Source organism: Streptomyces sp. NPDC048191, from assembly GCF_040652655.1.
Lineage (GTDB): Bacteria > Actinomycetota > Actinomycetes > Streptomycetales > Streptomycetaceae > Streptomyces.
The window spans coordinates 54,828-167,842 of the sequence record NZ_JBEZMO010000003.1 but is presented as its reverse complement, the minus strand read 5'-3'; the positions used below and the strand labels follow the sequence as shown (position 1 = coordinate 167,842).

Annotated in this window: 100 protein-coding genes, 2 tRNA genes, 1 pseudogene and 1 riboswitch (2 of these 104 cut by a window edge); of the genes and pseudogenes, 57 read left to right on the top strand and 46 right to left on the bottom strand. The window is 71.9% G+C overall.

Features of this window, described 5'->3' with window-relative positions; genetic code table 11:
• From AB0D93_RS06545 to AB0D93_RS06530, 4 genes are all read left to right on the top strand, one after another.
• A protein-coding gene (locus AB0D93_RS06545) for an ABC-F family ATP-binding cassette domain-containing protein (RefSeq protein WP_362113979.1) crosses the window boundary here: on the top strand, positions 1–1,014 show its 3' portion. The gene continues 795 nt to the left of window position 1, outside the view; the window shows 1,014 of its 1,809 coding nt (coding positions 796–1,809); its start codon lies beyond the left edge, outside the window; its stop codon occupies positions 1,012–1,014.
• A gap of 272 nt (positions 1,015–1,286) precedes the next feature.
• Positions 1,287–3,086: a PQQ-binding-like beta-propeller repeat protein gene (locus tag AB0D93_RS06540; RefSeq protein WP_362113976.1), complete on the top strand. Its 1,800-nt coding sequence runs from the start codon at positions 1,287–1,289 to the stop codon at positions 3,084–3,086.
• Between the two features lie 78 nt (positions 3,087–3,164).
• Positions 3,165–4,919, top strand: coding sequence for a PQQ-binding-like beta-propeller repeat protein (locus AB0D93_RS06535; protein WP_362113973.1), 1,755 nt, complete (start codon positions 3,165–3,167; stop codon positions 4,917–4,919).
• A gap of 227 nt (positions 4,920–5,146) precedes the next feature.
• Complete coding sequence (locus AB0D93_RS06530) at positions 5,147–5,830, top strand: response regulator transcription factor (protein WP_362113970.1); 684 nt, start codon at positions 5,147–5,149, stop codon at positions 5,828–5,830.
• Between the two features lie 97 nt (positions 5,831–5,927).
• On the opposite strand, the gene AB0D93_RS06525 is transcribed toward AB0D93_RS06530, so the two are convergent.
• Together AB0D93_RS06525 and AB0D93_RS06520 are read right to left on the bottom strand one after the other, a co-directional pair.
• Positions 5,928–6,281: a hypothetical protein gene (locus AB0D93_RS06525; RefSeq protein ID WP_362113967.1), complete on the bottom strand. Its 354-nt coding sequence runs from the start codon at positions 6,279–6,281 to the stop codon at positions 5,928–5,930.
• A gap of 21 nt (positions 6,282–6,302) precedes the next feature.
• Positions 6,303–7,994: a sodium:solute symporter family protein gene (locus AB0D93_RS06520; RefSeq protein WP_362113964.1), complete on the bottom strand. Its 1,692-nt coding sequence runs from the start codon at positions 7,992–7,994 to the stop codon at positions 6,303–6,305.
• Between the two features lie 178 nt (positions 7,995–8,172).
• On the opposite strand from AB0D93_RS06520, the gene galT reads away from it, so the two are divergent.
• From galT to galK, 3 genes are read left to right on the top strand one after another with little or no spacing between them, the layout of a single operon-like run.
• A complete protein-coding gene (gene galT / locus AB0D93_RS06515; protein WP_362113961.1) occupies positions 8,173–9,234 on the top strand; it encodes a galactose-1-phosphate uridylyltransferase in 1,062 nt (353 codons plus the stop codon).
• A complete protein-coding gene (gene galE, locus AB0D93_RS06510; protein WP_362113958.1) occupies positions 9,231–10,193 on the top strand; it encodes a UDP-glucose 4-epimerase GalE in 963 nt (320 codons plus the stop codon). Before galT ends, galE begins: the two co-directional genes overlap by 4 nt.
• Positions 10,193–11,347 carry a galactokinase gene (gene galK, locus AB0D93_RS06505; protein ID WP_362113955.1) on the top strand — a complete coding sequence of 385 codons (1,155 nt, stop codon included), beginning with the start codon at positions 10,193–10,195 and terminating at the stop codon, positions 11,345–11,347. Before galE ends, galK begins: the two co-directional genes overlap by 1 nt.
• A gap of 37 nt (positions 11,348–11,384) precedes the next feature.
• Here the strand turns inward: galK and AB0D93_RS06500 are convergent, their stop codons facing one another.
• On the bottom strand, positions 11,385–11,840 hold the full coding sequence (locus tag AB0D93_RS06500; RefSeq protein ID WP_362113952.1) for an N-acetyltransferase: 456 nt from the start codon (positions 11,838–11,840) through the stop codon (positions 11,385–11,387).
• A 330-nt stretch (positions 11,841–12,170) separates the two neighbouring features.
• Between AB0D93_RS06500 and AB0D93_RS06495 the strand changes: the two genes are divergently transcribed.
• A complete protein-coding gene (locus AB0D93_RS06495) occupies positions 12,171–12,938 on the top strand; it encodes a response regulator transcription factor (protein WP_362113949.1) in 768 nt (255 codons plus the stop codon).
• Here the strand turns inward: AB0D93_RS06495 and tamR are convergent.
• Positions 12,897–13,394, bottom strand: a complete 498-nt coding sequence (tamR, locus tag AB0D93_RS06490) for a MarR family transcriptional regulator TamR (RefSeq protein WP_362113946.1) — start codon at positions 13,392–13,394, stop codon at positions 12,897–12,899. The genes AB0D93_RS06495 and tamR overlap by 42 nt on opposite strands.
• Before the next feature lie 88 nt (positions 13,395–13,482).
• Here tamR and AB0D93_RS06485 point away from each other — a divergent pair, with 88 nt between their 5' ends.
• A complete protein-coding gene (locus AB0D93_RS06485; protein WP_362113943.1) occupies positions 13,483–14,295 on the top strand; it encodes a trans-aconitate 2-methyltransferase in 813 nt (270 codons plus the stop codon).
• A 2-nt stretch (positions 14,296–14,297) separates the two neighbouring features.
• On the top strand, positions 14,298–14,663 hold the full coding sequence (locus AB0D93_RS06480; RefSeq protein WP_362113940.1) for a VOC family protein: 366 nt from the start codon (positions 14,298–14,300) through the stop codon (positions 14,661–14,663).
• Between the two features lie 91 nt (positions 14,664–14,754).
• Here AB0D93_RS06480 and AB0D93_RS06475 read toward each other — a convergent pair whose 3' ends face one another.
• Complete coding sequence (locus AB0D93_RS06475) at positions 14,755–15,087, bottom strand: hypothetical protein (protein WP_362113937.1); 333 nt, start codon at positions 15,085–15,087, stop codon at positions 14,755–14,757.
• A gap of 291 nt (positions 15,088–15,378) precedes the next feature.
• On the opposite strand from AB0D93_RS06475, the gene AB0D93_RS06470 reads away from it, so the two are divergent.
• From AB0D93_RS06470 to AB0D93_RS06450, 5 genes are read left to right on the top strand one after another with little or no spacing between them, the layout of a single operon-like run.
• Entirely contained in the window at positions 15,379–15,936 is a 558-nt protein-coding gene (locus AB0D93_RS06470; protein WP_362115065.1) for an RNA polymerase sigma factor, read from the top strand.
• Positions 15,937–15,968: 32 nt separating this feature from the next.
• A complete protein-coding gene (locus AB0D93_RS06465) occupies positions 15,969–16,796 on the top strand; it encodes a zf-HC2 domain-containing protein (RefSeq protein WP_362113934.1) in 828 nt (275 codons plus the stop codon).
• A gap of 49 nt (positions 16,797–16,845) precedes the next feature.
• Positions 16,846–17,718 carry an ABC transporter ATP-binding protein gene (locus AB0D93_RS06460; RefSeq protein WP_362113931.1) on the top strand — a complete coding sequence of 291 codons (873 nt, stop codon included), beginning with the start codon at positions 16,846–16,848 and terminating at the stop codon, positions 17,716–17,718.
• Positions 17,715–19,334 (top strand): ABC transporter permease, encoded by a 1,620-nt coding sequence (locus AB0D93_RS06455; protein WP_362113928.1) that lies wholly within the window; start codon positions 17,715–17,717, stop codon positions 19,332–19,334. Before AB0D93_RS06460 ends, AB0D93_RS06455 begins: the two co-directional genes overlap by 4 nt.
• Positions 19,325–19,996, top strand: coding sequence for a hypothetical protein (locus AB0D93_RS06450; RefSeq protein WP_362113925.1), 672 nt, complete (start codon positions 19,325–19,327; stop codon positions 19,994–19,996). The genes AB0D93_RS06455 and AB0D93_RS06450 overlap by 10 nt, the downstream gene beginning before the upstream one ends.
• 476 nt (positions 19,997–20,472) lie before the next feature.
• Here AB0D93_RS06450 and AB0D93_RS06445 read toward each other — a convergent pair whose 3' ends face one another.
• Both AB0D93_RS06445 and AB0D93_RS06440 read right to left on the bottom strand, forming a co-directional pair.
• Positions 20,473–21,150, bottom strand: coding sequence for a TetR/AcrR family transcriptional regulator (locus AB0D93_RS06445; protein ID WP_362113922.1), 678 nt, complete (start codon positions 21,148–21,150; stop codon positions 20,473–20,475).
• Entirely contained in the window at positions 21,147–22,154 is a 1,008-nt protein-coding gene (locus AB0D93_RS06440) for a fatty acid desaturase (protein ID WP_362113919.1), read from the bottom strand. Before AB0D93_RS06440 ends, AB0D93_RS06445 begins: the two co-directional genes overlap by 4 nt.
• A gap of 302 nt (positions 22,155–22,456) precedes the next feature.
• On the opposite strand from AB0D93_RS06440, the gene ppc reads away from it, so the two are divergent.
• Positions 22,457–25,189, top strand: coding sequence for a phosphoenolpyruvate carboxylase (ppc, locus tag AB0D93_RS06435; protein ID WP_362113916.1), 2,733 nt, complete (start codon positions 22,457–22,459; stop codon positions 25,187–25,189).
• Between the two features lie 71 nt (positions 25,190–25,260).
• Here ppc and AB0D93_RS06430 read toward each other — a convergent pair whose 3' ends face one another.
• The 8 genes from AB0D93_RS06430 to AB0D93_RS06395 form a co-directional block, all read right to left on the bottom strand.
• Positions 25,261–25,965, bottom strand: a complete 705-nt coding sequence (locus tag AB0D93_RS06430; protein ID WP_362113913.1) for a hypothetical protein — start codon at positions 25,963–25,965, stop codon at positions 25,261–25,263.
• A 126-nt stretch (positions 25,966–26,091) separates the two neighbouring features.
• The gene (locus AB0D93_RS06425) at positions 26,092–26,607 is read right to left on the bottom strand and encodes a hypothetical protein (RefSeq protein WP_362115062.1); all 516 of its coding nucleotides are present in this window, start codon (positions 26,605–26,607) and stop codon (positions 26,092–26,094) included.
• A 52-nt stretch (positions 26,608–26,659) separates the two neighbouring features.
• Positions 26,660–27,262, bottom strand: coding sequence for an aminoacyl-tRNA hydrolase (gene pth / locus AB0D93_RS06420; RefSeq protein WP_362113910.1), 603 nt, complete (start codon positions 27,260–27,262; stop codon positions 26,660–26,662).
• A 76-nt stretch (positions 27,263–27,338) separates the two neighbouring features.
• Positions 27,339–27,935, bottom strand: a complete 597-nt coding sequence (locus AB0D93_RS06415; protein ID WP_362113907.1) for a 50S ribosomal protein L25/general stress protein Ctc — start codon at positions 27,933–27,935, stop codon at positions 27,339–27,341.
• 201 nt (positions 27,936–28,136) lie between these two features.
• Positions 28,137–29,117 carry a ribose-phosphate diphosphokinase gene (locus tag AB0D93_RS06410; protein ID WP_055704852.1) on the bottom strand — a complete coding sequence of 327 codons (981 nt, stop codon included), beginning with the start codon at positions 29,115–29,117 and terminating at the stop codon, positions 28,137–28,139.
• Positions 29,118–29,272: 155 nt separating this feature from the next.
• The gene (glmU, locus tag AB0D93_RS06405; protein WP_362113902.1) at positions 29,273–30,721 is read right to left on the bottom strand and encodes a bifunctional UDP-N-acetylglucosamine diphosphorylase/glucosamine-1-phosphate N-acetyltransferase GlmU; all 1,449 of its coding nucleotides are present in this window, start codon (positions 30,719–30,721) and stop codon (positions 29,273–29,275) included.
• A gap of 113 nt (positions 30,722–30,834) precedes the next feature.
• Positions 30,835–30,908: transfer RNA gene (locus tag AB0D93_RS06400), tRNA-Gln, on the bottom strand.
• 15 nt (positions 30,909–30,923) lie between these two features.
• Positions 30,924–31,784, bottom strand: a complete 861-nt coding sequence (locus tag AB0D93_RS06395) for a hypothetical protein (protein ID WP_362113899.1) — start codon at positions 31,782–31,784, stop codon at positions 30,924–30,926.
• A 166-nt stretch (positions 31,785–31,950) separates the two neighbouring features.
• On the opposite strand from AB0D93_RS06395, the gene AB0D93_RS06390 reads away from it, so the two are divergent.
• On the top strand, positions 31,951–33,252 hold the full coding sequence (locus tag AB0D93_RS06390) for a histidine kinase (protein ID WP_362113896.1): 1,302 nt from the start codon (positions 31,951–31,953) through the stop codon (positions 33,250–33,252).
• Between the two features lie 18 nt (positions 33,253–33,270).
• Here the strand turns inward: AB0D93_RS06390 and AB0D93_RS06385 are convergent, their stop codons facing one another.
• Together AB0D93_RS06385 and AB0D93_RS06380 are read right to left on the bottom strand one after the other, a co-directional pair.
• Positions 33,271–33,804 (bottom strand): SUKH-3 domain-containing protein, encoded by a 534-nt coding sequence (locus AB0D93_RS06385; RefSeq protein WP_362113892.1) that lies wholly within the window; start codon positions 33,802–33,804, stop codon positions 33,271–33,273.
• Positions 33,805–33,856: 52 nt separating this feature from the next.
• A complete protein-coding gene (locus AB0D93_RS06380; protein WP_362113889.1) occupies positions 33,857–34,372 on the bottom strand; it encodes a YwqJ-related putative deaminase in 516 nt (171 codons plus the stop codon).
• A 264-nt stretch (positions 34,373–34,636) separates the two neighbouring features.
• Here AB0D93_RS06380 and AB0D93_RS06375 point away from each other — a divergent pair, with 264 nt between their 5' ends.
• The 3 genes from AB0D93_RS06375 to AB0D93_RS06365 all read left to right on the top strand — a co-directional run bounded on the left by AB0D93_RS06375 (position 34,637) and on the right by AB0D93_RS06365 (position 40,348).
• On the top strand, positions 34,637–35,647 hold the full coding sequence (locus tag AB0D93_RS06375; protein WP_362113886.1) for an SMI1/KNR4 family protein: 1,011 nt from the start codon (positions 34,637–34,639) through the stop codon (positions 35,645–35,647).
• A gap of 10 nt (positions 35,648–35,657) precedes the next feature.
• Positions 35,658–38,633 carry an SUKH-4 family immunity protein gene (locus tag AB0D93_RS06370; RefSeq protein WP_362113883.1) on the top strand — a complete coding sequence of 992 codons (2,976 nt, stop codon included), beginning with the start codon at positions 35,658–35,660 and terminating at the stop codon, positions 38,631–38,633.
• A gap of 821 nt (positions 38,634–39,454) precedes the next feature.
• Positions 39,455–40,348, top strand: coding sequence for a DivIVA domain-containing protein (locus AB0D93_RS06365; protein WP_362113880.1), 894 nt, complete (start codon positions 39,455–39,457; stop codon positions 40,346–40,348).
• A gap of 9 nt (positions 40,349–40,357) precedes the next feature.
• On the opposite strand, the gene AB0D93_RS06360 is transcribed toward AB0D93_RS06365, so the two are convergent.
• The 3 genes from AB0D93_RS06360 to AB0D93_RS06350 all read right to left on the bottom strand — a co-directional run bounded on the left by AB0D93_RS06360 (position 40,358) and on the right by AB0D93_RS06350 (position 44,575).
• Positions 40,358–42,001 (bottom strand): cation acetate symporter, encoded by a 1,644-nt coding sequence (locus tag AB0D93_RS06360; protein WP_362113877.1) that lies wholly within the window; start codon positions 41,999–42,001, stop codon positions 40,358–40,360.
• Positions 41,998–42,510 (bottom strand): DUF485 domain-containing protein, encoded by a 513-nt coding sequence (locus AB0D93_RS06355; protein WP_362113874.1) that lies wholly within the window; start codon positions 42,508–42,510, stop codon positions 41,998–42,000. Before AB0D93_RS06355 ends, AB0D93_RS06360 begins: the two co-directional genes overlap by 4 nt.
• A gap of 559 nt (positions 42,511–43,069) precedes the next feature.
• Entirely contained in the window at positions 43,070–44,575 is a 1,506-nt protein-coding gene (locus AB0D93_RS06350) for an MFS transporter (RefSeq protein ID WP_362113870.1), read from the bottom strand.
• Positions 44,576–45,059: 484 nt separating this feature from the next.
• On the opposite strand from AB0D93_RS06350, the gene AB0D93_RS06345 reads away from it, so the two are divergent.
• The 5 genes from AB0D93_RS06345 to AB0D93_RS06325 all read left to right on the top strand — a co-directional run bounded on the left by AB0D93_RS06345 (position 45,060) and on the right by AB0D93_RS06325 (position 53,862).
• Entirely contained in the window at positions 45,060–45,848 is a 789-nt protein-coding gene (locus AB0D93_RS06345) for an ABC transporter ATP-binding protein (protein ID WP_362113867.1), read from the top strand.
• A complete protein-coding gene (locus AB0D93_RS06340; RefSeq protein WP_362113864.1) occupies positions 45,845–48,427 on the top strand; it encodes an FtsX-like permease family protein in 2,583 nt (860 codons plus the stop codon). Before AB0D93_RS06345 ends, AB0D93_RS06340 begins: the two co-directional genes overlap by 4 nt.
• A 223-nt stretch (positions 48,428–48,650) precedes the next feature.
• Positions 48,651–52,184, top strand: coding sequence for a transcription-repair coupling factor (mfd, locus tag AB0D93_RS06335; RefSeq protein ID WP_362113861.1), 3,534 nt, complete (start codon positions 48,651–48,653; stop codon positions 52,182–52,184).
• 171 nt (positions 52,185–52,355) lie between these two features.
• Entirely contained in the window at positions 52,356–53,069 is a 714-nt protein-coding gene (locus AB0D93_RS06330) for an HNH endonuclease family protein (RefSeq protein WP_362113858.1), read from the top strand.
• Positions 53,070–53,118: 49 nt separating this feature from the next.
• Positions 53,119–53,862: an N-acetyltransferase gene (locus AB0D93_RS06325; protein WP_362113855.1), complete on the top strand. Its 744-nt coding sequence runs from the start codon at positions 53,119–53,121 to the stop codon at positions 53,860–53,862.
• Between the two features lie 21 nt (positions 53,863–53,883).
• Here the strand turns inward: AB0D93_RS06325 and AB0D93_RS06320 are convergent, their stop codons facing one another.
• The 4 genes from AB0D93_RS06320 to AB0D93_RS06305 all read right to left on the bottom strand — a co-directional run bounded on the left by AB0D93_RS06320 (position 53,884) and on the right by AB0D93_RS06305 (position 58,604).
• Positions 53,884–55,008, bottom strand: coding sequence for a DUF4034 domain-containing protein (locus tag AB0D93_RS06320; RefSeq protein ID WP_362113852.1), 1,125 nt, complete (start codon positions 55,006–55,008; stop codon positions 53,884–53,886).
• Positions 55,009–55,081: 73 nt separating this feature from the next.
• Complete coding sequence (locus AB0D93_RS06315) at positions 55,082–56,869, bottom strand: M48 family metallopeptidase (protein ID WP_362113849.1); 1,788 nt, start codon at positions 56,867–56,869, stop codon at positions 55,082–55,084.
• A 76-nt stretch (positions 56,870–56,945) separates the two neighbouring features.
• A complete protein-coding gene (locus tag AB0D93_RS06310) occupies positions 56,946–57,656 on the bottom strand; it encodes a hypothetical protein (protein WP_362113846.1) in 711 nt (236 codons plus the stop codon).
• A 246-nt stretch (positions 57,657–57,902) separates the two neighbouring features.
• Positions 57,903–58,604, bottom strand: coding sequence for a hypothetical protein (locus AB0D93_RS06305; RefSeq protein ID WP_362113843.1), 702 nt, complete (start codon positions 58,602–58,604; stop codon positions 57,903–57,905).
• A gap of 189 nt (positions 58,605–58,793) precedes the next feature.
• On the opposite strand from AB0D93_RS06305, the gene AB0D93_RS06300 reads away from it, so the two are divergent.
• The 7 genes from AB0D93_RS06300 to AB0D93_RS06270 all read left to right on the top strand — a co-directional run bounded on the left by AB0D93_RS06300 (position 58,794) and on the right by AB0D93_RS06270 (position 67,751).
• Complete coding sequence (locus tag AB0D93_RS06300) at positions 58,794–61,160, top strand: N-6 DNA methylase (protein ID WP_362113840.1); 2,367 nt, start codon at positions 58,794–58,796, stop codon at positions 61,158–61,160.
• Positions 61,161–61,375: 215 nt separating this feature from the next.
• Positions 61,376–62,032 (top strand): hypothetical protein, encoded by a 657-nt coding sequence (locus AB0D93_RS06295; protein ID WP_362113837.1) that lies wholly within the window; start codon positions 61,376–61,378, stop codon positions 62,030–62,032.
• Between the two features lie 38 nt (positions 62,033–62,070).
• Positions 62,071–63,564, top strand: coding sequence for a protein kinase (locus AB0D93_RS06290; protein WP_362115059.1), 1,494 nt, complete (start codon positions 62,071–62,073; stop codon positions 63,562–63,564).
• A gap of 78 nt (positions 63,565–63,642) precedes the next feature.
• The gene (locus tag AB0D93_RS06285) at positions 63,643–64,470 is read left to right on the top strand and encodes a glycoside hydrolase domain-containing protein (RefSeq protein ID WP_362113834.1); all 828 of its coding nucleotides are present in this window, start codon (positions 63,643–63,645) and stop codon (positions 64,468–64,470) included.
• 148 nt (positions 64,471–64,618) lie between these two features.
• Positions 64,619–65,272: a SurA N-terminal domain-containing protein gene (locus tag AB0D93_RS06280; protein ID WP_362115056.1), complete on the top strand. Its 654-nt coding sequence runs from the start codon at positions 64,619–64,621 to the stop codon at positions 65,270–65,272.
• Positions 65,273–65,382: 110 nt separating this feature from the next.
• Positions 65,383–66,444 (top strand): nucleoside triphosphate pyrophosphohydrolase, encoded by a 1,062-nt coding sequence (locus AB0D93_RS06275; RefSeq protein ID WP_362113831.1) that lies wholly within the window; start codon positions 65,383–65,385, stop codon positions 66,442–66,444.
• Positions 66,441–67,751, top strand: coding sequence for a cytochrome P450 (locus AB0D93_RS06270; RefSeq protein WP_362113828.1), 1,311 nt, complete (start codon positions 66,441–66,443; stop codon positions 67,749–67,751). Before AB0D93_RS06275 ends, AB0D93_RS06270 begins: the two co-directional genes overlap by 4 nt.
• Here the strand turns inward: AB0D93_RS06270 and AB0D93_RS06265 are convergent.
• A complete protein-coding gene (locus AB0D93_RS06265) occupies positions 67,745–68,476 on the bottom strand; it encodes a DUF899 family protein (protein ID WP_362113825.1) in 732 nt (243 codons plus the stop codon). The two genes, AB0D93_RS06270 and AB0D93_RS06265, sit on opposite strands and share 7 nt — an antisense overlap.
• Positions 68,477–68,720: 244 nt before the next feature.
• Here AB0D93_RS06265 and AB0D93_RS06260 point away from each other — a divergent pair, with 244 nt between their 5' ends.
• The 7 genes and pseudogenes from AB0D93_RS06260 (at position 68,721) to AB0D93_RS06230 (ending at position 76,462) form a co-directional block, all read left to right on the top strand.
• Positions 68,721–69,779 (top strand): transglycosylase family protein, encoded by a 1,059-nt coding sequence (locus tag AB0D93_RS06260; protein WP_362113822.1) that lies wholly within the window; start codon positions 68,721–68,723, stop codon positions 69,777–69,779.
• A 182-nt stretch (positions 69,780–69,961) separates the two neighbouring features.
• Positions 69,962–70,134, top strand: a riboswitch (cyclic di-AMP (ydaO/yuaA leader).
• 4 nt (positions 70,135–70,138) lie between these two features.
• Positions 70,139–70,828, top strand: coding sequence for a transglycosylase family protein (locus AB0D93_RS06255; RefSeq protein WP_362113819.1), 690 nt, complete (start codon positions 70,139–70,141; stop codon positions 70,826–70,828).
• 350 nt (positions 70,829–71,178) lie between these two features.
• Complete coding sequence (gene eno / locus AB0D93_RS06250; protein WP_362113816.1) at positions 71,179–72,465, top strand: phosphopyruvate hydratase; 1,287 nt, start codon at positions 71,179–71,181, stop codon at positions 72,463–72,465.
• A gap of 105 nt (positions 72,466–72,570) precedes the next feature.
• On the top strand, positions 72,571–73,047 hold the full coding sequence (locus tag AB0D93_RS06245; protein ID WP_362113813.1) for a septum formation initiator family protein: 477 nt from the start codon (positions 72,571–72,573) through the stop codon (positions 73,045–73,047).
• 27 nt (positions 73,048–73,074) lie between these two features.
• Positions 73,075–73,524 (top strand): annotated as a pseudogene (locus AB0D93_RS06240) (DUF501 domain-containing protein); the annotation flags it as partial.
• 156 nt (positions 73,525–73,680) lie between these two features.
• On the top strand, positions 73,681–74,637 hold the full coding sequence (locus AB0D93_RS06235) for a Ppx/GppA phosphatase family protein (RefSeq protein ID WP_362115053.1): 957 nt from the start codon (positions 73,681–73,683) through the stop codon (positions 74,635–74,637).
• Positions 74,638–75,082: 445 nt separating this feature from the next.
• A complete protein-coding gene (locus AB0D93_RS06230; protein WP_362113810.1) occupies positions 75,083–76,462 on the top strand; it encodes an NAD(P)/FAD-dependent oxidoreductase in 1,380 nt (459 codons plus the stop codon).
• A gap of 103 nt (positions 76,463–76,565) precedes the next feature.
• Here AB0D93_RS06230 and AB0D93_RS06225 read toward each other — a convergent pair whose 3' ends face one another.
• A complete protein-coding gene (locus AB0D93_RS06225) occupies positions 76,566–77,216 on the bottom strand; it encodes a hypothetical protein (protein ID WP_362113807.1) in 651 nt (216 codons plus the stop codon).
• Between the two features lie 255 nt (positions 77,217–77,471).
• On the opposite strand from AB0D93_RS06225, the gene AB0D93_RS06220 reads away from it, so the two are divergent.
• On the top strand, positions 77,472–78,764 hold the full coding sequence (locus AB0D93_RS06220; protein ID WP_362113804.1) for a cyclopropane-fatty-acyl-phospholipid synthase family protein: 1,293 nt from the start codon (positions 77,472–77,474) through the stop codon (positions 78,762–78,764).
• A gap of 66 nt (positions 78,765–78,830) precedes the next feature.
• Here AB0D93_RS06220 and AB0D93_RS06215 read toward each other — a convergent pair whose 3' ends face one another.
• Positions 78,831–81,359: an FtsX-like permease family protein gene (locus tag AB0D93_RS06215; protein ID WP_362113801.1), complete on the bottom strand. Its 2,529-nt coding sequence runs from the start codon at positions 81,357–81,359 to the stop codon at positions 78,831–78,833.
• Entirely contained in the window at positions 81,359–82,129 is a 771-nt protein-coding gene (locus AB0D93_RS06210) for an ABC transporter ATP-binding protein (RefSeq protein WP_362113798.1), read from the bottom strand. Before AB0D93_RS06210 ends, AB0D93_RS06215 begins: the two co-directional genes overlap by 1 nt.
• 411 nt (positions 82,130–82,540) lie before the next feature.
• Between AB0D93_RS06210 and AB0D93_RS06205 the strand changes: the two genes are divergently transcribed.
• Both AB0D93_RS06205 and AB0D93_RS06200 read left to right on the top strand, forming a co-directional pair.
• Positions 82,541–82,624, top strand: a tRNA-Leu gene (locus AB0D93_RS06205).
• Between the two features lie 191 nt (positions 82,625–82,815).
• Entirely contained in the window at positions 82,816–82,950 is a 135-nt protein-coding gene (locus AB0D93_RS06200) for a hypothetical protein (RefSeq protein ID WP_362113795.1), read from the top strand.
• A 136-nt stretch (positions 82,951–83,086) separates the two neighbouring features.
• Here AB0D93_RS06200 and AB0D93_RS06195 read toward each other — a convergent pair whose 3' ends face one another.
• Together AB0D93_RS06195 and AB0D93_RS06190 are read right to left on the bottom strand one after the other, a co-directional pair.
• Positions 83,087–83,344 (bottom strand): hypothetical protein, encoded by a 258-nt coding sequence (locus tag AB0D93_RS06195; protein ID WP_362113792.1) that lies wholly within the window; start codon positions 83,342–83,344, stop codon positions 83,087–83,089.
• Between the two features lie 139 nt (positions 83,345–83,483).
• Positions 83,484–83,894: a helix-turn-helix transcriptional regulator gene (locus AB0D93_RS06190; protein WP_362113789.1), complete on the bottom strand. Its 411-nt coding sequence runs from the start codon at positions 83,892–83,894 to the stop codon at positions 83,484–83,486.
• Positions 83,895–84,126: 232 nt separating this feature from the next.
• On the opposite strand from AB0D93_RS06190, the gene AB0D93_RS06185 reads away from it, so the two are divergent.
• The 6 genes from AB0D93_RS06185 (at position 84,127) to AB0D93_RS06160 (ending at position 89,775) form a co-directional block, all read left to right on the top strand.
• Positions 84,127–84,342 (top strand): hypothetical protein, encoded by a 216-nt coding sequence (locus AB0D93_RS06185; RefSeq protein ID WP_362113786.1) that lies wholly within the window; start codon positions 84,127–84,129, stop codon positions 84,340–84,342.
• A gap of 44 nt (positions 84,343–84,386) precedes the next feature.
• Positions 84,387–84,605, top strand: coding sequence for a hypothetical protein (locus tag AB0D93_RS06180; protein ID WP_351205916.1), 219 nt, complete (start codon positions 84,387–84,389; stop codon positions 84,603–84,605).
• Between the two features lie 99 nt (positions 84,606–84,704).
• On the top strand, positions 84,705–86,630 hold the full coding sequence (locus tag AB0D93_RS06175) for a hypothetical protein (RefSeq protein ID WP_362113782.1): 1,926 nt from the start codon (positions 84,705–84,707) through the stop codon (positions 86,628–86,630).
• Positions 86,631–86,694: 64 nt separating this feature from the next.
• Complete coding sequence (locus AB0D93_RS06170; protein WP_362113779.1) at positions 86,695–87,375, top strand: hypothetical protein; 681 nt, start codon at positions 86,695–86,697, stop codon at positions 87,373–87,375.
• A gap of 183 nt (positions 87,376–87,558) precedes the next feature.
• Positions 87,559–88,734, top strand: a complete 1,176-nt coding sequence (locus AB0D93_RS06165; protein WP_362113777.1) for a 4-hydroxybenzoate 3-monooxygenase — start codon at positions 87,559–87,561, stop codon at positions 88,732–88,734.
• 186 nt (positions 88,735–88,920) lie between these two features.
• Complete coding sequence (locus tag AB0D93_RS06160) at positions 88,921–89,775, top strand: Bax inhibitor-1/YccA family protein (protein WP_362113774.1); 855 nt, start codon at positions 88,921–88,923, stop codon at positions 89,773–89,775.
• A gap of 73 nt (positions 89,776–89,848) precedes the next feature.
• Here the strand turns inward: AB0D93_RS06160 and AB0D93_RS06155 are convergent, their stop codons facing one another.
• The gene (locus AB0D93_RS06155; RefSeq protein ID WP_067045839.1) at positions 89,849–90,079 is read right to left on the bottom strand and encodes a DUF4287 domain-containing protein; all 231 of its coding nucleotides are present in this window, start codon (positions 90,077–90,079) and stop codon (positions 89,849–89,851) included.
• A gap of 99 nt (positions 90,080–90,178) precedes the next feature.
• On the opposite strand from AB0D93_RS06155, the gene AB0D93_RS06150 reads away from it, so the two are divergent.
• Positions 90,179–90,490: a hypothetical protein gene (locus tag AB0D93_RS06150; protein ID WP_362113769.1), complete on the top strand. Its 312-nt coding sequence runs from the start codon at positions 90,179–90,181 to the stop codon at positions 90,488–90,490.
• A 48-nt stretch (positions 90,491–90,538) separates the two neighbouring features.
• Here the strand turns inward: AB0D93_RS06150 and AB0D93_RS06145 are convergent, their stop codons facing one another.
• From AB0D93_RS06145 to AB0D93_RS06135, 3 genes are all read right to left on the bottom strand, one after another.
• On the bottom strand, positions 90,539–91,321 hold the full coding sequence (locus tag AB0D93_RS06145) for a hypothetical protein (protein WP_362113766.1): 783 nt from the start codon (positions 91,319–91,321) through the stop codon (positions 90,539–90,541).
• A 283-nt stretch (positions 91,322–91,604) separates the two neighbouring features.
• The gene (locus AB0D93_RS06140) at positions 91,605–92,825 is read right to left on the bottom strand and encodes an acetyl-CoA C-acetyltransferase (RefSeq protein ID WP_362113763.1); all 1,221 of its coding nucleotides are present in this window, start codon (positions 92,823–92,825) and stop codon (positions 91,605–91,607) included.
• Positions 92,826–93,027: 202 nt separating this feature from the next.
• On the bottom strand, positions 93,028–94,047 hold the full coding sequence (locus tag AB0D93_RS06135; RefSeq protein WP_362113760.1) for an SGNH/GDSL hydrolase family protein: 1,020 nt from the start codon (positions 94,045–94,047) through the stop codon (positions 93,028–93,030).
• A 160-nt stretch (positions 94,048–94,207) separates the two neighbouring features.
• Between AB0D93_RS06135 and AB0D93_RS06130 the strand changes: the two genes are divergently transcribed.
• Positions 94,208–95,596, top strand: a complete 1,389-nt coding sequence (locus AB0D93_RS06130) for a cystathionine beta-synthase (protein WP_362113757.1) — start codon at positions 94,208–94,210, stop codon at positions 95,594–95,596.
• A gap of 322 nt (positions 95,597–95,918) precedes the next feature.
• Here the strand turns inward: AB0D93_RS06130 and AB0D93_RS06125 are convergent, their stop codons facing one another.
• Entirely contained in the window at positions 95,919–96,749 is an 831-nt protein-coding gene (locus AB0D93_RS06125; protein WP_362115050.1) for a helix-turn-helix transcriptional regulator, read from the bottom strand.
• A gap of 162 nt (positions 96,750–96,911) precedes the next feature.
• On the opposite strand from AB0D93_RS06125, the gene AB0D93_RS06120 reads away from it, so the two are divergent.
• Entirely contained in the window at positions 96,912–97,673 is a 762-nt protein-coding gene (locus AB0D93_RS06120) for an SDR family oxidoreductase (RefSeq protein WP_362113754.1), read from the top strand.
• 7 nt (positions 97,674–97,680) lie between these two features.
• Here AB0D93_RS06120 and AB0D93_RS06115 read toward each other — a convergent pair whose 3' ends face one another.
• From AB0D93_RS06115 to AB0D93_RS06090, 6 genes are read right to left on the bottom strand one after another with little or no spacing between them, the layout of a single operon-like run.
• Positions 97,681–98,106, bottom strand: coding sequence for a hypothetical protein (locus AB0D93_RS06115; RefSeq protein WP_362113751.1), 426 nt, complete (start codon positions 98,104–98,106; stop codon positions 97,681–97,683).
• A gap of 10 nt (positions 98,107–98,116) precedes the next feature.
• The gene (locus tag AB0D93_RS06110; protein WP_362113748.1) at positions 98,117–99,532 is read right to left on the bottom strand and encodes a cytosine permease; all 1,416 of its coding nucleotides are present in this window, start codon (positions 99,530–99,532) and stop codon (positions 98,117–98,119) included.
• The gene (locus AB0D93_RS06105; RefSeq protein WP_362113745.1) at positions 99,533–100,465 is read right to left on the bottom strand and encodes an ABC transporter substrate-binding protein; all 933 of its coding nucleotides are present in this window, start codon (positions 100,463–100,465) and stop codon (positions 99,533–99,535) included.
• A 12-nt stretch (positions 100,466–100,477) separates the two neighbouring features.
• Positions 100,478–101,140 carry an ABC transporter permease gene (locus tag AB0D93_RS06100; protein WP_362113742.1) on the bottom strand — a complete coding sequence of 221 codons (663 nt, stop codon included), beginning with the start codon at positions 101,138–101,140 and terminating at the stop codon, positions 100,478–100,480.
• 1 nt (position 101,141) lies between these two features.
• Positions 101,142–101,783, bottom strand: coding sequence for an ABC transporter permease (locus tag AB0D93_RS06095; protein WP_362113739.1), 642 nt, complete (start codon positions 101,781–101,783; stop codon positions 101,142–101,144).
• Positions 101,780–102,814, bottom strand: coding sequence for an ATP-binding cassette domain-containing protein (locus AB0D93_RS06090; protein WP_362113736.1), 1,035 nt, complete (start codon positions 102,812–102,814; stop codon positions 101,780–101,782). The genes AB0D93_RS06095 and AB0D93_RS06090 overlap by 4 nt, the downstream gene beginning before the upstream one ends.
• Before the next feature lie 141 nt (positions 102,815–102,955).
• On the opposite strand from AB0D93_RS06090, the gene AB0D93_RS06085 reads away from it, so the two are divergent.
• The 3 genes from AB0D93_RS06085 (at position 102,956) to AB0D93_RS06075 (ending at position 106,011) form a co-directional block, all read left to right on the top strand.
• The gene (locus AB0D93_RS06085; RefSeq protein WP_362113733.1) at positions 102,956–104,464 is read left to right on the top strand and encodes an aromatic amino acid ammonia-lyase; all 1,509 of its coding nucleotides are present in this window, start codon (positions 102,956–102,958) and stop codon (positions 104,462–104,464) included.
• The gene (locus AB0D93_RS06080; protein WP_362113730.1) at positions 104,461–105,333 is read left to right on the top strand and encodes a MurR/RpiR family transcriptional regulator; all 873 of its coding nucleotides are present in this window, start codon (positions 104,461–104,463) and stop codon (positions 105,331–105,333) included. Before AB0D93_RS06085 ends, AB0D93_RS06080 begins: the two co-directional genes overlap by 4 nt.
• A gap of 93 nt (positions 105,334–105,426) precedes the next feature.
• The gene (locus tag AB0D93_RS06075) at positions 105,427–106,011 is read left to right on the top strand and encodes a hypothetical protein (protein ID WP_362113727.1); all 585 of its coding nucleotides are present in this window, start codon (positions 105,427–105,429) and stop codon (positions 106,009–106,011) included.
• A 13-nt stretch (positions 106,012–106,024) separates the two neighbouring features.
• Here the strand turns inward: AB0D93_RS06075 and AB0D93_RS06070 are convergent, their stop codons facing one another.
• From AB0D93_RS06070 to AB0D93_RS06050, 5 genes are all read right to left on the bottom strand, one after another.
• Positions 106,025–106,399 (bottom strand): hypothetical protein, encoded by a 375-nt coding sequence (locus AB0D93_RS06070; RefSeq protein ID WP_362113724.1) that lies wholly within the window; start codon positions 106,397–106,399, stop codon positions 106,025–106,027.
• Positions 106,400–106,409: 10 nt separating this feature from the next.
• Positions 106,410–106,895, bottom strand: a complete 486-nt coding sequence (locus tag AB0D93_RS06065) for a roadblock/LC7 domain-containing protein (RefSeq protein ID WP_362113721.1) — start codon at positions 106,893–106,895, stop codon at positions 106,410–106,412.
• 31 nt (positions 106,896–106,926) lie between these two features.
• Positions 106,927–107,712: a transcriptional regulator gene (locus AB0D93_RS06060; protein WP_362113718.1), complete on the bottom strand. Its 786-nt coding sequence runs from the start codon at positions 107,710–107,712 to the stop codon at positions 106,927–106,929.
• Positions 107,709–108,092, bottom strand: coding sequence for a hypothetical protein (locus AB0D93_RS06055; protein WP_362113715.1), 384 nt, complete (start codon positions 108,090–108,092; stop codon positions 107,709–107,711). The genes AB0D93_RS06060 and AB0D93_RS06055 overlap by 4 nt, the downstream gene beginning before the upstream one ends.
• A gap of 178 nt (positions 108,093–108,270) precedes the next feature.
• Positions 108,271–109,659, bottom strand: coding sequence for a diaminopimelate decarboxylase (locus tag AB0D93_RS06050; protein ID WP_362113712.1), 1,389 nt, complete (start codon positions 109,657–109,659; stop codon positions 108,271–108,273).
• Positions 109,660–109,797: 138 nt separating this feature from the next.
• On the opposite strand from AB0D93_RS06050, the gene hutU reads away from it, so the two are divergent.
• The 3 genes from hutU to AB0D93_RS06035 form a co-directional block, all read left to right on the top strand.
• On the top strand, positions 109,798–111,462 hold the full coding sequence (gene hutU / locus AB0D93_RS06045) for a urocanate hydratase (protein ID WP_362113709.1): 1,665 nt from the start codon (positions 109,798–109,800) through the stop codon (positions 111,460–111,462).
• A 152-nt stretch (positions 111,463–111,614) separates the two neighbouring features.
• Complete coding sequence (locus tag AB0D93_RS06040; RefSeq protein WP_362115047.1) at positions 111,615–112,817, top strand: allantoate amidohydrolase; 1,203 nt, start codon at positions 111,615–111,617, stop codon at positions 112,815–112,817.
• Positions 112,814–113,015, top strand: the beginning of a protein-coding gene (locus AB0D93_RS06035; RefSeq protein ID WP_362113706.1) for a formimidoylglutamate deiminase. It continues 1,136 nt past the right edge of the window; 202 of the gene's 1,338 nt are visible here — the first part of the coding sequence; its start codon is at positions 112,814–112,816; its stop codon lies beyond the right edge, outside the window. The genes AB0D93_RS06040 and AB0D93_RS06035 overlap by 4 nt, the downstream gene beginning before the upstream one ends.

Genomic DNA, 113,015 nt, shown 5'->3' with positions numbered 1-113,015 from the left:
ATCGCGGACGTGCCGCCGCCCCGGGACAGCTCCGAGCTGATGAAGTTCGCCTCCTCGCGGCTCGGCAAGACGGTGTTCGACCTGGAGGACGTCACCGTGCAGGCCGGGCCGAAGGTGCTGCTCAAGCACGTCACCTGGCAGCTCGGGCCGGGTGACCGGATCGGTCTCGTCGGCGTGAACGGCGCCGGCAAGACCTCGCTGCTGCGCGCCATGGCCGCGGCGGCGCGCACGGAGGGCGAGGAGCAGCCGGCCGGTGGCCGCGTCGCCGTCGGCAGGACCGTCAAGCTCGCCTACCTCTCCCAGGAGGTCGCCGAGCTGAACCCGGACACGCGGGTCCTGGAAGCCGTCCAGCAGGTGCGCGAACGCGTCGACCTCGGCAAGGGGCGCGAGATGACCGCCGGGCAGCTGTGCGAGACGTTCGGCTTCAACAAGGAGAAGCAGTGGACGCCGGTCGGCGACCTCTCCGGTGGCGAGCGCCGGCGCCTGCAGCTGCTGCGGCTCCTCATGGACGAGCCCAACGTCCTCTTCCTCGACGAGCCCACCAACGACCTCGACATCGAGACCCTCACCCAGCTGGAGGACGTCCTCGACGGCTGGCCCGGCTCGATGATCGTCATCTCCCACGACCGGTTCTTCGTCGAGCGCACCACGGACCGGGTCTTCGCCCTCCTCGGCGACGGCGCCCTGCGGATGCTGCCGCGCGGCATCGACGAGTACCTGGAGCGGCGGCAGCGGATGGAGGAGGCGGTCGCCGCGCAGGCCGCCGCGGCGGCGCCCAAGCCGGCCACCGCGGAGAAGAGCGCCGCCGACCAGCGAGCCGCCAAGAAGGAACTGCAGAAGATCGAGCGGCAGTTGGACAAGATCTCCGAGAAGGAGTCCAGGCTGCACGCCCAGATCGCCGACAACGCCACCGACTTCGCGAAGGTCGCCGATCTGGACGCCCAGTTGCGCGACCTCGCCGGCGAGCGCGAGGAACTGGAGATGCGCTGGCTGGAGTTGGCCGAGGACGCGTAGCGGAAACGCGAGGTGAGGGCGCTCGCCGCGCGCGGCTGAAATCAAGCCGCGCGCGGCGCTGTTGCGTGCGCCGCGTGAAGGGGGCGTGAAGGCGCGTAACGGCGGCATCACGGGCCGGTCGTCCCTTGGGAACAGCGGCGGATCCGAGCCCCTGCGCTGTCGGTACCGGGTGATAGAAAGAGCCGTCTGAGAACTGTCTGAGTAACGACCCAGGGTCCGTCGAGAACCTCAGGGCGTGGCTAAAAATCAGTGAACGAGGGGGAAGAGCGCTGATGACCCAGCCGCCCGACCAGCCGCCGCAGGGCGGGTTCGGAGCACCGCAGGACCAGCCGCCGCAGGGCGGCGGTTTCGGACCCCCGCCGGCCCCACCGGCCCAGGGTGGTTTCGGCGCCCCGCAGAGCACCCCGGGCGCCGCGGGCGTACCTCCCACACCGCCGCCGCCGCCGGCCCAGCCGCCCGCCGCTCCTCCGCAGCCGCCCCAGCCCGGCTACGGCTACCCCGGGCAACCGGGCCCGTACGGCGCCCCCGCCGCGCCCGGCGCTCCCGGCCCCTACGGCCATCCGCAGCAGCCGGGCCCCTACGGGGCGGCGCCCCAGCCCGGATTCGGCTACCCGCAGCAGCCGCCGTACCCGGGCGCGCCCGGCACCGCGCCGGGCGGCCGGCCCAAGGGGAGGACCGCGCTGGTCATCGGTGCCGCGGTGGCCGCGCTGCTCGTCATCGGCGGCGTGGTGTACGCGGTCACGAACGGGGACGACGGCGGCGGCAAGAAGCCCGTCGCCCAGCAGAGCGACGGCCCCAAGCAGTCCTCCTCCGCCTCGCCGAGCGCGTCCAGCGGCGGCGACGACCCGGAGAACCTCAACGACGGCCGGCGGCCCGGTGAGGCGAAGGTGCTCTGGTACAAGTCGGCACCGGACGCCCCCGGTTCCGGGGCCGACGCGCCCGGCATGTGGGTGACGGACAAGGCGGTGGTGAAGGCGGCGTACAAGCAGGTCTTCGCCTATGGGGTCGGCGACGGCAGGCCCGCGTGGGGTCCCCTGTCCTTCCCGCAGAAGATCTGCGCGGTCACCCCGCAGAAGTCGGCCGACGGCAAGGTCGTCGTGGCGTACATGAGCGGTGTCAGCGACAACGCCAAGTGCAACCAGCTGCAGCAGATCGACCTGAACACCGGCCAGAAGGGCTGGAGTGCGAAGGTCGCCGACGGCGGGCTGTTCGACAGCGCGCTCAACGTCGAGCTGACCGTGAGCGGCAGGACGCTGATGGTGGGCCGTTCGGAGTCGGGCACGGCGTACGACATCGACAGCGGAAAGAAGCTGTACGACAAGGGCAAGTACGGCGCGGCCTGCTTCCCGGCCGCGTACGCGGGCGGCACCGGCCGGCTGATCCAGGTGTCCTCCTGCGGCGCGGGCGGCAGCAGCGCGCACGACGAGATCCAGGAACTCGACCCGGCCAGCGGCAAGGTGCGCTGGACGCAGACGGTGAAGAAGGGCTGGCAGGTCACCCGGACGTTCTCGGTCGACCCGCTGGTGGTCTATCTGACCAACCAGGACAAGAAGGCCTGGAACATCTCGACGTTCACCAAGGACGGCAAGTTCCGCTCCGAGGTCAAGGTCGACGAGAAGTTCGCCCCCCACTGCGGCTGGGCGGTCCTCGAACGCGACCTGCAGGGCTGCCAGGGAGCGGCCGCGGACTCCGACACGCTGTACCTGCCGACGGACACCACCAGCAGCGCCAACGAGATCGTCGCGATCAGCCTGGCGGACGGCAAGGCGCGCTGGCGGACCAAGTCCCCGGCGGACGAGCCGATGTACCCGGTGAAGGTCGAGGGCGGCAAGCTCGTCGCGTACGTGCAGCCGTCGTACGACACGGGCGGCCAGGTGGTGTCGATCCCCGTCACCGGCTCCTCCCACCGGAGCACCAGGCTGCTGCAGAACCCGCAGGGCGCGGCCGAGATCGAGGACAGCTTCTACGACGGTGTCGTGGACTGGGCCGACGGGCGGTTCTTCATCTCCGCCGGCCGGCTGTCCGGCAGCGACCAGTCGAAGGAGAAGCTGATCATGGCCTTCGGTGACTGAGCCGCCGTTCCGGCTTCCCCGTTCCTCCCGAATCCCCGTCGCCGACCGGCCTTCGAGCCGCACCGAGGTACCCGCCCCATGACCCAGCCGCCCCCTCCGCCGCCCAACCAGCCCCCGCAGCAGGGCGGTTTCGGCCCGCCGACCCCGCCGCAGCAGCCCCCGCAGCCGCCCCAGCCGCAGCCCGGCTACGGCTACCCGCAGGCCGCGCCGCCCCCGCAGCCGCCCCAGCCCGGTTACGGCTATCCCGGCGCGCAGCAGCCCCCGGCGTACGGTCAGCCGGCCGCCGCCCCCTACGGTGGTCAGCCGCAGCACCCGTACGCGCAGCCCGGGCAGCCGGGTTACGGCTACCCGGGACAGCCGCCGACCGTGCCGATGCAGCCGCAGCCGCCGCAGGGCGGCGGGCGGAACAACGCCGCGCTGTACATCATCGTGGCGGCGGTCGTCGCCATCGCGCTGATCGTCGGCGGCGGGATCTGGTACGCCAACTCCTCCGGGAGCGACGGGAAGAAGCACGACACCGCCTCTTCCGGCGGCGACAAGGGCGGCGACACGGGGAACACGGGCGGCGTCGGCAAGGAGAAGGTGCCGGCCGACCCCTCGGGCAGGCTCCTCTTCTCCGTCCCGATGCCCACGACGAAGGAGCAGGTCTTCACCGACGGTTCCTGGCTGACCGACAAGGTGTACGCCAAGACCGGCGACGCCGAGATCATCGGCTACGACCCCGCCAAGGGCACCCGGGTGTGGACGCTCAAGCTGCCGGGCTCGGTGTGCGCGGTCACCGGCCACGTCACCCCGGACGACCGGACGGCGATCGCCTTCCGGGCGAAGTCGTCCCCGCAGGACACCACCCCGGGCTGCACCCGGATCGCCGGGATCGACCTCGACTCGGGAAAGCGGCTGTGGACGAACTCGGTCAAGTCCGGTGACTTCCCGCTCAGTTTCGAGAACCTGACGGTCGCTCAGCACACCGTCGCGGTTGGCAGCACCGACGGCGGTGCCGCGTTCGACCTCGACTCCGGCAAGGTGCTGTGGCAGCCGAAGGAGGGCGACACCTGCTACGACGCGGGGTACGGCGGCGGCGCCAAGCTGGTCGCGGTCCGCAAGTGCGGCGGCTACGACAACAAGCAGCTGCACATCCAGAACATCGACCCCAGGTCGGGGAAGGTGATCTCCGACTACAAGATGGACGGCGGTATCGACTACGCCTCCGTCGTCTCCACCGACCCGCTGGTGGTGGCCGCGGACGTCGGTGGCGGCGCCGACGACGGCAGTGGTGTCTCGGACTACTTCTCCATCGACAACAGGACCGGCAGGCTGCTCGCCCACATCTCCGCGCCCAGCAAGACCTACGGCGGCAGCTGCGACGGGATCTCCCACATCGAGGACTGTCACGAGATCGTCGTCGGCAACGGCAGGCTGTACGTGCCGACCGAGGAGCACGACGACGGTTCCTCGGCCGTGAGCGAGACCAACGAGATCGTCGCCTTCGACCTCACCACCGGCAAGCCGACCGGCCAGCGCGCCGAGGCCGGTGACGGCTCCACGCTCTCCCCGCTGCGCATGGACGGCGGCAACCTGCTCGCCTACAAGCGGCCGCCGTACGACAAGGGAGGCCAGGTCGTCAGCATCGACGGCGGCAGCTTCAGGACGACCAAGCTGCTGGAGAACCCGGCCAAGGGGAGCGAGCGGGAGGCGGAGAGCGGCATGCTGCCGGACTCCGCGGAGTTCCTGTTCGGGCACGGGCGGCTGTACATGTCCCAGGTGTACACCGAGACGAAGCACGTGGCGGGCCTGAAGGAGTACATGATCCTGGCGTTCGGCACCGACGGCTGACCGTCACGCCGACACCGCCGTACGTCTCGCCCGAATGGGTGACTTACCGAGAAGTGCCCCGGATTTCATCGATCCGGGGCACTTCTCATCAAGAGGGGCAGCGCGACGTCGAACAAGCGTGTAGCTTCCGGGGGCATGAAGGACGAGGTGCCGGGGGGCCCTCTGTCCTTGCGGAGCTGTGGGCGTCCATAGTGGGGCATCCATGGGGGGGACTGGGGGGTTGCTCTATGGGAGTGCGGCTCATGGTCGTCGACGACCATCGCCTGCTCGCGGAGGCGTTGGCGTCGGCGCTGAAGCTGCGCGGGCACCGGGTGCTCGCCGCGGCGGCGCCGGCCGCGGGCGCGGCGGATCTGGTGATCGCGCGGGCACCTGAGGTGTGCCTGCTGGGTACGGCGGCGCCGGCCGAACCAGGCGTGTTCGACCCGGTGGTGAAGATCAAGCGGGAGCGGCCGCAGGTGGCGGTGCTGGTACTGGGCCCGGTGCCGTCGCCGCGCGGCATCGCGGCGGCGTTCGCCGCGGGGGCGTCGGGGTACGTGCGGCACGACGAGCGCATCGAGGGGGTCGAACGGGCGATCATGAAGGCGCGGGCGGGGGAGGCGGCGGTTGCTCCGCAGCTGCTCCAAGGGGCCTTCGGGGAACTGCTCAACCCTGCCGCACAGCCCGACGACGAGGCTCAGCGGTTGCTGTCGATGCTGACACCGCGGGAGGTGGAGGTGCTGGTGCGGGTGGCCGACGGGGAGGACACGCGTCTGATCGCGGCGGGGATGGGGATCGCGCCGAGTACGGCCCGGACCCATGTCCAGCGGGTGCTGATGAAGCTGGGGGTGGGCTCGCGGCTGGAGGCGGCGGCGTTGGCCGCGCGGACGGGACTGCTGGACCGGGCGGGGCCGTTGGGTTCCGGTCCCGGGTAGGCCCGGGCGGCACGACTGCCCGCGGACCGCGGGCGAGGCGCCGCGAAGGCGCGCGGGGAACTGCGCGACCAGCTCCCACGCGCCCGCGGACGGCGGGTTACTCCCCCTGCCTCTCCTCCGGCAACCCTTCCGGAGGAAGCGGCGGTGGGGTGGGCCGCAGCTTCAGCCAGGCCAGGAAGAAGATGCCCAGCAGGAGCATGCCGATCCCGGTCCAGAGGTTGATGTTGACGCCCTCGGCCTTGTCGATGGCGGCCTGGGAGTCGGTGATGCCGGTGATCGTGACGATGACGCCGTACAGCACGAACAGGCCGCCGATGATGCGGCGCAGGTCGAAGATGCGGGCCGCGGTCGCGGACTTGCCCTGCAGCTCGGTGACTTCCCGCTGGACGTCGTCCTCGCTGTAGTGGAAGCCCTCGTGCCGGCGGTCGGAGTGCTCGGAGTTGTCGCTCATGGTTTCCTCGATCCTCCCGCGTCAGAACGAGAACGGGATGTAGCAGGCGGCGGCCAGGACGACCGCGCCCCAGCCCAGCAGGGCCGGCTTGCGGTACCAGGCCTCGTCACCCGGCGCGGGCGCCTCGGACATGCCGGGGGAGCGGGTGCCGTAGACCAGGCCCTGCAGCTCCCGCGCCGGCTTCGGCCTGGTGAACAGGGACACCACGACCATCACGACCGCGCCGGCGACGAAGCCCGCGATCGCGGAGACGAAGTTGGCGCCCTGGTCGGAGGGGATGGCGATGATGCCCTTCTTGTAGAGCACGAAGTAGTTGATCATCGCGGTGACGGTGCCCGCGAGCAGACCCCAGAAGCCGGACTTGGCGGACGCGCGCTTCCAGAACATGCCGACGATGAAGACGACGAACATCGGCACGTTGAAGAAGGAGAACAGCGTCTGCAGGTAGCTCATGATGTTCGAGAACGACGACGCCAGGAACGCCGTACCGACCGACGCCAGCACGCCGATCGCGGTGATCAGGCGGCCGAAGCGGACGTAGTAGCCGTCCTCGCGGCCGCGCACCACGTACTTGGCCCAGATGTCGTTCGTGAACACCGTGTTGAAGGACGACACGTTGGCCGCCATGCCCGCCATGAAGGCCGCCAGCAGGCCGGTGACGGCGATGCCGAGCACGCCGTTGGGCAGCAGCTCCTGCATCAGGAAGGGGATGGCGTCGTTGTACTGGTAGCCGGAGCCGGCGGTGCCGAACTTCGGTACGAGCGCGGCGGCGACCAGGCCCGGGATCATCACCAGGAAGACGATGAAGATCTTCGGGTAGGCGGCGATCAGCGGGGTGCGCTGGCCGGCGGAGAGGTTCTTCGCGGACAGGGCGCGCTGCACCTCGGCGAAGTTCGTCGTCCAGTAGCCGAAGGACAGCACGAAGCCGAGGCCGAGGACGATGGTCAGCCAGTTGGCGCCGAGCGGGTTGACGCTGCCGATGCCGGTGCCGCCCCAGGCGGTCGTGAAGTTGTGGCCGTGGGTCGCGGAGAGCTTGTCGGTCAGCCCGCCCCAGCCGCCGACCTTCTTCAGGCCGAGGATGGTGATCGGGATGAGGGCGGCCAGGATCACGAAGAACTGCAGGACCTCGTTGTAGATCGCCGAGGACAGGCCGCCGAGGGTGATGTACGCGAGGACGAAGGCGCCGGCGACGACGATGGCGACCCACTGGGGCCAGCCGAGCAGGGCCTCGACGACGATCGCGAGGGCGTAGAGGTTGACGCCCGCGATCAGGATCGCGGCGAACGCGAACAGGATCGAACTGAGCAGGTGAGCGGCCCGGTCGAAGCGCAGCAGCAGGAACTCGGGGACCGAGCGGACCTTGCTGCCGTAGTAGAAGGGCATCATCACCAGGCCCAGGAAGACCATGGCGGGGATGGCGCCGATCCAGTACCAGTGCACGGTGTACGCGCCGTACTGGGCGCTGTTCGCGGCCATGCCGAGGATCTCGGTGGCGGCCAGGTTCGCCGAGATGAAGGCGAGGCCGGTGATCCAGGCGGGCAGCGAGCGTCCGGAGAGGAAGAAGTCGAGGCTGGTCTTCACCGAGCGGCGGGCCGCGAAGCCGATGCCGAGGACGACGACGAAGTAGATCGCCAGGATCGTGTAGTCCAGCCAGTTGGTGGGGAGCCGTAGCGCCGCCGCCAGATAGAGGGGACTGTTTGTGGGGGTTTGCATGAGAACTCGCTTCGTTGCGCGAACTGATCCAAGCGGAACCTACGCCGCCGTGTTCAGTAATTGAACACTTCGAGTGGTGTTCTTTGTTTGATTGTGATCGGCCGAGGTGTTGTCTGGTGGTGTTCTGTTATGTTTGATTGTGTTGAGTGATTGGGTGCGGGACATAGAGGAGTCCGGCGTGAAGAAGACCTCGACCCGGCTGGCCGACGGTCGTGAGCTGATCTACTACGACCTTCGGGACGACACCGTGCGCGACGCGCTCGACCGCCGCCCGCTGGACCGTACGGTCACCACGTCCGAGATCCGCCGCGACGTGCTGCTCGGCGACCGTGTCGCCGTCGCCTCCCACCGGCAGGGCCGCACCTACCATCCGCCGGCCGACGAGTGCCCCCTGTGCCCGTCGCGGGGCGAGCGGCTCAGCGAGATCCCGGACTCCTCGTACGACGTCGTCGTCTTCGAGAACCGGTTCCCCTCCCTCGCCGGCGACTCCGGCCGCTGCGAGGTCGTCTGCTTCACCTCCGACCACGACGCGTCCTTCGCCGACCTCACCGAGGAGCAGGCGCGCCTGGTGCTGGACGCGTGGACGGACCGTACGTCGGAGCTGTCGCATCTGCCCTCCGTCGAGCAGGTCTTCTGCTTCGAGAACCGCGGCGAGGAGATCGGCGTGACCCTCGGTCACCCGCACGGTCAGATCTACGCCTACCCCTTCACCACGCCCCGCACCGCCCTGATGCTGCGCTCACTCGCCCTGCACAAGGAGGCGACCGGCGGGGAGAACCTGTTCGACGCCGTCCTCGCGCGGGAACTCGCCGGTGAGCGGGTCGTCCTTGAGGGTGAACACTGGGTGGCCTTCGTGCCGTACGCGGCCCACTGGCCGTACGAGGTCCACCTGTACCCCAGGCGGCGCGTCCCCGACCTGCTCGCGCTGGACGAGGCGGCACGCACAGAGTTTCCCCAGGTCTATCTGGAACTCTTGAGGCGCTTCGACCGGATCTTCGGCACCGGTGAGCCCGCGACTCCGTACATCGCGGCCTGGCACCAGGCCCCGTTCGGCGCGCTGGCGGAGTTCCACGGCGTGACGAGGGACGACTTCGCGCTCCACCTCGAGCTTTTCACCATCCGCCGCACTTCCGGCAAGCTGAAGTTTCTCGCGGGTTCCGAGTCCGGCATGAGCGTGTTCATCAACGACGTGCCGCCGGAACGCGCGGCCGAGCGACTGCGAGAGGTAGCGAGTTCATGAAGTACCTGGTGACGGGTGGCGCGGGTTACGTCGGCAGTGTCGTGGCCCAGCATCTGCTGGAGGCCGGCCACGAGGTCACCGTCCTCGACAACCTCTCCACCGGTTTCCGCGAGGGTGTGCCCGGCGGGGCGGCCTTCGTCGAGGGCGACATCCGCGACGCCGCCAAGTGGCTCGACCCCTCCTACGACGGCGTGCTGCACTTCGCCGCGTCCTCGCAGGTCGGCGAGTCGGTGGTGAAGCCGGAGAAGTACTGGGACAACAACGTCGCCGGCTCCATGGCACTGCTCGCCGCGATGCGCGAGGCGGGCGTCCGCACACTCGTCTTCTCCTCCACGGCGGCCACGTACGGCGAGCCGGAGCAGGTCCCGATCGTGGAGAGCGCGCCGACGAGGCCGACCAACCCCTATGGCGCCTCCAAGCTGGCCGTCGACCACATGATCACCAGCGAGGCGAACGCGCACGGCCTGGCGGCGGTCTCCCTGCGCTACTTCAACGTGGCGGGCGCGTACGGCGCGTACGGTGAGCGCCACGACCCCGAGTCGCACCTCATCCCGCTGGTCCTCCAGGTCGCCCAGGGCCGCCGCGAGGCGATCTCCGTCTACGGCGACGACTACCCGACCCCGGACGGCACCTGCGTGCGCGACTACATCCACGTCGCGGACCTCGCCGAGGCCCACCTGCTGGCCCTGACGGCCGCGCGGCCGGGCGAGCACCTGATCTGCAACCTCGGCAACGGCGAGGGCTTCTCCGTCCGCCAGGTCGTCGAGACGGTCCGGCGGGTCACCGGCCACCCGATCCCCGAGACCGTGGCCCCCCGCAGGGGCGGCGACCCGGCCGTCCTGGTCGCCTCGGCGGACACGGCCCGCGAGAAACTGGGCTGGAACCCGACCCGCGCGGATCTCGCGGGCATCGTCGCGGACGCCTGGAAGTTCGCGCAGCACATCACGAGGGAGCACTAGTGGGGGCACAGCAGGTCGCGGAGCGCTTCGCCGAGCTGTACGGCACGCAGCCGGAGGGGGTGTGGGCGGCGCCGGGCCGGGTCAACCTGATCGGCGAGCACACCGACTACAACGACGGCTTCGTGATGCCGTTCGCGCTGCCGCACCAGGCGGTCGCGGCGGTCTCCCGCCGGGACGACGGCGTCCTGCGGCTGCACTCGGCGGACGTCGAGGGCGGCGTCGTGGAACTCCGGCTGGACGCCCTGGCCCCGCAGAGCGACCGGAACTGGACGGCGTACCCGGCGGGCGTGGTCTGGGCGCTGTGCGAGGCGGGCCACGGCGTGACCGGCGCGGACGTCCACCTGTCCTCGACGGTCCCGACGGGCGCGGGCCTGTCCTCCTCGGCGGCCCTGGAGGTCGTCATCGCGCTGGCGCTCAACGACCTGTACGAACGGGGCCTGCCCGGCTGGAAGCTGGCCCGGCTGTGCCAGCGCGCCGAGAACGTCTACGTCGGCGCGCCGACCGGGATCATGGACCAGACGGCCTCGGCCTGCTGCGAGCAGGGCCACGCGCTGTTCCTGGACACCCGTGACCTGTCCCAGCAGCAGATCCCCTTCGACCTCGCGGCCGAGGGTCTGCGTCTGCTGGTGGTCGACACCCAGGTCAAGCACGCGCACAGCGGCGGCGAGTACGGCAAGCGCCGGGCCGGCTGCGAGAAGGGCGCGGCCCTGCTCGGCGTCGACGCCCTGCGGGACGTCCCGTACACCGAGCTGGACGCGGCGCTGGGCCGGCTCGGCGACGAGGAGGAGATCGTCCGACTGGTCCGGCACGTGGTGACGGAGGACGAGCGGGTGGAGCGGACGGTGTCCCTGCTGCGGGCCGGCGACACCCGGGCGATCGGGCCGGTCCTCACCGAGGGCCACGTCTCCCTGCGCGACGACTTCCGCATCTCCTGCCCGGAGCTGGACCTGGTCGTCGACACCGCCCTGGCGAACGGCGCCCTCGGTGCCCGCATGACCGGCGGCGGGTTCGGCGGCTCGGCGATCGTCCTGACGGAGGCCACCGACGTCGACACCCACACCAAGACCATCGAGGAGGCCTTCGCGGCAGCGGGCTTCAGCACACCACGGGTGTTCGAGGCGGTGCCTTCGGCGGGGGCGCGGCGGGTGGTCTGACGGCTGCTTGCGGGGGACGGGGGCTCGCCGAGGAGCCTCAGGAACCCTGAGGGACGAGCCGTTTCGTCAGGGTGTACTCCGTGACCCCCGGTGGGTAGTCGGGGATCACGCCCACCACCTCGTAGCCCTGTTTCCTGTAGAACTCCGGGGCCTGGAAGTCCCAGGTCTCCAGGCGGGCGGTGGTGCAGGCGCGGTCGGTGGTGGCGATGTGTTCGGCCTCGGACAGGAGACGGGAGCCGAGGCCCGTGCCCCGGTGGCGGGCGTCGACCCACAGGTAGGTGACGTGCAGCCAGGTCGTCCAGGTGTGGCCGACCAGGCCGCCCGCCAGGTCACCGGAGGGGTCCAGGGCCCACACGTGGAGGGGGACCTCGCGTTCGCCGGGGGTGCCGCGCAGGGCTGCCAGGACCGGGGACGCGGCCGTGTTGGTGTCCCGCAGCCGTGAGCGGAGCAGATCGCGTCGGCCTTTGTCGACTTCCGCCTCAATACGAAACATGCGGCACACGATAAACGCGCTGGACGGCCAGTTCTGCAAATCTCCTTCCGCTGCGTGCTCCCATCCGTACTCTGTGGAACAGCACCGGTGGGGGCCGGTGCTGATCAGGGGGCGAGACAGGCGGGTACGGCGCCCGCGGTGGGGGTAGCAGTCTCCGCGACGGCGGCGGCCGTGCGGCGCGTGTCCTTATCCGTTGGTGTCGTACCCGCGCGGGTCGTCGCTCTCCGGACCGCGCCGGACCTTCCGGTCGTTCCGGACCGGCTGATGGCCGGGCCCTTTCCGGACCTTGGTAGTCCCCTGCTCCGTGCGGAGCCTGGGGAAGGGGGTTTCGTGGTTCGTATCCGAGTCCTGGTCGTCGACGACCACCGCATCTTCGCCGAGTCGCTCGCCGCCGCCCTGGCCGCCGAGCCGGACGTCGACGTCTCCGCCGCCGGCAGCGGTCCGGCCGCGCTGCGCTGCCTGGAGCGGGCGGCCGGCGAGGGGCGCCGCTTCGACGTCCTCCTGGTCGACGCCGACCTCGGCGGCAACGTCCCCGGCACCCGCCCGGCCGTGCCCGTGCAGGACGGCGACGAGGAGGGACTGGTCGACGGCATCTCGCTGGTCACCGGGGTGCGGGCGGCCCAGCCCGGGGTACGGATCGTCGTGCTCGCCGAGAAGGACGATCCCCGTCGGGCGGCGCTCGCGCTCCAGGCCGGTGCCTCGGGGTGGGTCGCCAAGGACTGCTCGCTGTCCCGGCTGCTGACGGTGATCCGGGGTGTGCTGCGCGACGAGACCCACTTGCCGCCCGCCCTGCTCACCGGCGTGCTCAAGGAGCTGACGGCCGCCCGCCGGCACCGCACCGAGAGCGAGCGGCTGGTGGAGTCCCTCACCCCGCGCGAGCGGGAGGTGCTGCGGTGCATGGTCGCGGGGCTGGGCAGGAAGGCCGTCGCCGAGCGGCTCTTCCTCTCGCCGCACACCGTGCGCACCCATATGCAGAACGTCCTCGGCAAGCTGGGCGTGCACTCCACGCTGGCCGCTGTCGCCCTGGCCCGGCGCGCCGGGGTCGGACCGGCCGACCTAGCCGGGGATGTTGTCGAACGGGGCGGTCAACTGGCGTAGCAGACCGGCGAGTTCCGCGCGCTGGGCGCGGGACAGCTCGGACAGGATCGCCCGCTCCTGCTCGAGCAGGCCCGCCAGTGCCTGGTCCGCCCGGTCCCGCCCGGTCCCGGTCAGCCGGACCAGTACGCCCCGCCGGTCGCTCGGGTCGGGCAGCCGCTCCACCAGGCCCTTCTTGGCCAGCCGGTCGATGCGGTTGGTCATGGTGCCCGACGTGACCAGGGTCTGTGTGAGCAGCTGACCGGGGGAGAGCTGGTACGGCGTACCCGCGCGCCTGAGCGCGGTCAGCACGTCGAACTCCCAGGGCTCCAGCTGGTGCTCGGCGAAGGCGAGCCGGCGCGCACGGTCCAGATGCCGGGCGAGTCGACTCACCCGGCTGAGCACTTCCAGCGGCTCCACGTCGAGGTCCGGACGTTCCCGGCGCCACGCTGCGACCAGCCGATCGACCTCGTCCTCCATGGAGATCAGTGTAGTGGTTGTGTCGACATGAAGTCTCTTGATGTCGAGTCTCTTGACATCGAGATAATATGCCGGGGACAGTGGAGCCATGACGAACGCCACCTGGGACCCCGGTCAGTACCTGCGGCACGCCGGTCATCGCGCACGCCCCTTCCTCGACCTCCTCGCCCGCGTCCCCGCCCTGCCCACGCAGGCGCCCCGCATCGCCGACCTCGGCTGCGGCCCGGGCAACGTCACCGTCCTGCTCACCGAACGCTGGCCCGCCGCCCACGTCACCGGCCACGACAACTCGCCCGAGATGCTCGACGCGGCCCACACCGCGCACGAGGGCCCCACGGCCGGCGGCGGCCGCCTGGACTTCGCCCACGCCGACGTCCGTACCTGGGTACCCGCGGAGCCGTACGACCTGATCGTCTCCAACGCCACCCTCCAGTGGGTGCCGGGGCACGCCGACCGCTTCGCCGACTGGATCGCCGCACTGAAGCCCGGCGGCACGTTCGCCTTCCAGGTGCCGGACAACATCGACGCCCCGCTGCACGCCCTGATGCGCGAACTCGCCGGGACCCCCCGCTGGAAGTCCCGCCTCGCCGACGTCCTGCGGCACACCGACTCCGTGCACGCCCCGGACGCCTACCTGGACCGTCTCGCCCGCCTCGGCTGCGCGACCGACGTGTGGCAGACCACGTACTTCCATGTGCTTCAGGGTGAGGATCCGGTCCTGGACTGGGTGAAGGGCACCGGTCTGCGGCCCGCCCTGACCGCGCTCGCCGACGACCCCGTGGCGCGGGACGCGTTCCTCACCGAGTACCGGGACCTGCTGCGGCAGGCCTACCCCGGCGCGTCGTACGGGACCGTCCTGCCGTTCCGCCGGCTGTTCGCCGTCGCCGTGAAGGAGGTCTGAGCGTGCTCGTCTCGGTCGACCACGTGCAACTGGCGGCCCCGCCCGGCTCGGAGGACGCGCTGCGGGCGTACTACGTCGGTGTGCTGGGGATGACGGAGATCCCGAAGCCGCCCGTGCTCGCGGCGCGCGGTGGGTGCTGGTTCCAGTCCGGGGCCGTCCAGCTCCACCTGGGCGTCGAGAGTGACTTCCGTCCGGCGAAGAAGGCGCATCCAGGGCTGCGCGTGACGGGGATCGAGGCGTACGCGGCCCGGCTGGAGTCTCTCGGCGCCACGGTGACCTGGGACGACAACATCCCCGGCCGGCTGCGTTTCTACAGCGAGGACCCGGTCGGCAACCGGCTGGAGTTCGTGGGCGCGCCGGGCCTGTGACGGGGCATCATGGGAGGCGGCGCGGGGTCTTCCCCGAATTAGGGTCGGGGAAGACCTCGCGCCTTACGCCTTCGTGCTCAGTGCTCGTCGATCAACAGCTGCCCAGACCCGCGAAGCGGGCCGTGATGGCCACCGTCTCGGAGTGCCAGTGGCCCGGCGTGTAGGTCTCGCACGAGCCGTCGACGTGCCGGTCCCACTTGAAGTAGTAGCGGTACGTCGACGAGCAGTTGTTGGTGACCCGCGTCGTCGTGGTCACCCAGCTCGACGTGTTCTTGATGGTGATGCACGACGGCACGGACCTGACCTGCACCGGCGCGGCGGACGCGGGCACGGCGCCCAGCATCCCCGCCAGCGCTCCCGTCGCCAGGACGACGGTAGCCGCGCGGGCGAGCGTCTTCTTCCCTGATGCCTTGGTCTCGGGCATGAGAAAGTTCCCCCTTCTTTTCATTTGTCGGGTTGGTCGGACCCGTCTCGGGTTGGTCGGGCCCGAGTGCTGGCGAAGCTACGCCGGGGCAGTGGGGGGAGGAAACACTTCCGAATTGACTATGGGTAGTTCTGTGGCCAATGTTCGAAAAGTGGTGGGGTGACCGCACGGATTTGGCCGAACCCTGTCGGGCAGGTGGCTGAAACCCCATGCAATGAGGGTGAGTTGAGGAAAAATCCGGGAACCGTGAACCGCTCCGGCCCCCTCGTCCGATGAGGAGGTGTGACGGACATGGGTGGGGAGCGGCGCAGCGACAGCATGCTGCTGCGTGCGATCGAGGCGGGCGACAGTCATGCCTTCGAGCTGCTCTACCGCCGGTACGAGCCGTGGTTGGTCGCCCGGCTCTCCTACCGGTGCCCGGACCCCGCGATCGTCGACGACGTGGTGCAGGAGACCTTCCTCGCGGTGTGGCACGGCACGGCCCGCTTCCGCGAGATGCCGGGGTCGGACGGCAGCGCCGCGGGCTGGCTGTGGCGCATCGGGGCGCGCAGGCTCGTCGACGTGCAACGCGGGCACGGAGCGCGTGAGCGGCTCACCCGGCTGCTCGGCCGGCTGCGCCAGCGCCCCGCTCATCCGTCCGCCGAGGACGAGGCGCTGCACGGGCTGCCGTACGGCGAACTCGCCGACGCGCTCGCCCGGTTGCCGGCCGAACTCCGCGAGGTCCTGCAGGCCACCGTCGTCGACGGATTGAGTACCGCCGAGGCCGCGAAGGCGCTGCGGATCCCGGCGGGCACCGTCAAGACCCGGGCCATGCGGGCCCGCAGACGACTGCGGGAGGAACTGGCGTGAGCGGGCCGCACCAGTACAGGAACGGAGACCAGGTGGCAGTGGAGCATCTCGGTACGCAGGCGCTGCGCGACTACCAGGGCCGGCAGTTGAGCGGCGCCGCCCTGCAGCGCGCCGACACCCACCTCGCCGTGTGCGCCGCCTGCCGCGCCGGCCTCACCCGGTACGCCGACCAGGACCGCACCGCCGCCATCTGGGCCAGGCTGGTCCAGGCCCGCGACGTGCCGAGGCCCGGTGCCGTGGAGCGGGTGCTGCTCGCCCTGAGGGTTCCCGGGCACACCGCGCGGCTGATCACCGCGACCCCGGCGCTGCGCCGCTCCTGGCTCGCCGGGGCCGTCGTCACGCTGCTGCTCACCCTCGTCGTGGCGCGCCTCGGGCACGCCGTCTCCGCCACGCTGCCGTTCTTCGTGGTCGCCCCGGCGCTGCCCGTGGCGGGCGTCGCCCTGTCGTTCGGGCCGCGCACCGACCCGATGTACGAGATGACGGTCGTCGCACCGTTCCACGGGCTGCGGCTGCTGCTCCTGCGCACCGTCACCGTCGTCACCACCGCGCTCGTGCCCGCCGCCGCGATCGCCGTCGCGCTGCCCGGCCCCGCCCCCCGGACGCTCGGCTGGCTGCTGCCCTCGCTCGCCCTCACCTCGCTCACCCTCGCCCTGTCGGCCCGTGTCGAACCCGTCGTGGCCGCGGGCGCGGTGGGCGGGACCTGGGCCCTGTGCCTGCTGGTGCTCTTCGAACCCGTCCGGGACCTCGTGCTGTCGGCGGGCGGACAGCTCGGCGCGGCCGCCGTGCTGTGCGGGACCGCCGTCTCCATCGCGCTGACCCGCACCTCCTACGACCGCGGGGCACCGCGACCCGCCCACTAGCCACCTCACCGCGAAAGACCTCGAACCAGGTACCGAACAGGGGGAATCCATGACCGTCTCCACCGCCGCCGTAGCGGTGCGCGACCTCACCGTCGACTACCGCAGCGTGCGCGCCCTGGCCGGCGTCACCTTCCAGCTCGACCCCGGCGTCACCGGACTGCTCGGGCCCAACGGCGCGGGCAAGACCACCCTGCTCCGCACCCTCGCGACCGCGGCACCACCGGGCGGCGGCGACCTCCACGTCCTCGGGCACGACCCGCGCACCCCGCAGGGCCGGCTCGCCGTCCGGCGCAGCCTCGGGTATCTGCCGCAGGACCCCGGCTTCCATCCCTCCTTCACCGCCTTCGAGTTCGTCGACTACGTGGCGATCCTCAAGGAGATGACCGACCGCGCCGCCCGCCACCGCGAGGTGCAGCGGGTCCTCGACGCCGTGGGCCTGCCCGAGCGGCGCGGCAAGAAGATCAAGCAGCTCTCCGGCGGCATGCGTCAGCGTGTGGCGCTCGCCGCGGCACTCGTCGGTGACCCCCAGTTCCTCATCCTCGACGAGCCCACCGTGGGTCTGGACCCCGAACAGCGGCTGCACTTCAGGGAGTTGATCGCCGACCTCGGTGCCGGCCGCACCGTCCTGCTGTCCACGCACCAGACCGAGGACGTCGCCGCGCTGTGCCACCGCGTCATCGTCCTCGACCACGGCACCGTCAAGTTCGACGGCGAACCACCCGCCCTCGCCGCCGTCGCCGCCGACCGCGTCTGGGCGAGCACCGCACGCGACCCGCGGGCCCTGGCAGGCTGGCGCACCGGCGCCGGCACCGTACGCAACATCGGCACACCACCACCCGGCGCGCCCCTGCTCGAACCCACCCTGGAGGACGGCTACCTGCTGCTCCTCGACGCCACCGCCCAGCGGGAGCCGACCCGGTGAGCACCCTGACCACCACCCGGCCCGCCGCGCGGACCACGGCCCGGACCCGGGGCGCCGTCACCGCCCTGGCCCGCACCGAGGCACTGCGGCTGCTGCGCCACCCCGCGTTCCTCGCCTCCGTCGCCGCCTACCTCGCCCTGTGGGTGTACGACCTCACCCTCGGCGCCGACGCCCAGCGCTACCCCGTGCTCCAGGACAGCTCCCGCACCGGCCAGCCGGCACTGCTGCTGATCGCCGTCGGCGTGCTGCTCGCCGCCGACTTCGGGGTGCTGCGCGGGCGACGGCACGGAGTGGAGCCGGTGTACGCCGTCCTGGTGCTCGGCCGGCGCGCCCGCGCCGCCGCGCACCTGCTCGCCCTGCTGCCCGCCGTCGCCCTCACCGCGGCCCTCGCCGTCGCCCGGATCCTGCAACTCGCCGCGCTGCCCGGCGCCGTCGGCACGATCGACTGGGCCGAGGTCGCGACCGGGCCCGCGGCGGTGCTCATCGCCGGGGTGCTCGGGGTGCTGCTCGCCCGCCTGAGCGGCTCGCCGGCCACCGCGTCGCTGACGGTGGCCGGACTCGCGGTGCTCACCTTCGTCGCCGCCGTGCAGAACACCTCCGGCTGGCGGTGGCTGACCGTCGTCGCCATCGAGGACGAGTTCGCCCAGCCGCTGCCGTCCGGGCTGCTGGCCCGGCCCGCCGGCTGGCATCTGCTGTGGCTCGCCGCCCTCAGCGTCGGCTGCGCCGCGCTCGCGCTGCTGCGCGACGAGCCGAACACGGCGCCCGGCCCGCAGAGCCGGGGTACCGGCGCCCTGTGGACCTGCGCCGCACTCGCCGCCGTTCTCGCCGCGCTGGCGGGCACCATGCAACTGCGCCCCGTACCGGACGACGTCGCCCGCGCACGCGCCCTGGCCACCGAGCACCCGGCGCGCGAACAGGACTGCAGCACCCGAGGCCAGGTCACCTACTGCGCCTTCCCGGAGTTCACCGGACGCATCCCGCAGTGGGACGGCGTCGTACGCGGCATCCTGCACCGCACCCCCGCACCGACCGCCGACGCCCGCTACGCCGTACGCCAGCGCCTCTTCCACCCCGGAACCCAGGCCTCCTCCGGGCAGCCGCTGCCCCAGGCCGCCTGGGACGCCGACGACCGCCGTGCCCACACGCCCGACGCCGTACCCGTCGGCACCTGGTGGAGCGCGGGCAGCGCGGGAGCGGACGCCGAGAGCGACGCCGTGGCCGAGTTCTCGACCCTGTTCGCCTACCGCACCGTCACCGGAGCGCCCCCGCACCAGCCCCGCATCGACACGGTGTGCGGCTCCCGCGCCGTCCTCACGCTGTGGCTGGCGGGGCAGGCCACCGACGGGACCCGCGCCGCCCTGCACGACCTGGCCTCCCGTACGACCGGCGGCCTGAGCCTGCTCGTCCTGGACTCCTCCACCGGTCTCGCCTTCGACGCCCGTGAGTCCACGTACGCCCTCGACCTGCTCGACCGGCCGGCCGACGACATCGGCGCCAAGGTCCGCGCCGCCTGGACCGAACTGACCGCACCGGGCACCACGACCGACCGCGCCGCCACGCTCCTGGGCGTGCCCGCGCCCCCGCAGGTCCCGGCCGACGAGCGGACGTGCCGATGACACCCGTGAACGCCCCGAACCGGTACGCCTGCCTGCGGCAGCTGATCCCCTACGCCGTGCGCGCCACCCGGACCGCCCCGCTGGCCGTGGCGGCCGCCGCCGCGCTGCTGCTGGCGGGCGGCCCCGCGCTGGCCGGCGGGGTGCGGATGACCGACGTCGTCCTGCTCATGCGGGCCGGAGCGGTGCTGATCGCCGTCGGCGCCGCGTTCGTCCTCGACGACCCGGCGGCCCGCACCACCGAGGTCGTCCCGCTGCCGCGCTGGCTGCCCCGGGCCGTGCGGGGCACGCTCGCCGTGCTGTGCGCGGGCTGCGCCTGGGCCGGTGTCGTCGTGCTCGGCACCTTCGCGACGAACCCGGACGAACGCCCGCTGCTGCCCGCGGGCGGGCTGACCCTCGAAGCCCTGGCGCTGCTCAGCCTCGTCCTCGCCCTGGCGGCGCTCGGCCTGCGCCTGACCCCGGGCGGCGGCGGGGCGCTGGCCGCACCGGGCACGGTGCTGTGCGTCCTGGTCGGGGCTCTGCTGCCGCTGCCGGACGCGGCCCGGCCCTTCGCGCAGCCCCTGTCGCAGGCCTGGGACACCTCGCGCTGGACGTGGGCCGCGGTGCTGTGCGCGGCCGCGGCCACGGCGGTGGCCCTGTGCCGGGAACCGGGCCCTCGGACCTGACCCCGCCCAGACGCCCGCGCCCCTGGGTCTTCGGGGGCGTGGTGCGGCGGGGTTCGGTTCTTTCGGTGTCCCGATCGGCCGTGGCTTCTGGTCGAGCTGGTCCGGGGCGGTGCCCGGCCGGGTGGGGTCACCGGGTGTGCTGCGGTGGTGGCCTTGTGGCCGGGAGCCGGGGTTCGGGCCTGATGCCGCCCGGGCGCCCGCGCCCCGGCGGGCTTGATGCCGCCCGGGCGCCCGTGCCCCGGCGGGCCTGAAGCCGCCCGCGCCCCGCGCCCCTGGGGACAGCGCACGGGCCGTGCGGGTCTTCGAGGGCGTGGCGCGGACCGGTTCAGTGCTTTCGGCGTCCGATCGGCCGCGGCTTCTGGTCGAGCCGGTCCGGGGCCGTGCCCGGCCGGGTGGGGTCACCGGGTGTGCCGTAGTGGTGGCCTTGTGGCCGGGAGCCGGGGTTCGGGGCTGGTGCCGCCGCGGCGCGGGCGGGTTCAGTTCTTCCGGTGTCCGATCAGCCGTGGCTTCTGCTCCAGCCCGTCCAGGCCGTGCCAGGCCAGGTTCACCAGATGCGCCGCGACCTCCGCCTTCTTCGGGCGGCGCACGTCCAGCCACCACTGCCCGGTCAGCGCGACCATGCCGACCAGCGCCTGCGCGTACAGCGGCGCCAGCTTCGGATCGAAGCCGCGGGACTTGAACTCGCGGCCCAGGATGTCCTCCACCTGGGTGGCGATGTCGGAGATGAGGGAGGCGAAGGTGCCCGTGGACTGGGGGATGGGGGAGTCGCGCACCAGGATGCGGAAGCCGTCCGTGTACTCCTCGATGTAGTCCAGGAGGGCGAACGCGGCCTGCTCGCACAGCTCACGCGGATGGCCGGCCGTCAGCGAGCTCGTGACCATGTCCAGCAGCCGCCGCATCTCCCGGTCGACCACCACCGCGTACAGGCCCTCCTTGCCGCCGAAGTGCTCGTACACCACCGGCTTGGACACCCCGGCCTTGGCCGCGATCTCCTCCACCGAGGTGCCCTCGAAACCCTTTGCGGCGAAGAGGGTGCGACCGATCTCCAGCAGCTGCTGGCGGCGCTCGGCGCCGGTCATCCGGGTCCGGCGGGTCCGCCGCGGTTTGTCGTTGCTGGAGGTGCTGCTGGAGTCGGTCGCCACGGCGTCAATCATGCCGCCTTCGCGGTCTCCCTCCGGCTCCGGGAGCCGCCTTCCCCGGTGTTCCGGCGCGAATCGATACGCGAGCGTGACGGCCAGCGCACGTCGTACGCCCAGCCGAACCGCTCGAAGATACGGATGAACCGCGCCGAGGAGTCGATCTGGCCGCGCATCACACCGTGCCGCGCCGAGGTCGGGTCGGCGTGGTGCAGGTTGTGCCACGACTCACCGCACGACAGCACCGCCAGCCACCACACGTTGCCCGAACGGTCCCGCGACTTGAACGGCCGCTTGCCCACCGCGTGACAGATCGAGTTGATCGACCACGTCACATGGTGCAGCAGAGCCACTCGTACGAGTGAACCCCAGAAGAACGCGGTGAACGCGCCCCACCAGGACATCGTCACCAGACCGCCGATCAGCGGCGGCAGGATCAGCGAGACGACCGTCCAGTACACGAACTGGCGGGAGATCGCCCGGATGGCCGGGTCCTTGATCAGATCCGGCGCGTACTTGTCCTGCGGGGTCTGCTCCTCGTCGAACATCCAGCCGATGTGGGCCCACCACAGGCCCTTCATCAGCGCCGGAACCGTCTCGCCGAACCGCCACGGGGAATGCGGGTCTCCGTCCGCGTCGGAGAACTTGTGGTGCTTGCGGTGATCGGCCACCCAGCGCACCAGGGGGCCCTCGACCGCCAGTGAACCCATGATCGCCAGCGCGATCCTCAGGGGCCGCTTGGCCTTGAACGAACCATGGGTGAAGTACCGGTGGAAACCGATCGTGATGCCGTGGCACCCCAGGAAGTAGAAGAACACCAGCAGGCCCAGATCGAGCCAGCTCACCCCCCAGCCCCAGGCCAGCGGCACCGCCGCCACGAGTGCCAGGAACGGCACCGTGATGAACAGGAGCAGCGTGATCTGCTCGATCGAACGCTTCCGCTCGCCACCCAGCGTGGCGGACGGGGTCGGGGTGTCGTCGGCCTCACGGGCTTCTTCGATCACATCGGAACTTGAGGTCATGCGCGTCCCCTGTGGGGTCGAGGGTCGAGGCAGGTGCCGGGCCGCCGGGACCGAGCGGGACTCGACGGTAGTTCCCTACGGTTCCGTAACCTACGGCGACGTAAGTATGGCAGCGTGTCGAGCGGCGGCAAGAGCCCCAGAGCCTGCGCGTCCCCATCGACACCTATCCTTGAACTCGGTCGGACAGCGCGGTCCGCTGAAGTTTCCTTCCCGGACGCTCCAGCCCGTATGCGGCTTCCGCCGCGTGGCAGCCGGCCGGGTTCCCTCCCAGACGAGCTTCAACACTGCAAGGAGCCGCACCTGTGAGCAGTGCCGACGACCAGACCACCACGACCAGCAGCGAGCTGCGCGCCGACATCCGCCGGCTGGGTGATCTCCTGGGCGAGACCCTCGTACGGCAGGAAGGGCCCGAGCTCCTCGACCTGGTCGAGAAGGTCCGCCGTCTCACCCGCGAGGACGGTGACGCCGCCGCCGAGCTGCTGCGCGGCACCGAACTGGAGACCGCCGCCAAGCTGGTGCGCGCCTTCTCCACCTACTTCCACCTCGCCAACGTCACCGAGCAGGTGCACCGCGGCCGCGAGCTGCGCGCCCGGCGCGCCGCCGAGGGCGGCCTCCTCGCCCGCACCGCGGACCGGCTCAAGGACGCCGACCCCGAACACCTGAAGCAGACCGTCCACAACCTGAACGTCCGCCCGGTGTTCACGGCACACCCCACCGAGGCCGCGCGCCGCTCGGTCCTGAACAAGCTCCGGCGCATCGCCGCGCTCCTGGACACCCCCGTCCTCGACACCGACCGCCGCCGCCACGACGTCCGCCTCGCCGAGAACATCGACCTGGTGTGGCAGACCGACGAACTGCGCGTCGTGCGCCCCGAGCCCGCCGACGAGGCCCGCAACGCCATCTACTACCTCGACGAACTGCACGCGAACGCCGTCGGCGACGTCCTGGAGGACCTGACCGCGGAACTGGAGCGCGTCGGCGTCAAGCTCCCCGACGACACCCGTCCGCTCACCTTCGGCACCTGGATCGGCGGCGACCGCGACGGCAACCCCAACGTCACCCCCCAGGTGACCTGGGACGTCCTCATCCTCCAGCACGAGCACGGCATCAACGACGCCCTGGAGATGATCGACGAGCTGCGCGGGCTGCTCTCCAACTCCATCCGCTACACCGGAGCCACCGAGGAACTGCTCCAGTCCCTGAACCAGGACCTGGAACAGCTCCCCGAGATCAGCCCCCGCTACAAGCGCCTCAACGCCGAGGAGCCCTACCGCCTCAAGGCCACCTGCATCCGGCAGAAGCTGGAGAACACCAAGCAGCGCCTCGCCAAGGGCACCCCGCACGAGGAGGGCCGCGACTACCTCGGCACCAGCGAGCTCCTGAACGACCTCAGGCTCATCCAGGCCTCACTGCGCGAGCACCGCGGCGGCCTCCTCGCCGACGGCCGCCTCGCCCGCACCATCCGCACCCTCGCCGCCTTCGGCCTCCAGCTCGCCACCATGGACGTCCGCGAGCACGCCGACGCCCACCACCACGCCCTCGGCCAGCTCTTCGACCGCCTCGGCGAGGAGTCCTGGCGCTACGCCGACATGCCCCGCGAGTACCGGGCCAAGCTCCTCGCCAAGGAACTGCGCTCGCGCCGCCCGCTGGCCCCCACCCCGGCACCCGTCGACGCCGCCGGGCACAAGACCCTCGGCGTCTTCGAAACAATCAAGAAGGCCCTTCAGGTCTTCGGCCCCGAAGTCGTCGAGTCCTACATCATCTCCATGTGCCAGGGCGCCGACGACGTCTTCGCCGCCGCCGTCCTCGCCCGCGAGGCCGGCCTCGTCGACCTCCACGCCGGCTGGGCGAAGATCGGCATCGTCCCCCTCCTGGAGACCACCGACGAGCTCAAGGCCGCCGACACAATCCTGGAGGACATGCTCTCCGACCCGTCCTACCGGCGCCTGGTCGCGCTGCGCGGCGACGTCCAGGAGGTCATGCTCGGCTACTCCGACTCCTCCAAGTTCGGCGGCATCACCACCAGCCAGTGGGAGATCCACCGCGCCCAGCGCCGCCTGCGCGACGTCGCCCACCGCTACGGCGTACGGCTCAGGCTCTTCCACGGCCGCGGCGGCACCGTCGGCCGCGGCGGCGGCCCCTCCCACGACGCCATCCTCGCCCAGCCCTGGGGCACCCTGGAGGGCGAGATCAAGGTCACCGAACAGGGCGAGGTCATCTCCGACAAGTACCTCATCCCGTCCCTGGCCCGGGAGAACCTGGAACTGACCGTCGCGGCCACCCTGCAGGCCTCCGCCCTGCACACCGCGCCCCGCCAGTCCGACGAGGCCCTCGCCCGCTGGGACGCCGCCATGGACGTCGTCTCCGACGCCGCCCACGCCGCCTACCGCGCCTTCGTCGAGGACCCGGACCTGCCGACGTACTTCCTCGCCTCCACGCCGGTCGACCAGCTCGCCGACCTGCACCTCGGCTCACGGCCCTCCCGCCGCCCCGGCTCGGGCGTCTCCCTCGACGGCCTGCGCGCCATCCCGTGGGTGTTCGGCTGGACCCAGTCCCGGCAGATCGTCCCCGGCTGGTTCGGCGTCGGCTCCGGCCTCAAGGCGCTGCGCGAGGCGGGCCTCGACACCGTGCTCGACGAGATGCACGAACAGTGGCACTTCTTCCGCAACTTCATCTCCAACGTCGAGATGACCCTCGCCAAGACCGACCTGCGCATCGCCCAGCACTACGTCGACACCCTCGTCCCCGACGAGCTCAAGCACGTCTTCGACACCATCAAGGCCGAACACGAGCTGACCGTCCGCGAGGTGCTGCGCATCACCGGCGAACAGGAGCTGCTGGACGCCCAGCCCGTCCTCAAGCAGACCTTCGCCATCCGCGACGCCTACCTGGACCCCATCTCCTACCTCCAGGTCACCCTGCTCAAGCGCCAGCGCGACGCCGCCGCGGCCGACGCCGGCCCCGACCCCCTGCTCTCCCGCGCCCTGCTCCTCACCGTCAACGGCGTGGCAGCCGGCCTGCGCAACACCGGCTGACCGCCACGACACACGAAAGCGGTGCCCCCGGGGTCGTACGACCCCGGGGGCACCGCCCGTTTCGGCCCAGGTCAGCCGCGCGCCCTGAGGCGCCGCGCCACCAGGTAGCCGCCCGCACCGACCAGCGCGGCCGCGACACCCGACAGCGCACCCACCGGAACACCGTTGCCGGTCTCGGCGAGACCGCCGCCACCACCCTGCGCGGACGGCGAGGAGGAGGGAGCGGGGGAGGACGAGGACGACGGCGCAGCGGAGGCCGGCGAAGACGAGGACGCGGACGGCGAAGCGGACGAGGAGGGCGCGGGGGACGCGCTCGACGTCGTACCGGACGACGGACCCGACGACGGCGCACCGCCACCGCTGCCGGAGCCCTGGCAGTCCGTCCAGAACACCTTGTGCTTGGCCGCGCCCTTCTCGCCGGCGAAGTTCCAGAACAGCTTGTAGTGCCCGTCGGGCAGGGTCATGTCCGCCGTGCGGCCATGACCGTCGGCGTCCAGGGACAGGGCACCCGACTTCACGGTCGTGCCCTTCGTGCCACCGGTCGGGGCCCACACCTCGATGTGCCAGCCGACCTGCTGGCCGCCGTCGAAGTGGAAGGCATCCAGATAGAACGAGCACACATGCGGCTCGTTGCGCTCGTCGTACTGGTCCGTCGAGGACTTGTGGATCTTCACATCGCCGTTGTCACCGGGCGGAGCGGCGTGCGCGGCGGGCGCGAGGAACAGCGCCGCCGACAGACCGGCGGTCACCGCGCCGGCACGGATGAAGGTACGCATGGGGCTGGCCCATCTTCGAGTGGCCTACGGGGAAGCTGTGGAGGGGGCGGCTCAGCTTCCAGCCATCACTGGCCCAAGGTCAATCACGAAGACGCAACACCCGGCGGCCATCACCCGCGCACAGGCTCACGAACCGGCGGACACCGCCAGAAAAGCCCCCGTCAACAACGCCACCCCGCACCCCGCCAGCACCCACGCCACCCGCGTCAGCCGCATCCCGCCCGCGACGACCACCGACGCCAGCAACAACGCACCGCCCAACGGCACCCAGGCGTACAGGATCCCCGCCGGACCCGAACGCACCGCGTCCGCCGTACCCGGCTTCAGCACCACGTCGTACGTCCGCCCCTTGCGCACCGCCACCGACTCGGCGATCTCCACACGCGCACGTGCCCGCGCCCCCGCCGACACCGGCGCGAACGGACCCGCGCACCTGCCCCCGGCGCAGCTCGACACCCTCACCGTGCCGGACTCGCGTCCCTTGGTCAGCATCACGTACTGCGCGGTCCCCCAGGACCCCCACACCCCGCCGAACAGAATGAGCACGGCGAGGGCACCCATCGCCGCGACCCGCCCGAACCGCAACGCGGACACGGACGCCTGGCGAGCAGAGGTGGCAGAGGCAGGCATGGCCGGGATCATTGGCCATACCGCCACGACCGGTCAACCCACGTGTCCGCCCTGGAGCCACATGTCAGGAGTTGTACGCGCTCTGCGCCCGCTCCAGACCCTCGGTCACCAGACACTCCACCGCATCCGCCGCACGGTCCACGAAGTAGTCCAGCTCCTTGCGCTCCGCCGACGAGAAGTCCCTCAGCACGAAATCCGCCACCTGCATACGACCCGGAGGCCGCCCGATCCCGAACCGCACCCGGTGATAGTCCGAACCCATCGCCTTCGTCATCGACTTCAGACCGTTGTGCCCGTTGTCACCGCCACCCAGCTTCAGCCGCAGCACCCCGTAGTCGATGTCCAGCTCGTCGTGCACGGCCACGATGTTCGCCACCGGCACCTTGTAGAAGTCCCGCAACGCGTTCACCGGACCACCGGACAGGTTCATGTACGACATCGGCTTCGCCAGGATCACCCGCCGGCTGCCCGGCCCCGCCGGACCGATCCGCCCCTCCACCACCTGCGCCTGCGCCTTGCCCGCCCGCTTGAACTTCCCCCCGATCCGCTCCGCGATCAGGTCCACCACCATGAAACCGACGTTGTGCCGGTTCATGGCGTACTCCGGCCCGGGATTCCCGAGCCCCACGACCAGCCAGGGGGCACCTGCGGGGGTGGTCACGTCCATGTCTCCTTCATACGCGCCAGCCGCCGCTCCCCGCGAGGGAGAGCGACGGCTGAACAGACGACGACTACGGCGAGGATCAGGCCTCGGCGACCTCTTCGCCCTCGACGGCCTCTTCACCCTCGGTCTCCTCGGCCTGCGCGGCCAGGACCTGCAGGACGACAGCGTCCTCCTCGACGGCCAGCGTGGTGCCCTTCGGAAGGGTGATGTCCTTGGCGAGGACGGAGGCACCGGCCTCCAGACCCTCCACGGACACCGTGACGGCCTCAGGGATGTGCGTGGCCTCGGCCTCGACCGGCAGCGCGTTCAGGACGTGCTCCAGCAGGTTGCCACCCGGGGCCAGCTCGCCCTCGGCGTGCACCGGGACCTCGACCGTGACCTTCTCGCCACGCTTGACCAGCAGCAGGTCCACGTGCTCCAGGAAGCCCTTCAGCGGGTCACGCTGCACGGCCTTCGGGATCGCCAGCTCGTTGGTCTTGCCGTCGATGTCCAGGGAGATCAGGACGTTCGGCGTACGCAGCGCCAGCAGCAGGTCGTGACCCGGCAGGGTCAGGTGCAGCGGCTCGGTGCCGTGGCCGTAGAGAACAACCGGAACCTTGCTGTCACGGCGGATGCGACGGGCCGCACCCTTGCCGAACTCGGTACGGGTCTCGGCGGCGAGCTTCACCTCGGACATGATGATCACTCCTCGTAGGAACTGGGAACGGGCGTGGTCACCCGGCCACGAACGGCCTGCTACGAAGAGCGCGTCGATAACGGACCGCCGTACTGCACGAGTACGGCCTCCCTCGCCGAGCAACTGCAGCAGTCTACTCGGAGGGGGAGGCCGCACCCAAAACGATCTTCAGCCGCCGCTAGCGCAGGCGGCGCAGAAACCTCACTGCTCGTCGAACAGGCTCGTCACCGAACCATCCTCGAACACCTCACGCACCGCACTCGCGATCGTCGGAGCGATCGACAACACCCTGATCTTGTCCAGATCCCGCCCCAGCTCCGCCGGCGTCGGCAGCGTGTTCGTGAACACGAACTCACTCACCCGCGAGTTCTTCAACCGGTCAGCAGCCGGACCCGACAGCACACCGTGCGTGGCCGTCACGATGACATCCTCCGCACCATGCGCGAACAGCGCATCAGCCGCGGCACAGATCGTCCCACCCGTGTCGATCATGTCATCGACCAGCACACACACCCGGCCCTTGACCTCACCCACGACCTCGTGGACCGTCACCTGGTTCGCCACGTCCTTGTCACGCCGCTTGTGCACGATCGCCAGCGGCGCACCCAACCGGTCACACCAGCGGTCCGCCACCCGCACCCGACCGGCATCCGGCGACACGACCGTCAGCTTGTCCCGGTCCACCTTCTCGCCCACATAGTCGGCAAGCAGCGGCAACGCGAACAGGTGATCCACCGGCCCGTCGAAGAAACCCTGGATCTGATCCGTGTGCAGATCCACCGTCAGGATCCGGTCCGCACCCGCCGTCTTCATCAGATCAGCGATCAGACGCGCCGAAATGGGTTCACGACCCCGGTGCTTCTTGTCCTGCCGCGCGTAACCGTAGAACGGCACAATCACCGTGATGGAACGAGCCGACGCACGCTTCAACGCGTCGATCATGATCAACTGCTCCATGATCCACTGATTGATCGGAGCCGTGTGGCTCTGGATCACAAAGCAGTCCGCACCACGCGCCGACTCCTGGTAACGGACATAGATCTCACCGTTCGCGAAGTCGAAGGCCTTCGTCGGGACAACCCCGACACCCAACTGCTGGGCGACCTCCTCGGCAAGCTCGGGGTGGGCGCGGCCGGAGAAGAACATCAACTTCTTCTCGCCGGTCGTCTTGATCCCGGTCACAGCACAGTCTCCTCAGAGGTCGTCTCAGACCAGCCGGCTGCGTCTACGACCTCCCGTCTGGGCATGAGAGGCCGAACCAGCTGGTAGGGGTGCGGGTGCACGTGTGCGGATGTGCACTTATCACGGTACGCCGTGTTTGACGTACCCGTTTCCCGTCAGTCCTCGCTCTCGCCCCTCCGGGACACCGCCTCGGCCGCCCTCGCAGCCGCGCTCCCCGGACGCTTCCGAGCCACCCAACCCTCGATATTCCGCTGCTGACCACGGGCCACGGCCAGCGAACCGGGCGGCACATCCTTCGTGATCACAGACCCGGCGGCGGTGTAAGCACCGTCCCCGACCGTGACAGGAGCCACAAACATGTTGTCCGAACCCGTCTTGCAGTGCGACCCGACCGTGGTGTGGTGCTTCTCCTCACCGTCATAGTTCACGAACACACTCGCCGCCCCGATGTTCGTGTACTCACCGATCGTCGCGTCACCGACGTAGGACAGATGCGGAACCTTCGTTCCCTCACCGATCGAGGCGTTCTTCGTCTCGACGTACGTACCGATCTTGCCCTTGAGGCCCAGACGGGTACCAGGACGGAGGTACGCGTACGGCCCGACGCTCGCCTGCGGACCCACGACCGCCCCGTCCGACACCGTGTTGTCCACCCGCGCCCCCGCGCCGACCTGCGTGTCCTTCAGCCGGCTGTTCGGCCCCACCTCCGCACCCTCACCGAGGTGCGTCGACCCGGAGAGCAGCGTGTTGGGGTGAACGACCGCGTCCCGCTCGAACGTGACCGTCACATCCACCCAGGTGGAGGCCGGATCGACCACGGTGACCCCGTCGAGCATCGCCCGGGTCAGCAGCCGGTCGTTCAGAATCCGGCGCGCCTCGGCCAACTGCACCCGGTTGTTGATCCCCGCGATCTCCCGGTGATCGCCCGCCACGGACGCACCGACACGGTGACCGGCCTCGCGGAGAATGCCGAGCACATCGGTCAGGTACTCCTCACCCTGACTGTTGTCCGTCCGCACCTTCTTCAGCGCGTCCGCCAGCAACTGCCCGTCGAACGCGAACACCCCACTGTTGATCTCCCGGATCGCCCGCTGGACCTCGGTCGCGTCCTTGTGCTCCACGATCGCCGTCACGGCACCGGTCACGTCGTCACGGACGATCCGCCCGTACCCGGTGGCGTCCGGCACCTCAGCGGTGAGAACGGTCACCGCGTTGCCGTCGGCGGCATGAGTGGCCGCGAGCCGCGTGAGCGTGTCCCCGGTGAGAAGCGGCGTGTCCCCGCAGACCACCACGACGGTCCCGTCCACGGCCCCGCCCAGCTCCTCCAGACCCATGCGCACGGCATGCCCGGTCCCGTTCTGCTCCGCCTGCACGGCGGTCCTGGTGGCCGGGTCGATCTCGTTCAGATGCGCGGCGACCTGCTCCCGGGCGTGCCCCACGACGACGACCAGGTTCTCCGGGTCCAACTCACGGGCGGCGGCCAGCACATGGCCCACGAGGGAACGGCCACAGATCTCGTGCAGGACCTTCGGTGTGGCCGACTTCATACGGGTGCCCTCACCCGCTGCGAGAACGACGACGGCTGCCGGGCGGATGGCGCTCACGGGGTTGCCCTTCGGCTGTGGGTGAGTGGGGATGACAGCCGCAGGATACCGGGGTGTTACTTGGGGGAGGTGAGAGCGGGCCCTGACTGTGCGGTCAGGGCCCGGGAGCGCAGCTCCGCCGCTAGGACTCGAACCTAGACCGAAACACCTCCAAAGGGTGCCGTGCTGCCAATTACACTACGGCGGATCACTGCATCAGACCTTACCTGAGACGGGCCTGGGCGTTGGCAGCTATCCCAGTCCACCAACCCTCGATGCGCTGATACAAGTCGGCTCCCTGCAAGACCTTGATCACGAGGCAGCCCCGATAGTCATCACCCGTGTTCTTGCGCACGGTCTTGGGGTTGTGCTTCTTGAGGGTCGCTTTCAGGAAGACGGCGACATCGACAGCAGCCGAGTCGGCCCAGTAGCGCTCGGCCGCGCCGATGTCGGCCTTCTCGTGGATCATGACGCGGAACCGCATGCGGTCCTTCTTCACTCCGAGCAGATCGAGCCACGCCAGGTAGAGCGCGATGACATCGGGGTCGCTGTTGACGAAAGTGACGCACTCGCGCCGAGCGTACGGTTTGCTCTTCGAGCCCTCTGCCCAGTAGAGGGCGATGCCCGCAAGGAACAACTCGCGATCCGTCAGCGCGCCAATCTCCGCTCGCGCTGCCTCCTTGCGCTGTTTGCGCTCCTCCTCGCGGATCTGCAGCTTCGCCTCCCAGCCCCTCCGGGCGATGGCCGCCGCTTCTTCGTAGCTGCGCTTCCGCTCCGGCCTGGGCAGATCCCGCACCCAAAGCGAGATCGAGCTCTTCGAACACCCCAGCTCCACCTGGATCTGGTCGTAGGTCCAGCCCTGGAGTCGTAGCTCCCTCGCCTTGTCCCTCAGGTCGTCCTTCGCGTTCGGGCGCTTGGTCCACTCGGGCGGTGGCTCGCCCTCCAGGAGGCGGTTGAGGATGTCGTTGTTGTCGACGTGCAGCCGGTCGCGGATCTGTCGTCGGCTGAGCCCCGCCCGCCGCAGCGCGACCGCCCGTTCCCGCAGGCCCTCGAAGTCGGCGTATTTGCCATGCGAATGTGCCATGGGCATACCGTCCGGCCGGAATGAGGCGTTCCGGCGTCGAACGGAAGGGGTTCACCAGTTCGAGTGAAAGGGGTGGGTTTCGAGGTCGGCCGGTTACGGAGTGTGGTGTGTGGAGGTCGGTGAAAGTCACCGGAAAAGCCGCGCGGGTCGCCCGTAGGCTGGACGTATGACCATGACGGGGGAAGAGCACGCCAAGGGCCTGACCGGCCCGTGGTGGTGGACCAGGTGGCGTAGTGCGGCGCTCGACGGGAGTCTGGCGCTGGTGTCCGCCGTGGAGTGTGGTGCGGAGGGGATTCCGTTCGCCCGGGACGCGGGGATTCCGGTGGCGGTGGGGGTCGTTTTCGGGGTGATCGCCGGGTCGGTGCTGCTGGTGCGGCGGAAGTGGCCGATCGCCGTCGTCCTCGTCGCCATCGCGATCACGCCCGCGCAGATGGGGTTCCTGCTGGGGATCGTCGGCCTGTACACGCTCGCCGCGTGTGAGCTGCCGCGCCGGATCATCGGGGCGCTGGCGGGGATGTCGCTGGTGGGGACGGCGGTCGTGACGTTCGTGCGGGTGCGGCAGGACATGGCGCGGGGCGATCTGACGCTGGGTGACTGGTTCGTGCCGTTCGCGGCGGTGACGACGGCGTTGGGGCTGACGGCTCCGCCGGTGCTGCTGGGTTTGTACGTGGGGGCGCGGCGGCGGTTGATGGAGAGCCTCAGGGAGCGGGCGGACAGTCTGGAGCGGGAGCTTCAGTTGCTCGCGGAGCGGGCGGAGGAGCGGGCCGAGTGGGCCAGGAACGAGGAGCGTACGCGGATCGCGCGTGAGATGCATGACGTGGTCGCGCATCGGGTGAGTCTGATGGTGGTGCATGCCGCGGCGCTGCAGGCGGTGGCCCGTAAGGATCCTGAGAAGGCGGTGCGGAACGCGGCGCTGGTGGGGGACATGGGGCGGCAGGCGTTGACCGAGTTGCGGGAGATGCTCGGGGTGCTGCGGGCGGGGGAGGACGTGGGCCGGCGTGCGGCGGGGGTGCCGTTGGCGGCGGTGCGGGAGGCGGCTGCGGCTGCGGCTTCGCGGGCTGTGGTGGAGGACGGGCCGTGTCTGTCGGAGCTGGATGAGTTGGTCGGGCAGTCGGCGGCTGCGGGGATGGTCGTGGATCTGTCGGTGGAGGGGGAGGTGCGGTCGTATGCGGCTCAGGTCGAGCAGACGGCGTACCGGGTGGTGCAGGAGGCGTTGACGAACGTCCACAAGCATGCGGCGGGTGCGAAGACGCATGTGCGGTTGGCGCACCGGGTGTCGGAGATCGCGATGCAGGTGGAGAACGAGCCGCCGCCGGAGCCGGGGTCGGCGTCGGCGGCGGGGTTGCCGTCGGGTGGTAACGGCCTGGTGGGGATGCGGGAGCGGGTCGTGGCGCTGGGTGGTGTGTTCGTGTCGGGGCCGACGGATGCGGGGGGTTTTCGGGTGTCGGCGGTGATTCCGGCGGTGTAGCGGTGGCCGGGCGGGGGTTCAGCCTGCGGTGAGGCGTACGGGTTCGATGCCGGTGATGAGGGTGGCGAGGGCGTGGTCGATGTCGGGGCCTGCGTACCAGTCGCCGGTGTGGTCGAGGGTGTAGACGCGGCCTTCGGTGTCGATGGCGAGGACGGCGGCGGTGTCGGTTTCCTCGCCGAGGGGGCAGAGGTCGGTGCCGAGGGCGCGGCCGAGGTCGCCGAGGGTGCGGGCGTGGTGGAGGCCGTGGAGGGGGTCGAGGTGGAGGGCGGCGGGGGCGATCTGGCGGCCGGGGCCGCCGGGGGTGATGGTGAGGCCGCCGAATTCGGCCCAGGCTTCGACGGCGGCGGGGAAGACGGTGTGCCGGTGTCCGGCGGGTGAGGTGTGTTCGCGTAGGGCGTCGGCCCAGATTTCGGCCTGTTTTATGTCCCAGCGTCCGGGTTGCCAGCCGGCGGCGCGCAGGGCGGCGTCGACGAGTACGGGGAAGCGGGGTGGGGTGGCTCCGTGCTCGTGGCGGGTGGGCGGCTTGGGGGTGGTGGCGTGATCGGGGTGCATCTGCCCTTCGTTCGTCGTGTCTGCGGGGTGGTACTCCGGTGGACGGTGGTTTTCAGCCGTCGGTTGCCGTGGGGTCGACGATGCGGACGCCGAAGTGGGCGCTGAGGGCGGTGCAGGCGCGGCAGGGGGTGGCGAAGCTGCCGTGGAGGGGGTCGCCGTCCTCGCGTATGCGGCGGGCGGTGAGTTTGGCGTGTTTGAGGGCTTTGCGGGCTTCGCTGTTGGTCATGGGTTTGCGGGCGGCGCGTTTGCTGCGGGTGGCGTCGGCTGCGGTGAGGTGCCGGGAGATGAGGATGGTTTCGGCGCAGCGGCCGGTGAAGCGGTCGCGTTCGCCGCTGGTGAGGGTGTCGAGGAAGTCCTGGACGAGGGGGTGCAGGGGTGGGGGTTGGTCGCCGCGGGCGGCGGTGCCGGTGAGGGTGGCGCCGCGGACGGAGAGGGCGGCGGCGACGGTGGGCAGGATGCCGTCGCGGCGGTGGCGGAGGGTGGGGGCGGGGGGTGTGTCGGTGCCGCTCCAGCCGATGCGGGGGTCGCCGGCCCGCGCGTCCGGGCTTCCGGCTCGCAAGGTGTTCATGATCGTTTTCCCTCCCCGGGCGTCCCCTCGAAGGACACAGGGTGCCAAATGCCGTGGCCGGTGCGGAAGCTGGGGCGGTGCGACACGCCCGTGTCGGGGCTGGTCGTCACGGTGGGGTGACGGCTGGTCACGGAAGCGGAGGGGTGGTTTCCCCGGGGATGCGGTGGGCCGGTGACCGGGGTTCGTGTACCGCATAGGCTGTCGTCGTCCGCGATCGACATCGCCGTATTGAGGCCAGAGAGAACGCCGCAGGGGGCTACCGCCATGACGACAGGTCGGCTCGGGCAGCAAGCCGCGCCGCCGAACGCGGCCTACGCCGGGCAGGTTGTGCACTTCCCGGATCCGGTTCGTGCGGCGCGTCACCCGAGAGGGGTACGTGTCGATGAGCGTGGTTACCCGGATTTCTCTCCGTACGCGCGTGTGGCGGTGGAGATCGCCGAGCCGCCGGAGGGTTTCGGTGTGGACGAGTTGCGGTTGACGGACTACGTGTCGGCGAACGCGGCGTTGGCGGCGGCGGGGCACGAGTTGTGGGACACGGTGCCGGATGTGGCGACGCCGCACGGCTGGACGTGGCATCACGTGGTCGGTTCGCGGCGGCTGGAGTTGGTTCCGGTCGAGGTGAAGGCGTTGCTGCGGCATCACGGTGGGGTGGCGACGGCGCCGGTGGACCACGGCAAGCGGGGGACGCGGCCGTTGCAGGAGACGCGGCCGGCGCATTTCGGGCTGCCGAAGTCGGGTGTGGCGGTGTCGGAGGCGCAGGTGCAGGGCGTCGAGGAGGATCTGGGGTATCGGCTTCCCGGCGCGTACCGCTCGTTCTTGAAGGCGGCGGGTGGTTGTGCGCCGGTGGGTACGGCGTTGGACGCCGAGTTGGGTCTGCTGCTGGACCAGCCGTTCTTCACGGTGCGTGACGAGGCGGCTGTGAACGACCTGGTGTACGTCAACAAGTGTCTGCGGGACCATCTGACGAAGGATTACCTCGGGGTGGCGTTCGTGCAGGGCGGGTTGCTCGCGGTGAAGGTGAAGGGCGAGCGGCTGGGTTCGGTGTGGTTCTGCGCGTACGACGATGTGCGGGACGTGGATCCGTCGTGGCCGCCGGCGGATCGGGTGGAGCGTCTGCTGCGGCCGTGCGGTGATGATTTCGACGTCTTTCTGTCGCGGCTCGCGGGGAGTCCGCCGGAGTTGGAGACGGTGGCGAATCTGATGGTCGACGGTGGTTTCGCCCGTGTCGTTCCGGTGTCCGCCGGCTCGGCGTCGTCCGGTGCGGTGGGGGAGTGAGCTTCAGGCGATGGTGACCTACGCGCAGGCGCAGGAGCGCGCCGAGGAGTGGATCAACGGTGACGTGCCCGCGTACCAGCATCGTGAGGTGCGGGTGCGGGAGTTCGAGCTGGGTTTCGTGGTGTGGGGTGAGGACCGGGCGGAGGGTCCGCGTTCGGACGCGGGTGCGCAGCGGTTGGTGATCGCCCGGGACAGCGGGGAGGCGACGCTGTGGCCGGGGCTGCCGGTGGGTGAGGTGATCCGCCGGTACGAGGAGGAGTACGGCCGTGCCGACGAGCCGCGGGATGCGGTGCCGGCGCCGGCGGCTGCCCGGGTGGATCTGAATCAGACGTCGTTCCTGCTGACTCCTCCGGAGTGGTTGCAGGAGGCTGCGGACAAGCTGGGTATCGGGGACCGGCGGCCGGAGAGCGGGGGCGGCCCGGGGGCCGGGGCTTCCGGTGGAGAGGACGTGGGTGCGTCCGGGGCCGGTGCCGGTGGTGGGGCTTCGTCCGGTGGGGCGGGGCTCGCGGAGACGCAGGCCGGGGTGCCTGGTGGGGCGCAGGGTGGTCCTGGTGCGCCGGGGGCGTCCGGTGTGCCGGGGGCGGCTGCTCCGGTGGGTGCGCCGTCCGCGGATGTGCCGGTGGGGGCGACGCCCTGGGCCGGTACGGACACGAACGCCGACTCCGGTGAGGACGACCGTTCCGTGCCGTTGCCGGCGACGGTGTTCGCGCCGCCGCTGAGCGATTCGGGCGAGGGGGCTCCGCCGCCGGCGAGTGTGCCGGATGCGAAGACGGCGTTGATGTCGGGGGGCAGCCAGCTGCCGCCGACGGCGGTCGCGCCGGCGCTGGATGCCTCGAACGCGCCGGGCGGGCAGGGCTTCCCGCCGGGTGGGCCGGGTGCTCCGCAGGGCAGTGCGCCCCCGCCGCCGCCCGGTACGCCGCCGTACGGCTACCCGCAGCCGCCGGCGGCTCCTGGTACCCCTCCGCCGGGCACGCCCGCGTACCCGCCGGCGCCCGGCAGCCCGCTCCCGCCCCCTGCTGTTCCCGGTGCGCCCGCCGCTCCGCAGGGCAGCACGCCCCCGCCGCCGTCCCAGGGCGTACCGCCCTACGGCTATCCGCCGGCGCCCGGCGACGCCGCCGGTGCTCCTGGTGCACCTGGCGCGCCGCTGCCTTCGGCCGACTCGGGTGCGTCCGCGCGGCGGCTCGCGCCGAACGCCGGGGACATCGCGGACGCCGCGACGAGCAAGGCCGCGCCGCCGCCGAAGAAGGCGCGCGGTGGTGTGGGCGCGCCGCCTCCGCCGCCGGGTGCCCCCGGTACGCCGGGCGTGCGTCCCGGGGGTGCGACGCCGCCGCCCGCGCCGGGTGCGGCTGCCGGTGGGTATGTGCCGACGCAGCTGATGTCGTCGCTCGGACCGGAGGGGCCCGAGGGCCAGGGCGGGGCGGGCGCGCAGGCCGGTCCCGGTGGCGTGGAAGGAGCGCAGGCGCCGGGCGCGCCGAACGCTCCGGGTGCCCCCCGTCCGCCTGCCGCGCCTCCGGGCGACGTGCACCACGCGGCCACGGTGTTCGCCGACCCCGGCCAGTTGGGTGGGGGCGCGCCGCAGCCTCCGGGCGCCCCGGGCATGCCGGGTGGTCCGGGTGCCCCGGGCATGCCTCCCGCGCCGAGCGCGCCGCAGCCGCCGGGCGTCCCCGCGGGTCCCGGTGCCTCCGCGGGTCCCGGTGCCCCGGGTGCGCCGCAGCCGCCCGGTGCCCCAGCCGGTCATGGTGGGCCCGGCGCTCCGGGCGCACCGGGAGGCGGGCGTGAGGCCGTGCACCACGCGGAGACCGTGCTGGCCGCGCCCCCCGTGACGGGTCCCGGCGCGCCCCCGCCGCCGCCCGCCCCCGGCACCCTCGGTGTGCCGGGCGCCCCGGGCGTGCCGCCGGGCGCTCCCGGTGTGCCGCCGGGTGCCCCGCAGCCGATGCCGCCGGGGGCGATGCCGCCGCCGGGCGCGCCGGCTCCCGGTCAGCCGCCGGCGTACGGGTATCCGCAGCAGGGGCAGCCGACGGTGGGCCCCGGCTATCAGGCCGTGCTGCGCTATCGCGCCCAGGACGGTTCGGAGCAGCAGCTGATCCGGCGTTCGGCGCCGGGTACGCCGCATCCGGAGTGGCAGATCTTCCATGAGCTGCGGGCGATGAACGTGCCGCCGGGTCAGGTGCTGGAGCTGCACACGGAGCTGGAGTCGTGCGAGCTGCCGGGTGCCTACTGTGCGCGGATGATCCGGGAGCAGTGGCCGCAGGCGCGGATCACGAGCATCGCGCCGTACGGCATGGATCACGCGAGCCGGCAGCAGGGCATGCAGCAGTTGCTGGCGCACCAGGGCGAGTTGCACCAGGTGGCGGACGGTCCCGCGCGGCCCGCGCCGGTGCGGGCGCCGCTGCCGCCGGTGCAGGCCGCGCCGCCCGTCCCGCCGGAGGGCATCGCGCAGGAGCTGGCGGCGGCGTTCGGGCCGGGGGTCTTCCGGTTCGAGCAGCAGGCGGTGTCCCGGCAGGGTGTGCCGCCGATCGTGGCGCACACGCTGGTCGTGGCCGGTCTGCCGGTGGACCTGGGTCCGTTCTTCTGGGCGCAGGCCCAGCCGGGCCGTCCCGTTCCGACGCTGGCGGAGCTGGCGGCCGAACGCGGGGTGCAGCCCGCGGCGGACGCGGGCTCGTACCTCGTGATGGGCACCGACTTCGGCAAGGCGATCTGTGTGCAGTACGGCACCGCGAACATCGTGGCCGTGCCGGTGGAGGCGGGGCCGGGCGGGGCTCCGGTGCCGCCGCAGTTCGTGAACACCGGGCTGCCGGAGTTCGCGCGCTGCCTGGCGCTGCTGGGCCGGATGTGGCGTCTGCGGTACGGGCTGAACCAGGAGCAGGCGGGCCGCTGGACCGTCGACTTCCAGGCGCAGCTGGCCGCCCTGGACCCGGCGGCGCTCGGTTCGCCGGAGAGCTGGTGGTCGGTGCTGCTGGAGCAGATGTGGGACGGCCTGCTGTAGGCGCGTCGGCCGGAGGTGGGTGGATCATGCCCGTCGCGTGCGTGTGACGGGCATGAGGGACGGCTGGACCTCGGGCCGTACCCGGGCGAGCTGGACGGGCTCGTGTCCGGCCCGGACGGGTCCGCGGGTACGCCGTACGACGGCTGGGCCTTCCGGCACGGCCCGAGGCGGTCGCCGGGGACGAGTTCCGCCTCGGCCGCGTGCGGGACGGCCCGTTCTCCGTACGGATGAAGGCCGTGCGGGCCGAGCGGCGGGACGCGGTCGGCACCGGCAGCCTCGCCGTCGTGCGGGTGTTGCGGGAGGCGGACCTGGTCGACCCGGTACCGGCTCATGACCTTCCCGGTGGGGCCGGGGCGGCGCCGGTGTCTGTTCCCTGCCGGCCGAGCCGGGGTGCCTGTCGGCCGAACGGGTGGGCGCCGCCGTCCTCACGCGCCGGGGGAGGGTGGCACGGTGACGGTCCGTTTTCCTCGTCGTCCAGGAGGCGCCCGTCGGCCCTGAGGTGTCCTGGCGGCACCACCGCGAGGTGCACATCGCACCCGGCCGCCGGCTTTCCGGCCCGCGCCGCGTCGTGACGCCGGAGTGGGAGTCACCTCAGGAGCGGCACGCCGCGTTCGCCTCGCCCGAGGGGCGTGCGACGGCGGCGGACGCGGCGCGCCTGGCGGAACTCGCGCCCGGGCCCGCGCGCCGCGCCGGTGGCGGAACGCGCGATCCGGGCCGTGCCGCGGCTGCGGAGTGTCGCGTTATGAGCACTTACGCCGGATCCATCAAGATGTGCGCGAAATCAACCTGTCGCGCACGTCCGGTGGAGAGGGGTTCCCAGGGTGAGCAGCACATCGGTGTCGCCGCACGGCTTCGCGACCGTCCGGGGGCGCGGCTACCGCCCCGACCAGGTCGACGCCTTCGTGGAGACGTTGTCGTACGACCGTGACGCCGCGTGGGAACGGGCGGCGCGGCTGACCGTGCTCGCCAAGGACATGGGGGCGGAGGCCGCGCGGATGCGCGAGGTCGTCGCCCAGCTCCCACCGCAGACGTACGAGGCGCTCGGGGAGGGTGCGCGGCGGTTGTTCCAGGTCGTGCTGGACGAGGCGGCGGACCTTCGCGAGCGCACGCGGCGCGAGGCGGACCAGCACCTCGCGCAGGCCGAAGCACACGCCGAGGGCGTACGCCGGGAGGCGCAGGCGGCGGCTGACGCGCTCCTCGCGGAGGCCGACGAATGCGCCCGCCAGTGCCTCCTCGCCGCGCGCGCCGAGGCCGACGCCCTCCGCGTCGGCGCCCGCCGCGAAGTGAAGGAAGGGCGCTCCGAGGCGCTCGCCGCGTTGCGTGAGGTGCGTCAGCGCATGACCGGCATGCTCGCCGAGCAGTCCCGGGCGCACGCTGCGCAGTGGGCCGAGGCCGAGCGCGAGGAGGCCGAGCGGATCGCCGCGCTGGACGCCGGGTACGCGGAGCGGATGAGCCGGGCCGAGGCCGCGCTGTCCGAGGCCCGGCGGGCCCTCGGGGAGGCCGAGGAGTCCGCGCGCCGCAGCCAGGAGGAGGCACGCGCGCGTGCCGCCGAGATCATCGCCGACGCGCGCGTGCGCGAGGAACGCATCGCCCACGAGACGGAACAGGTGCTGCGCGAGCACGGCGAGACCTGGGAGGACGTGACGGCGCACATGGACCACGTCCGCAGCAGCCTGCTGACGCTGAAGGGCCGGGCGGCACTGGAACTGGAGTAGCGCCCCCGCTCAGTCCCCCTTCCGCGTGGCCCCCGCCAGGATCCACCCCTCCACCGCCTCGTACTGGTGGCGCTGCTGCTGCGCCTTGGCGCGGCCGCAGGCCATCGTGCCGAGCCAGCCGAACAGGAAGCCGGCCGGGATGGAGACGATGCCGGTCGTGGTGAACGGGAACCAGTTGAAGTCGGCGTGGGGAAAGGCCGAGACGGGCGAGCCGGAGACCAGGTTGGTGCCGGGCATGATCAGCAGCACGGTCAGCGAGCCCCCGATCAGCGTGGCGAGCAGCCCGCTGCGGGTGTAGCGGCGCCAGAAGAGGCCGTACACCAGGGCGGGTGCGATGGCCGAGGCGCCCAGGCAGAAGGAGAGCGTCACCAGGGGCTGCAGGCTGTGGTGCTGCACCAGGGTGGCCAGCAGGATCGTCGGCACTCCTATGGCGAGGGCCGAGACGCGGGCCAGGGCCATCTCGCGGCGGGCCGGCATCTCCTGCACGCGGGCGGCGAAGACGTCGTGGGCGAGGGAGTTGGCGCAGGCGAGGATCATCCCGGCGACCGAGGCGAGCAGGGTCAGGAAGATCGCGGTGGTGACCAGCGTGAACAGGAACGTCTCCGCCGTGGACACCCCCGCGCCGAACGCCGCCCGCGAGCCGAGCAGGTACGCGGTGTTGCCCTGCGGATCGGCCCCGGCGATCGCCGCGCGGCCGACCAGTGCCGTGGCGCCGAACCCGACCACGGTGATGACCAGCACGAACAGGGCGACGACCGACACCGCCCAGGACATCGAGCGGCGCACCTGGCGGGCGCTGGAGGCGGTGTACATGCGCATGGTGATGTGCGGCAGGACGCCGCCGCCCAGCACCACGGTCAGCTCCGAGGCGACCATGTCGACCCGGGACCGGGGCCCGGTGCCGAACTCCAGCCCGGAGTGCAGGAAGGCCGGCCCGGCCCCGCTCTGCCGTGCGGCCGCGGCGAACAGGGCGCCCGGGTCCCAGTCGAAGCGGTGCAGGACCAGTACGGCGATCACGGCGCCCGAACCGAGCAGCATCACGATCTTCAGGATCTGGATGAGCGCGGTGCCCTTCATGCCGCCGATCGCCGCGTAGGCGATCATCAGGGCGCCGAGTCCCACGACGCACGCGGTCTTCAGGGACGCGTTGGAGAAGCCCAGGATGAACGCCATCAGCTGTCCGGTCCCGGCGAGTTGGACCAGCATCAGCGGCACCAGCGCGGCGATCGTCACCGCGCAGGCCGTGATGCGCACACAGCGGCCGGGCAGCCGGCGCGCGAGCGCGTCGCCCATGGTGAACCGGCCCGCGTTGCGCAGCGGTTCGGCCAGCAGGAACATCAGCAGCATCAGCGACAGCGTCGTGCTGAGGGCGAGGACGACACCGTCGTAGCCGCACAGGGCGATCACTCCGCCGGTGCCGAGGACGGTGGCCGCGGAGATGTAGTCGCCGGCGATGGCGAGGCCGTTGCGCAGCGGGGACAGGGAGCCGTAGCCGGTGTAGAACTCGTCGAGGTCGTCGCGGTCGGGGCCGGTCATCACGCACAGCAGCAGCGTCACCGTGGCGACGGTGGAGAAGGCGACCAGGGACATGGACTGGGCCGAGCCGCTGAAACCGGTGAAGCCTCCCACGGCGGGAGTGGCGGCGGCGGTCATCGGGCCGCTCCCCGGCGTGCGTCCAGTTCGGCCTCCTTGCGGATGCGGTCCGCGAGCGGATCGACATGGCGGCGCGCGGTGTGCTCGTACAGGGCGATCGCGAGCCAGGTGACGGGGAGCTGGATCAGGGCGAGCAGCAGGCCGGCGGGGATGCCGTCGACGGCGGTGCGGGTCATCACGCCGGGCGCGCTCGCGGACAGCACCAGGAACAGCGTGAAGTAGCCCAGCGCGGTGAGCGTGGCGGTGCGCCGCTGCCAGCGGTAGGCGCTGCGCAGCACCCGCAGGTCGCTGTGGTGGCCCACGGGGTCCCGAAGCGGCCTGCGGGCCGGGCGGGGTGGCGGCGGAGCGGGCTGCCACGGGTAGGTGAGGTCCGGTGGGCCGTAGGAGGCCGACGGCCGGGGCGGTTCGCGGAAGGGCCGCGGTGGGTCGTACGGCGGTTGGGGCGGGGTGTCGAACGGGTGCGGATACGTCGGGTGCGGATACGGCGGATGCGGCGGGTCATAGGACATCCCGGGGCTCCTTGCGTGGCTCGGGTCCGTGGCGGCGGACCGCAGGGAGGTGGGGGGTGGGAGTCCCGCACGCTACTCGCGGCTTCCGCGGCCGCGTGGCGTTTTCACCGAACTGGCCGGTCGGTATGCGCTTACTACGCGAAAAGGGACCCGAGCTGGGGTGTTACCCGCGTTAACCGGCCCGCGTACGCCCGGCGCGCACGCGCGCGTCGGCCCCGGGGGTGCTCCTCCGCCCCCCTGACCGGCGCGCCGCCACGGCGTTCAGCGTGAGCGGCGGGCACGCCTCGCCGGTGGGGCGCAGGTCGGTGGGTTCACTCGTCGCGTACCGGGAACCGTCGCGGTGCCACGAGCAGCAGGACCAGGAAGGCCAGGGCTGCCGCGACCGCCGCGCCGAGGTACACCGCGTGCACCGCGCCGGCGATGGCCCGCCGGGTCGCCTCCGGGGCGCACGCGCGCGTACGGCCCCGGCGGTGCTCCTCCGCCCCTTGGCCGGCGCGCTGCCCCGGCGTTCAGCGTGAGCGGCGGGCACGCCTCGCCGGTGGGGCGCAGGCCGGTGTGTTCAGTCGTCGCGTACCGGGAACCGTCGCGGTGCCACGAGCAGCAGGACCAGGAAGGCCAGGGCTGCCGCGACCGCCGCGCCGAGGTACACCGCGTGCACCGCGCCGGCGATGGCCCGCCGGGTCGCCTCCGGGGCCGTACCGGCGTCCAGCGCGCGCGTGACGGAGTCCAGATCGCCCGCCCCGCCCAGCCGCGCGGCCAGCACCCCGTTGGCGACGGCGCCGAACAGCGAGGCACCGAGGGTCTGCCCGGTCTGCCGGCAGAACAGCACGGACGCGGTCGTGGTGCCCCGCTCCGACCAGCCCACCGTGGACTGCACCCCGACGATCAGCGGCAGCTGGAACAGCCCGAGCGCCCCGCCCAGCAGCATCATCAGCAGCGTCGGCTGCCACCACGAGCCGGGGTAGGGCAGGAGGGGGAACGCGCACAGGATGAGCGTGGCCAGGCCGATGCCGAGCAGCGCGGTGTCCCTGAAACCGATGCGCCGGTAGACGTGCCGGCTCAGCGCCGCCGACACCGGCCAGGTGAGCGTCCACACCGACAGCACGAAACCGGCGGCCACGGGCGCGAGTCCGAGCACGGACTGCGCGTACGTCGGCAGGAACACGCTCGGCGCCACCATCAGCAACCCCAGCGCGCCGAGCGCCAGATTGACGGCCGCGATCGTCCGCCGCCGCCACACCCACCCCGGGATGATCGGCTGCGCCGCCCGCCGCTCCACCACGACCACCACGCCGGCCAGGGCCAGGCCCGTGCCGAACAGTGTCAGCGACGGCGCCGACAGCCACGGCCAGGCGACCCCGCCCTGCACCAGCGCGGTCAGCAGCACCCCGCCGCAGGCGAACACCGCGAGCGCGCCCGCCCAGTCCACGCGCGCGTGCGCGACGTCTTCCGGCGCCTGGCGACCGGGCTCGTGCAGATGGCGGACGATCAGCCACAGCGCCGCGGCGCCGATGGGCAGGTTGATCAGGAAGATCCAGCGCCAGTCGGCGTACGCGGCGAGCACACCGCCGAGCCCCGGCCCGGCCACCGCCGACACCGCCCACACCGTGGACAGCCTGGACTGGATCTTCGGGCGCTCGGCCAGCGGATACAGATCGGCCGCCAGCGTCTGCACGGTGCCCTGCAACGCCCCGCCGCCCAGGCCCTGCACGATCCGGAACGCGATCAGCGCCGCCATGTTCCAGGCGCCCGCGCACAGCAGCGAGCCCAGCAGGAACACGGCCGCGCCCGTCACCAGCACCGGCTTGCGGCCGAAGGTGTCGGACAGCTTGCCGTAGACGGGCAGCGTGACGGTCACGGCGAGCAGATAGCCGGAGAAGAGCCAGGAGAAGACGGAGAACCCGCCGAGGTCGCCGACGATCTGCGGTACGGCCGTGGAGACGATGGTGGCGTCCAGCGCCGCCAGCGCCATCGCCAGCATCAGCGCGGCGACGACCGCCCCGCGCGGCCGGGTTTCCTGGCGCCGATCGGCGCCGCTGCGTATCGCGGGTGTCGTACCCCCCACTGCGAACCCCTCCCCGTCGCTCGATGCCGGCCCGATCCGTGGCCGGTGCACCTGTCCGCGGTACGACAGCTTCCCACGCGCCGCGCACCCCTCGAAGGGGAGAAACGGCGCCCGCGCGGCCCCGCGCTTGACCCTGACGCGACGGCAGGGTGGAGGATTCCCGCACCGAAGGGTGGAGACGACCCCGAGACCGGCTCCGCCCAGGGGTGGAGCACCCCTAGGGGTACCTCCGTACTACGGCTCGGGGAGGGTTCGTCCCGGCGGAGGACGAGAACGGCCGGGCCCGGTCCTTAACCTGGCTTTATGCCGCTGGGGGGCGGCTGACCGCACCGGCGGGGTGGGGTTTTCCCCCGGGGCAGGACGGGGCTTCGCACCAGCGCGCGAGGGCCCCGCCGGCCGCGAGACTCGACGACGTACCCGAGCACGGCACCTCGGCCACCGGGGCGCCACTCACCGACTTGCCAACCGACATAGGAGACATACCGTGACATCGGCTGTGACCATTCCCAGGCACGGGGGCACTGGAGGGCCTACGGCCGTTGCCGCGCGGGCGCGGCAGGTCGTGAAGGCGTACGGGTCGGGCGAGACGCGTGTCGTCGCCCTCGACCACGTCGACGTGGACATCGCGCGGGGCCAGTTCACCGCGATCATGGGCCCCTCGGGGTCCGGCAAGTCCACGCTGATGCACTGCCTCGCGGGCCTCGACACCGTGACGAGCGGTCAGATCCACCTGGACGAGACCGAGATCACCGGCCTGAAGGACAAGAAGCTCACCCAGCTGCGCCGGGACCGGATCGGCTTCATCTTCCAGGCGTTCAACCTGCTGCCGACGCTGAACGCGATCGAGAACATCACGCTGCCCATGGACATCGCCGGGCGCAAACCGGACAAGGCGTGGCTGGACCGGGTCGTGGAGACCGTCGGGCTCGCCGGACGGCTCAAGCACCGGCCGACCCAGCTCTCCGGCGGCCAGCAGCAGCGCGTCGCCGTGGCCCGCGCCCTCGCCGCCCGCCCGGAGATCATCTTCGGGGACGAGCCGACCGGGAACCTCGACTCGCGCGCGGGTGCCGAAGTGCTCGGCTTCCTGCGGCGGTCCGTGGACGAGCTGGGCCAGACCATCGTGATGGTCACCCACGACCCCGTGGCCGCCTCCTACGCCGACCGCGTGCTCTACCTCGCCGACGGCCGGATCGTCGACGAGATGTACCAGCCGACGGCCGATCAGGTCCTGGACCGCATGAAGGACTTCGACGCCCGGGGGCGTACGTCATGACCGTCCTGAAGACCTCGATGCGCAACTTCTTCGCGCACAAGGGCCGGATGGCGCTCTCGGCGATCGCGGTCCTGCTGTCGGTCGCCTTCGTGTGCGGGACGCTGGTGTTCACCGACACGATGAACACCACCTTCGACAAGCTCTTCCAGGCCACGTCCTCGGACGTGACGGTCAGCGCGAAGGGCTCCTCCGACACCGGTGAGACGACCTCCCGCACCGGCAAGCCGCCGGTCATGCCGGCCTCCGTCGTCGGCGAGGTACGCGGGGCCGAGGGCGTGCGGAAGGCGGAGGGCACCGTCTTCTCCACCTCGGTGACCGTCGTCGACGCCAAGAAGGACAAGCTGTCGCCGGACAGCGGCGCCCCCACCATCGTGGGCAGCTGGAACGGCAATGACGCCCGCACCATGAAGATCACCTCCGGTACGGCGCCCAAGGGCCCCGACCAGGTCATGGTCGACGAGGACACCGCCGACAAGCACCACCTGGAGATCGGCTCCGAGATCGGCATCATCTCGGTCGTCGGCACGCACCACGCGCGCGTGTCCGGCATCGCCGCCTTCAAGGTCACCAACCCCGGCGCGGCCATCTTCTACCTCGACACCAGGACCGCCCAGCAGACCCTGGTCGGCCGGACCGGCGTCTTCACCAACGTCAACGTCACCGCCGCCCAGGGCGTGACCGACCCGCAGCTGAAGAAGAACGTGACCGCCGCCCTCGGCCACGGCTACAAGGTGCAGACCGCCAAGGAGGTCGCCGACGCCAACCAGAAGAGCGTCGAGAGCTTCCTGAACGTCATGAAGTACGCGATGCTCGGCTTCGCCGGGATCGCCTTCCTCGTCGGCATCTTCCTGATCATCAACACCTTCTCCATGCTGGTCGCCCAGCGCACCCGCGAGATCGGCCTGATGCGCGCCATCGGCTCCTCCCGCAAGCAGGTCAACCGGTCCGTGCTGGTCGAGGCGCTGCTGCTCGGCGTGATCGGCTCCGTGCTCGGCGTCGGCGCGGGCGTCGGCATCGCGGTCGGCCTGATGAAGCTGATGGGCCAGATGGGCATGCACCTGTCCACCGACGACCTGACCGTCGCCTGGACGACACCCACCGTGGGCCTGCTCCTCGGCGTCGTGGTCACCGTCCTGGCCGCCTACCTGCCCGCCCGGCGCGCCGGGAAGGTCTCCCCGATGGCCGCGCTGCGCGACGCGGGCGCCCCGGCCGACGCCAGGGCCGGCGCCGTCCGGGCCGTCATCGGCCTGCTCCTCACCGCCGCGGGCGGCTTCAGCCTCTACCTCGCCGCCACCGCCGACAAGGCCAAGTCCGGCTCGGGCTGGCTGGGCCTCGGCGTGGTCGCCACGCTGATCGGCTTCGTCGTCATCGGCCCGCTGCTCGCCGCCGGCCTCGTCCGGATCCTGGGCGCGGTCATCCTGCGGATCTTCGGCCCCGTGGGCCGCATGGCCGAGCGCAACGCGCTGCGCAACCCGCGCCGCACCGGCGCCACCGGCGCGGCCCTGATGATCGGCCTGGCCCTGGTGGCCTGCCTGTCGGTGGTCGGCTCCTCCATGGTCGCCTCGGCCACCGACCAGCTCGACAAGACCGTCGGCACCGACTTCATCATCCAGGCCGACAACGGCCAGCGTGTCGTGCCGCAGGCGGTCCGGCTCATCAAGGACACCCCGGGGCTCGCGCGGGTCACCGAGTACCGGCCGACCCTGGCCGACTTCACCACGCCCGACGGCCGGACGCTCAAGGACACGGACATCACCGCGGCCGACCCGACCTACGCGACCGACCTGCGCAAGAAGACCGTCGCCGGCAACCTCAAGGACGCCTACCTGCCCGACTCGATGTCCGTCCACGAGAAGTTCGCCAAGGCCCACGGCATCCACCTCGGGTCGAGGATCACCGTCGCGTTCAAGGAGGGTTCCACCGCCCACCTGACGGTCCGGGCGATCACCAGCAGCGACGACGTGATCGACCAGGGCGCCAAGTACACGTCGACCGCCACGCTCGCCAAGTACGTCCCCGCCGCGAAGATGCCGCTCGACCAGCTGGTCTTCGCCAGCGCGAAGGACGGACAGCAGGCCGCCGCCTACAAGGCCCTGAAGTCGGCGCTGCACGACGGCTACCCGCAGCTCACCGTGCGCGACCAGACCGACTACAAGAAGGCCCTGAAGGACCAGATCGGCCAGCTGCTCAACATGATCTACGGCCTGCTCGCCCTCGCGATCATCGTGGCGGTCCTGGGTGTGGTGAACACCCTGGCCCTGTCGGTGGTCGAGCGGACCCGGGAGATCGGCCTCATGCGGGCCATCGGCCTGTCCCGCCGCCAGCTGCGCCGCATGATCCGCCTGGAGTCCGTGGTGATCGCCGTCTTCGGCGCCCTGCTCGGCCTGGGCCTGGGCATGGGCTGGGGCGCGACCGCCCAGAAGCTCCTCGCCCTGCAGGGTCTGAAGATCCTGGAGATCCCCTGGCCGACGATCGTCGCGGTCTTCATCGGCTCGGCCTTCGTGGGCCTGTTCGCCGCGCTGGTCCCGGCGTTCCGGGCGGGCCGGATGAACGTGCTGAACGCGATCGCGACCGACTAGCCGCGCGGGCCGGGCCCACGACCACCGCATACGGGGGTTGCGGGGGAGGACCCGGTGCCGGGAGTCCTGGAGGACTCCCGGCACCGGGTTTTTGTCGTCACGTGGAACAGGGGTTGTCCACAGGCTCCGACGCCGGCCCCGACGGAGTCGTACGCTGGACAACCCCGGCCGTCACACGCGTCGGGTTATTCGCGTTGCCCACCCCTGGACGGAAAGCCCCTCCATGAGCCTGCACGGTCTGCTCGACGCCGTCGTCAAGGACCCCGCCCTCGCGGAAGCGATCACAGCGGCCGCGGACGGCAACCGCATGCACGTCGACCTCGTCGGCCCCCCGGCGGCCCGCCCCCTCACGGTCGCCGCCCTCGCCCGCGAGGCCGGCCGCACGGTGCTCGCCGTCACGGCGACGGGCCGCGAGGCCGAGGACCTGGCGGCTGCCCTGCGCTCCCTGCTGCCCGCCGAGGGCGTCGTGGAGTACCCCTCCTGGGAGACCCTCCCGCACGAGCGGCTCAGCCCCCGCAGCGACACCGTCGGCCGCCGCCTCGCCGTCCTGCGCCGCCTCGCCCACCCCAGCCCCGACGACCCTGGGACCGGCCCGGTCTCCGTCGTCGTCGCGCCCGTGCGCTCCGTGCTCCAGCCGCAGGTCAAGGGCCTCGGCGACCTGGAGCCGGTGTCCCTGAGGACCGGCATGAGCGCCGATCTGGACGACGTCGTGGAAGCCCTCGCGGCCGCCGCCTACGCGCGCGTGGAGCTCGTCGAGAAGCGCGGCGAGTTCGCCGTGCGCGGCGGCATCCTCGACGTCTTCCCGCCCACCGAGGAACACCCCCTGCGCGTGGAGTTCTGGGGCGACGACGTCGAGGAGATCCGCTACTTCAAGGTCGCCGACCAGCGCTCCCTCGAAGTCGCCGAGCACGGACTGTGGGCACCGCCGTGCCGCGAGCTGCTGCTCACCGACGACGTCCGGGCACGCGCGCGTGCCCTCGCCGAGGAGCACCCGGAGCTCGGCGAACTCCTGAACAGGATCGCCGAGGGCATCGCGGTCGAGGGCATGGAGTCCCTCGCCCCCGTCCTCGTCGACGACATGGAACTGCTCCTCGACGTGCTCCCGCAGGGCGCCATGGCCGTCGTCTGCGACCCGGAGCGGGTCCGCACGCGCGCCGCCGACCTCGTGGCCACCTCGCAGGAGTTCCTGCAGGCCTCCTGGGCGGCCACCGCCGGCGGCGGCGAGGCCCCGATCGACGTCGGCGCCGCCTCCCTGTGGTCCATCGCCGACGTCCGCGACCGGGCCCGCGAGCTGGACATGATGTGGTGGTCGGTGTCGCCGTTCGCGGCCGATCTCGAACTCGACGCGGACACCCTCAAGCTCGGCATGCATGCGCCCGAGACCTACCGCGGCGACACCGCGCGGGCCCTCGCCGACACCAAGGGCTGGCTCGCCGACGGCTGGCGCACGGTGTTCGTCACCGAGGGCCACGGCCCGGCCGCCCGCACGGTCGAGGTGCTCGGCAACGAGGGCATCGCCGCCCGGATGGACGCCGACCTCGGCGCACTGAGCCCCTCCGTCGTGCACGTCTCCTGCGGTTCGATCGAGTACGGCCTCGTCGACCCGGCCCTCAAGCTCGCCGTGCTCACCGAGACCGACCTGTCCGGGCAGCGCGCCACCGGCCGCGAGGGCGCCCGGATGCCGGCCCGGCGCCGCAAGACCATCGACCCGCTCACCCTGGAGCCGGGCGACTACATCGTCCACGAACAGCACGGCGTCGGCCGCTACATCGAGATGGTCCAGCGCACCGTGCAGGGCGCCACCCGCGAGTACCTGGTCGTGGAGTACGCGCCCGCCAAGCGCGGCCAGCCCGGCGACCGGCTCTACATCCCGACCGACCAGCTGGAGCAGATCACCAAGTACGTCGGCGGCGAGGCGCCCACCCTGCACCGGCTCGGCGGCGCCGACTGGACGAAGACCAAGGCACGCGCGAAGAAGGCGGTCAAGGAGATCGCCGCCGACCTGATCAAGCTCTACAGCGCCCGCATGGCCGCCCCCGGCCACACCTTCGGAGCCGACACGCCCTGGCAGCGCGAGCTGGAGGACGCCTTCCCCTACGCGGAGACCCCCGACCAGCTCACCACCATCGCCGAGGTCAAGGAGGACATGGAGAAGTCGGTCCCCATGGACCGCCTGATCTGCGGCGACGTCGGCTACGGCAAGACCGAGATCGCGGTGCGGGCCGCCTTCAAGGCCGTACAGGACGGCAAGCAGGTCGCCGTCCTCGTGCCGACGACCCTGCTGGTGCAGCAGCACTTCGGGACGTTCTCCGAGCGGTACGCGCAGTTCCCGGTGAGCGTGAAGGCCCTGTCGCGCTTCCAGACCGACACCGAGGCCAAGGCCGTCCTGGAAGGCCTCAAGGACGGCGCGGTGGACGTCGTCATCGGCACCCACCGGCTGTTCTCCTCCGAGACGAAGTTCAAGGACCTGGGCCTGGTCATCGTCGACGAGGAGCAGCGCTTCGGCGTCGAGCACAAGGAGCAGCTGAAGAAGCTCCGCGCCAACGTGGACGTGCTGACCATGTCCGCGACCCCCATCCCGCGCACCCTGGAGATGGCGGTCACCGGCATCCGCGAGATGTCCACGATCACCACGCCCCCGGAGGAGCGCCACCCGGTGCTCACCTTCGTCGGGCCGTACGAGGAGAAGCAGATCGGCGCGGCCATCCGCCGCGAACTGCTGCGCGAGGGCCAGGTCTTCTACATCCACAACCGCGTCGAGTCCATCGACCGCGCGGCAGCGCGCCTGCGCGAGATCGTCCCCGAGGCGCGCATCGCCACGGCCCACGGCCAGATGTCGGAGTCGACGCTGGAGCAGGTCGTCGTCGACTTCTGGGAGAAGAGGTTCGACGTCCTCGTCTCGACCACGATCGTCGAGTCCGGCATCGACATCTCCAACGCCAACACCCTGATCGTGGAGCGCGGCGACACCTTCGGCCTGTCGCAGCTGCACCAGCTGCGCGGCCGCGTCGGCCGGGGCAGGGAGCGCGGCTACGCGTACTTCCTGTACCCGCCGGAGAAGCCGCTGACCGAGACCGCGCACGAACGCCTGGCCACCATCGCCCAGCACACCGAGATGGGCGCGGGCATGTACGTGGCCATGAAGGACCTGGAGATCCGCGGCGCCGGCAACCTCCTCGGCGGAGAGCAGTCCGGGCACATCGCGGGCGTCGGCTTCGACCTGTACGTCCGGATGGTCGGCGAGGCCGTCGCCGACTACCGGCGGCAGCTGGAGACCGGCGAGGTCGAGGAGGAGCCGCCGCTCGAGGTCAAGATCGAGCTGCCGGTCGACGCGCACGTCCCGCACGACTACGCGCCCGGCGAGCGGCTGCGCCTGCAGGCCTACCGGGCCATCGCCTCCGCCAACTCGGAGGAGGACATCAAGGCGGTCCGCGAGGAACTCACCGACCGCTACGGCAAGCTGCCCGAACCGGTGGAGAACCTGCTGCTGGTGGCCGGTCTGCGGATGCTCGCGCGTGCGTGCGGCGTCGGCGAGATCGTGCTGCAGGGCACCAACATCCGTTTCGCGCCGGTCGAGTTGCGCGAGTCGCAGGAGCTGCGGGTCAAGCGGCTCTACCCGGGCTCGGTCATCAAGCCGGCCGTGCACCAGGTGCTGGTCCCGCGCCCGAAGACCGCGAAGGTCGGCGGCAAGCCGCTGGTCGGGCGCGAACTGCTGGGCTGGGTCGGCGAGTTCCTCGCCTCGATCCTGGGATCGTAGGAGCCGTCAGGGCACGAGGAGCGGTGAGCGGGCGCACACGCGCGCCCGCTCACCGCTCCCCGTGCCCCTTCAGGCCGCGTCTCAACTCGACCGCAGGGCGGCTACCGTAAGGGACGGAACGATTCCGCCGGTGGCTGAGGGCGGACCGGCGCGAGTGAGGGGGGACGTACCGTGGCGCGTCTGAGGAGTGGAGCGGTCACCGCGGTGGTCGTGCTGGTCGCCGTGAGCGGCTGCAAGCCCGGGCAGAGCGAGGGGTCCTCCGGCCCCCGGGGCGGCGGCAGCGGCGCCGTCCTCGCCGCCGTCGACTCACTGACCGTCAAGGGCCGGGCGCCGAAGACCGGTTACTCGCGGACCAGGTTCGGCACCGCGTGGGCGGACACCGACTCCAACTCCTGCGACACCCGCGACGACATACTCAAACGCGACCTGAGGAACGTGAGGTTCACCGGCGGCGACTGCAAGGTCTCCTACGGCCTGCTCGAACCCGACCCCTACTCCGGCAAGGACATCACCTACCGGCGCGGCAGCAGCCAGGTCGACATCGACCACGTCGTCCCCCTCTCCGACGCCTGGCAGAAGGGCGCCAAGTACTGGGACGCCAGCAAGCGCATAGCCCTGGCCAACGATCCCCTCAACCTCATAGCGGTCGACGCGAGCACCAACCGCGGCAAGGGGGACGGCGACGCCGCCACCTGGCTGCCGCCCAACACGACGTACCGCTGCGTCTACGTGGCCGACCAGGTCGCGGTGAAGAAGAAGTACGGCCTGTGGGTCACCGCCGCCGAGAAGGCCGCCATGAAGAAGGTCCTCACCGGCTGCCCCGGCCAGAAACTCCCCACGGGCGGCAACCCGACCAGGGCACCGGAGCGTTTCCGCGCCCGCTGACCGGCAAACCGTTACCGGACCGGGCCGCGTGCCGCATACCGTGAGCCGCATGGACGTCAAGGTGAGCAGCATCGCCGAGCGGCCCGACCGGCTGCCGGCGGTGTTCGACATGGCCGACACATGGCCCGAGTTCGTGACCAACGACCCCGTGGGCGCCGCCCATTACGGCCGCATCCCCACCGACCTGCCCGAGTACGCGCTGTTCGCCGAGGACGAGCACGGCGAGATCGTCGCCCACGCCTTCAGCGTGCCCTTCGCCCTCCACGTCGACGGCCGGCGCACCCTGCCCGCGCGCGGCTGGGACCAGGTCCTGCTCTGGGCCTTCGCCGACCTGCGCCGCGGTACCCGCCCCGACACGGTGAGCGCCGTCTCCGTCACCATCGCCCCGCACGCCCAGGGCCACGGCCTGTCCGCCGTGATGCTCTCGGCGATGCGGGAGAACGCCCGCGCCCGCGGCTTCCGCGAGGTCGTCGCCCCCGTCCGCCCCAGCGCCAAACACCGCGAGCCGCACACCCCGATCACCGAGTACGCCCACCGGGTCCGCCCCGACGGCCTGCCCAAGGACCCCTGGCTGCGCGTCCACGCGCGCGCCGGTGCCACCATCGACTCCGTCGCGCCGGCCTCCATGACCGTGGGCGCCTCACTGGAGGAGTGGCGCGGCTGGACCGGGCTGCCCTTCGACACCCCGGCCGACGTGGAGGTGCCCGGCGCGCTGGTCCCGGTCCGCTGCGAACCGGAGCGCGGATACGCCGTCTACGTCGAGCCCAACGTGTGGATGCGGCACCGGCTGTAGCCTCCTCGCCCGGGGCGGCCGTCAGCTTCCCGTGCCGTGGCCGCGTGGTGCGGGGGCGGGACGGCCCGCCTTCTCCCAGGAGACGAAGGTGTTGGTACGGGCGAAGACGAAGGCCTTGACCGGGTTGCCGGAGTACGTCCAGGGCACGCTGCCGATGTGTCCGCCGACCGCCCGGAACTGCTCGACGGCCTCCGCGTACCGCTTCGTCTGGAACAGGGTGTCCGCCAGCAGGTGCCGGACCAGCGGCAGCCGGTGGTGCCCGGCCGGCGTCCGCTCCACGGCGTCCAGGACGGCGTCCAGGGCCGGCTGCACGAACGGCTGGTTGTACACGGGCGCCTTGGGGTCCCGGAACGCGTGCTCCATCAGCGCGTACAGACGAAGCACGGGGAGCAGGCTGTCCCACGGCGCGGAGGCCGCGGCCTGCTCGGCGAACGCGTACATCAGCTCGTGCGAACCGCGCCACTTGGCGCACCAGTACTGCAGGGCGCTGACATGCGCGCCGAAGTGGTACGGGTCGCGTGCGGCGACCTCGGCCCACAGCGCCCCGAAGTCGTCGTGCGACCAGCCGAGCCCCCGGGCGATGGTGAGCTGCGCGACCCAGGGGCACGGGTCCTCGGGCGCCATCCGGGCGGCCTCCCGGCAGGCGGGCAGCGCCTCCGCCAGCAGCCGGTGGAAGCCCTCGAACTGCTCGGCCGTGGTGTGCTTCGCCTGCTTCGCACCGCGGACCTTGCCCGCGAGCACGACGAGCGCGTCGGCGTGCACGAGCGCGGCGGACGGATCGCCGGGGTACTCGGTCCGCCACGCCTTGAGCCAGGTGTCGTCCTCGGCGGCGGCCTGGGTGAGCGTGCCGAGCCGGTACCACCGCAGGTCCCAGTCGCGGCCCGCCCCGGCCAGGTAGGCGGCGGCCTGCCGCCAGTCACCGGCGAGCGCGGCCGCCGCGACCGCGTCGGCCTCGGGGTCAGGCCCCGCGGAACGGGCGTCGAGCTGAGCGGCGGGCACCAGCCCGTATTGGGCGGGGTCGATGTTGACGGGCGCCTTGGCCTTCGCCTCGGCCCGGGCGGCGCGCGCCTTGCGGGCGTTGCGCGGGATGGTGACGGCCGCGTAGACGAGGGCGCCTGCGCCGGCTATGTCGATCAGGACGTTCATACCGGGTCTTTTCGGGTCGGGGCCGCCTGGCGTGGCGGCCGTTGAGGCTGTCGGAGCGGGGCGGCGGAGGCTGTCAGGACAGGGTGTGGGGCGGGGGCCAGGGCGACGCGGGGGGCGGAGGCGCCATGCCGTCGAACGCGGAACCCGCGCCGCCGAGCAGCAGAGCGCGCAGCGGCGCCGTGCGGGGTGGGTTGGCGACCGCGTGGTCCAGGGCCTCCTCCAGGGCCTCGGTGAGCCGGTCGGGTGCCACCCGGCGCGCCGGCGGGCCCGCCCAGCACAGCTCCCACCGGCACAGCCCCGTCTCCAGCGCCGTGAGCAGGGCCAGTTGGCGCAGGGCCGAGCGCAGGGCCGTTCTGGCGAACTCGCGCGCCGCACGGCCGCTGCTCCGGCCCGCCTCCGCCGACTTGGGCAGCCGGCCGGCGATGTCGTACAGCAGGCCGTGGTCGAACAGGTCCAGGAGGTGGGCGAGTCGGGGGACTCCGGGCGGGGCGGCGACACCGGCCGCACCGGCCACCTGGGCCATGGCCTCCAGCAGCGGCCCGGCTCCGCGCGTCCAGCGCTCACGCCGGGCCAGCGAGGGCAGGTCGGCCCAGGGCACCCGCCGCCCGGCCAGTGCCTCCGGGCTCAGTACGACCCGCTCCAGTTCGGCGAAGAGGCTGTCGGGCGCCCGGAGCAGTGCGGACGCGGGCCGGCGTGCGAACGCCGGGGCGCGTCCGTCGTCGGGGAGTGCCTCCAGCGCCGCGATGCGGTCGGCCGTGGGCGGGTGGGTGTCGTAGGGGGACCTCTCCGGGGGCGTGTCCTGCGGGAGCGGCTCCTCGGACAGCGCTTTCAGCTCCGCCCGGCGTGTGTCGTCCGCGAGCAGGAGGGCGAGCCCGCCGTAGAACTGGCCCTCCGGCGGCAGCAGTCCGGCCTCCCAGCCCAGCCGTGCGTAACCGTTCACGTAGAGGTCGTCGGCGGCTTCGAGCACGGGGATGCGGCGCAGTGCGGCGGCCGTGGTGTCCCGTCCGGCGATCCGGGCGGCCACCAGGTCGGCCGCGTACTCCTGTCGGCGGCTGACGGCCTCGGTCAGGCGCAGGCACAGCCTGGCGTACGCGGAGAAGACGAGGGCCAGATAGTGGTCCGGGCCCCGAGTGGGCTCCCGCTTCACCGGCGGCGCGCCGGCCACCCGGCGCCGGGCGGCCCGTGCCTCGAACGTCGCCTTCTGCCCCGCCTCCTCGGCGGCCGCCCGGTGCCGCAGCGTGTGCACGGTGTTCAGCAACCTGCTGTGCAGTGCCCACAGCAGGCCGCCGCCCAGCCGGGTGTCGTGGTGCGCGTAATGCCCCAGCTCGTGCGCGAGCACGGCGTCCAGCTCGTCCTCCGGCAGGCCGATCAGCAGGGCCACGCCGAGGAAGAGCCGCCGTTCGCCCGCGACCAGCCCGAGCCACCGGGCGTCCTCCTGGACCATGGCACCGGCCCCCGGGATCACCCGTATCTCCGCGGGCGGCCGGGTGCCCACCCGGTCGGCCAGGTCACGCACGCGCCGCCACAGCTCCGGCTGCTCCCGCGGCGTCGGCGACAGACCGGAAGGCCCGCCCCGCCCGTCCCCGCGGCCACGGCTGAGCAGGACGACGCGCAGCACGCACCACGCGATCGCCAGGGAGCCCAGGTAGCCCTCCAGAGCCACGACCGTGAAACCCGGACCCCGGGCCAGGACGACGTCCAGGACCGCCAGGGCGACGAGGACGAGCACGGCCAGCAGGTAGAACCCGATCAGCAGACCGAGGGCGAGCGCCGCCCGCAGCGCGGCCGCGGGTACGCCGCGGCCCCGTACGGCGCCTTCTTCGGCGGCCGCCCGGCCGGCGGGGCGGGACGCGGGACGCATGGGCAACCTTCACTGGGACGAGAACGGTCGTGGCACGGGAAAGCCGGGTGGTCAGGCCTGACCACCCGGCTTCACCTCACGCCTTCTTCAGCGCCGCGAGGACCGTCGTCGTCACCTTCTTCGCGGACGCGGCGCCGTTGTCGGCGCCCGCCGTGGACAGCACGGTGACCACGGAGTCGCCGGAGCGGGCCGCTATCAGCGTGGTGCCGTTCTGCCAGGCGCCGCTCGTCAGCGTCATCGTGTAGGCCTCGTCACCGAGCCCGGCCGTGGACGTGCCCGTGAGCTTCACCTTGGCGTGCGCGTCGGTGTCCGTGAAGGTGGCGCACGCGCCGGCGACGCTCTGCATCGCCTTCATCACCGTGGCCGCCGTACCGCCCTGGAACGCGTCGACCTCCTGGGCGACCTCCTCGGTCTTGTCGTGGTTCACATAGTCGTTCTGCGCGAACGACACGCCTCCCTTGTAGCCGGTCACCTGGATCCAGGACGTGCTCTCCAGCCGGGTGCAGTCCGGCTTCGCGGTGCTCCTGGCGGACGGGGAGAGGAACTGGCCGCCGCTGTCCGAGGAGCCGTCGGCCTCGGCGGTGAACCCGGCCGGTACGGCCGACGCGGGCGCGAGCGCCTTCTTCAGCTGCGTACCGGTGGGCAGGCCCGCGTTCAGGTCCTTCGCTCCGGCCGGCTTGGCGCTCGCACCACCGGTGTCGGAGGCGGAGCCGGAGGAGCAGGCGGTGAGGGCCAGGGGGAGCGCCGCGACGGCGAGGAGCGTGGCGACACGGGGGGTGAGGCGCATGACAGTCCTTCGAAGAGCTGGGTGTTACGGGGACATGTGTACGGCATGCCGTACGGCGTCCGGCACCGGCTCCGGCCGCGCGGGTCGAGCCCGGGCGGCCGGAGCCGGGGGACAGGTTCGGTGAGCGGTGCGTGCGAGCGGTGAGCGGTGAACGCTCAGGGGTGACCGTGAGCGGTGAGCGCTCGGGGGTGGGGGGTGAGCGGCCGGCGAGCGGTGCCGGGTGAGCCGCAGCTGGAGCTGGCCGGCTCAGGCCGCCTTCTTCCAGTCGCCGCAGCCGGTGGTCTTGAAGTAGGCGTCGCCCGGGCTGATGGTGACGACGGCCGTGCCGGTCACGTTGTTGTTGGCGATGATCGAGTCCAGCCCGTGCTCGGCGTCCTTGGTGCGCTCCCAGTAGCAGGAGTCGTCCTTGTTGCCGACCGACTTGTACGTGCCCGGCGCGATGTCCGTGCCGACCTTGTACATGCCGCCGTCGCCGGCCATCGAGGAGGCGGGCGTGCCCTTCGCCTTGGGGTCGACGGCCTCCCAGTCCTTGCAGCCGCTGGACTTGAAGATCTTGTCGGTGGCCTTGACGGTCACGTAACTCGTGCCGGTGACGTTGTCGTTGGCGAGCAGCGAGTCGGTCTCGCCCTTGGCGTCCTTGGCGCGCTCCCAGTAGCACATGTCGTCGCTGTTGCCCCTGGTGCGGTACGTGCCCGGCTTCACGTCGGAGCCGACCTGGTACTCGCCGTCGCCGGCGATGGCGGCCTTCTTCGCCCCGGCCGCCCGGCCGCTCCCCACGTCCTTCTTGCCCTTGGTGCCGCCGGGCGTGTGCCCGGCGGCGGCGGAAGAGCCCTTGTCGCTGCCGCCGGAGCCGTTGTCCTTGCCGCTGCTGCCGGCGTTGGCGGACACGGCGCCGATGACGACGATCCCCACGACGGCGCCCAGTGCGACCTTGGCCTTCGTGCCCATGGCGAATCCCCTCCCCAAAGCGGCGGCCGCCCCCTCCGGTGGCCGCTCGTTCGCTGGGTCAATAAGAGCAGAGCCTGTGAACCGAGTCAACACGGTTCACAGGTTGAGTTGAGTACACGCCCGTGAATGCATGGATCTTGTGTGCGCCGGTATGCTCGGCGCACACATGGGACGAGGGGAGCGGGGCCGGTGCAGGACAACGCGACTGAGGTGACCGCGGCCGGGATCGCGCGGCTCGCCGGAGTGGGCCGGGCCGCCGTCAGCAACTGGCGCCGCCGGCACGCCGACTTCCCCAAGCCGGTGGGCGGCACCGAGACCAGCCCGTCCTTCGCGCTCGCCGAGGTGGAGGGCTGGCTGCGCAAGCAGGGCAAGCTGGCCGAGGTCCCGCTGCGTGAGCGGGTCTGGCAGCAGCTCGTCGGACATCCCGAGGGTCCGCTGACCGCCCTGGTGCACGCGGGGTGCGCACTGCTGCTGATCCATGAGCGCCCCACCGTCTGGCTCGACGCGAGCGCCGGCTCCGACGCGCGCCTGGCCGCGGTGCTGCCGGGTGTGCTGGAGCAGGTGCTGACACCGCGCTTCGGCGGCGCGGGGGGTACTGGTGTGAACGCGTCCTCGGGGTCGCCGGGTGTGAACTCGGGTGCTACGGCAGGCGGTGTGAACGCGCCATCCGGAGTGCCTGGTGTGAACGCGGGGCCCGGACCGGCCGATGTGAACGCGGCCTCCCGGGCCGCCGGTGTGAACGCACCGCTCACGACCCCCGACGTGAACGCCTCACCGGCTGGGCAGCCCGTGAACTCCCCACCGGCTGTTCACACCACCCCCGCCGTTCACGGCACGCCCCCTCAGCCCACTACGCCCGGCACCTCGACCCCCGCCGCCCCGAAGCCCCGCACCTCCACTCCCCGCACCCCCGGCCCCACCCCGCACACCCCGGCCCTCCGCATCCCCACCGGCCCCCAACTCCTCCCCTCCGCACCGCTCCTGCGCGGCGCGGCGGAGCTGGCCGCCGAGATCGGGGCGCGGCAGGCCTTCGAGTTCCTGCTGGGCCGGCACCTCGACGCCAACCCCCGCCAGTACACGCTCACCCCCGCCGACCTCGCCGGTCTCATGGCCGACCTCGCCGGGCCGGTCCGCACCGTCCTGGACCCCGCCTGTGGCACCGGCGCCCTGCTGCGGGCCGTCGACACCCGGCCCGGCCAGGAGCTGTACGCCCAGGACAGCGCACCCGACCTGGCCGCGCTGACCGTGCTGCGGCTCGCGCTGCACTCCCGGGCCACCGTGCGCGGCGCCGCCGGTGACACGCTGCGCGCCGACGCCCACCCGGAGCTGCGCGCCGACGCGGTGCTGTGCCATCCGCCCTTCAACGAGCGCAACTGGGGGCACGACGAACTCGCGTACGACGCCCGCTGGGAGTACGGCTTCCCGGCCCGCACCGAGTCCGAACTGGCCTGGGTGCAGCACGCGCTGGCCCGGCTGGCCGACGGCGGGTTCGCGGTGCTGCTCATGCCGCCGGCCGCCGCCTCCCGCCGGTCCGGGCGCCGGATCCGTGCCGACCTGCTGCGCCGGGGCGCGCTCAGGGCCGTGGTCGCGCTGCCGGTCGGGGCCGCGCCGCCGTACAACATCCCGCTGCACGTGTGGGTGCTGCGCAGGCCGGACCGGGCGCCGGCCGCGCCCGAGGTGCTGCTCGCGGACACGGGGAGGTTCGCCGGGGAGGGGCGCGGCGGTCCGGACTGGGCTGCGGTGCGGGAGGCCGTGCTGGACGCCTGGCGCACCTTCGAGCGGGCGGGGCGGCTGGAGGAGCGGCCCGGGCTCGCCCGTTCCGTGCCGGTCATCGAACTCCTCGACGACGACGTGGACCTCGCCCCCGCCCGTCATCTGCCGCCTGCCTCCGTCGCCGACGGCGCGGAGCAGCTCACGGAGGTGCGCGAGCGCCTCGGCGCGACCCTGCGCCTGACCGCCGACCTCACACCGCCGCCCGCCGATCCCGCACCGGGCGCGCGCTGGCCGCTCACCACCATCGGCGAACTCGCGCGCGGGGGCGCGCTGCTGATGCGCACCGGCGGTAGCGGCGGCCGCGCGCGCGTGCCGGTCCTCACCGACCACGACGTCCTCGCCGGCACCGCGCCCTCCGGGACGCTGCCCGAGAGCGAGGAGGAGGCGGTGCTGACCGAGCCGGGTGACATCGTCGTACCGGTGCTGGGCGGGGGCTCGGTGGCCCGTGTGATCGACGGCACGACGGGGGGCGCCGCCCTGGGGCGCAATCTCGTGCTGCTGCGCCCCGATCGCGCGGCGCTCGACCCGTGGTTCCTCGCCGGTTTCCTGCGCGGCACCGCCAACAACCGGCAGGCCAGCAGTTACGCCTCCACCGCGACCCGGCTGGACGTGCGCCGTCTGCAGCTGCCCCGGCTCCCGCTGGACGAGCAGCGGCGCTACGGTGCCCGCTTCCGCGCACTCGACGAGTTCGAGCGGGCACTGCGCCACGCGAGCCGGCTCGGGGAACAGCTCGTGCGCGGGATGTACGACGGCCTCACCGACGGCACGGTGGCTCCCGGCTGAGCGCCCCGCCGAAGGCCGTCGGGGTGGTGACCGGCCGCTGACCGGCGGCCGTTCGCCGGTGGATCGCCGGTGTGGGCCGGACAACGGTTCGGTACAACCGGGACGCTTGTCCGTGCCGGGCCATATGCTCGAAGCGACAATCGCACGACCGGCGTTGCCCGACCCTTGGAGCGCCGGGCGGACACGTACGCCCACTTCAGGCATCAGGAGCAGTCATGCAAGGCCACGGCTACGGACAGCCGGTGAAGCAGCCGCCGCACACCGCGTGGCTGGTCGTGCTGCGTGTGCTGTTCGTGGCGATCGGGTTGTTCAGCATCGGTTTCCTGGCGTGGGCGATGATGCTGCGGCTGGCGGCCGTCACGCGCCGGTCGCTGGACTGGGGCCTGTTCATCGCGGCGCTGGCCTCCAACATCCTCACCATCACGCTGCTGGCGATGGAACCGGGCGACGAGATAACCACCCCGGCCGGCAACTTCGCCATGATCCTGCTGCTCGGCACGCTGCTGGCCACGACCGTGTACTACCTCACGGCGGAGATCCGCCACTACACGCGGCGCCAGCAGGCGTGGGCGGCGCAGCGGGGGCAGGGCGGGTACGCCTACCCGGGCCCCGCGAACCCGTACCCGGCGGCGAGCGTCCCGACCGTGCCGATCGGCCGGGCGGGCCGCGACACGCCGTTCCCGCCGTCCCCCGTCGCCCCGCACACCCCGCCCCCGATGCCGCACGCCCCCGTGCCCCAGCCGCCGGCCACCCCGCCGCCGCAGCGCCCGGCGCCCAGCCACATCGACCAGGTCCGCGCCGAGCTGGACGAGCTGAGCGACTACCTGCGCAAGCAGGACGGCAGACCGGACATCCATGAGGGCGGAAGGTGAGCGTGGCGACAGGACGTGTCGTCGCCGGCCGGTACGAACTGTCCACGCTCATCGGACAGGGCGGCATGGGCCAGGTGTGGACGGCGTACGACCGGCGGCTCGACCGGCGCGTGGCGGTGAAGCTGCTACGCCCCGACAAGGTGGCGGGCCAGGAGGCGGACGAGCTGCGCCGCCGGTTCCTGCGCGAGTGCCGGGTGACCGCTCAGGTCGACCATCCCGGCCTGGTGACCGTGCACGACGCGGGCAGCGAGGGCGAGGAACTGTTCCTCGTCATGCAGTACGTCGACGGCGCCGACCTGTCCGACCATCTCGCCGAGCACGACCCGTACCCGTGGCAGTGGGCGGTCGCGGTCGCCGCGCAACTGTGCGCCGTGCTCAGCGCCGTGCACGCCGTGCCGATCGTGCACCGTGACCTCAAGCCGCGCAACGTGATGGTGAAGCAGGACGGCACGGTCACCGTGCTCGACCTCGGCGTGGCGTCCGTCATGGACAGCGACACCACCCGCCTCACCCACACCGGCTCCCCGATCGGCTCGCCCGCCTACATGGCGCCGGAGCAGGCGATGGGCGGCGCGGTCGGCCCGTACACCGACCTGTACGCACTCGGTGTGCTGATGCACGAACTGCTCAGTGGTGACGTGCCGTTCGCGGGTTCCACGGCGCTCGGCGTGCTGCACCGGCACCTGTACGAGCCCCCGCTGCCCGTCCGCCGTATCCGCTCCGAGGTCCCCGAGGCGCTGGAGACGCTGGTGCTGCGGCTGCTCGCCAAGGACCCGCAGCACCGGCCGGCGTCCGCGCAGGAGGTGTACGAGGACCTGGCGGCGCTGCTGCCCGCGCGCGGGACACCCACCGGGGCGCCCTTGGACCCCACCCGCCCCTTCCTGCGCCCGCACGCCCCCTGGCCGGACCGCGCGCGGACCCCCGCGCCCCAGCCCGCCCCCGTCACGCCGGCGCCACCGGTGGCCGAGAAGCCCGATGTCGCCGCGGCCGTGGACGAGGTCAAGCGGCTGCTGGGGGAGGGGCGCATCACCCAGGCCGTGGACATCCTTGGCGCGATCCTGCCCGCCGCGGCCGAGCAGCACGGCGAGCACTCCCCGGTCGTGCGCACCCTGCGCAAGCAGTACGCGGCCACGCTCATGGACGACGGCCAGTACCGGCGCGCGCTGCCCGAACTACGCCGGCTCGCCGACGAACGCGCCGCCGAGGCCGGTCAGGCCGACCCGCAGTCCCTGCGCTACCGGTACGAGGCCGCGCAGTGCCTGGAGCAGCTGGGCCAGCCGGCGGCCGCGCTCGCCGAGTACCGCGCGCTGCTGCCGTACTACGAGAACCAGTACGTCTCCGGCGACCCGCAGCTCGCCCACGAGGTCCGCCGGCGCGTCGGCCATCTGCTGCTCGCCCTCGGCGACCGGCCGTCCGCCCACGACACCCTGGCGCGGCTGCTGATGGACGTGGAGCGGCTGCACGGCCCCGGCCACCCGATGGCCCTGGAGATCCGGCGCACCCTGCAGTGGCTCGGACAGGTGCGCGGTTAAATATGCCGTTGCCCGGGAGCTCGCTGTGAACTCCCGTGGCACGGCATCGACATCGGAACACGCACCAGGGGTGGACTCATGGCCGGCCATCGGCAGTCGAAGAAGCGCAGATACCTCACATGGGCGGTGGCCGGGGCGGCGGTCGTCGCCGGCGCCGGAATCGCCGCCCAGACCTCCATGGCCGCCACCACCTGGCCGGCCCAGAAGACCTTCACCGGGCGCGCGTTCGACACCTGCACCGCGCCCTCGCTGTCCGCGATGAAGGCCTGGCACACCGGCTTCTACGGCGCCGCGGCCGTCTACGTGGGCGGCAGGAACCGCGGCTGCGCCCAGCCCAACCTCACCGCGTCCTGGGTGAAGTCGGTCAGCTCCCTGGGCTGGAAGCTCGTCCCGATCTACGTCGGCGCCCAGCCGCCCTGCCAGTCCGGCGCCAACCCGGAGAAGATCACCGCGTCCACGGCCGCCTCCCTCGGCACCACGGACGCCGCCGACGCCGTGGCCAAGGCCTCCGCGCTCGGCATGAAGGCGGGCAGCCCGGTCTACCTCGACATGGAGGCGTACGACGTCACGAACACGGCGTGCAACGACGCCGTGCTGACGTATGTGCGCGCCTTCGACAAGGGCCTGCGCGCGAAGACGTACCGCAGCGGCTACTACGGCTTCACCAGCTCCAGCGCCAAGGCGATCGCGACGGCCAAGGACAGGACCGACCTGCCGGGCAACCTCTGGTACGCCCTGTGGGACAAGCAGAACACCACGACCGCGGACTGGCCGTGGGGTTCGGCCCAGTTCACCGACCACAGCCGCGGCCACCAGTACATGGTGAACAGCAAGGAGACGCACGGCGGGGTCGCGCTCACCGTGGACCGGGACGCGTGGGACGCGCCGGTGGCGATCACCGGCTGACCCGGTACCCGGCCGGCCGGGGCGCGGCGGTGCCCGAAGCGCGCGCGAATCGTTGGTCGAATGGGTTGGCCACAGGCTGCCCACTGCCTACCATCGATCACCGCAAGACTTTGTGCACCGTCGCACAATCTCCCCTTTGGAGGTTTCCTTGCACCGCCGCCGTCGCACCGCGCTCGTCCTCACCGCCGCGATCGCCGCCGCGGCACCCCTGCTGACCGCCTGCGGAAACGACGCGCACCCGGGCGCCGCGGCCGTCGTCGGAGGGCAGCGGATCACCGTCGCCCAGCTGGAGAGCCGGGTCGACGAGGTCCGCAGGGCACAGCGGGCCGCGGTGCCGGACGAGACCCAGTACCAGCAGGTCCTCACCTCCACCAGCAGCCTCACCCGGGACACCCTGCACAACATGGTCCTCGACCGTGTGCTGCACCGTGCCGCGCGGGACGCGGGCATCACGGTCACCCGCGAGGAGGTCGAGCGGATGCGCGCCGGCCTGGAGCAGCAGGCCGGCGGCGCCAAGGGGCTGCAGACCGCCTGGCTGCAGAAGTACGGCATCGCGCCCGCCCGCCTCGACGACAACCTCCGGCTCCAGCTGGAGGCGCAGAAGCTGGCCCAGCGGCTCGGCACCGACACCACCCAGCCCGCCTTCTGGAAGGCCCTGTCGAAGGCGTCCCAGGAACTGCGCATCGACCTCAACCCGCGCTACGGCACCTGGGACGTGCAGAAGAGCAGCCGTGTGGACGCCAGGACGCCCTGGGTACGGGAGGTCACGACCGCGTCCGGCGGTCAGCCGGTGTCGGCGTAACGCGCGGCCGGACCGCCTTCGCGAGGGGTTCCGGTCACACGATCACACGATCCTCCCGGCCCTGTGGACAACCGAATCCGCTCCCTCCCGTCGTGGGTTACGTTCGGACCGTGAACGCATCCAGCTCCGGCCCCGCCCCCGCCGCCGACCCCGGTCGCATCGTCCTGCTCACCACCAGCCACCGCGTCGCCCCCGGGCTGCTGTCCTGGCCCGCCTGGCAGGCCCTGCGCGCGGCCGACGCCGTGCTGTGCGCGGACGGAGCCCATCCGCAGCTGCCGTATCTGCGGGAGGCCGGCATCACGGTGCGGGAGGCGTCCCCCACTGCGCAGGAGCTGGTCGACGCCTGCGCCGGCGGGCACACGGTGGTGGTCGTGGCCACCGGAGAGGGGGAGCCCGCGCTCACCGACGGCCTGGCCCGGCTGGCCGGCTCCGGCCGCGTCGCCATGCCGGAGCTGGAGCTGCTGCCGGCCTCCTACGACCTGCCCGGTGCCCGCCTGCTGGACCTCGTGCAGGTCATGGACCGCATCCGCGCCGAATGCCCCTGGTCCTGTCGGCAGACCCACGAGGGCCTCGCCAAGTACGGCATCGAGGAGGCCTACGAACTGGTCGAGGCGATCGAGGCGGGCGACCGCGAGGAACTGCGCGAGGAACTGGGCGACGTCCTGCTCCAGGTCGTCTTCCACTCCCGGATCGCCGAGGAGCACCCGGACGCGCCGTTCTCCGTCGACGACGTGGCCGGCGGCATCGTCGCCAAGCTCGTCCACCGCCACCCGCACGTCTTCGGGGACGAGAAGGCCGAGACGCCGGAGGACGTCAAGGAGCACTGGCTGCGCACCAAGGCCGAGGAGAAGCGGCGCACCTCCGTCACCGAGGGCGTCCCGCTCGGCCAGCCCGGTCTGGCCCTCGCCGCCAAGCTCGCCTCCCGCACCCGCACGGCGGGCCTCGACGTTCCGCTCCCGCAGGGCGAGGGCGTCGGCTACCGGCTGCTGGCTCTGGCGGCCCACGCCGACGCGGAGGGCGTGGACCCGGAGGCGGCGCTGCGCGCGGCGGCGCGGGCGTACCGGGACGCCATCCGGGAGGCGGAGGGAGTCGCCCCCGAGGCGCTGGGCGCGGCCCCCGGCGACCACCGGGACCCGGAGGCGCACCGGGATCCGGATACCGTCGAGGAGTGACCGACCAGCCCCGCCCCCAGGCCGCCCCCGAACCGGCCGCCGACTCCGCTCCCGCCCTCTTCACCTGGGAGTTCGCCACCGACCCCTACCCGGCCTACGCCTGGCTGCGCGAGCATGCGCCCGTGCACCGGACGCGGCTGCCCAGCGGGGTCGAGGCCTGGCTGGTCACCCGGTACGCCGACGCCAAGCAGGCCCTCGCCGACCAGCGGCTCAGCAAGAACCCGGCGCACCACGACGAGCCCGCGCACGCCAAGGGCAAGACCGGCATTCCCGGTGAGCGCAAGGCGGAGCTGATGACGCATCTGCTGAACATCGACCCGCCGGACCACACCCGGCTGCGCCGCCTGGTCAGCAAGGCGTTCACCCCGCGCCGGGTGGCCGAGTTCGCGCCCCGGGTGCAGGAGCTGACCGACCGGCTCATCGACGGGTTCGCGGCGAGGGGTTCGGCCGACCTCATCCACGAGTTCGCCTTCCCGCTGCCCATCTACGCCATCTGCGACCTGCTCGGCGTCCCGCGCGAGGACCAGGACGACTTCCGGGACTGGGCCGGGATGATGATCCGCCATGGCGGAGGGCCGCGCGGCGGGGTCGCCCGGTCGGTGAAGAAGATGCGCGGCTACCTCGCCGAGCTGATCCACAGGAAGCGCGAGGCGCTGCCCGCCGAGCCCGCGCCCGGCGAGGACCTCATCTCCGGCCTCATCCGCGCCTCCGACCACGGTGAGCACCTCACCGAGAACGAGGCCGCCGCGATGGCCTTCATCCTGCTGTTCGCCGGTTTCGAGACCACCGTCAACCTGATCGGCAACGGCACCTACGCCCTGCTCACCCACCCCGGGCAGCGCGAGGGGCTCCAGCGCTCCCTGGCCGCGGGGGAACGGGACCTGCTGGAGACCGGCGTGGAGGAACTCCTGCGCTACGACGGCCCGGTGGAGCTGGCCACCTGGCGGTTCGCCACCGAGCCGCTCACCGTCGGCGGACAGGACATCGCGCCCGGGGACCCGGTGCTCGTCGTGCTCGCGGCGGCCGACCGGGACCCGGAGCGGTTCGCCGACCCGGACGTGCTGGACCTCGCCCGCCGCGACAACCAGCACCTCGGCTACGGCCACGGCATCCACTACTGCCTCGGTGCGCCGCTCGCCCGGCTGGAGGGCCAGACCGCGCTCGCCACCCTGCTCACCCGCCTGCCCGATCTGCGGCTCGCCGCCGATCCGGCCGACCTGAGATGGCGCGGCGGGCTCATCATGCGGGGCCTGCGCACCCTGCCGGTGGAGTTCACACCGGTCCGGGCGGCCACCGGCGGTCAGTAGTCCAGTCCCGCGAACCAGTCGCCACGGCCGGCCGGCGTGAGGTCCAGGAGGTGCCAGACGGGGTTGAGGAGGTCGAGGCCGCGCTGGTCGATGTCCTCGGACATGCGCGGGTGGGCGGAGTAGAAGTGCCGGACCGTACCGTCGGGCTCCCGGGTGAAGACGGAGACGGTGGAGTCCTGCGCGCCGTCCTCGTCCTCGCTGCCGAGGTCGTACTTGAAGGTGCTGTCCCCGGCGCTCAGCAGGCGCAGCCGGGACCAGTCGCGTGCGCGGGCGTGCCGGCGCAGGGTGGCCGGGTCGGCGGCCGCGACGACGACGAGGTCGGCGTTACGGGCGACATGGCGGGCGACCCCGTTGAAGCCGTCGATCCACAGGGTGCACATCGGGCACGGGGCGGTCTGCCGTTTGCCGTACATGAAGTGGTAGACGATCAGCGGCCGGTCCGGGCCGCCGGTGAACAGCTCGCCCAGGGAGACCTCACGCACCGGCGTGTCGCCCGCGTCGAGGTCGGCGGGGCCCTCGAGGAAGACGTAGTCGCCCACTTCGGCCCCCTGCGGAAGCGCTCTGCGCAGGGCCGCGACCTTCTCGCGGTGCCGCATGAGGTCGATCTCGGCGTCACGGAGCTCCTCGCGGGCGGCGAGGTAGTCCGCGGACTCGCCGGGCAGTCGGGTGTGCCGCACCATCGTGTCCTCCTGGCTGGGAAGCCCCCGGATCGTGTCATCGGCCATGGTTCCGGCCGCCCGGTGTGCCGCGCGTGAGGCGGCGCCGTTCCCGACGGGTGACACAGCGGGTGAGAGGGGGTCCCGGCCGCCGCTCACGGCAAGATGACGAACATTCAACTCTGTGATCTTCACGTGATCTACGCGGCATTAACTTGTGACAAGTGATCGTCTGCCGATACGTTCACCCATCAGTGTGGCGAGGAGTACCAGTTCGCCGCGCCGGTTCTGCTCTCGCACGAAAGGCTTCCGCATGCTCTCCGGGAACGGTCGTCACCGTCGCCCCCGTCAGGCTCCGGCCCTCCTCGTCGCGGCCGGAGTGACCGGCTCCGCCATCGCCATCCCGCTGCTCGGGGCCGCGAGCGCCAGCGCGGCCGACGGAACCACGTGGGACAAGGTCGCCGAGTGCGAGAGCGGCGGTTCCTGGAGCGCCGACACCGGAAACGGTTACTACGGTGGCCTGCAGATCTCGCAGGACGACTGGGACAAGTACGGCGGCACGCAGTACGCCGAGAGCGCCGACCAGGCGAGCCGTTCCCAGCAGATAGCCGTCGCCGAGAAGATGCTCGCCGACCAGGGCACCAAGCCGTGGGCCATGTGCGCGCTGACCGCCGGGCTGACCTCCCACTCCGGTTCGGTCGACGTCGACACGGGCCTCGGCGGCTCCGGCGACAGCGGCGGTTCGGGCGACGTCTCCGGCTCGTCCGGCGGCTCGGACTCGTCCGACCTGTCGGATTCGTCCCAGTCCGGCTCCGGTTCCCAGTCCGGCTCCGCCGCCGAATCCGGCTCGGACTCCTCGGGCTCCTCCTCGGACTCGGGCGCCACGCCGGCGCCGAGCCGGAGTGAGGATGCGGGCAAGACCCCGGAGGCGACCGGCGACTCCACCGGAAGCAGCACCCCCAAGTCCGACAAGTCGGACTCGACCGGCGGCGGGGACTCGCAGGGGAGCGGCAGTTCGCCCGCGACGACCCCCGGCACCGAGGACTCGGACAATTCCCCGCAGAGCGGCGGTTCTTGGAGCCTGGTCGACACCGGCGCGCTCAGCAGTGGTGGACGTCACCGGGGTGAGAGTGCGGACGAAAGCGTGACAAACGGTCAGAACGCCACGTCCTCCGGGCGTCACGCCGGCGGTGCGGCCGACACCTACACCGTGCGCGAGGGCGACTCCCTCGCCTCCATCGCCGACGCGCTCGGCGTCGACGGCGGATGGCATGCGCTCTACGCCCAGAACAAGAAGGCCATCGGCGCCGACCCGAACCAGATCACCGCCGGTCAGACCCTGAAAGTCAAGGGCGAAAAGGACGCCGAATAGGGAGAGTTGACGCCCCTTTTCGCGAACGATGTCCGGTTTGGCGAAAGTGTGGGATGAGTCTCAGAAGCCCTGATCGTCTTTGAAATTCCGTCGATCGCGTGTCTACGGTCAGGACCGCTCGTCACCACGAGCCCCGGCAGTCGCAACGCCGAATCCTGCCAGCGGTTGCCCGGGAACAGTCGTCGCGTCATGCGCCGTAGGCAGGAGCGGGGGACCCAAGGTAAGCGCCGGGCCCAGCGGTTGACGCTGGACCGGCTTGGGGTGAAGCCGCGCCTCGCGAGAGCGAGCGTGCGGCCGGGCAACTCAACCGGCCCGAACCCGACAGCTCACCTCGCAGGCGTCGGTGAGGGGATCGATCCATGCTGTTCTCCGGCAAGGGCAAGCACCGTCGTCCGTCCAAGGCCGTCCGCGCCATCACGCTCGCCGGTGTCACCGGCGCCGCCGTCGCCGCCCCGCTGATGGCGGCCGGCAACGCCTCCGCCGCCACCGCCTCCGAGTGGGACGCGGTCGCCCAGTGCGAGTCCGGTGGCAACTGGTCCATCAACACCGGCAACGGCTTCTACGGCGGCCTGCAGTTCACCAACTCCACCTGGGCGGCGTACGGCGGCACCGCCTATGCCTCGCGTGCCGACCTCGCCACCAAGGCGCAGCAGATAGCCGTCGCCGAGAAGGTCCTCGCGGGCCAGGGCAAGGGCGCCTGGCCGGTCTGCGGCACGGGCCTGTCCTCCGCCGCGTACAACGGCTCCGCTCCCACCACCTCGTCGAAGACCACCTCGTCGGGCACCACGACCCGCTCCACCGGCCAGCAGGCCGCCACCCGCTCCACCACGCGCACGGCCCCCTCGGCGAGCAAGACCGTCACCACCCCGACCGGCAAGAAGGTCAAGAAGGGCGACGGCGAGTACAAGGTCGTCAAGGGCGACACCCTCAGCGCCATCGCCGAGAAGCACCACGTCCAGGGCGGCTGGAAGAAGCTCTTCGAGCTGAACAAGGACATCGTCGAGGACGCCAACCTCATCTACCCGGGCCAGCAGCTGCACCTGAAGTGACACCTGGCTCCGACCGGACCCACAGTGCCCTCACATCCCCGGCCCGCACGCTGAAGGCCTCGTGAGGGCCACCCCCCGTCCCCACGGGCTCCCCGCCCCGGCGCGTGTTCCCCCGTACGCGCCGGGGCGGGGTCTTTGCTTTCGCCACCGGTCACCCCTACCGTTTCCCCGCTCTTCACCCCCACCCCCCTTTGTTCCGCTCATGAACAATGGGTACCGTCTGCGTGTCCTCCCCGTCCACGGGACGGTCGGTCGGTCGCTGATCCCCCGGGGACGGTTAGGCTCTAGTCGCAAGGCGGAGCCGTGAGGCGGACCGCCCCGCACTACCAGCGTCACATTCCAAGAAGGAGATGCTCGTGCCGTCCATCGACGTCGTCGTAGCCCGGGAAATCCTGGACTCCCGAGGCAACCCCACGGTCGAGGTCGAGGTCGGCCTCGACGACGGCAGCACGGGTCGTGCCGCCGTCCCGTCCGGCGCCTCGACCGGTGCCTTCGAGGCCATCGAGCTGCGCGACGGTGACTCCAACCGTTACCAGGGCAAGGGCGTCGAGAAGGCCGTCCTCGCCGTCATCGAGCAGATCGGCCCGGAGCTGGTCGGTTACGACGCCACCGAGCAGCGCCTGATCGACCAGGCCATGTTCGACCTGGACGCCACCGACAACAAGGGCTCCCTCGGCGCCAACGCCATCCTCGGCGTCTCCCTCGCCGTCGCCCACGCCGCCTCCGAGGCGTCCGACCTTCCGCTCTTCCGCTACCTGGGCGGCCCGAACGCGCACCTGCTGCCGGTGCCGATGATGAACATCCTCAACGGCGGTTCGCACGCGGACTCCAACGTGGACATCCAGGAGTTCATGATCGCCCCGATCGGCGCGGAGTCCTTCTCCGAGGCCCTGCGCTGGGGTGCCGAGGTCTACCACACCCTGAAGAAGGTCCTGAAGAGCAAGGGCCTGGCCACCGGCCTCGGCGACGAGGGCGGCTTCGCCCCGAACCTCGGCTCCAACCGCGAGGCCCTCGACCTCATCCTCGAGGCCGTCAAGGAAGCCGGTTACGCCCCCGGTGAGCAGATCGCCCTCGCGCTCGACGTCGCCGCCTCCGAGTTCTACAAGGACGGCAAGTACCTCTTCGAGGGCAAGGAGCGCTCCGCCGCCGAGATGACGGAGTACTACGAGGAGCTCGTCGCCTCGTACCCGCTCGTCTCCATCGAGGACCCGCTGTTCGAGGACGACTGGGCCGGCTGGAAGGTCATCACCGACCGACTCGGCGACAAGGTCCAGCTGGTCGGCGACGACCTGTTCGTCACCAACCCCGAGCGCCTGGCCCGCGGCATCGAGGAGGGCACCGCCAACGCCCTGCTGGTCAAGGTCAACCAGATCGGCTCGCTGACCGAGACCCTGGACGCCGTCGAGCTCGCCCAGCGCAGCGGCTACAAGTGCATGATGTCCCACCGCTCCGGCGAGACCGAGGACGTCACCATCGCCGACCTGGCCGTCGCCACCAACTGCGGCCAGATCAAGACCGGCGCCCCGGCCCGCTCCGAGCGTGTCGCCAAGTACAACCAGCTGCTGCGCATCGAGGAGATCCTCGACGACGCCGCGGTGTACGCGGGCCGCTCGGCCTTCCCCCGCTTCAAGGGCTGATCCAACCACGGCCAAGTCTCAGCCAGTCGTACGTACGTCCCCGTACCCGGTCCCGTACCGTGTCCGGGGACGTACGCACGTGTGAAAGGGGAGGCGAAGAGCCACATGGCCGTCAGGGACCGGGACCGTTTCTCCACCGCGACCAGGCTGCGGCTGCTCGGCGAGCAGACGGCGGCCCGGGTCTACCGTTCCCAGACCAAGCGTCAGGCCCGCCGTTCGCGGCTCACCGGCCGCGCGGCGCTGCTCGCGCTGGTGCTGTGCTCGCTGATCGTCGCGCTCGCCTACCCGATGCGGCAGTACGTCTCCCAGCGCGCGCAGATCTCCGACCTCCAGCGGCAGCAGGAGCAGGCCCGCAAGCGGGTCGAGCAGCTGCGCGACCTCAAGGCGCGCTGGCAGGACGACTCCTACGCCGAGCAGCAGATCCGGCGCCGGCTGCACTACGTGATGCCCGGGGAGACCGGGTACGTGGTGATCGACCCGGGCGCGGCCAAGCAGTCCCGTGCCTACCTCGGGGCCGCCCGCCGGCCCTGGTACGCGAACGTCTGGGACGGCGTCGACAAGTCCGACGCCTCCGACCAGTAATGGATAGAAAGCCGATCTGAAGCAGTCATGGAAACGCCCCCGCCGCCCACTCCGCGCACCGAGCCCACCGACGCGGACGTCGAGGCCTTCAAGCAGCAGCTCGGCCGCCCGCCGCGGGGCCTGCGGGCCATCGCGCACCGCTGCCCGTGCGGTCAGCCGGACGTCGTGGAGACCGCGCCGCGGCTGCCCGACGGTACGCCCTTCCCGACGACGTACTACCTGACGTGTCCGCGCGCCGCCTCGGCGATCGGGACGCTGGAGGCGAACGGCGTCATGAAGGAGATGACCGAGCGGCTGCAGACCGACCCCGAGCTGGCCGCCGCCTACCGGGCCGCGCACGAGGACTACATCCGGCGCCGGGACGAGATCGAGGTGCTGGAGGGCTTCCCCAGCGCCGGCGGCATGCCGGACCGGGTCAAGTGCCTGCACGTCCTGGTCGGCCACTCCCTGGCCGCCGGCCCGGGGGTGAACCCGCTCGGCGACGAGGCGATCGCGATGCTGCCCGAGTGGTGGCTGAAGGGGCCGTGCGTGCAGCCGCTCCAGGCGCCCGACCCGGCGGACGAGCACCCCGGCGAGGAGGGCGCGGTCGCCGACCCGGCCGAGGTCCGCAGCGGCTTCTTCGCCGCCCGGCCGATGGTGCCGGAGGGCTTCTCCCGGGTCGCCGCCGTCGACTGCGGCACCAACTCGATCCGGCTGCTCGTCGCGGACGTCAACCCGGCCAGCGGTGAACTGCTGGAGCTGGACCGGCGGATGACGATCGTGCGGCTCGGCCAGGACGTGGACCGCACCGGCCGGCTGGCCCCCGAGGCGCTGGAGCGGACCTTCGCCGCGTGCCGGGAGTACGCCGGGGTGATCCGTGAACTCGGCGCCGCCAAGGTGCGGTTCGTCGCCACCTCAGCCTCCCGGGACGCGGAGAACCGGGACGACTTCGTGCGCGGGGTGCTGGACATCCTCGGGGTCGAGCCGGAGGTCATCAGCGGCGACCGGGAGGCTGAGTACTCCTTCACCGGCGCGACCAGGGAACTGGCGGGGCGGGCGGACCTCGGCAGGCCCTACCTGGTGGTGGACATCGGCGGCGGCTCCACGGAGTTCGTCGTCGGTGAGGAGCACGTCAGGGCCGCGCGGTCGGTGGACGTCGGCTGCGTGCGGATGACGGAACGACACCTGGTACGGGACGGCAAGGTCTCCGACCCGCCCACCGAGGCGGAGATCGCCGCCATGCGGGCCGACATCGAGGCCGCCCTGGACCTCGCCGAGGAGTCGGTCCCGCTGCGCGAGGCGCGCACGCTGGTCGGCCTCGCCGGGTCCGTCACCACCGTCTCGGCCATCGCCCAGGAACTGCCGGAGTACGACTCCGAGCGCATCCACCACTCCCGGATCTCCCGCGACCGGGTCCGGGAGATCACCGAGTGGCTGCTGCGCTCCACGCACGCCGAGCGCGCGGCGGTCCCGTCCATGCACCCCGGCCGGGTCGACGTCATCGGCGCGGGCGCCCTCGTGCTGCTCGCGATCATGGAGCGGACCGGCGCCGAGGAGGTCGTGGTGAGCGAGCACGACATCCTCGACGGCATCGCGTGGTCGGTGGCGTAGCTCTCTTTTGTTACTCGCGGGTAGCGGTCTGCTGAGCAGGTCGGATAACGTTTGAGCGGTATGGAGGGGTCCTTCGGGGCCCCTTCGTCGCGACCGCTCCGGGAAAGTTCGTGAAGTTCTTCACAAGGAATTCGGCCCGGTCGGGCCGCGAAAGCGTCCCCGTTGACCCTTCCGGGGGTCCAAGGGACGTTTGAACATGTTCAGATGGAGGGGGTGAAACTGCTGCGGAATGGGTTGTTCCCGGGGTGTCACGGGTCCCTCACCCTCACCCCGCCGCCCTAGAGAGGCAGCTCACGCGGCCTTGACAACGGTCCAAAGGGTGCTGCGGTTCCCCTCGTCGTCCATGACCTGCGTCACGCGAGTCGCGGAGTGTAGCACGGGCCCTGCCGGAGCTTGTGAAGGGGCGCACGAGCACCCCCTCCGAGGCGGGTGGATACTCGATGGCATGAGCACCACGGAGCGTCCCAGGATCCTCGTAGTAGGCGGTGGGTACGTAGGCCTGTACGCAGCTCGGCGCATTCTCAAGAAGATGCGCTACGGCGAGGCGACCGTCACGGTCGTCGACCCCCGGTCGTACATGACCTACCAGCCCTTCCTCCCCGAAGCCGCCGCCGGCAACATCTCCCCTCGCCACGTCGTCGTCCCGCTGCGGCGCGTGCTGCCGAAGGCGGAGGTCCTCACCGGTCGGGTCACCACCATCGACCAGGACCGCAAGGTCGCCACGATCGCCCCGCTGGTGGGCGAGGCGTACGAGCTGCCCTTCGACTACCTCGTCATCGCGATGGGCGCGGTCTCCCGCACCTTCCCGATCCCCGGCCTCGCCGAGCAGGGCATCGGCATGAAGGGCATCGAGGAGTCCATCGGCCTGCGCAACCACGTCCTCGAGCAGCTGGACAAGGCCGACTCCACGACCGACGAGGAGATCCGCCGCAAGGCGCTCACCTTCGTCTTCATCGGCGGCGGCTTCGCGGGCGCGGAGACCATCGGCGAGGTCGAGGACATGGCCCGGGACGCGGCCAAGTACTACAAGAACGTGTCCCGCGAGGACATGCGCTTCGTCCTCGTCGACGCCGCCGACAAGATCCTTCCCGAGGTCGGCCCGAAGCTCGGCCAGTACGGCAAGGAGCACCTGGAGAGCCGCGGCGTGGAGATCTACCTCTCCACCTCCATGGACTCCTGCGTCGACGGCCACGTGGTGCTGAAGAACGGCCTCGAGGTCGACTCCAACACGATCGTCTGGACGGCCGGCGTCAAGCCGAACCCCGCCCTCTCCCGCTTCGGTCTGCCGCTCGGCCCGCGCGGCCACGTGGACTGCGAGCCGACCCTCCAGGTCAAGGGCACGGACTACATCTGGGCCGCCGGTGACAACGCGCAGGTCCCGGACCTCGTCGGCCGCAAGGCGGGCAACGAGAACGCCTGGTGCCCGCCGAACGCCCAGCACGCGCTGCGCCAGGCCCGTGTCCTCGGCGACAACGTGGTCTCCGGTATGCGGGGCTTCCCGCAGAAGGACTACGAGCACGCCAACAAGGGCGCGGTCGCCGGTCTCGGCCTGCACAAGGGCGTGGCCATGATCGTCATGGGCAAGATGAAGATCAAGCTCAAGGGCCGCCTCGCCTGGTACATGCACCGTGGCTACCACGGCATGGCGATGCCGACCTGGAATCGCAAGATCCGCGTCTTCGCCGACTGGACGCTCGGCATGTTCCTCAAGCGCGAGGTCGTCTCCCTCGGCGCCATGGAGAACCCGCGCGAGGAGTTCTACGAGGCCGCCAAGCCGGCGCCGGTCGCCGCCGCCAAGACCGAGGAGAAGGCCAAGGCCTCCTGACCTCGCGTCGCCGGAACATCCGAAGGACCTCCCGCCATCCGTGGTGCGGGAGGTCCTTCGGCGTGTGCGGGGCACCGGCTCGCCGAGGCCGGTGGCCTTCCGGTCAGGTGGCCACGGCGGGTCCCTGGGGCCGGCGCAGACCGTGGTCCCGGGCCCCGCGGTCCGGAACCTTGATGCTGTCGAGCACCTGCCGGTAGTCCCGGTCCACGGCGGCCCGCTTGCCGCCGGTGCCGACGTTCATGACCATGAGGGCCTGCTTGCCGTGGTCGACGAAGCGGATGTGCCCGACCTTGCCGTCCCTGCCGACGAGCTTCGCGTCCAGGTAGTGGTCGCCGTCGGCCGTGGTGCCGGCGTGGAGATCGGTGCTGCGCAGGTGGGCGCCCGGATCGCCGCTGTTGTAGCCGTCCACGGCGCCCTTGAGACCTCCCTTGAGGTCCCACGGCTTGGCCGCGTCCGCGTCGGGGCAGTCGTAGACCGCGAAGCCGATGGCCCCGTACCGGGTCGGCACGAGATAGGCGCGGCTGTTGACCGCGCTGCTGTTCTCCTTCTGGACCTGGGGTTTTCCGGGGAGCTGGACGGTGATGCCGCTCGGGGTGTCGGTGATCTTCTTCCACTGCGCGGCGGCGGTCACGGCGGCGGTGTGCGGAGTCATGGGGGCGGCGAACGCGGCGCCGTGCGACAACACACCTCCCGTGATCACCGTCGTCGACGTGGCGAGCAGGGCGAGGCGCTGGAACCTGGAGAGACGAACCATGGCGATGCACATCCGAGAGGGAGAAGAGGAAGCCGGGTACGTCATCCATTACGGCCCGAGCCCCCCATACCCGTCATGCCCCTTCAAGTCGTGACTTGACCGGCGGCGGGTCGTCGCGCACACTCCGGGACCGCCATCTACGTGGCGTCTGCATCTATTTTGCTCAGTTGTAACTCCTTTGCGGGACTGCGCGGGACAGCGGACGGTGTTTACGTGGTTACCGGCATCCGGGATCTCGTCTTGGAGGTGTGCGCCATGGCCGACGCCGCGTCGCGGCTGAGGAGTCTTGCCGAGCAGCTACTGGGAGCGCCGCTCCCCATCCGCCTGCGGGCCTGGGACGGATCGCAGGCCGGGCCGCCGGGCGCGCCGGCGCTCGTCGTGCGCAACCGCCGCGCCCTGCGCCGCATGCTGTTCAAGCCGGGCGAGCTGGGCCTCGTCCGTGCCTGGGTCGCCGGCGACCTGGACATCGAGGGCGACCTGTACACCGTGCTGGACTCGCTCGCGGGACTGGTGTGGGAGCGCGGGGAGGACGCCCGCGGAATCGTCGAGGCCATGCGCGACCCCGCCGTCCGGGCCGCCGTCCGCGAGCTGCTGAAGCTGGCGGGGCCGCCGATCCCGCCCGCCCCGCCGCGCGAGGAGATGCGCAGACCGCGCCGGCACCTGCACACCCGGCGCACCGACAAGCGGGCCATCAGCCACCACTACGACGTCGGCAACGACTTCTACGAGATCGTCCTCGGGCCGTCCATGGTCTACTCGTGCGCCTACTGGGAGGACGGCGGGACACTGGAGGGCGCCCAGCGGGACAAGCTCGAACTCATCTGCGCCAAGCTCGGTCTGAGGCCGGGTCAGCGGCTGCTGGACGTCGGCTGCGGCTGGGGCTCGATGGCCATCCACGCGGCCCGCGAGCACGGCGTGAGCGTCGTCGGGGTCACGCTGTCGCAGGAGCAGGCGGCGTACGCCCGCAAGCGCGTCGCGGACGAGGGGCTGACCGACCGGGTGGAGATCCGCGTCCAGGACTACCGGGACGTCAGGGACGGCCCCTTCGACGCCGTCTCCTCCATCGGCATGGCCGAGCACGTCGGCGCCGAGCGCTATCTGGAGTACGCCCGCCGGTTGTACGACCTGCTCAAGCCGGGCGGCCGGCTGCTCAACCACCAGATCGGCCGCCGCCCGCAGCGCGACGAATCCACCTACGAGGTGGACGAGTTCATCGACGCGTACGTCTTCCCGGACGGCGAACTCGCGCCCGTGGGCACCACGGTCACCCAGCTGGAACGCGCCGGGTTCGAGGTGCGGGACGTGGAGTCCATCCGCGAGCACTACGCCCGCACCCTGCGCCACTGGGTCGCCAACCTGGAGGCCGACTGGGACCGTGCCGTCCGCCTCACCAGCCCCGGCCGGGCCCGTGTCTGGCGGCTCTACATGGCCGCCTCCGCGCTCGCCTTCGAAGGCAACCGGATCGGCGTCAACCAGGTCCTGGCGATCCGGACCCCCCAGGGGGGCACCTCCGGGCTGCCACTGCGGACCCGCACCTGGAACCCCTGACAGCCGCCACGGCGGAGGGGGCCCCGCTGCCGCGAGGCCCCCTCCTTCCCTTCTCGTGCCGTACCGCTACTCGGCCTTGATCGCCGTCAGCATGTTCAGCCTGGCGGCGCGCCGGGCCGGCCACAGGGCGGCCAGGACCCCGACCATGCCCGCCAGCAGCAGGAAGACCGCCATCCGGCCCCAGGGCAGGACCAGTTCGTACGTCGGCATCTTCGTGCCCAGCAGCTGACCGGCCGCCCAGCCGAAGAACACGCCCAGACCGATGCCGAGCACCCCGCCGAACAGGGAGATCACCAGGGACTCCAGGCGGACCATGCGCTTGACCGCCTTGCGGTCCAGGCCGATCGCGCGGAGCATGCCGATCTCCTGGGCGCGCTCGAAGACCGACATGGCCAGGGTGTTGATGACGCCGAGGACCGCGACGATCACCGCCATGCCGAGCAGGCCGTAGAGCATGTTCAGCATCGTCGTGAAGATCTGCGCGATGCTGTTGGAGATGTCCTGCTTGTCCTGGATCTTGATCGCCGGGTTGGTGCCGAGGACCTTCGTCAGCCCGTCCTTCGTCGCGCTGGAGGGGCCGCCCGCCGTCTTCACCATGACCTGCATGTCGGCCGGGTTCTTCAGGTGCGGGGTGAGGACCGTGTTGTCGAGCATGATCCCGTTGATCATGTCGTTGCCCTCGTAGACACCGGCGACCGTCAGCCGCCGTGCGCTGCCGTCCTCGAAGTGCGCGGTGAAGTGCGAACCGGGCGTCCAGCCGTACTCCTTGGCCCGGTCCTTGTCCACGACGACGTCCGAGCCGCCCACCCTGAAGGTGCCCTCGTCCACCTTCAGGTCCGTCAGCTTCCCGATGGACGAGCCGTTGACGCCGGTCAGGAACTCCGTCTTGCCGTCGATGCGGGACTCGGCGTTGCGCAGCGGGCTGCTGGCGGTGACGCCGTCGGCGGCGGCGAGCTTGTTCGCCACGTCCGGGGAGAGCGGGGAGCGGTTGGCCATCGAGACGACGTAGTCCGCGCGGATCGCCGAGGACGCCATCTTGTCGATCGCCGTCTGCAGGCTGCCCGCCATCACCGTCATGCCGGTGATCAGGGTGAGGCCGATCATCAGCGCGGAGGCGGTGGCCGCCGTACGGCGCGGGTTGCGTACCGAGTTCTGGCGGGCCAGCTTGCCCGAGACGCCGAAGGCACGCAGCACCGGGGCGGCGGCCGCGATCAGCGGCCGGGACAGCAGCGGCGTCAGGATGAACACGCCGATGATCAGCAGGACCGCGCCGATGCCCATCGGGCCCTGGGCGGAGTCGGCGTCCATCGACGTGGCCGCGAGGACCACCGCGACACCGGCCGCCGCGAACAGCGCGCCGAGCGTGTTGCGCAGCACCAGCGACTTGGTCGTCGCCTTGGCGTGCACGCTGCTCATGGCCGCCACCGGCGGGATCTTCGCGGCGCGGCGGCCGGGCAGCCAGGCGGCCAGCATGGTGATGAGGATGCCGACCGCGAGGGCGGCCACCACGGTGCCGGGGCTGATCACCAGCGGCCCGTCCGGCACGCTCGCGCCGAAGGAGCCGAGCAGCGAGCGCAGGCCCGCGCCGATGCCGATGCCGGCGGCGAGCCCCGCCACACCGGCGACCGCGCCGACCGCGAACGCCTCGATCAGCACCGAGCGGGTCACCTGGCGGCGGGAGGCGCCGACCGCGCGCAGCAGGGCCAGTTCGCGGGTGCGCTGGGCGACCAGCATGGTGAAGGTGTTGGCGATGATGAACGTGCCGACGAACAGCGCGATACCGGCGAACACCAGCAGCGCCTGCTTCAGACCGCTCATCGAGTCGGCGATCTGCCTGGCCTGGTCGTCGGCGAGCTGCTTGCCGGTGGTGGTCTCCACCAGGTGCGACGGCAGGGCCTTGTCCAGCTCGGCCTTCAGCGCGGACTGGCTGGTGCCGGCCGCGGCCTTGACGTCGATCTCGTCGTACGCGCCCTTCTTGCCGAACAGCGTCTGTGCGGTCGGCGTGTCGAAGAGCGTGAGGCTGCCGCCCGCGGCGACGTTGCCGTCGTCGGTGGTGAAGACGCCCGCGACGGTCGGGGTGAGGACCGGGCCGTCGACCGAGAGCCGCACGGTGTCGCCGACCTTGTAGCCGGTGCGCTCGGCGGTCCTGGAGTCGATCAGCACCTCGCCCGTGCCGTGCGGGGCGTGGCCGCTGACCAGGGGGTACCGGGCGTCCTCGGTGCCCCAGTAGTTGCCGCCCTCGGACTGCCAGTCGCCGCCGGCCGCCTTGCCGTCCTTGCCGGCGAGTGCGGTGAAGCCGCTGACGACACCGGTCGCGGAGGCGGCGCCCGGCACCTTGGCGGCCTTGTCCAGCGTGGCCCGGGTCAGGTCCGGGGTCCTGCCGACCCGGTCGCCGTCGGACTCCTGGTACTTGGGCCGTACGGCGACGTCGACCTGGTCGAAGCCCTTGGCGGAGCTCTTCTGGTAGGCGTCGGAGATGGTGTTGGTGAAGACGAGCGTCCCGGAGACGAAGGCCACGCCGAGCATGACGGCGAGCACGGTCATCAGCAGCCGGGCCTTGTGCGCGAGGACGTTGCGCAGGGCGGTGCGGAACATCAGGAGGTACGGCCCTTCGCGTCGAACTGCTTCATGAGGTCGAGGACGGAGTCGGCCGTCGGGCCGTACATCTCGTCGACGATCCGGCCGTCCGCGAGGAAGACCACGCGGTCGGCGTACGCGGCGGCCACCGGGTCGTGGGTCACCATGACGACGGTCTGGCCGAGCTCGCGCACGGAGTTGCGCAGGAAGCCGAGGACCTCGGCGCCGGAGCGGGAGTCGAGGTTTCCGGTCGGCTCGTCACCGAAGATGATCTCGGGCTGGGAGGCGAGGGCGCGGGCGACGGCCACGCGCTGCTGCTGGCCGCCGGAGAGCTGAGAGGGCCGGTGGCCGAGCCGCCCGGACAGGCCGACCATCGCGATGACCTGGTCCAGCCAGGCCTTGTCCGGCTTTCGTCCGGCGATGTCCATCGGCAGGGTGATGTTCTCCAGGGCGGTCAGCGTCGGCAGCAGGTTGAAGGCCTGGAAGATGAAGCCGATCTTGTCCCGGCGGAGCTTGGTGAGCTGCTTGTCCTTCAGGGAGCCCAGCTCGGTGTCGCCGATGCGCACGGAACCGGAGGAGAAGGTGTCGAGGCCGGCCACGCAGTGCATCAGCGTGGACTTGCCGGAGCCGGACGGACCCATGATCGCGGTGAACTCGGCCTGCCGGAAGTCGACGGAGACCCGGTCCAGGGCGACCACCCGGGTCTCACCCTGCCCGTAGATCTTCGACAGCTCCGTGGCGCGTGCGGCCACGGCGGTGGTCCGGCCGGCGGTGGGTGTGGTGGTCACGGGAGGGTGCTCCTGTCGGGACGACGTGTTCCAGGGGGACCACACCATGGTCCCGGCGCCGAAGGGCACCTGGAGTCAGCCGCTGTTCCGGTTCCCGGGGGCGACTCGGGTCGGACGGGAGAGCGCCGTGTCATACCTGGGGAGGACGGCGGCCCCTGAGAGGGGCGGTCTCGAACCGTTCTCGAACGGCGTCGAGAACGGGTGGAACACCCTCCTTCGGACGGTGAAATTCCGTCATTCCCCGTACGGGCGTACCCCCCTCACGTCACGCTGTTGGCAAGTGCGGATGGCTTGTTCCGCGGGCTGATGCACCCTCAGACGTCAATAAAATAAGACAACATCGGTCCGCCCTTCCGCTGTTCGGGGGATGCGTCCCGATAGGCTCGAACCTCGAAGCGGAGCCCATGGCCTGCCCGGATGGTGGAATGCAGACACGGCGAGCTTAAACCTCGCTGCCCCTTCGCGGGCGTGCCGGTTCAAGTCCGGCTCCGGGCACTTTCGCACCTGTGGTGCGACGAGCGGGCCACCCCTCTGGGAGCGCTCCCGCGGCTCCCCGCGCATACACCATCTGTCGTCCTTCGGCATGTCCCGGGATTCCGTGTCGTGCCCCCGGAGCGCCGGGCTGTGCCAATGGGAAGCGACGCGCGGGCGGACCGGCCGCCCGGCGGTGCGGAAGGAGGACGGCCATGACCGCCCTGAATCACCTGCGCAGGGCCGCGCTCGTCGTCGTCACGGGCGTCGCGGCCCTGATCGACGCCGGACCGGCCTTCGCGGCGGCCCGTGCGGGTGTGTGGACGCGTGCTTCGGGAGGATCGCGATGACCGTCGTCACCGCGACGGCCGGCGGCCGCTGCACGCTCACTCCGGTACCCGGCCACACCTCCGTCCCCCGCGGCCCGGGAGCCCGGTCTCCGACCGTACGCCGGCCCGTGCCGGCCGCCGAGCGGTCCGGCCGTCGTCACGACTCCCCCTCGTACACCGTCAGTACCGCGCCGTCCACCTCGATGCGCCGGCCCGCCCGGAGGCCGTCGGTGCGCAGGGTGTCCAGGCAGGTGTGGAACAGCTCCAGCTCGTCGGCCTCCAGGATCGCGGCGGCCAGGTCCAGCAGCTCGGTCACCGCGGCCTCGGTGAGCACCTGAGGAAGCTCCCCGGAGAGCAGGACGACCGATTCACCGGCGGGGCCACGGACCACCGCGGTGGTCGGCCCGCCATGCACGAACAACACGTTCCCCCCAAGAGCCCGGGATCGTGCGGCTCTCGCTCCTCGGGCAGGACGAGAGACTAGCGGGGGATGAAGGCCCATTCGGGCGCAGTTGCATGATTTTTCCGGCACGGTCCGCGCGCGGACCGCCGGTTCACTTCTCCGGGGCCGACCGCGCCGAGCGGCCCAGCAGGGACTCGACCAGGGCGGCGACATGGCGGCGGTCCTCGGACGACAGCTGCTGGACGCTGGCGATGAGCAGGTCCACCTCGGGGTCGGTGGTGCGGGCCGCCGCCGTACCGTCGGTGTCCTGGCCGGCCGGGTTGCCGTAGACGTGGATGCCGCAGGCCTCCGCCGCGGCCCGGCGCACCGCGTCGAGCGGCAGCTGAAGGCCCTTGGCCAGGCCCTCCAGTGTGGTGGCCTGGGGCATGCGGACGACCCGGTCGGTGGTCGCCAGATGGTGGACCGTGGAGCGGGGGACGCCGCCGCGCCGTGCCACGTCGCCGTAGGACCAGCCCTTGCCGTCGAGACGTTCACGGATCAACTGCTGCAGTGCGTTGGCCACCGAAGTCCACTTCCTGCTCGCCGCTCGACCGAACCGTCCCTGTCGGCGCCGATTCTACGGTCGGGTATCCGGGCCGCCGAAAGGGTGATTCACCGAACGGGTTGCGAAGGGGGCCCGCGAGGCCCTAGTGTCCAATCTCGTTGGACAGCCCGTCCGACCAAGTTGGACAGAGTCCGGGGGGAACCTGACTCTCTCCGACCGGAACCGCCTGTTTCCCGAGGGGGAATCGACCATGTTGAACGCCCATGAGCTCGACGCCGAGTCCGCGGAGCTGCTGCCGGGCCGCGAGGCCCTCGGCCGGCTGAAGTTCAGCTTCGGCAAGACGGTCACCGTCACCAAGCACGTCGCGAACATCAACGCCCACAACGAGTCGGCCGCCCTGAACGACCACTCCTCGTGGTCGGTCGCCGACTCCGGCGCCTGCCAGTCCATCAGCGTCAGCCAGTAACGCTCGCGCACCACCCGACCGAACACCACGAAAGGACCTTCATCATGAGCATGGACATGCGCGAGCTGGACGGCGAGTCGGCGGAGCTGCTGCCGGGCCGCGAGGCCCTCGGCCGGCTGAAGTTCAGCTTCGGCAAGACGGTCAACGTCACCAAGCACGTCGCGAACATCAACGCGCACAACGAGTCGGCCGCCGTGAACGACCACTCCGCGTGGTCGGACGCCGAGTCCTCGGCCCAGCAGACGATCACCGTCAAGCAGTAACGGCACCGCCGGGACTACGGCCGCGGGGACGGACCGCATGCGTGCGGGGTGGTCCGTCCCCGCGGCCATGGGGGGGGGACACGTGGGGGGAGACCACGGATGACGGTGCTCGACGACGGCACCAGCGCGCTGTACGACACCGGTCCGGTGCCCGGGCCCGGGGGCTGGCCGGTGACGTACGAACAGGTGACGACCGGCAGCCTGCCGGCCGTCGGAACGCCGGTCCGCCCGGCCCCGCGGCTCAGCGCGGGGCTGCGGCTGCACGGTGAGTACCAGGGCTCGGGCTTCACCGAGCCGAAGTACATCGCCCGTCGGGGGGACGGGCAGGTCGTGCAGCTGTCCCGGCTGCTGTACCTGGTGGCGTCGTCCGTGGACGGCATACGCGACGCGGAGACGATCGCCCACCGGGTCAGCGCCCGCTTCGGCCGCGAGGTCAGCGGCGAGAACATCCGCTACCTGCTGGAGAACAAGCTCCAGCCGCTCGGCGTGACCGTGCCCGAGGGCCAGGAGGACGACGAGGTCGACGCCCCGCGCTCCGACCTGCTGCTCGCCCTCAAGGGCCACCGGGTGATCTTCGACGAACGCCGTACCACGCGGATCGCCAAGGCCCTGGCCTGGCTGCACCGCCCGGCCGTGGTCGCCGCCGTGCTGCTCGCGGCCGTCGCCATGGACGTCTGGCTGTTCGGCTTCTTCGGCGCGATCGAGCCGGTGCTGGAGGTCCTGGACCAGCCGGTGCTGATCCTCATCGTCTTCGTCCTCACCGTGGCCTCCCTCGTCTTCCACGAGTTCGGCCACGCCTCCGCCTGCCGGTACGGCGGCGGCCGGCCCGGCTGCATCGGCTGCGGGCTGTTCCTCATCTGGCCGTCGATGTACACCGACGTCACCGACGTCTACCGGATCTCCCGCGCCGGCCGGCTCCGTACGGACCTCGGCGGGGTGTACTTCAACGTCGTCTTCATGCTGGCGATGGCCGGGGCCTACTTCGCCACCGGGGCGCAGTTCTTCCTGGCCGCGGTCTACCTCGGGCACTTCGAGATCCTGGAACAGCTGATGCCGGCCGTCCGCCTGGACGGCTACTACATCCTCGGCGACCTCGCCGGAGTCCCGGATCTCTACGGCAAGATCAAGCCGATCCTGTTCTCGCTGGTGCCGGGCGCGAAGGGCAGGGCGGCGCGCACCGAGGTCGCCGGGCTGAAGAAGTCCGCGCGCACCATCGTGGCCACCTGGGTGCTCACGATGGTCCCGCTGATCGTCGGCGAGATGGGCTACGCGCTGTGGAACCTGCCCCGGATCCTCACCACGATGATCCGCTCGCTGACCGAGCAACTCCTCGGCACGGCGGGGGCGTTCGCGCACGGACAGATCGTCGCCGGGCTCGTCGGGGTGATCGGCAGCGTGATGCTGCTGTGCCCGATGGCCGGCGTCGTCTATCTGTCCGTGAAGATCGGCGGGCGGCTGTTCCGGGCCGCGAAGCGCGTCACCGCCGGACGGCCCCGGCTGCGGCTCGCGCTGTGCGTGCTCGCCGTCGCCGCACTGACCGGGCTCTCCTACGCCTGGGTATCCGGGATGACGCCGAAGCCGCTGCCCAAGCAGCCCCCGATCGCACCGATCCTGCAGCCCGGGGTGTCCACCGAGGAGCCCGCGCCGCGGGACGCCTCGACCCCGGCCCACGGCGGGCACGGGCGGTACGGCACCGGCGGCGGCGCCTCCGTGTCGCCCTCGGCGGTACCGGGGGCCTCCGCGTCGGCGCGGGGGGACGAACCGTCGCCGGGTGAGTCGGCAAGCGCGTCCGCATCCGCGCCCCGGCCGCCCGCGTCGGCTTCCGCACCGGGCGAGCCGACCGGCACCGGGCCCCACCAGTCGCAGTCCTCCACGGGCGGCTCGTCCGCGAACCCGCCCCCGCCCACCAGCCCCGATCCCGGCCCCCCGACCTCCCCGACCCCGTCGGAGAGCGTCCCCGCGTCACCGACCGGCAGTCCGACGTCCCCGCCGCCCGGCGACTCGCCCGCGCCGACGTCGTCCTGACCTTCCGTCGGCTCTCCGGAGCCCACTCCCCGAAGGGAGTCCTCATGACACCACAGGAGACCCCATGAGCAGCCACCGCAAGGCACGCTCCAGCAACCACCCCTTCAGCCGGCACGCCCTGCGCATGGGCCTGTTCGCGGCCGGAGCCGCTGGAGTCGCCGGTGCGGCCGCCGTACCGGCGCAGGCCCTGACCGGGGCGGCCCACGCGGCCTACGCGTCCGACCACGTCTTCAGCCACTCCGACCGGGCCCATCACACCCAGGCCCGGGACTCCTTCACCATCCGCCAGTTCGGCACCGTCAACGCGGCGGGGGTGCGCAACCAGGCCAACGCCGTCTCCGCGGGCTGCTCGGCCGACGATCACTGCCGGTCGGTCGCGCTGTCCTTCCAGATCGTCACGATCGCCGGTGAGCACACGCACCTCAACGCCGTGAACCTCAGCGACGCGGCCAACAAGGAGTGCACCGGCTGCCAGACCCTCGCCGGCGCCTACCAGTTCGTCGTCTCCACGCCGGCGCCGCTCAGCCTCGACGCCGGCGCGCGGCAGCGGCTCGCCGACATCCATCGCCGGCTGGACGCGCTGACCCGCTCCACCCTGCCCGCGGCCGAGCTGAAGACGCGGGTCGACGGCCTGGCGGGGGAGGTCACCGGGGTCCTGCGGGACGCCGTGGCCCACGCCCCGAAGGCCAAGGCGCAGCCCACCGTCACGCTCCACCGCCACCTGGACGGCTGGCCGGGCCACTGACCGCCCCGCCGCCGCGCACAGCCGCCCGCCGGGTTCCGTGAATGCCCCTCACGGACCCGGCGGGCGGCCGCGCCGTGCCCGCCCATTGACATCGGATGCCCCCCGGCCCAGACTCGGCGCGACATCAGTGAAGGAAAGTTCACTGGACGAACGCAGGTGGAGTCGACCCGAAGGGACGAACCGATGCGCACCACCGTCGGGATCATCGGAGCCGGACCGGCCGGACTGCTGCTCGCGCGGCTGCTGCACCGCGCGGGCGTCGACGCGGTCGTGCTGGAGTGCCGTGACCGCGCCTACGTAGAGCATCGGCAGCGGGCCGGGATCCTGGAGCAGGGCACGGTCGACGTGCTGCGCGCCGTCGGCGCCGGGGAGCGGATGGACCGGGAGGGGTTGCGGCACGACGGCGTCGAGCTGCGCTTCGACCGCCGCCGCCACCGCGTCGACTTCCCCGGCCTGACCGGCGGGCGGTCGGTGCTGGTGTACGCCCAGACGGAGGTCTGCAAGGACCTGATCGCCCTTCAGCTCGAGGAGGGCGGACCGCTGCTGTTCGAGGCGGAGGCGCTGGCCGTGGAGGGCGCCGACGGCGACCGGCCGCGCATCCGGTTCCGGCACCAGGGCCGCGAGGACGTGCTGGAGTGCGACTACGCCGTCGGCTGCGACGGCTTCTGGGGCGTGTCCCGGGCGGCCTTCCCGGCCGGACGGTCCCGGGTGTTCGAGCGTACGTACCCCTACGCCTGGCTCGGCATCCTCGCCGACGTCGCACCCTCGCACGACGAACTCGTCTACGCCCGCCACGAGCGCGGCTTCGCCCTTCTCTCGATGCGCTCCCCGTCCGTCTCCCGCCTCTACCTCCAGGTGCCCGCCGACACGGACGCCGACGACTGGCCGGACGACGAGATCTGGTCGGAGCTGGAGCGGCGCTTCGAGACCGGGGACGACTGGCGGCTGGAGCGCGGGCCCATCACCCAGAAGTCGGTCACCCCCATGCGCTCCTTCGTGCACGAGCCGATGCGCCACGGCCGGCTCCTCCTCGCCGGCGACGCCGCCCACATCGTCCCGCCGACCGGCGCCAAGGGGCTGAACCTCGCCGTCGGTGACGTCGTCACCCTCGCCCGCGCCCTCGTCCACGAGCGGGACACCGGCTCCCCGGACCTCCTCGACTCCTACTCCGCGACCTGTCTGCGGCGCGTCTGGCAGGCCGAACGCTTCTCCTACGACATGACGACGATGCTCCATCCGGCCCCCGACGCCACCGCCTTCGACGCCCGCCTCCAGCTGGCGCGGCTGGAAAGGATCGCCTCCTCCCGCGCGGCCGAGACCGACCTGGCCGAGGCGTACACCGGGTTCCCCCTGGGTTAGCGGCACGTCTCGGTGTGGTAGCAGGTTCGTCATGGAAGGCGATCACCCATGGCCGGGAATCACCGGTCCGCGTAGCGTGTTGGGCAGCACGGCAGGGGAAAGATCCTCCTCAGGTATCATGGTGGGTCCTTTGCCAATCCATTACTCTTGAGCCAAGGCTGCGCACGGCAGCCATGGAGGAGTGAAATGAGGAGCAGTAACCCGGTCTTCTCGCGACGGGGGTTCAGCCGCGACAACGGCTACGCCGGCTTCAACACCGCACCGCAGGCCGGGTACGCACAGGGCAACCCCTACGCGCAGAATCCGTACGCGCAGAACCCGTATGCCCAGCAGGGCGTGGGCGCCCCGCCGCAGGCCCCCGCCACCACCGACCGGATGACCATGGACGACGTCGTCGTCCGCTCGGCCATCACGCTCGGCACCGTCGCCGTCGGCGCCGTCCTCGCCTGGGCCCTGCTGCCGGTCTCGACGACCAGCTACGGCCTGGCCGTCGGCTCGGCGCTGATCGCGTTCGTGCTGGCGATGGTCCAGAGCTTCAAGCGGACCCCGTCGCCCGCGCTGATCCTCGGGTACGCCGCCTTCGAGGGCGTCTTCCTGGGTGTCATCAGCGAGATGTACAACAGCCGCTGGAGCGGCGCCCCGTTCCAGGCGGTGCTCGGCACCATGGCGGTCTCGGCGGCGACCCTGCTCGTCTACAAGGCCGGCTGGATCCGCGTCACCGCCCGCTACGCCCGCATCGGCATGGCCATCGCCATGGCGTTCCTGGTGGTCATGGCGGTCAACCTGCTCCTGGTCGTGTTCGGCGTCGCCGAGAACGGCGGGCTGCGCAGCTTCGGTCCGCTCGGCGCCCTCGTCGGCATCATCGCGATCCTGCTCGGCGCGTTCTTCCTGACCCTCGACTTCAAGCAGATCGAGGACGGCATCGCCTACGGCGCCCCGCGCAACGAGTCCTGGCTCGCCGCGTTCGGCCTCACGGTGACCCTGGTCTGGATCTACCTGGAGATGCTGCGACTGGTGGCGATCTTCACCAACAACGACTAGCGCGTCGGCAACACCCGGCGCGTGCGCCGGTCATGAGAAGGGCCCCGGGTTCCGACCCGGGGCCCTTGCGCGTCTAGAGCAGCTTGCGGGCTGCCCTCCTCAGGTCGTACTCATGGACGATCGCCTTCGCGTGGCCGTACGCGAGGTCGTACTCGTGCCGGAGCCAGCTGACCTTCTCCTCGAAGCGGACCAGGGCGGGACCTTCTTCTACGGTGCGCAGCCAGTCGGAGACTTCACGACCGGTGCAGTGGGGAATGCGGGCGAGCAGATTGCGGTGGGTCTCCTCGGAGAAGAGTTGGGACATCGGCGCCTCCGAACGCAAAGGGGATATAAGCCGGTCCTTCACGTCACCGTGCCTGAGCGTTCGCGTATTGGCAACAGTGCGGCACGTTACTCTCGGCGCGTGGTTGATACGACGCCCTTGACCCGAGCAGTGGATCACTTCGCCGACAAGTTGCGCGCGGCGCCGCAGAGCCGGCTGCAGCGGGGGGCAGCCGCGGAGGCGCTGGCGCTGGCCAGGGAGTTGGCCCGGCGGGCCCAGGCCGTGGAGGAGCCGGGGAGCGAGCCCCGGGAGATGCCGGACGCCGGGATGTTCGCCGCGGCCGACCAGATTCTGGTGGCCGCGCACGACCTGGCGCTGGTGTTGCTCAGTGATGAGGAAGTCGCCGAGGCGGTACGGGTGGTGGAGGAGGCGCGGCAGCGGGCGGGGGTGTGAGGCCGGTGCGCGACCGGCACTGTTCCCCGCCCCGTTTCCGGGAAGCCGTCACAGGGACGCGATGACCCGGTCCGCCAGGATGTACACCGTGTCCTCGCCGACGGCGAAGGTGAGGGTGTAGGCGCCGGAGACGCCCGAGCCGCCCAGGAGGTAGGGGGCCTCGCCCGCTTCCACGGCCGCCGCGAGGCGCTCGGCGGTCTCGCGGTGGCCCGGGGTCATGCACAGGGTGGTGCCGTCGGCGAAGACGTAGACGTCGAGGGTGCCGAGCGGGCCCGGGCGGACGTCGGAGAGCTCGACGCGCTCGGTGGCCAGCTCCTCCAGCGTGGTCACCGTGCGCTCGTGGTCGTTCACCGCGGGCGACTGCACCGGGACGAAGTCCGGGTGCGAGGGGTGACGGCGGCGGGCCGCGGCCAGCTCGGGGGACTCCCCGGCGAACTCGTCGGAGTCGGCGGTCGGCTCGGACACCGGCTCCAGGCCGGCGAAGTCGTTCTGCCGGGGCAGGAACAGCTCGGAGTCCGGCAGGCCCAGCAGGGTCGGGGCGTCGGCGGCGTCACGGGCCTCCTGGGCCGCCCAGAAGGCGCGCGCCTCGGCCAGCTCCCGCTCCCGCTCCTCGGCGAGCGCCTCGGCCACGGCGGCGCGTATCTGCTCGGCGTCCGCGTGGCTGCGGGCGTTCGGCAGCAACGCGCGCATGGCGGCTGACTGGTTCTCCGCGAGCCGGCTCTCCAGCTCCGTGAGCTGGCGGCGCAGCTTGAGCACGGTGCGCAGGACGGCGACGCCCACGGCGCCGGTGGCGGCCGTGGTGAGCAGCAGGGCGATCGGCATGGCGCTCACTGACGTACTCCCGGTTCAAAGTCGACCCCCGACTTCCTACATCAGCTTGAAGGGCGGACTAAGCAGCTGTCAGTGCGTAACGTCACGAAACGGACAGGGCTTGGGCCTTGCGGGTTCGTCGCGTACCGCGCTGACCTGCGCTGACCTGCACCGATGTGTCCCAGGGGCGAGATAGGTCACATCCTGGGGGAGATTGGATCACGAAAAGGCCCGGAACCGTGGCGTTTCCTAGGTTCCGGGCCGTTTCCTGACGTAACGTGCCTGCCCCGCTACGGACGGTGCGTCAGCTCAGGCGCTCGATGACCATCGCCATGCCCTGGCCGCCGCCGACGCACATCGTCTCCAGGCCGAACTGCTTGTCGTGCCACTGCAGGGAGTTGATGAGCGTGCCGGTGATCCGGGCGCCGGTCATGCCGAAGGGGTGGCCGACGGCGATGGCGCCGCCGTTGACGTTCAGCTTGTCGATGTCGATGCCGAGGTCCCGGTAGGAGGGGATCACCTGGGCGGCGAAGGCCTCGTTGATCTCGACCAGGTCGATGTCGTCGATGGTGAGGCCGGCGCGGCGCAGGGCCTGCCGGCTCGCCTCGACCGGGCCGAGGCCCATGATCTCGGGGGAGAGGCCGGAGACGCCGGTGGACACGATCCGGGCGAGCGGCGTCAGGCCCAGCTCGCGGGCCTTGGTGTCGCTCATGATGACGACGGCGGCGGCGCCGTCGTTGAGCGGGCAGCAGTTGGCGGCGGTGACCAGCCCGTCCGGGCGGAAGACCGGCTTGAGGCCCGCGACACCCTCCAGCGTGACGCCGGGGCGGGGGCCGTCGTCCTTGCTCACGACCGTGCCGTCGGGGAGGGTCACCGGGGTGATCTCGCGCTCCCAGAAGCCGTTCTTGATGGCCTGCTCGGCCAGGTTCTGCGAGCGGACGCCGAACTCGTCCATCTCCTCGCGGGTGACGCCCTTCCAGCGGGCGAGGTTCTCGGCGGTCTGGCCCATCGCGATGTACGCGTCGGGGATCAGGCCGTCCTCGCGCGGGTCGTGCCAGGTGGAGCCGGTCGACGCGGCCACGGCCTCGGTGCGCGCCTCGGCCTCGGCGAACAGCGGGTTGTGCGTGTCCGGCAGGCCGTCGGAGCTGCCCTTGACGAAGCGGGAGACCGTCTCGACACCGGCCGAGATGAAGACGTCGCCCTCGCCGGCCTTGATGGCGTGCAGGGCCATGCGGGAGGTCTGCAGGGACGAGGAGCAGTAGCGGGTGACGGTACAGCCCGGCAGGTGGTCCATGCCCATCTGCACGGCGACGATGCGGCCGAGGTTGTGGCCCTGCTCGCCGCCGGGGAGGCCGCAGCCGAGCATCAGGTCGTCGATGTCCCTGGGGTCCAGCTCGGGGACCTTGGCGAGCGCGGCCTGGATGATCGTGGCGGTCAGGTCGTCGGGGCGCAGATCCTTGAGGGAACCCTTGCCGGCGCGGCCGATGGGGGAGCGGGCGGTCGAGACGATGACGGCTTCGGGCATCACGGCTCCAATGCAACGGGGGCGGCGCGGAGCGCCTCGATGAGGCGCGGCGGGTGGGCGGTTGTGCTTTTCGGGCAGGGCCGCTTGGGAAGTTACCGCTCCGTATGGTTCAGGTCACGCGTGTGGGGGTGTGACACTGACCGCAGTTTACTAAGCGCTTGCTTTTGCCTCCCGCCGCTCGGCCGACGGCGGGAGGGGCCGCTCAGGCCGAGGGAGTCGCCGGTTCGGCCTCCGGTACCCGGCGCCGGCGCCGGCGCTTGAGCAGGGCCCACGGTCCACGAGGGCCTGTCGGCATCGCCGCCGTGACCTCCGTGCCCGCCTCCGACGCCGCCTCGGCCGCGGCGCGGGCCACCGGCAGGAAGCCCTCGCGCCGGGACACGTCCGGCCGCTCCTCCTCCGCCGGCCACATGCCCAGCGCGGCGCAGACCGTGGGCAGGACGGCCATGGCGGCCGTCGCGTAGCCCTCGGCCGAGGGGTGGTAGTTGTCGGGGCCGAACAGCTCCCGGGGGTTCGCCTCGAACTCCGGGCCCAGCAGGTCCCCGAGGGACACGGTCCGGCCCCCCTGCTCCACCACCCCGATCGTCTGTGCCGCCGCCAGCTGCCGTGAGGCCCGCCGGGCCAGCCAGCGCAACGGCTGCTGCACCGGCTCGATCGTGCCGAGGTCGGGGCAGGTGCCGACCACCACCTCCGCACCGGCCGTGCGCAGTCGTCGTACCGCCGCCGACAGGTGCCGTACCGAACGGGTCGGTGGCATCCGGTGCGTCACGTCGTTCGCGCCGATCATGATCACGCAGATGTCGGGGGCCGGAGGCGCCGCGGACAGCACCAGCGCCACCTGGCGGTCCAGATCGTCGGACCGGGCCCCGGGCAGGGCGACGTTGCGCAGTTCCACCGGGCGTTCGGCCACCGCCGCCAGCCCCGAGGCCAGCAGCGCGCCCGGTGTCTGGCCCGCCCGGTGCACGCCCTGCCCGGCCGCCGTGGAGTCGCCGAGCATGGTCAGGCGCAGGGGCTGTTCCCCGGGGATGTCGTACGCGTGGCCGTAGACGCCGTCGGCCATGGGGACGCGGCCGCTGCTGCCGTTGCCCACATGGCGCCGGGCCAGTCGTACCTCCGCCAGGAGCAGACCCACCGCGGCCGCGCCGACCAGCCCGGCCCCGCCACCGCCGTACGCCGCTCCGGCCGCGATGCGCCGGGCCACTCTCGCCCTCGACATGCTCGTCATGCGTCGCCGCCACCTCCTCGTAGCCGTACACCCACTCCTTGCCCCGTACAGACCGTGCGTCAATCTCCACAGGGAGTGAACGGCCGCCCCGGGCACACACGTGGCCTTAGGCTGGCGACACCACTACGAACAGTTCTTTTTGCAGCGACCGGAGACAACGGTGCGATTCCACGACTCGATGATCAGCCTCGTCGGCAACACCCCGCTGGTGAGACTCAACAACGTGACCAAGGGCATCCAGGCGACCGTCCTGGCCAAGGTGGAGTACTTCAACCCCGGCGGCTCCGTGAAGGACCGCATCGCCCTGCGCATGATCGAGGCCGCCGAGCAGAGCGGGGAACTGAAGCCGGGCGGCACGATCGTCGAGCCGACCAGCGGGAACACCGGTGTGGGCCTGGCCATCGTGGCGCAGCAGAAGGGCTACAAGTGCATCTTCGTGTGCCCCGACAAGGTCTCCACCGACAAGATCAACGTGCTGCGCGCGTACGGTGCCGAGGTCGTCGTGTGCCCGACCGCCGTGGACCCCGAGCACCCGGACTCGTACTACAACGTCTCCGACCGGCTCGTCCGTGAGACCCCGGGCGCGTGGAAGCCCGACCAGTACTCCAACCCCAACAACCCGCTCTCGCACTATCACTCGACCGGCCCCGAGCTGTGGGAGCAGACCGAGGGGAAGATCACCCACTTCGTGGCGGGCGTGGGGACCGGCGGCACCATCTCCGGCACCGGCCGCTATCTGAAGGACGCCAGCGACGGCACGGTGCAGGTCATCGGCGCCGACCCGGAGGGATCCGTCTACTCCGGCGGTTCGGGGCGGCCGTACCTGATCGAGGGCGTCGGTGAGGACTTCTGGCCGAGCGCCTACGACCGCACCGTCGCCGACGAGATCGTCGCCGTGTCCGACAAGGACGCCTTCCAGATGACCCGCCGCCTGGCCAAGGAGGAGGGCCTGCTCGTCGGCGGCTCCTGCGGCATGGCCGTCGTGGCCGCGCTCCGGGTCGCCGAGCGGCTCGGCCCGGACGACGTCGTGGTCGTGCTGCTCCCGGACAGCGGGCGCGGCTACCTCAGCAAGATCTTCAACGACGAGTGGATGGCCGACTACGGCTTCCTGGAGGACGAGGGCCCGAGCGCCCGCGTCGGCGACGTGCTGAGCCACAAGGCGGGCGGCACCATCCCGTCGCTGGTGCACATGCACCCGGAGGAGACGGTCGGCCAGGCCATCGAGGTGCTGCGCGAGTACGGCGTCTCGCAGATGCCGGTCGTCAAGCCGGGTGCCGGTCACCCGGACGTGATGGCCGCCGAGGTCGTCGGGTCCGTGGTGGAACGGGAGCTGCTGGACGCGCTGTTCAGCAAGCGCGCGTCCCTCGACGACCCGCTGGAGAAGCACATGTCCGCCCCGCTGCCCCAGGTCGGCTCCGGCGAGGCGGTCGGCGACCTGATGTCCGTGCTCGGCTCGGCCGACGCGGCGATCGTCCTGGTCGAGGGCAAGCCGACCGGCGTGGTCAGCCGGCAGGACCTGCTGGCCTTCCTGGCCAAGGGCGGAAAGTAGCGGCGAAACCGCGGTGAACTGCGGGTTCACCCGAGCCTCTTGAGATGGGCCGGGGTTCGCGGAAGTGGTACGAGCGTGTCACGTGCGCGCAGCACCCGCTTAACACGCCTCCGGCACAGTGGTGGGTGTCGGCAGGGGTGGGAGCGGCTCCCCGCCCAGGCCGACGCCGAACGGCGCCTAGGACCTCCGGAGCGGCTCCCGGACCTCCATGGACGCCACGGACGCGCAAGCCCGGCCCTGACCCGGCCCGCGTCCCTCGCGGGGACCGCCGTCGTCCCGCCCCCCGGCAACGGGGGTGCGGCGGTCCCCGCGACAGTCTTTCTCAGCGGGCCTCCGTGCTCGCCCAACTCCCCAGCAGCGCCAGCCGCTCCGCCGTCTCCGACCCCGGTTCCGGCGTGTACGCCACGATCGTCTGGTCCGGGGCCGCCGGGATCGTCAGCGTCTCGTACGGCAGGGTCAGCAGTCCCGCCACCGGGTGCCGGATCTTCTTCACGCCGTAGGCGCACTCGCTGACCTCGTGGTCCGCCCACAGGCGGCGGAAGTCCTCGCTCCTCAGGGAGAGTTCGCCGACCAGGGCGCACAGCTCGGGGTCGTCGGCGTAGCGGCCCGCGTTGACCCGCAGATGGGCCACCGTCTGTGCGGCGACCGCGCGCCACTCCGGGTAGAGGTCACGGCCGGCCGGGTCCAGGAAGACCTGCCGGGGCATGCTCCGCTCCGCCGGCGCCAGGCGGCTGAAGCCGTTGACCGCGTCGCCGAGGGCGTTCCACGCGAGGACCTCCATGCACCGGCCCAGCACGAACGCCGGGCTGCGCTCCATGCCGTCGAGCAGGATCCGGACGCCGGGGCGGACGCGGGGCGCGGACCGCTGCCGGTCCCGCTGCCGGCGCGGGCGCGCCACCGTGCGCAGATAGGCCTGCTCGGTCTCGTCCAGCCGCAGCACCCGGGCGACCGCGTCCAGCACGGCGTCGCTCACGCTCGTCCCGCGCCCCTGCTCCAGGCGGATGTAGTAGTCGACGCTGACCCCCGCGAGCTGGGCCACCTCCTCGCGGCGCAGCCCCGGCACGCGGCGCCGGCCATGGCTCGCCAGCCCCACCTCCTCGGGCTGGATCCGTGCACGTCGCGAGCGCAGGAAGTCGCCGACTTCCCCTTCCAGCCAGTCCCCGTCCATACGGTCGATCGTAGGTCAGGCGCCGGCCGTGAACCTGGTACTGGCAGACCCAGGAAAAGCGCATCCCTGGGTAGGGCGGGCGGAAGCGGCGAGGGTGGTGTCAGCCGCCGGGGGCCCGCCCCGGCGTCCAGACCAGGGGGAACACCCATGTCGTACGAGAACCTCTCCGGCCGCACCGCCGTCGTCACCGGAGCCGCCAGCGGCATCGGCGAGGCCGTCGCCCGGCACCTGGCCGCCGAAGGCGCCCGGGTGGCGCTGCTCGCCCGGCGCGCGGACCGGCTTCAGGCTCTGGTGGAGAAGATCCGGGCCGACGGGGGCGAGGCGCTCGCCGTGGCCGCCGACGTCACCGACGAGGCGTCCGTGGCGGCCGCCCGGGATCTGGTGCACGAGACGTTCGGGTCCGTCGACCTCGTCGTCAACAACGCCGGGGTCATGCTCCCGAACCCGATCGCCGACGGCCGCCTCGACGAGTGGCAGCGGATGCTGGACACCAACGTCACCGGCGTGCTGCGGGTCATCCGCGCCTTCCGGGCCGACCTGGTGGCCGCCGCCGGCGAGGGCCGCACCGCCGACCTGGTGAACGTCTCCTCCATCGGCGCCCACATCCCCTTCCCCAACTACGCGGTGTACGGGGCCACGAAGGCCGCGGTGACCTATCTCTCGCAGTCCCTGCGCACCGAGTTCGGGCCGCAGGACGTGCGGGTGACGAACATCGAGCCGGGGCTGACGGGCACCGAGCTGAAGGACCACATCGACAGCGCGGAGCTGTCCGGGCAGCTGGACGGCATGCTCGACGCGATCGGCATGCTGTCGGCGGCGGAGGTCGCGGACGTCGTCGCCTACGCCACCAGCCGGCCCCGGCACGTCAACCTCCGCCAGATCATGGTCCTGCCGACCCGGCAGGCGTGAGCCGGGCTCAGTCCTGCGGGTCGGAGCGGTCGCGGCGGCCGGCGAGCAGCCCCGGGTTGAGCCGTACGGCCTGGGCGAAGTTGACGCCGACGATGCCGAGCCAGGCGGCGATCGTCCCGACCGTCCCCGCGACGCCGCCGGCCACGGCGGTCAGCGGGATCGCCAGGACCAGCGAGACGATCGCGAGCCCGAAGCGCTCGGCCCAGGTGTCGGCGTCCTTCGGGCGCCGGGCACCGCGCGCGCTCTCCATCCGCTCCTCGGCCAGGTGGCGCCGCACCCGGCGGTCCACCACGTCGTCGATCCGCTGCTCGACCTTCTCCAGGAAGGAGTCCACCAGGGCGGAGTCGTAGTCGTCGCCCAGGTCCCTGCGTGCCCGCACGGTGGCGTCGAGGTCCTTCTTGAGGTCGACGTCCCGAGTCTCCGGTGTGCTCATGCCGTTCAGCCTAGGGAGTGCTCACGCCCTCCGCACTGGGGACAACCCCCCTCTTGCCGTCCGCCGGCGGGCAGGCCGCGTTCCGCCGCCCCACCAGCCAGTACAGCAGCGCCGGTACCGCCAGCCCGACGATCCAGGAGATGTCCGCGCCGCCCAGCGGCTCCACCAGCGGGCCGGTGTAGAAGCCGGTGGCCAGGAACGGCAGCTGGGCGAGCAGGCCGAGCGCGTACACGGCGAGGGCGTCCCAGCGCCAGGCGCCGTAGCGGCCGTGCGGGTCGGACAGGGCCGGGATGTCGTAGCGCTCCCTGGAGATCAGGTAGTAGTCGACCAGGTTGATCGCCGACCAGGGCGTGAAGAAGGTCAGCAGGAACAGCAGGAAGTCCTTGAAGGAGGACAGGAAGCTGTCCTTGCCCAGCAGGGCCACCGCCGTCCCCGCGACCATGACGAGCGCGATGTACCCGGCCCGCCCCGCCCGCGACAGCTGCCGCTGCCCCCGGAAGCCGCTCACGCTCGTCACCATCGACATGAAACCGCCGTAGGTGTTGAGGACGTTGATGGTGAGCTTGCCGAGCGCGATGACGAAGTAGAAGAAGGAGGCGACGAGTCCGGTGCCGCCGAGGGCGACGACGTAACCGACCTGGCTGTCCAGGAACTTCGCGCCCGCCGTGGCCGCGACCAGCACCCCGAAGGTCATGGACCACTGCGAGCCCAGCGCCGACCCGGACAGCGTCCACCAGAAGGTCGCCCTCGGGGACGTCGTGCGCGGCAGATAGCGCGAGTAGTCCGCCACGTACGGCCCGAACGCCAGCTGCCAGGACGCCGACAGGGACGTCGCCAGCAGGAACACCGGCAGCGAGAAGTGGGCGTCGTGCAGCAGGGCGGTCACGTCGGCGCGGTCGAGCAGGCGGATGCCCAGGTAGACGAAGGCGAGCGCGCAGACCGTGCTCGCGATACGGCCGAGGGCGTGGATGACCCGGTAGCCGACGGCCGCCATGACCGCCGTGACGGCGGCGAACACGACGATCCCGGTGGTGTCGTTCGTGTGCGTCAGGTCGCCCACCGCCTGCCCGGCGAGCACGCTGCCGGACGCGAAGAAGCCGACGTACATCACGACGACCAGCAGCAGCGGTACGACCGCCCCGCGCACCCCGAACTGCGCCCGCGACTGGATCATCTGCGGCAGCCCGAGCCTGGGGCCCTGCGCCGAGTGCAGGGCCATCACCGCCCCGCCGAGGAGGTTGCCCAGCAGCAGACCGACGAGCGACCAGACGACGTCCCCGCCGAAGACGACCGCGAGCGCGCCGGTGACGACCGCCGTGATCTGCAGGTTGGCGCCCAGCCAGAGAGTGAACTGGCTGAACGCGGTGCCGTGCCGCTCGTCGTCGGGGACGACGTCGATGGAGCGCAGTTCCACCATGCCGCCCATCTACTTCACCAGCCCGTGCTGCTTCGCGTACGCGTTCGCCACGTCCTCGGGGTCCTTCTTGTCCTTGTCCACCTGCCGGTTGAGCTCGGTGAGCTGGGCCGTGGTCAGCAGGTTGCCGAGCCGGGCGAGGGCCTTGCGGACGGTGTCGTCGGCCTTGCGGTCGGCGATGAGCGGGACGATGTGCTGGCTGGGGATCAGGTGCTGGGGGTCGGTGAGCACCACCCAGTCGTTGGCCTTGATGTCGGTGTCGGTGGTGAACAGGTTCGCCACGTCCACGTCGCCCTTCTTGAGCGCGCCCTTGACCAGGGGCCCGTCGGAGTCGAGCGACTTGAACTCCTTGAACTCCACGCCGTAGACGTCCTTCAGGCCGACCGCGCCGACCTGGCGCTTCTTCACCTCGGGGGCGGCGCCGACGACCAGCTTGCCGTTCTGCTCGCGCAGGTCGGCGAGGGAGGTGAGGCCGTACTTCTGCGCGGTCCCGCGGGTGACGACGAAGGCGTCGGAATCCTCCGCCATGCCGTACGGCAGTACCTGGAGGCCGGCCGGGAGGGCCTGGGTGAGGGCGTTCTGCATCTCGCCCGACTCGGTGGCCGTGACCTTCGGTGCGAGGTAGTTGAGCAGGGCGCCCTGGTACTCGGGCAGCAGGTCGATGTCTCCGCCCCTCAGGGCCGGGATGACGATCTCGCGGGTGCCGAGGTTGGGGCGGACGGTCGTCTTCACACCGGCGCCCTGGAGGGCGGCCGCGTAGAGGTAGCCGAGCACCTGGTTCTCGGTGAAGTTGGCGGTGCCGATGGTGACTCCGCCCTTGCTGGAGCCACCGCCGCCGGCGGCGGAGCCCTGGCCGTTGAGGGAGGTGATGCCGCCCGCGCAGGCGGAGAGGGCGGGGACGGAGGCGACCGCGAACAGGCCGCCGAGGACAGTACGTCGGTTCATGGGTCGGATTCCCTAGGCGGTGCGGTGGCGGAAGAGGAAGCGCTGGAGGGCGGCGAGGCCCACGTCCAGGACGACGGCGACGACGGCGACCAGCACCGCGCCGCCGAGCACCTGGACCAGGTCGCGCTGGGCGAGGCCGTCGAAGACGTAGCGGCCCAGGCCGCCGAAGGAGACGTACGCGGCGATCGTCGCGGTGGCCACGACCTGGATCAAGGCCAGGCGCAGGCCCGTCATGACCAGCGGCAGCGCGAGCGGCAGCTCGACCTGGAGGAGGACCTGGTGGCCGCGCATGCCCTGGCCGCGGGCGGCGTCCTTCACGTCCGGGTCCACGGCCGTCATGCCGGCGTAGGTGTTGGTGACGATGGCGGGGACCGCGAGGGCGACCAGCGCGACGTACACCGGCAGCATCGACAGACCGCCCGCCAGGAAGACCAGCACGACCAGTCCGACGGTCGGCAGGGCCCGGCCGAAGGAGGCGAGGTTGATCGCGAGGAACGCGCCCTTGCCGGTGTGGCCGATCAGCAGGCCGAGCGGCAGGCCGATGGCGGCGGCGATCAGCGTGGCCAGCAGGGAGTACTGGAGGTGTTCGGCGAGGCGGTGCGCGATGCCGTCAGGGCCGGTCCACTGGGAGCCGCTGACCAGCCACTTCCCGAGGTTCTCGAGGAGTTCCAACATCTCAGGCTCGCCTCCTGGTCCAGGGGGTGAGGGCGTACTGGACGGCCACCAGCACGGCGTCCGCGACGACGGCGAGGAGCAGGGTGAGGACGACTCCGGCGACGACCGGGGTCGGGAAGTTGCGCTGGAAGCCGTCGGTGAACAGCTGGCCGAGGCCGCCGTCGCCGATGTAGGTCGCGACGGAGACCAGGGAGATCGACATGACAGTGGCGATACGGACACCCGCGAAGATCACGGGGAGCGCGAGCGGGAACTCGACGGTCAGCAGCGTGCGCAGGGGTCGGGTGCCCATCGCCTTCGCCGCCTCCTTCACCTTCACCGGGACCGAGTCCAGGCCCTCGACGGTGTTCCGCAGCAGGACGACCAGGGTGTAGACCGTCAGGCCGGTCACGGTGGTGGTGCGGGTCAGGCCGCTGACCGGCAGCAGGAGTACGAAGATCGCGATCGACGGGATCGTGAACAGGACGTTCGAGGCGCCGAGCAGGAAGCCGCGCAGCCGGGGCAGGCGGTGGGCGACGACGGCCAGCGGGAGCGAGATCAGCAGGCCGAGGGCGACGGCCGTGAGCGCGGCCTGGAGGTGGGAGAGCGTGAGGGTGGTGAGGTCGTCGGTGTGGGCGGATATCCACGACCAGTCGATCGTCATGCGGCCACCCTCACTTCGGCGTGGGCGCGGCCGGCGTGCTCGTGGATGTCGTCGCGGGAGGAGACGCCGGTGAGGACGCCCTCGGCGTCGACGCGGGCGACCAGTCCGGTGGGGGAGGCGACCGACTCGTTGAGGGCCGACAGCAGGGAGTCGGTGTCCTTCAGTGGGCGTACGGGGATCTCGGCGTCCTGCGAGGCCCAGTGCAGGGGCTTGTCCCCCGCGTCGAGGACGAGGGTCCAGGTGCCGCCCCGCGGCGCCGGGCCCTGGGGGACGTCCGCGAGGGTCTTCAGGGACAGCAGCTTCAGGCCGCGCTCGGCGCCGAGGAAGTCGGCGACGAAGTCGTCGGCCGGGCGGGCCAGCAGGTCGGCGGGCGGGGCGCACTGGACCAGGTGGCCGCCGGTGCGGAAGACCGCGATCTGGTCGCCGAGGCGCACCGCCTCGTCGATGTCGTGCGTGACGAACACGATGGTCTTGCTCAACTCGGACTGCAGTCGCAGCAGTTCGTCCTGGAGCTGGGTGCGCACGACCGGGTCGACCGCGCCGAACGGCTCGTCCATGAGCAGCACCGGCGGGTCGGCGGCGAGGGCGCGGGCGACGCCGACGCGCTGCTGCTGGCCGCCGGAGAGCTGGTGCGGGTAGCGCTTGCCGGCGTCGGGGGCGAGGCCGACGGTTTCCAGGAGTTCGGCGGCGCGGGCCCGGGCCTTCCTGCGGTTCCAGCCGAGGAGCAGCGGGACGGTGGCGATGTTGTCGAGCACCGTGCGGTGCGGGAAGAGGCCGGCCTGCTGGATCACGTAGCCGATGGAGCGGCGCAGCTCGGCCGCGTCCTGCCGGGTGACGTCCCTGCCGCCGACGCGGATGGTGCCCGAGGTCGGCTCGACCATCCGGTTGATCATCCGCAGGGTGGTCGTCTTGCCGCAACCGGAGGATCCGACCAGGACGGTGACGCCGCCCTCCGGGATCTCCAGGCTGAGGTCGTGGACTGCTGTGGTGCCGTTGGGGAAGCGCTTGTGGACCGCGTCGAACTGGATCATGAGATGTCCCTTGCCCGGCTGTATAACGTCATGCAGAGTTCTTGGTGTGTGAATAGCTTGTCAACGGTTCGGCGTTAATCCGCTGTAACGGATGACCGAAGGGCAAGATCAGATGTCCGGATTGAGGGGAGTTTGCGAGTGATGTCGTCTCGCATCGTGGACATACCGCAGTCCGTCAGCTCCGCGACGGTGATCCTCGACGGCGCCCTGCTCGGCGTCGAGGACGTCGTACGCCTCGCCGACGGCACCGTGCGGCCGGTCCCCGAGGCCGACGCGATGCGGCGCGTCGAGCACTCCTGGAACACCGCCCGGCAGATCGCCGCCACCGGGCGCGTCTACGGCCGCTCCACCGGTGTCGGCGCCAACCGGAACGAGGACGTGCCCACCGAGTCCGCCGCCGGCCACGGCCTGCGCCTGCTGCGCAGCCACGCCGGCGCCGTCGGCGAACAGCTCCCGGCACGCCAGGTGCGCGCCATGCTCGCCGTCCGCGCCAACCAGCTGCTGGCCGGGGGCGCCGGGCTGCGGCCGAGCGTGGTCACCGCCCTGTGCGAGGCGCTGCGGGCGGGCGCGTACCCGGTCGTCAACGAGTTCGGCTCCGTCGGCACGGGCGACATCGCCGCCCTCGCCCAGCTCGGGCTCGCCCTCGCCGGGGAGCACCCCTGGCGCGGTGCCGGCGCCCCCGAGCCGCAGCCCCTCGACAACAACGACGCCCTCGCCCTGATCAGCAGCAACGCCCTCACCCTCGGCCAGTCCGCGCTCGCCCTGCACGAACTGCGCGGGCTGATCGGCGCCACCCAGGTCGTCGCGGCGCTGTCCCTGCTCGCCGTCGACGGCTCCCACGAGGCGTACGCCGCCCCCGTGCACGCCGCCCGCCCGCACCGGGGCAGCACCGAGGTGGCCCGGCGGATGCGGGAGCTGATCGGCGCCGCCGACCGGCCCACCCCGCCGCTCGGCCGCATCCAGGACCCCTACGGCTTCCGCTGCCTGCCCCAGATCCACGGCCCCGCGCACGACGCCGCCGACGCGCTGGAGCAGGTCCTCGCGGTGGAGATCAACGCGGCCGCCGAGAATCCGCTCATCGCCCCCGAGGACCTGGCCGCCTACCACCACGGCGGCTTCTACCAGGCCCAACTCGCCCTCGCCCTGGACCACTTCCGGCTCGCACTGACCCAGGTGGCCCGGCTGTCCACGTCCCGCCTGTCCACGCTCAACGAGCCCGCCTACACCCGGCTGCGCCCCTTCCTCGCCGACCACGAGCCGGCGTCCTCCGGCGTGATGATCCTGGAGTACGCGGCCGGGGCGGCCCTCGGAGATCTGCGGGCCTTCTCCGCGCCCGCCTCGCTGGGCCACGCTGTACTCTCCCGGGGCGTCGAGGAACAGGCGAGCTTCGCCTCGCTCGCCGCGCGGCAGACCCTGCGCGCGTGCGGTGCGTATCGTCTGGTGGTGGGCTGCGAGCTCGTCGCCGCCGTCCGGGCGCTGCGCCAGCGCGACCTGAGGCCCGACCCGGGGCTGCCGGCCGGACGGGCGTTCGCGCTCGCCGAGTCGGTCCTCGATCCCGACCCGGCCGACCGTCCGCTCACGGACGACGTGACGGAGGCGGCCGCACTGCTCGACCGGTTCACGGACATCTGGAGGGGGAGCGCGTCATGAGCGTGGACAGGAGTACCGAGGCGACACCGGGCGTGACGGACAGCCCCGCCAACCGGCTGCAGGCGCTCTTCGAGGGGCACCGGCTCACGCCGACCCAGCGCCGTATCGCGCACAGCATGGTCCGGCGGGCCGCCGACGTGCCGTTCCTCTCCAGCGTGGAGCTGGCCGAGCTGGCCGGGGTCAGCCAGCCGTCGGTGACCCGGTTCGCCGTCGCGCTCGGCTTCGACGGCTATCCGGCCCTGCGCAAGCACCTGCGCGAGGTCGTCCCCGCCGAACCGGCGGCCGAGGCCGGCGCGTTCAACGAGTACCAGCAGGCAGTCGAGGCCGAGATCGAGAACCTGAGGCACCTCGCCGACCTGCTCGCCGACCCGCGCCCGGTGCAGCGGGCGGGCCGGATCCTCGCGGCCTCCCGCCCGCTGCCGGTGCTGGGCCTGCGTGCCGCCGCCTCCCAGGCGTACGGCTTCGCCTACTTCGCCGCCAAGGTCCACCCGGACGTCCGGCTGCTCAACGAGGGCGGCACGATGATCCACGACCGGATCGACGCGGCCGTTCGGGCCGGCGCCTCGGCGCTGCTGTGCTTCGCGCTGCCCCGGCATCCGCGCGAGGTCGTCGACACCCTCGCCTACGCCAAGGACGTGGGCCTGACCACCGTCACGGTCGCCGACTCCGCCTTCGCGCCCGTCGCCAAGTACTCCGACCTGCTGCTGCCCGCCGCCGTCGGCACCGGGCTCGCCTTCGACACCGCGTGCGCGCCGATGCTGCTCGGGCGGGTGCTGCTGGAGGCGGTCTGCGACGACCTGCCCCAGGCGCAGGCCCGGCTGGAGGAGTTCGACGCGAAGGCGGCGGCCCGCGGGCTCTTCGTGGAGTGACGCAGCCACGCTCTCAGACTCGTCTCACGTTCGGCCGCTAACTTCCCCACAAGACTCAAGGCGCTGTGTGGACACGTGACACGGGAGGCTGACGTGGCGCGCGGAGGACAGGGGCTGGCCCGGGTGGCCGTCGTCGTACGGGCCGGGGCCGCACCGCTGTGGTGGTTCGGGGTGTGTGCCGCGGGGATCGGGGTGCTGCCGGCCGGGGTGACCGGTCGGCGGGTCGGGGTGCTCGCCGGCGCCGCGCTGTTCCTGGTCGGCGCGGCGGTCGTGGCACTGGTGCGCAGGGCCCGGTACGACGCGCTCGCCCGCGGCGCGGCCCGCGCGGGCAAGTACGACGTGCTGCAGGACCGGGCGGTGACCGTGCGCAACTGGCGCCGGGGCCACCGCTGGTGGCTGCTTCTGGCGTTCGCGGTCGCGCTCGGCTCGTCCTGCGCGGTACCCGCGGCCGGCGGCATGCTGCTGGCCGGCCTCGGTACCGGGCTGCGGCTGAAGGCCGCCTGGATCGGGCGCCGCGAACGCGCCGGGCAGACGCTGCTGTGGGTGCGCGTCGACTGGCTCGACCGGCGCGGCGGGCGCCCAGTGGGGAAGGCCGTGAAGGGCCTGCGGGGTACGGGCATCGCGGCCGGCGACGCGGCCCCGGGCGGGGCCCGCCGCCGTACCGCGGCGCTCGTCTAGCTCTTCCCGGCGGTCAGACCTCCAGTTCCTCCTCGATCTTTTTCAGCTGGTGCCGGGCCATCGCCAGGTTGGCCCGGGACGAGTCCAGGACCAGGTAGAGGAACAGACCGTTGCCGCCACGGCTCTTGAGCAGGCGGACCAGGTGGTACTGGTCCGACAGCGTGATCAGGATGTCCTCGATCTCGCCCTTGAGGCCGAGCATCTCCATCGTGCGCATCTTGGCGCGGATCACGTCGGTGTTGCCCGCGGCGGCCACGTTCAGGTCGAAGGTCTTGCTGCCGCCCATCGTGCCCAGCGCCATTCCGCTGGTGTAGTCGACGAGCGCGACGCCGGTGGCGCCCTCGATGGAGGTGAGGGCTTCCTTCAGCGCGGTCTCGGTGTTGGCCATCGTGGTCCTCTCAACTGTCGGTTGCGGTGCGTGTGGTGCCGGCGCGCTGAGTGCGCGTGGTCCGGGTGCGTGCGGGTGCGGGTGTGGTGGTCCTACGGGCTGCCCGGGCGGCGGTCTCCGCGGCGTCGAGCAGCTCCCCGATGCGGGCGCCCGAGCGACGGCCCTCCAGGTGCAGCCGGCCGACGTTGACCCGGTCCTGGGCGAGCAGGGTCAGTACGGCGGTGCGGCCGGCCGCGTAGGTGGCGACATAGCCGCGCTCGCCGCGTACCAGCAGCTCCCGGAAGCCGCCGCTCGCGGTGGCGTCGCTGACCCGTACGGCCACGCCGAGCGCGGCGGCGGTGAGCGCCGAGAGGCCCTCCGGGTCGACTCCGGGAGTGTCGTGGGCGACGACGAGTCCGTCGACGCCGGCCGCCAGGGCGCCGGTGAGCTGCGGCACCCGGCTGCGCAGCCGGTGCAGCTCGTCCACGACGGCCTGGAGGTCCTCCTCGGACACCATCAGCTCTCTCCTCTCGGCGGGGCGGTGCCGTTCAAAGCGCCTCCAGCGCATCCCTGAGCCTCTTCAGCAGCGCGATGTCGGGGTCGGTGACCGGGGGTAGGGGCGGCGGGGCAGGGGGCGGGCGCAGCGGGGTGAGGTGGCCGGCCGCCGCGAGCCGGCGCACGTCGACCAGCGTGTGGAAGGCCTGCCGGCCCAGGTTCCGGGCGATCCCGGTGGCCGTGCGGACGCCGTCCACGCGGTCCAGGACCGCCCGCTGCCGGGGCGTGACGGGCGCGGCGGCCCCCGGGTCCGCGCGGATCAGCGGGGCGCTGTCGGCCGCCGGGTCGGGCCACAGCCGGTGCAGCAGCAGCCGGCGGCGCAGCGTCTCCCGCTCCAGGGCGACGACCGGGACCGAGGGCAGCGGGCCGATGCGGGGGCCGCTGTCGTAGCGGAAGCGGCCGGGTGCGCTGCTCGGGGCCAGCGCGAAGTACCCGGCGTCGTACAGCGCGTCCAGATGGCACAGCTCCAGCGCGCCCGCGGGCAGCAGCCCGGAGCCCAGCAGGAGTTCCGCGGCGTGCAGCGGGCCGGCGGCCTCGGCGGCGGCCCGCTGCCAGGCGGCGGCCGCGAGGGTGCCGTGGGCCGTGAGGAGCACGTCGAGTCCCGGGGCGAGCGCGCTCTCGGCGTGCACCACCCGGCCCTCGGCGAGGTACAGGACGCCGTGCTCGCGGACCAGGATCCCGGTGGCCCGCTCCTCGGCGAGCCGGGTGAGCATCGGTGAGAGGGCCCGGGTGGCCGACTTCTCCCGCACCGGCAGCGGCGGTATCTCTGTCACGCTCATCCCAGCACCAGCCGGGCCGCCATCTCGCCGAGCCGGATCCGGGCGAGCGCGAGGTTGCCCTCTTCGCGGCCGAGCCACAGGTGCAGGAAGACGCTGCTGTCGAAGGTGGTGTCCACGAATCTCAGCAGGTGGTAGCTGTCGTGGTTGCTGACGATCACGTCCTCGACGGGCGGGTGTCCGTCCGCGTGGGCCGCGAAGGCGCCGTGCTCGGCGGCCATCCGGGCCAGTTCGGCGGCCTCGGCGGCGGTCGTCTCGTGATCGCCACCGGGCGCCTCCCCGACCGTGCCGAGGGCCAGTCCGCTGGTCCAGTCCACCAGTGCCGCTCCCCGCGCACCGGGCAATCGCATCGCTTCCAGCAGGCACTCGTCGATTCCGGGCACCCTAGCTCCCCTCCCGCCTGGGACTCCGGCTGAGTGACAGCGACACTACGCAACGTGTGCGCGAGAGGTGAGGCCTTTGGCATTTTCCGGTGGAACATGCGTCCGGCGTACTAGTGTGGGTCAACTGGCCTGTCTGTCGGGCGGGTTGATCCATTCGTTCGAGGGTGCCGGGGGTGCGTCAACGGCTCCCGGGCGCCTGCAGGGTGGTGAGGGCGTCCACGTGCGCCCCGCCGGACTCCGTCACCACCTCGGCGATGGTCTGCGGCTCTCGTACGGCCGCGAGGGCGACGCCTCCCGAACCGTCCGGCGCGAAGCCGTAGATGCCGGGCCTGGCCAGGGAGTTGTAGGCGTAGTGGTGGGCGAAGTAGTACGCGCCCGTGTCCAGCGCCGCCGCGTAGTCGCCCTGTTCCAGCAGGGGCAGCGCGCGCCCCTCGGCCAGCAGGTCGCCCGAGAAACAGGCGGGCCCGGCCACGTCCTGCACCACCTCCGGCCCCGGCTTCGGCCTCCCCTTGGCGTCGTACGCGGCGATCCGCAGCGGCCACGCCCCCGGCGCGTACACGGTCCGCGTCGCCACCTGTACGCCCGCGTGCGTCACCGCGATCCGCCGCCCGCCCGCGCTCTTGGCGTACTCCACCCGGGCCACCACCGTCCCGTGCTTGGCCAGCAGCGACCGCCCGAACTCGGTCACCAGCCCGTACCGCCCGTCGAAGAGCCCCGGCACCTCCTCGGCCAGCAGCCGGGCGTAGTGCGCGTACGAGGGTGCCGTCGCCTCGGCCGCGAAGTTCACCGGCAGTCCGCCGCCGATGTCGAGCGTGTCGATCTGCCGGCGGCCCGCCCGCTCGTTGATCTCCTCCGCGAGCGCGTACGTCTGCGCCAGTCCCCGCGCCAGCAGGGTCAGCGGAATGCCCTGCGAGCCGGTGTGCGCGTGCAGCCGGGTCAGCCACGGCCGCTCCAGATACGCCCGTACGACCCACTCGCGCGCCCCCTCGTCGCGCAGCGCCACCCCGAACTTCGAGGTCTCCGTCGCCGTCGAGGTCGCCCCGATCGTGCCGCCGCCGACCTGCGGGTTGACCCGGATGCCGAGCGCGGACCGCGGGGGCCCGGACCGTACGAGGGCGTCCAGGCGGTCCAGCTCCTGCGGGTTGTCGGCGTTGACCGCGATGCCCAGCTCCAGCGCCTCGCGCAGCTCCGCCGCGGTCTTGGCGGGCGAGTCCAGCACCGTGCGGGCGGCCGGCACCCCGGCCGCCCGCGCCAGCGCCAGCTCGCCCGGGCTCGCCACCTCCGCGCCGATGCCCGCCTCGTGCAGCAGCCGCAGCACCGGCACCAGCGGGGTCGCCTTCACCGCGAAGGCGTGCAGCACCGGCGTGCCGGGAGGTACGACCGCGTCGAACGCCGCCCGCAGGGCCGCCGCCGACCCGCGGATCCCGGTCACGTCCAGCAGCCCGACCACGGCCGCGTCCGGCCCCAGCAGCCCCCGCTCCACGGCGGCCCGCACCGCCTCGTCCCGCCTGGCCGCGCGCGCCCGTGCCTCGGTCGCCTCGGCCTGCGCCTCGATGTCCCGCTCCACGCTCTCTCCCCTCGGATCCGCCGCACGTACATCCAGCCAAACACCGACGGCGCGCGGGCGGGGTCGCCCCCATGTATTGACTAGCTCTATTCAGACCGACAGGATGTGAATAGACATAGCAACAGGAGGAGGCAGACGATGTCGGGACCCCGCCCCGTACGAGCGCCGCGCGGCACGGAACTGAGCGCCCTGGGATGGCAGCAGGAAGCCGCCCTGCGCATGCTGCAGAACAACCTCGACCCGGAGGTCGCGGAGCACCCCGACAAGCTCGTCGTCTACGGCGGCACGGGGAAGGCGGCCCGTGACTGGCGCTCCTTCGACGCCATGGTCCGCACGCTGCGGACCCTCAAGCAGGACGAGACCATGCTGGTCCAGTCCGGCCGCCCGGTCGGCGTGATGCAGACCCACGAGTGGGCCCCGCGCGTCCTGATCGCCAACTCCAACCTGGTCGGCGACTGGGCCAACTGGGAGGAGTTCCGCCGTCTGGAGGCCCTCGGCCTGACCATGTACGGCCAGATGACCGCCGGCTCCTGGATCTACATCGGCACCCAGGGCATCCTCCAGGGCACCTACGAGACCTTCGCCGCCGTCGCCGCGAAGAAGTTCGGCGGCACCCTCGCCGGGACCATCACCCTCACCGCCGGCCTCGGCGGCATGGGCGGCGCCCAGCCCCTCGCCGTGACGATGAACGACGGCGTCGCCATCTGCGTCGACTGCGACCCGCGCGCCATCGACCGCCGTATCGAGCACCGCTACCTGGACGTCAGGGCCGACTCCCTGGAGCACGCGCTCCAGCTGGCCACCGAGGCCCGTGACGCCCGCCGTCCGCTGTCCATCGGCGTCCTCGGCAACGCGGCCGAGCTGGTCCCGCAGCTGCTCGCGATGAACGCCCCCATCGACATCGTCACCGACCAGACCTCCGCCCACGACCCGCTGTCCTACCTGCCGGTGGGCGTGGCCTTCGAGGACATGGCCGACGCCGCCGCGAAGGACCCGGCCGGCTTCACCACGCGTGCGCGTGAGTCGATGGCCAGGCACGTCGAGGCCATGGTCGGCTTCATGGACGCCGGCGCCGAGGTCTTCGACTACGGCAACTCCATCCGCGGCGAGGCCCGACTGGCGGGCTACGACCGGGCGTTCGCCTTCCCCGGCTTCGTCCCCGCGTACATCCGCCCGTTGTTCTGCGAGGGCAAGGGCCCCTTCCGCTGGGCGGCCCTGTCCGGCGACCCCGCCGACATCGCCAAGACCGACAAGGCGATCCTGGAGCTGTTCCCGGAGAACGAGTCCCTGGCCCGCTGGATCAAGATGGCCGGCGAGCGCGTCCACTTCCAGGGCCTGCCCGCGCGCATCTGCTGGCTCGGCTACGGCGAGCGCGACAAGGCCGGCGAGCGCTTCAACGACATGGTGGCCTCCGGCGAGCTGGCCGCTCCGCTGGCGATCGGCCGGGACCACCTGGACTGCGGGTCGGTGGCCTCGCCCTACCGCGAGACCGAGGCCATGCTCGACGGGTCCGACGCGATCGCCGACTGGCCGCTGCTGAACGCCATGGTGAACGTGGCGTCCGGTGCGTCGTGGGTGTCCATTCACCACGGTGGCGGCGTCGGCATGGGGCGGTCCATCCACGCCGGGCAGGTGACGGTGGCCGACGGCACCAGGCTGGGTGGCGAGAAGATCCGCCGGGTGCTGACCAACGACCCGGGTATGGGCGTCATCCGGCACGTGGACGCCGGGTACGACATCGCCGAGTCCGTGGCCCAGGAGCGGGGGGTCCGGGTGCCGATGCGCGAGGGTGACGAGGCGTGACCATGAGTGAAGGCGGGCACGGCGACTCTCCGGCGGTGGCTGACGTTCCGCCGCCGTCCCCGGGTGCGCCCGTGTCCACCCGGTCCGCCCCGCGGAACGACGGCCCACGGACTGGCGGGTCCACCGCGCAGAACGTGCCCACCTTCCAGGAGATGTGGCGCGAGCTGCTCCCCGTCGGCCGGCACCGCGAGTCCGGCGGATACCGGCGTTACGCCTGGAACGGCGCCGACGCCGAGTGCCGGGCCTGGTTCAAGGAGCAGGCCGAGGGGCGCGGGCTGGTCCACGAGGTCGACCGGAACGGCAACCAGTGGGCCTGGCTCGGTGACCCGGCCGCCGGGGACGCCGTCGTCACGGGATCGCATCTCGACTCCGTCCCGGACGGCGGGGCCTTCGACGGGCCCCTCGGGGTCGTGTCCTCCTTCGCCGCCCTCGACGAGCTGCGCGGCAGGGGCGTGCGGTTCAGCAGGCCGCTGGCTGTCGTCAACTTCGGTGACGAGGAAGGGGCCCGGTTCGGGCTCGCCTGTGTCGGCTCCCGGCTCACCGCCGGGCAGCTGACCGTCGAGCAGGCCCACCGGCTCACCGACGGCGACGGGATCACCCTCCCGCAGGCCATGGAGGCCGCCGGGTACGACCCCGAGGGCATCGGGGCCGACCCCGGGCGGCTGGCCCGGATCGGCGCCTTCGTCGAGCTGCACGTCGAACAGGGCCGCGCGCTGGACCTGTCCGGCGACCGGGTCGGCATCGCCAGCGCCATCTGGCCGCACGGGCGCTGGCGGTTCGACTTCCGGGGCGAGGCCAACCACGCCGGCACCACCCGCCTGGCCGACCGGCACGACCCGATGCTGTCCTACGCCGAGACCGTGCTCGCCGCCCGCCGCGAGGCCGAACTCGCCGGTGCCGTCGCCACCTTCGGGAAGATCGCGGTGGAGCCGAACGGGGTCAACGCCATCCCCTCGCTGGTGCGCGGCTGGCTCGACTCCCGCGCCGCCGACCAGGAGACCCTGGACACGGTGGTGGGGGGCATCGAGAAGGCCGCACGGGAGTACGCCGACGCCCACGGCATCGACCTGGACGTCGTCCGCGAGTCCTTCACCCCGGTCGTCGAGTTCGACCACGCCCTGCGCGACGAACTCGGCCGCATCCTGGGCAAGGACACCGGCCTGACCGTGCCCGTCCTCGGAACCGGGGCGGGACACGACGCCGGAATCCTCTCCGGCAGCATTCCCACCGCCATGCTGTTCGTGCGCAACCCCACCGGTGTCTCGCACTCCCCGGCCGAGTTCGCCGCCGAGGACGACTGCGTGGCCGGGGTGCACGCGCTCGCCGACGTACTGGAAGGGCTGGCCTGCAGGTGACCAAGCGGACCTACTGGTTGGAACACGCCTGGCTCGGCACGAACGTCGAGCCGGGCGTCGCCCTCGACGTGGACGGTGGGCGGATCGGCGCCGTCCGCACCGGTGTCCCCACCCCGCCGCCCGGCGCCGAGGTGCTGCGCGGACTCACCCTGCCGGGGCTCGCCAACACCCACAGCCACGCCTTCCACCGGGCGCTGC

Bases quoted from the DNA above. Each gene is read 5' to 3' on its own strand.
- AB0D93_RS06070 (WP_362113724.1), bottom strand. From the start codon at position 106,399: ATGGCCAACACCGAGACCGCGCTGAAGGAAGCCCTCACCTCCATCGAG.
- AB0D93_RS06060 (WP_362113718.1), bottom strand. From the start codon at position 107,712: ATGAGCGTGACAGAGATACCGCCGCTGCCGGTGCGGGAGAAGTCGGCC.
- AB0D93_RS06255 (WP_362113819.1), top strand. From the start codon at position 70,139: ATGCTGTTCTCCGGCAAGGGCAAGCACCGTCGTCCGTCCAAGGCCGTC.
- AB0D93_RS06235 (WP_362115053.1), top strand. From the start codon at position 73,681: ATGGTGCCGGAGGGCTTCTCCCGGGTCGCCGCCGTCGACTGCGGCACC.
- AB0D93_RS06305 (WP_362113843.1), bottom strand. From the start codon at position 58,604: ATGGGCACGAAGGCCAAGGTCGCACTGGGCGCCGTCGTGGGGATCGTC.
- AB0D93_RS06500 (WP_362113952.1), bottom strand. From the start codon at position 11,840: ATGTTTCGTATTGAGGCGGAAGTCGACAAAGGCCGACGCGATCTGCTC.
- AB0D93_RS06425 (WP_362115062.1), bottom strand. From the start codon at position 26,607: ATGATCCCGGCCATGCCTGCCTCTGCCACCTCTGCTCGCCAGGCGTCC.
- pth (WP_362113910.1), bottom strand. From the start codon at position 27,262: ATGGACGTGACCACCCCCGCAGGTGCCCCCTGGCTGGTCGTGGGGCTC.
- AB0D93_RS06520 (WP_362113964.1), bottom strand. From the start codon at position 7,994: ATGCAAACCCCCACAAACAGTCCCCTCTATCTGGCGGCGGCGCTACGG.
- AB0D93_RS06370 (WP_362113883.1), top strand. From the start codon at position 35,658: ATGGTGACCTACGCGCAGGCGCAGGAGCGCGCCGAGGAGTGGATCAAC.
- AB0D93_RS06180 (WP_351205916.1), top strand. From the start codon at position 84,387: ATGAGCATGGACATGCGCGAGCTGGACGGCGAGTCGGCGGAGCTGCTG.
- AB0D93_RS06085 (WP_362113733.1), top strand. From the start codon at position 102,956: ATGTCGTCTCGCATCGTGGACATACCGCAGTCCGTCAGCTCCGCGACG.
- AB0D93_RS06185 (WP_362113786.1), top strand. From the start codon at position 84,127: ATGTTGAACGCCCATGAGCTCGACGCCGAGTCCGCGGAGCTGCTGCCG.
- AB0D93_RS06265 (WP_362113825.1), bottom strand. From the start codon at position 68,476: ATGGCCGATGACACGATCCGGGGGCTTCCCAGCCAGGAGGACACGATG.
- mfd (WP_362113861.1), top strand. From the start codon at position 48,651: ATGAGCCTGCACGGTCTGCTCGACGCCGTCGTCAAGGACCCCGCCCTC.
- AB0D93_RS06340 (WP_362113864.1), top strand. From the start codon at position 45,845: ATGACCGTCCTGAAGACCTCGATGCGCAACTTCTTCGCGCACAAGGGC.
- AB0D93_RS06160 (WP_362113774.1), top strand. From the start codon at position 88,921: ATGAGGAGCAGTAACCCGGTCTTCTCGCGACGGGGGTTCAGCCGCGAC.
- AB0D93_RS06095 (WP_362113739.1), bottom strand. From the start codon at position 101,783: ATGACGATCGACTGGTCGTGGATATCCGCCCACACCGACGACCTCACC.
- AB0D93_RS06175 (WP_362113782.1), top strand. From the start codon at position 84,705: ATGACGGTGCTCGACGACGGCACCAGCGCGCTGTACGACACCGGTCCG.
- AB0D93_RS06140 (WP_362113763.1), bottom strand. From the start codon at position 92,825: ATGCCCGAAGCCGTCATCGTCTCGACCGCCCGCTCCCCCATCGGCCGC.
- AB0D93_RS06220 (WP_362113804.1), top strand. From the start codon at position 77,472: ATGGCCGACGCCGCGTCGCGGCTGAGGAGTCTTGCCGAGCAGCTACTG.
- AB0D93_RS06460 (WP_362113931.1), top strand. From the start codon at position 16,846: ATGACCGTCTCCACCGCCGCCGTAGCGGTGCGCGACCTCACCGTCGAC.
- AB0D93_RS06065 (WP_362113721.1), bottom strand. From the start codon at position 106,895: ATGGTGTCCGAGGAGGACCTCCAGGCCGTCGTGGACGAGCTGCACCGG.
- AB0D93_RS06245 (WP_362113813.1), top strand. From the start codon at position 72,571: ATGGCCGTCAGGGACCGGGACCGTTTCTCCACCGCGACCAGGCTGCGG.
- AB0D93_RS06105 (WP_362113745.1), bottom strand. From the start codon at position 100,465: ATGAACCGACGTACTGTCCTCGGCGGCCTGTTCGCGGTCGCCTCCGTC.
- AB0D93_RS06135 (WP_362113760.1), bottom strand. From the start codon at position 94,047: ATGACGAGCATGTCGAGGGCGAGAGTGGCCCGGCGCATCGCGGCCGGA.
- galE (WP_362113958.1), top strand. From the start codon at position 9,231: ATGAAGTACCTGGTGACGGGTGGCGCGGGTTACGTCGGCAGTGTCGTG.
- AB0D93_RS06485 (WP_362113943.1), top strand. From the start codon at position 13,483: ATGACGAACGCCACCTGGGACCCCGGTCAGTACCTGCGGCACGCCGGT.
- AB0D93_RS06360 (WP_362113877.1), bottom strand. From the start codon at position 42,001: ATGACCGCCGCCGCCACTCCCGCCGTGGGAGGCTTCACCGGTTTCAGC.
- AB0D93_RS06100 (WP_362113742.1), bottom strand. From the start codon at position 101,140: ATGTTGGAACTCCTCGAGAACCTCGGGAAGTGGCTGGTCAGCGGCTCC.
- AB0D93_RS06325 (WP_362113855.1), top strand. From the start codon at position 53,119: ATGGACGTCAAGGTGAGCAGCATCGCCGAGCGGCCCGACCGGCTGCCG.
- AB0D93_RS06170 (WP_362113779.1), top strand. From the start codon at position 86,695: ATGAGCAGCCACCGCAAGGCACGCTCCAGCAACCACCCCTTCAGCCGG.
- AB0D93_RS06120 (WP_362113754.1), top strand. From the start codon at position 96,912: ATGTCGTACGAGAACCTCTCCGGCCGCACCGCCGTCGTCACCGGAGCC.
- AB0D93_RS06535 (WP_362113973.1), top strand. From the start codon at position 3,165: ATGACCCAGCCGCCCCCTCCGCCGCCCAACCAGCCCCCGCAGCAGGGC.
- AB0D93_RS06530 (WP_362113970.1), top strand. From the start codon at position 5,147: ATGGGAGTGCGGCTCATGGTCGTCGACGACCATCGCCTGCTCGCGGAG.
- AB0D93_RS06320 (WP_362113852.1), bottom strand. From the start codon at position 55,008: ATGAACGTCCTGATCGACATAGCCGGCGCAGGCGCCCTCGTCTACGCG.
- AB0D93_RS06395 (WP_362113899.1), bottom strand. From the start codon at position 31,784: ATGGCACATTCGCATGGCAAATACGCCGACTTCGAGGGCCTGCGGGAA.
- AB0D93_RS06415 (WP_362113907.1), bottom strand. From the start codon at position 27,935: ATGTCCGAGGTGAAGCTCGCCGCCGAGACCCGTACCGAGTTCGGCAAG.
- hutU (WP_362113709.1), top strand. From the start codon at position 109,798: ATGTCGGGACCCCGCCCCGTACGAGCGCCGCGCGGCACGGAACTGAGC.
- AB0D93_RS06115 (WP_362113751.1), bottom strand. From the start codon at position 98,106: ATGAGCACACCGGAGACTCGGGACGTCGACCTCAAGAAGGACCTCGAC.
- AB0D93_RS06080 (WP_362113730.1), top strand. From the start codon at position 104,461: ATGAGCGTGGACAGGAGTACCGAGGCGACACCGGGCGTGACGGACAGC.
- AB0D93_RS06385 (WP_362113892.1), bottom strand. From the start codon at position 33,804: ATGCACCCCGATCACGCCACCACCCCCAAGCCGCCCACCCGCCACGAG.
- AB0D93_RS06225 (WP_362113807.1), bottom strand. From the start codon at position 77,216: ATGGTTCGTCTCTCCAGGTTCCAGCGCCTCGCCCTGCTCGCCACGTCG.
- AB0D93_RS06090 (WP_362113736.1), bottom strand. From the start codon at position 102,814: ATGATCCAGTTCGACGCGGTCCACAAGCGCTTCCCCAACGGCACCACA.
- AB0D93_RS06295 (WP_362113837.1), top strand. From the start codon at position 61,376: ATGCAAGGCCACGGCTACGGACAGCCGGTGAAGCAGCCGCCGCACACC.
- AB0D93_RS06165 (WP_362113777.1), top strand. From the start codon at position 87,559: ATGCGCACCACCGTCGGGATCATCGGAGCCGGACCGGCCGGACTGCTG.
- AB0D93_RS06440 (WP_362113919.1), bottom strand. From the start codon at position 22,154: ATGACCTCAAGTTCCGATGTGATCGAAGAAGCCCGTGAGGCCGACGAC.
- eno (WP_362113816.1), top strand. From the start codon at position 71,179: ATGCTCGTGCCGTCCATCGACGTCGTCGTAGCCCGGGAAATCCTGGAC.
- AB0D93_RS06110 (WP_362113748.1), bottom strand. From the start codon at position 99,532: ATGGGCGGCATGGTGGAACTGCGCTCCATCGACGTCGTCCCCGACGAC.
- AB0D93_RS06355 (WP_362113874.1), bottom strand. From the start codon at position 42,510: ATGTCCTATGACCCGCCGCATCCGCCGTATCCGCACCCGACGTATCCG.
- AB0D93_RS06475 (WP_362113937.1), bottom strand. From the start codon at position 15,087: ATGCCCGAGACCAAGGCATCAGGGAAGAAGACGCTCGCCCGCGCGGCT.
- AB0D93_RS06375 (WP_362113886.1), top strand. From the start codon at position 34,637: ATGACGACAGGTCGGCTCGGGCAGCAAGCCGCGCCGCCGAACGCGGCC.
- AB0D93_RS06390 (WP_362113896.1), top strand. From the start codon at position 31,951: ATGACCATGACGGGGGAAGAGCACGCCAAGGGCCTGACCGGCCCGTGG.
- AB0D93_RS06215 (WP_362113801.1), bottom strand. From the start codon at position 81,359: ATGTTCCGCACCGCCCTGCGCAACGTCCTCGCGCACAAGGCCCGGCTG.
- AB0D93_RS06315 (WP_362113849.1), bottom strand. From the start codon at position 56,869: ATGCGTCCCGCGTCCCGCCCCGCCGGCCGGGCGGCCGCCGAAGAAGGC.
- AB0D93_RS06525 (WP_362113967.1), bottom strand. From the start codon at position 6,281: ATGAGCGACAACTCCGAGCACTCCGACCGCCGGCACGAGGGCTTCCAC.
- AB0D93_RS06380 (WP_362113889.1), bottom strand. From the start codon at position 34,372: ATGAACACCTTGCGAGCCGGAAGCCCGGACGCGCGGGCCGGCGACCCC.
- AB0D93_RS06230 (WP_362113810.1), top strand. From the start codon at position 75,083: ATGAGCACCACGGAGCGTCCCAGGATCCTCGTAGTAGGCGGTGGGTAC.
- AB0D93_RS06445 (WP_362113922.1), bottom strand. From the start codon at position 21,150: ATGATTGACGCCGTGGCGACCGACTCCAGCAGCACCTCCAGCAACGAC.
- tamR (WP_362113946.1), bottom strand. From the start codon at position 13,394: ATGGAGGACGAGGTCGATCGGCTGGTCGCAGCGTGGCGCCGGGAACGT.
- AB0D93_RS06200 (WP_362113795.1), top strand. From the start codon at position 82,816: ATGACCGCCCTGAATCACCTGCGCAGGGCCGCGCTCGTCGTCGTCACG.
- AB0D93_RS06310 (WP_362113846.1), bottom strand. From the start codon at position 57,656: ATGCGCCTCACCCCCCGTGTCGCCACGCTCCTCGCCGTCGCGGCGCTC.
- AB0D93_RS06040 (WP_362115047.1), top strand. From the start codon at position 111,615: ATGTGGCGCGAGCTGCTCCCCGTCGGCCGGCACCGCGAGTCCGGCGGA.
- AB0D93_RS06285 (WP_362113834.1), top strand. From the start codon at position 63,643: ATGGCCGGCCATCGGCAGTCGAAGAAGCGCAGATACCTCACATGGGCG.
- AB0D93_RS06260 (WP_362113822.1), top strand. From the start codon at position 68,721: ATGCTCTCCGGGAACGGTCGTCACCGTCGCCCCCGTCAGGCTCCGGCC.
- AB0D93_RS06155 (WP_067045839.1), bottom strand. From the start codon at position 90,079: ATGTCCCAACTCTTCTCCGAGGAGACCCACCGCAATCTGCTCGCCCGC.
- AB0D93_RS06430 (WP_362113913.1), bottom strand. From the start codon at position 25,965: ATGCGTACCTTCATCCGTGCCGGCGCGGTGACCGCCGGTCTGTCGGCG.
- AB0D93_RS06540 (WP_362113976.1), top strand. From the start codon at position 1,287: ATGACCCAGCCGCCCGACCAGCCGCCGCAGGGCGGGTTCGGAGCACCG.
- AB0D93_RS06470 (WP_362115065.1), top strand. From the start codon at position 15,379: ATGGGTGGGGAGCGGCGCAGCGACAGCATGCTGCTGCGTGCGATCGAG.